Annotated in this window: 93 protein-coding genes, 3 pseudogenes and 3 other annotated features (1 of these 99 running past the window's edge); of the genes and pseudogenes, 76 read left to right on the top strand and 20 right to left on the bottom strand. The window is 34.2% G+C overall.

Features of this window, described 5'->3' with window-relative positions; genetic code table 11:
* Nucleotides 1-163: 163 nt before the first annotated feature.
* Nucleotides 164-385, bottom strand: coding sequence for a DeoR family transcriptional regulator (locus CWS01_RS03430; protein ID WP_016202849.1), 222 nt, complete (start codon nt 383-385; stop codon nt 164-166).
* Nucleotides 386-966: 581 nt separating this feature from the next.
* Complete coding sequence (locus CWS01_RS03435) at nt 967-1416, bottom strand: NUDIX hydrolase (protein WP_101175653.1); 450 nt, start codon at nt 1414-1416, stop codon at nt 967-969.
* A gap of 176 nt (nt 1417-1592) precedes the next feature.
* Between CWS01_RS03435 and pepV the strand changes: the two genes are divergently transcribed.
* On the top strand, nt 1593-3008 hold the full coding sequence (pepV, locus tag CWS01_RS03440) for a dipeptidase PepV (RefSeq protein ID WP_101175654.1): 1416 nt from the start codon (nt 1593-1595) through the stop codon (nt 3006-3008).
* 103 nt (nt 3009-3111) lie between these two features.
* Entirely contained in the window at nt 3112-3969 is an 858-nt protein-coding gene (dat, locus tag CWS01_RS03445; protein WP_101175655.1) for a D-amino-acid transaminase, read from the top strand.
* A 359-nt stretch (nt 3970-4328) separates the two neighbouring features.
* Here dat and cysK read toward each other — a convergent pair whose 3' ends face one another.
* The gene (cysK, locus tag CWS01_RS03450) at nt 4329-5255 is read right to left on the bottom strand and encodes a cysteine synthase A (protein ID WP_101175656.1); all 927 of its coding nucleotides are present in this window, start codon (nt 5253-5255) and stop codon (nt 4329-4331) included.
* Nucleotides 5256-5551: 296 nt separating this feature from the next.
* On the opposite strand from cysK, the gene thpR reads away from it, so the two are divergent.
* The 4 genes from thpR to CWS01_RS03470 all read left to right on the top strand — a co-directional run bounded on the left by thpR (nt 5552) and on the right by CWS01_RS03470 (nt 10716).
* Nucleotides 5552-6112 carry an RNA 2',3'-cyclic phosphodiesterase gene (gene thpR / locus CWS01_RS03455; RefSeq protein WP_101175657.1) on the top strand — a complete coding sequence of 187 codons (561 nt, stop codon included), beginning with the start codon at nt 5552-5554 and terminating at the stop codon, nt 6110-6112.
* A gap of 146 nt (nt 6113-6258) precedes the next feature.
* The gene (locus tag CWS01_RS03460; protein WP_101175658.1) at nt 6259-7236 is read left to right on the top strand and encodes a nuclease-related domain-containing protein; all 978 of its coding nucleotides are present in this window, start codon (nt 6259-6261) and stop codon (nt 7234-7236) included.
* 34 nt (nt 7237-7270) lie between these two features.
* Complete coding sequence (gene pulA / locus CWS01_RS03465) at nt 7271-9415, top strand: type I pullulanase (protein ID WP_101175659.1); 2145 nt, start codon at nt 7271-7273, stop codon at nt 9413-9415.
* 521 nt (nt 9416-9936) lie between these two features.
* Nucleotides 9937-10716, top strand: a complete 780-nt coding sequence (locus CWS01_RS03470; RefSeq protein WP_101175660.1) for a phosphotransferase family protein — start codon at nt 9937-9939, stop codon at nt 10714-10716.
* Nucleotides 10717-10799: 83 nt separating this feature from the next.
* Here the strand turns inward: CWS01_RS03470 and CWS01_RS03475 are convergent, their stop codons facing one another.
* Nucleotides 10800-11078: a YtzH-like family protein gene (locus CWS01_RS03475; protein WP_101175661.1), complete on the bottom strand. Its 279-nt coding sequence runs from the start codon at nt 11076-11078 to the stop codon at nt 10800-10802.
* A 503-nt stretch (nt 11079-11581) separates the two neighbouring features.
* On the opposite strand from CWS01_RS03475, the gene trmB reads away from it, so the two are divergent.
* Nucleotides 11582-12220: a tRNA (guanosine(46)-N7)-methyltransferase TrmB gene (trmB, locus tag CWS01_RS03480; RefSeq protein WP_101175662.1), complete on the top strand. Its 639-nt coding sequence runs from the start codon at nt 11582-11584 to the stop codon at nt 12218-12220.
* A gap of 200 nt (nt 12221-12420) precedes the next feature.
* Nucleotides 12421-13257 (top strand): YtnP family quorum-quenching lactonase, encoded by an 837-nt coding sequence (locus CWS01_RS03485; RefSeq protein ID WP_101175663.1) that lies wholly within the window; start codon nt 12421-12423, stop codon nt 13255-13257.
* Nucleotides 13258-13507: 250 nt separating this feature from the next.
* Here the strand turns inward: CWS01_RS03485 and CWS01_RS03490 are convergent, their stop codons facing one another.
* Nucleotides 13508-13825 carry a hypothetical protein gene (locus tag CWS01_RS03490; protein WP_101175664.1) on the bottom strand — a complete coding sequence of 106 codons (318 nt, stop codon included), beginning with the start codon at nt 13823-13825 and terminating at the stop codon, nt 13508-13510.
* Between the two features lie 220 nt (nt 13826-14045).
* Between CWS01_RS03490 and CWS01_RS03495 the strand changes: the two genes are divergently transcribed.
* The 6 genes and pseudogenes from CWS01_RS03495 (at nt 14046) to murC (ending at nt 21920) form a co-directional block, all read left to right on the top strand.
* Nucleotides 14046-15116, top strand: coding sequence for a M42 family metallopeptidase (locus tag CWS01_RS03495; protein WP_101175665.1), 1071 nt, complete (start codon nt 14046-14048; stop codon nt 15114-15116).
* Nucleotides 15117-15160: 44 nt separating this feature from the next.
* Nucleotides 15161-15673 (top strand): DUF84 family protein, encoded by a 513-nt coding sequence (locus CWS01_RS03500; protein ID WP_101175666.1) that lies wholly within the window; start codon nt 15161-15163, stop codon nt 15671-15673.
* 150 nt (nt 15674-15823) lie between these two features.
* A pseudogene (locus CWS01_RS03505) lies at nt 15824-16177 on the top strand (thioredoxin family protein); the annotation flags it as partial.
* Between the two features lie 202 nt (nt 16178-16379).
* Nucleotides 16380-17186 (top strand): DUF1444 domain-containing protein, encoded by an 807-nt coding sequence (locus CWS01_RS03510; protein WP_101175781.1) that lies wholly within the window; start codon nt 16380-16382, stop codon nt 17184-17186.
* Between the two features lie 604 nt (nt 17187-17790).
* Nucleotides 17791-20373 carry a DNA translocase FtsK gene (locus tag CWS01_RS03515; RefSeq protein ID WP_235851963.1) on the top strand — a complete coding sequence of 861 codons (2583 nt, stop codon included), beginning with the start codon at nt 17791-17793 and terminating at the stop codon, nt 20371-20373.
* 248 nt (nt 20374-20621) lie between these two features.
* On the top strand, nt 20622-21920 hold the full coding sequence (gene murC, locus CWS01_RS03520; protein ID WP_101175668.1) for a UDP-N-acetylmuramate--L-alanine ligase: 1299 nt from the start codon (nt 20622-20624) through the stop codon (nt 21918-21920).
* Between the two features lie 64 nt (nt 21921-21984).
* Here murC and CWS01_RS03525 read toward each other — a convergent pair whose 3' ends face one another.
* Nucleotides 21985-23100 (bottom strand): aminopeptidase, encoded by a 1116-nt coding sequence (locus CWS01_RS03525; protein ID WP_101175669.1) that lies wholly within the window; start codon nt 23098-23100, stop codon nt 21985-21987.
* 374 nt (nt 23101-23474) lie between these two features.
* Here CWS01_RS03525 and CWS01_RS03530 point away from each other — a divergent pair, with 374 nt between their 5' ends.
* From CWS01_RS03530 to ytxJ, 3 genes are all read left to right on the top strand, one after another.
* Complete coding sequence (locus tag CWS01_RS03530) at nt 23475-23918, top strand: DUF948 domain-containing protein (protein WP_101175670.1); 444 nt, start codon at nt 23475-23477, stop codon at nt 23916-23918.
* Nucleotides 23919-23933: 15 nt separating this feature from the next.
* A complete protein-coding gene (locus tag CWS01_RS03535; protein WP_101175671.1) occupies nt 23934-24404 on the top strand; it encodes a YtxH domain-containing protein in 471 nt (156 codons plus the stop codon).
* 165 nt (nt 24405-24569) lie between these two features.
* Entirely contained in the window at nt 24570-24899 is a 330-nt protein-coding gene (gene ytxJ, locus CWS01_RS03540; RefSeq protein WP_101175672.1) for a bacillithiol system redox-active protein YtxJ, read from the top strand.
* 45 nt (nt 24900-24944) lie between these two features.
* On the opposite strand, the gene CWS01_RS03545 is transcribed toward ytxJ, so the two are convergent.
* Complete coding sequence (locus tag CWS01_RS03545; RefSeq protein WP_101175673.1) at nt 24945-27107, bottom strand: cell division protein FtsA; 2163 nt, start codon at nt 27105-27107, stop codon at nt 24945-24947.
* Nucleotides 27108-27370: 263 nt separating this feature from the next.
* On the opposite strand from CWS01_RS03545, the gene CWS01_RS03550 reads away from it, so the two are divergent.
* The 3 genes from CWS01_RS03550 (at nt 27371) to CWS01_RS03560 (ending at nt 32138) form a co-directional block, all read left to right on the top strand.
* Nucleotides 27371-28447: a bifunctional 3-deoxy-7-phosphoheptulonate synthase/chorismate mutase gene (locus CWS01_RS03550; RefSeq protein WP_101175674.1), complete on the top strand. Its 1077-nt coding sequence runs from the start codon at nt 27371-27373 to the stop codon at nt 28445-28447.
* Nucleotides 28448-28973: 526 nt separating this feature from the next.
* Nucleotides 28974-29978 (top strand): catabolite control protein A, encoded by a 1005-nt coding sequence (ccpA, locus tag CWS01_RS03555; RefSeq protein ID WP_101175675.1) that lies wholly within the window; start codon nt 28974-28976, stop codon nt 29976-29978.
* A 276-nt stretch (nt 29979-30254) separates the two neighbouring features.
* Complete coding sequence (locus CWS01_RS03560; protein WP_101175676.1) at nt 30255-32138, top strand: SpoIID/LytB domain-containing protein; 1884 nt, start codon at nt 30255-30257, stop codon at nt 32136-32138.
* A gap of 72 nt (nt 32139-32210) precedes the next feature.
* On the opposite strand, the gene CWS01_RS03565 is transcribed toward CWS01_RS03560, so the two are convergent.
* Entirely contained in the window at nt 32211-35186 is a 2976-nt protein-coding gene (locus CWS01_RS03565) for a transglycosylase domain-containing protein (protein WP_235851964.1), read from the bottom strand.
* A gap of 128 nt (nt 35187-35314) precedes the next feature.
* Nucleotides 35315-35548: a binding site (T-box leader), on the top strand.
* 105 nt (nt 35549-35653) lie between these two features.
* On the opposite strand from CWS01_RS03565, the gene tyrS reads away from it, so the two are divergent.
* On the top strand, nt 35654-36910 hold the full coding sequence (gene tyrS / locus CWS01_RS03575; RefSeq protein WP_101175679.1) for a tyrosine--tRNA ligase: 1257 nt from the start codon (nt 35654-35656) through the stop codon (nt 36908-36910).
* Nucleotides 36911-37103: 193 nt separating this feature from the next.
* On the opposite strand, the gene rpsD is transcribed toward tyrS, so the two are convergent.
* Nucleotides 37104-37706: a 30S ribosomal protein S4 gene (gene rpsD, locus CWS01_RS03580; RefSeq protein ID WP_101175680.1), complete on the bottom strand. Its 603-nt coding sequence runs from the start codon at nt 37704-37706 to the stop codon at nt 37104-37106.
* 662 nt (nt 37707-38368) lie between these two features.
* On the opposite strand from rpsD, the gene CWS01_RS03585 reads away from it, so the two are divergent.
* Nucleotides 38369-40246: a diguanylate cyclase gene (locus tag CWS01_RS03585; RefSeq protein ID WP_101175681.1), complete on the top strand. Its 1878-nt coding sequence runs from the start codon at nt 38369-38371 to the stop codon at nt 40244-40246.
* Nucleotides 40247-40422: 176 nt separating this feature from the next.
* Here the strand turns inward: CWS01_RS03585 and CWS01_RS03590 are convergent.
* Together CWS01_RS03590 and CWS01_RS03595 are read right to left on the bottom strand one after the other, a co-directional pair.
* Nucleotides 40423-40842, bottom strand: a pseudogene (locus tag CWS01_RS03590) (transposase); the annotation flags it as partial.
* A 278-nt stretch (nt 40843-41120) separates the two neighbouring features.
* A complete protein-coding gene (locus CWS01_RS03595) occupies nt 41121-41600 on the bottom strand; it encodes a GAF domain-containing protein (protein ID WP_101175682.1) in 480 nt (159 codons plus the stop codon).
* Between the two features lie 281 nt (nt 41601-41881).
* Here CWS01_RS03595 and refZ point away from each other — a divergent pair, with 281 nt between their 5' ends.
* Nucleotides 41882-42505, top strand: a complete 624-nt coding sequence (refZ, locus tag CWS01_RS03600; protein ID WP_101175683.1) for a forespore capture DNA-binding protein RefZ — start codon at nt 41882-41884, stop codon at nt 42503-42505.
* On the opposite strand, the gene hisJ is transcribed toward refZ, so the two are convergent.
* Nucleotides 42491-43300 carry a histidinol-phosphatase HisJ gene (gene hisJ / locus CWS01_RS03605; RefSeq protein ID WP_101175684.1) on the bottom strand — a complete coding sequence of 270 codons (810 nt, stop codon included), beginning with the start codon at nt 43298-43300 and terminating at the stop codon, nt 42491-42493. The two genes, refZ and hisJ, sit on opposite strands and share 15 nt — an antisense overlap.
* Nucleotides 43301-43721: 421 nt before the next feature.
* On the opposite strand from hisJ, the gene ezrA reads away from it, so the two are divergent.
* From ezrA to argH, 18 genes are all read left to right on the top strand, one after another.
* Entirely contained in the window at nt 43722-45434 is a 1713-nt protein-coding gene (ezrA, locus tag CWS01_RS03610; protein ID WP_101175685.1) for a septation ring formation regulator EzrA, read from the top strand.
* 161 nt (nt 45435-45595) lie between these two features.
* Complete coding sequence (locus CWS01_RS03615) at nt 45596-46741, top strand: cysteine desulfurase family protein (protein WP_101175686.1); 1146 nt, start codon at nt 45596-45598, stop codon at nt 46739-46741.
* Nucleotides 46742-47953 carry a tRNA uracil 4-sulfurtransferase ThiI gene (thiI, locus tag CWS01_RS03620; RefSeq protein WP_101175687.1) on the top strand — a complete coding sequence of 404 codons (1212 nt, stop codon included), beginning with the start codon at nt 46742-46744 and terminating at the stop codon, nt 47951-47953.
* A 164-nt stretch (nt 47954-48117) separates the two neighbouring features.
* Nucleotides 48118-48321, top strand: a complete 204-nt coding sequence (locus CWS01_RS03625) for an alpha/beta-type small acid-soluble spore protein (protein ID WP_101175688.1) — start codon at nt 48118-48120, stop codon at nt 48319-48321.
* A 152-nt stretch (nt 48322-48473) separates the two neighbouring features.
* On the top strand, nt 48474-50045 hold the full coding sequence (gene mbcS / locus CWS01_RS03630) for an acyl-CoA synthetase MbcS (protein ID WP_101175689.1): 1572 nt from the start codon (nt 48474-48476) through the stop codon (nt 50043-50045).
* Nucleotides 50046-50209: 164 nt separating this feature from the next.
* Nucleotides 50210-51817, top strand: a complete 1608-nt coding sequence (locus tag CWS01_RS03635) for an amidohydrolase (protein WP_101175690.1) — start codon at nt 50210-50212, stop codon at nt 51815-51817.
* A 178-nt stretch (nt 51818-51995) separates the two neighbouring features.
* Complete coding sequence (gene rarD, locus CWS01_RS03640) at nt 51996-52922, top strand: EamA family transporter RarD (protein ID WP_101175691.1); 927 nt, start codon at nt 51996-51998, stop codon at nt 52920-52922.
* Between the two features lie 324 nt (nt 52923-53246).
* Nucleotides 53247-54257: a signal peptide peptidase SppA gene (gene sppA / locus CWS01_RS03645; protein WP_101175692.1), complete on the top strand. Its 1011-nt coding sequence runs from the start codon at nt 53247-53249 to the stop codon at nt 54255-54257.
* An 11-nt stretch (nt 54258-54268) separates the two neighbouring features.
* Nucleotides 54269-54817, top strand: coding sequence for an RDD family protein (locus CWS01_RS03650; protein ID WP_235851965.1), 549 nt, complete (start codon nt 54269-54271; stop codon nt 54815-54817).
* Nucleotides 54818-55073: 256 nt separating this feature from the next.
* Nucleotides 55074-55766 carry a DUF2953 domain-containing protein gene (locus CWS01_RS03655; protein ID WP_101175693.1) on the top strand — a complete coding sequence of 231 codons (693 nt, stop codon included), beginning with the start codon at nt 55074-55076 and terminating at the stop codon, nt 55764-55766.
* Between the two features lie 27 nt (nt 55767-55793).
* Nucleotides 55794-56249, top strand: coding sequence for a GerW family sporulation protein (gene ytfJ, locus CWS01_RS03660; RefSeq protein ID WP_101175694.1), 456 nt, complete (start codon nt 55794-55796; stop codon nt 56247-56249).
* 218 nt (nt 56250-56467) lie between these two features.
* Nucleotides 56468-56968 carry a thiol peroxidase gene (gene tpx / locus CWS01_RS03665; protein ID WP_101175695.1) on the top strand — a complete coding sequence of 167 codons (501 nt, stop codon included), beginning with the start codon at nt 56468-56470 and terminating at the stop codon, nt 56966-56968.
* Between the two features lie 236 nt (nt 56969-57204).
* Nucleotides 57205-58188, top strand: coding sequence for a class I SAM-dependent methyltransferase (locus CWS01_RS03670; RefSeq protein ID WP_101175696.1), 984 nt, complete (start codon nt 57205-57207; stop codon nt 58186-58188).
* 255 nt (nt 58189-58443) lie between these two features.
* Nucleotides 58444-59631, top strand: a complete 1188-nt coding sequence (locus CWS01_RS03675; RefSeq protein WP_101175697.1) for an acetate kinase — start codon at nt 58444-58446, stop codon at nt 59629-59631.
* Nucleotides 59632-59805: 174 nt separating this feature from the next.
* On the top strand, nt 59806-60627 hold the full coding sequence (locus CWS01_RS03680; protein ID WP_157827531.1) for an EcsC family protein: 822 nt from the start codon (nt 59806-59808) through the stop codon (nt 60625-60627).
* A 94-nt stretch (nt 60628-60721) separates the two neighbouring features.
* A complete protein-coding gene (gene helD / locus CWS01_RS03685) occupies nt 60722-63004 on the top strand; it encodes an RNA polymerase recycling motor HelD (RefSeq protein WP_101175699.1) in 2283 nt (760 codons plus the stop codon).
* A 470-nt stretch (nt 63005-63474) separates the two neighbouring features.
* Nucleotides 63475-64683, top strand: coding sequence for an argininosuccinate synthase (locus CWS01_RS03690; protein WP_101175700.1), 1209 nt, complete (start codon nt 63475-63477; stop codon nt 64681-64683).
* Nucleotides 64680-66074, top strand: a complete 1395-nt coding sequence (gene argH, locus CWS01_RS03695) for an argininosuccinate lyase (protein WP_101175701.1) — start codon at nt 64680-64682, stop codon at nt 66072-66074. Before CWS01_RS03690 ends, argH begins: the two co-directional genes overlap by 4 nt.
* Before the next feature lie 92 nt (nt 66075-66166).
* Here the strand turns inward: argH and CWS01_RS03700 are convergent.
* Nucleotides 66167-66610: pseudogene (locus CWS01_RS03700) on the bottom strand (universal stress protein).
* A gap of 109 nt (nt 66611-66719) precedes the next feature.
* Here CWS01_RS03700 and CWS01_RS22220 point away from each other — a divergent pair.
* The gene (locus tag CWS01_RS22220; RefSeq protein WP_157827532.1) at nt 66720-66857 is read left to right on the top strand and encodes a hypothetical protein; all 138 of its coding nucleotides are present in this window, start codon (nt 66720-66722) and stop codon (nt 66855-66857) included.
* Nucleotides 66858-66989: 132 nt separating this feature from the next.
* Here the strand turns inward: CWS01_RS22220 and CWS01_RS03705 are convergent, their stop codons facing one another.
* Entirely contained in the window at nt 66990-68090 is a 1101-nt protein-coding gene (locus CWS01_RS03705; protein WP_101175702.1) for a M24 family metallopeptidase, read from the bottom strand.
* Between the two features lie 383 nt (nt 68091-68473).
* Between CWS01_RS03705 and CWS01_RS03710 the strand changes: the two genes are divergently transcribed.
* From CWS01_RS03710 to CWS01_RS03720, 3 genes are all read left to right on the top strand, one after another.
* Complete coding sequence (locus CWS01_RS03710) at nt 68474-68719, top strand: hypothetical protein (RefSeq protein ID WP_101175703.1); 246 nt, start codon at nt 68474-68476, stop codon at nt 68717-68719.
* Between the two features lie 482 nt (nt 68720-69201).
* Nucleotides 69202-70524 carry a DRTGG domain-containing protein gene (locus CWS01_RS03715; RefSeq protein ID WP_101175784.1) on the top strand — a complete coding sequence of 441 codons (1323 nt, stop codon included), beginning with the start codon at nt 69202-69204 and terminating at the stop codon, nt 70522-70524.
* A 30-nt stretch (nt 70525-70554) separates the two neighbouring features.
* Nucleotides 70555-71490: a DHH family phosphoesterase gene (locus CWS01_RS03720; protein ID WP_101175704.1), complete on the top strand. Its 936-nt coding sequence runs from the start codon at nt 70555-70557 to the stop codon at nt 71488-71490.
* Between the two features lie 85 nt (nt 71491-71575).
* On the opposite strand, the gene ytrI is transcribed toward CWS01_RS03720, so the two are convergent.
* Entirely contained in the window at nt 71576-72085 is a 510-nt protein-coding gene (gene ytrI, locus CWS01_RS03725; protein WP_101175705.1) for a sporulation membrane protein YtrI, read from the bottom strand.
* Nucleotides 72086-72421, bottom strand: a complete 336-nt coding sequence (locus CWS01_RS03730) for a YtrH family sporulation protein (protein WP_101175706.1) — start codon at nt 72419-72421, stop codon at nt 72086-72088.
* A 662-nt stretch (nt 72422-73083) separates the two neighbouring features.
* On the opposite strand from CWS01_RS03730, the gene dnaE reads away from it, so the two are divergent.
* The 7 genes from dnaE (at nt 73084) to CWS01_RS03765 (ending at nt 83676) form a co-directional block, all read left to right on the top strand.
* Nucleotides 73084-76446 carry a DNA polymerase III subunit alpha gene (dnaE, locus tag CWS01_RS03735; protein WP_101175707.1) on the top strand — a complete coding sequence of 1121 codons (3363 nt, stop codon included), beginning with the start codon at nt 73084-73086 and terminating at the stop codon, nt 76444-76446.
* A gap of 246 nt (nt 76447-76692) precedes the next feature.
* Nucleotides 76693-77316 carry a FadR/GntR family transcriptional regulator gene (locus CWS01_RS03740; protein WP_235851966.1) on the top strand — a complete coding sequence of 208 codons (624 nt, stop codon included), beginning with the start codon at nt 76693-76695 and terminating at the stop codon, nt 77314-77316.
* A 322-nt stretch (nt 77317-77638) separates the two neighbouring features.
* Entirely contained in the window at nt 77639-78508 is an 870-nt protein-coding gene (gene accD, locus CWS01_RS03745) for an acetyl-CoA carboxylase, carboxyltransferase subunit beta (protein ID WP_101175708.1), read from the top strand.
* The gene (gene accA / locus CWS01_RS03750; RefSeq protein WP_101175709.1) at nt 78502-79455 is read left to right on the top strand and encodes an acetyl-CoA carboxylase carboxyl transferase subunit alpha; all 954 of its coding nucleotides are present in this window, start codon (nt 78502-78504) and stop codon (nt 79453-79455) included. Before accD ends, accA begins: the two co-directional genes overlap by 7 nt.
* Before the next feature lie 645 nt (nt 79456-80100).
* Nucleotides 80101-81060 (top strand): 6-phosphofructokinase, encoded by a 960-nt coding sequence (gene pfkA, locus CWS01_RS03755; protein ID WP_101175710.1) that lies wholly within the window; start codon nt 80101-80103, stop codon nt 81058-81060.
* A 130-nt stretch (nt 81061-81190) separates the two neighbouring features.
* Nucleotides 81191-82951: a pyruvate kinase gene (gene pyk / locus CWS01_RS03760; protein ID WP_101175711.1), complete on the top strand. Its 1761-nt coding sequence runs from the start codon at nt 81191-81193 to the stop codon at nt 82949-82951.
* A 335-nt stretch (nt 82952-83286) separates the two neighbouring features.
* Nucleotides 83287-83676, top strand: coding sequence for an FxsA family protein (locus CWS01_RS03765; RefSeq protein ID WP_101175712.1), 390 nt, complete (start codon nt 83287-83289; stop codon nt 83674-83676).
* Nucleotides 83677-83800: 124 nt separating this feature from the next.
* Here CWS01_RS03765 and ytvI read toward each other — a convergent pair whose 3' ends face one another.
* Nucleotides 83801-84916, bottom strand: a complete 1116-nt coding sequence (gene ytvI / locus CWS01_RS03770; protein ID WP_101175713.1) for a sporulation integral membrane protein YtvI — start codon at nt 84914-84916, stop codon at nt 83801-83803.
* A gap of 341 nt (nt 84917-85257) precedes the next feature.
* Between ytvI and CWS01_RS03775 the strand changes: the two genes are divergently transcribed.
* The 20 genes from CWS01_RS03775 to CWS01_RS03870 all read left to right on the top strand — a co-directional run bounded on the left by CWS01_RS03775 (nt 85258) and on the right by CWS01_RS03870 (nt 107823).
* Complete coding sequence (locus tag CWS01_RS03775) at nt 85258-85719, top strand: DUF441 domain-containing protein (protein WP_101175714.1); 462 nt, start codon at nt 85258-85260, stop codon at nt 85717-85719.
* Nucleotides 85720-86416: 697 nt separating this feature from the next.
* Nucleotides 86417-87532: a citrate synthase gene (gene citZ / locus CWS01_RS03780; RefSeq protein WP_101175715.1), complete on the top strand. Its 1116-nt coding sequence runs from the start codon at nt 86417-86419 to the stop codon at nt 87530-87532.
* Nucleotides 87533-87683: 151 nt separating this feature from the next.
* Nucleotides 87684-88952, top strand: a complete 1269-nt coding sequence (icd, locus tag CWS01_RS03785) for an NADP-dependent isocitrate dehydrogenase (protein WP_101175716.1) — start codon at nt 87684-87686, stop codon at nt 88950-88952.
* Between the two features lie 92 nt (nt 88953-89044).
* Complete coding sequence (gene mdh, locus CWS01_RS03790) at nt 89045-89977, top strand: malate dehydrogenase (protein ID WP_407938531.1); 933 nt, start codon at nt 89045-89047, stop codon at nt 89975-89977.
* Nucleotides 89978-90391: 414 nt separating this feature from the next.
* Entirely contained in the window at nt 90392-91105 is a 714-nt protein-coding gene (locus CWS01_RS03795; RefSeq protein ID WP_101175717.1) for a response regulator transcription factor, read from the top strand.
* Nucleotides 91106-92860 (top strand): two-component system histidine kinase PnpS, encoded by a 1755-nt coding sequence (pnpS, locus tag CWS01_RS03800; protein WP_101175718.1) that lies wholly within the window; start codon nt 91106-91108, stop codon nt 92858-92860.
* Nucleotides 92861-93427: 567 nt separating this feature from the next.
* Nucleotides 93428-96052, top strand: coding sequence for a DNA polymerase I (polA, locus tag CWS01_RS03805; RefSeq protein ID WP_101175719.1), 2625 nt, complete (start codon nt 93428-93430; stop codon nt 96050-96052).
* 19 nt (nt 96053-96071) lie between these two features.
* Complete coding sequence (gene mutM, locus CWS01_RS03810; RefSeq protein ID WP_101175720.1) at nt 96072-96899, top strand: DNA-formamidopyrimidine glycosylase; 828 nt, start codon at nt 96072-96074, stop codon at nt 96897-96899.
* A gap of 86 nt (nt 96900-96985) precedes the next feature.
* Nucleotides 96986-97621, top strand: a complete 636-nt coding sequence (gene ytaF, locus CWS01_RS03815) for a sporulation membrane protein YtaF (protein ID WP_101175721.1) — start codon at nt 96986-96988, stop codon at nt 97619-97621.
* A gap of 40 nt (nt 97622-97661) precedes the next feature.
* The gene (gene coaE / locus CWS01_RS03820) at nt 97662-98264 is read left to right on the top strand and encodes a dephospho-CoA kinase (RefSeq protein WP_101175722.1); all 603 of its coding nucleotides are present in this window, start codon (nt 97662-97664) and stop codon (nt 98262-98264) included.
* A 162-nt stretch (nt 98265-98426) separates the two neighbouring features.
* Nucleotides 98427-98882, top strand: coding sequence for a transcriptional regulator NrdR (gene nrdR / locus CWS01_RS03825; RefSeq protein WP_101175723.1), 456 nt, complete (start codon nt 98427-98429; stop codon nt 98880-98882).
* Nucleotides 98883-99146: 264 nt separating this feature from the next.
* Nucleotides 99147-100550, top strand: coding sequence for a replication initiation and membrane attachment family protein (locus CWS01_RS03830; RefSeq protein WP_101175724.1), 1404 nt, complete (start codon nt 99147-99149; stop codon nt 100548-100550).
* A 12-nt stretch (nt 100551-100562) separates the two neighbouring features.
* Entirely contained in the window at nt 100563-101492 is a 930-nt protein-coding gene (gene dnaI, locus CWS01_RS03835) for a primosomal protein DnaI (RefSeq protein ID WP_101175725.1), read from the top strand.
* Between the two features lie 349 nt (nt 101493-101841).
* Nucleotides 101842-102711 (top strand): putative sporulation protein YtxC, encoded by an 870-nt coding sequence (locus CWS01_RS03840; RefSeq protein ID WP_157827533.1) that lies wholly within the window; start codon nt 101842-101844, stop codon nt 102709-102711.
* 396 nt (nt 102712-103107) lie between these two features.
* A complete protein-coding gene (gene thrS, locus CWS01_RS03845) occupies nt 103108-105039 on the top strand; it encodes a threonine--tRNA ligase (RefSeq protein ID WP_101175727.1) in 1932 nt (643 codons plus the stop codon).
* Between the two features lie 197 nt (nt 105040-105236).
* Nucleotides 105237-105379: a sequence feature (ribosomal protein L20 leader region), on the top strand.
* Between the two features lie 227 nt (nt 105380-105606).
* The gene (infC, locus tag CWS01_RS03850; protein ID WP_101175728.1) at nt 105607-106110 is read left to right on the top strand and encodes a translation initiation factor IF-3; all 504 of its coding nucleotides are present in this window, start codon (nt 105607-105609) and stop codon (nt 106108-106110) included.
* A 16-nt stretch (nt 106111-106126) separates the two neighbouring features.
* Nucleotides 106127-106327: a 50S ribosomal protein L35 gene (rpmI, locus tag CWS01_RS03855; RefSeq protein WP_101175729.1), complete on the top strand. Its 201-nt coding sequence runs from the start codon at nt 106127-106129 to the stop codon at nt 106325-106327.
* 32 nt (nt 106328-106359) lie between these two features.
* Nucleotides 106360-106716, top strand: a complete 357-nt coding sequence (gene rplT / locus CWS01_RS03860) for a 50S ribosomal protein L20 (RefSeq protein WP_101175730.1) — start codon at nt 106360-106362, stop codon at nt 106714-106716.
* Between the two features lie 187 nt (nt 106717-106903).
* On the top strand, nt 106904-107176 hold the full coding sequence (locus CWS01_RS03865) for a DUF1294 domain-containing protein (protein ID WP_101175731.1): 273 nt from the start codon (nt 106904-106906) through the stop codon (nt 107174-107176).
* Nucleotides 107177-107241: 65 nt separating this feature from the next.
* On the top strand, nt 107242-107823 hold the full coding sequence (locus tag CWS01_RS03870) for a TVP38/TMEM64 family protein (protein ID WP_101175732.1): 582 nt from the start codon (nt 107242-107244) through the stop codon (nt 107821-107823).
* A 208-nt stretch (nt 107824-108031) separates the two neighbouring features.
* On the opposite strand, the gene CWS01_RS03875 is transcribed toward CWS01_RS03870, so the two are convergent.
* Entirely contained in the window at nt 108032-108382 is a 351-nt protein-coding gene (locus tag CWS01_RS03875; RefSeq protein WP_101175733.1) for a sigma-w pathway protein ysdB, read from the bottom strand.
* A gap of 183 nt (nt 108383-108565) precedes the next feature.
* Between CWS01_RS03875 and CWS01_RS03880 the strand changes: the two genes are divergently transcribed.
* On the top strand, nt 108566-109651 hold the full coding sequence (locus CWS01_RS03880; protein ID WP_101175734.1) for a M42 family metallopeptidase: 1086 nt from the start codon (nt 108566-108568) through the stop codon (nt 109649-109651).
* A 45-nt stretch (nt 109652-109696) separates the two neighbouring features.
* On the opposite strand, the gene CWS01_RS03885 is transcribed toward CWS01_RS03880, so the two are convergent.
* A complete protein-coding gene (locus CWS01_RS03885; protein ID WP_101175735.1) occupies nt 109697-110821 on the bottom strand; it encodes an AI-2E family transporter in 1125 nt (374 codons plus the stop codon).
* A gap of 240 nt (nt 110822-111061) precedes the next feature.
* Complete coding sequence (gene sspI / locus CWS01_RS03890) at nt 111062-111268, bottom strand: small acid-soluble spore protein SspI (RefSeq protein ID WP_101175736.1); 207 nt, start codon at nt 111266-111268, stop codon at nt 111062-111064.
* Nucleotides 111269-111426: 158 nt separating this feature from the next.
* Between sspI and CWS01_RS03895 the strand changes: the two genes are divergently transcribed.
* The 3 genes from CWS01_RS03895 to pheT form a co-directional block, all read left to right on the top strand.
* Nucleotides 111427-112176, top strand: a complete 750-nt coding sequence (locus tag CWS01_RS03895; RefSeq protein ID WP_101175737.1) for a TrmH family RNA methyltransferase — start codon at nt 111427-111429, stop codon at nt 112174-112176.
* Between the two features lie 78 nt (nt 112177-112254).
* Nucleotides 112255-112504: a binding site (T-box leader), on the top strand.
* Between the two features lie 77 nt (nt 112505-112581).
* Nucleotides 112582-113622 (top strand): phenylalanine--tRNA ligase subunit alpha, encoded by a 1041-nt coding sequence (gene pheS / locus CWS01_RS03900; protein WP_101175787.1) that lies wholly within the window; start codon nt 112582-112584, stop codon nt 113620-113622.
* An 18-nt stretch (nt 113623-113640) separates the two neighbouring features.
* Nucleotides 113641-115343, top strand: partial view of a phenylalanine--tRNA ligase subunit beta gene (gene pheT, locus CWS01_RS03905; protein ID WP_101175738.1) — the 5' portion only. Its footprint extends 718 nt past the window's final position; the window shows 1703 of its 2421 coding nt (coding positions 1-1703); it begins with the start codon at nt 113641-113643; its stop codon lies off the right edge, out of view.

Consider the following 115343-nt stretch of genomic DNA (forward strand, 5'->3'; position numbering starts at 1 on the left):
CGATCTAATAGGCGAATAAATGCCCGTCTATTCATTTATGCAAAAGAAGCTGTCCTGTAAATATTTCAATATTTACAGGACAGCTTCTTTATTCATCAATTGTTGTAAATCCATTTTTTGCTGTGTAAGCAATCATTTGCAGAATTAACATATTCATCACTATTTAGGATGTCATTTTGACTTTTTTCCTTGTTGTTGTCCATTTACCACGACTAGGGCTTTGCACTAAATCGTTATAAGCTAAAACATTCAAATCTCTTTGAATCGTCCGCGGAGTAATACCAAATTCCTCCACTAGCTCTTGTGTTGTTACAGTTCCACGCTTACTAATAAACATGTAGACGGATTTGATACGGTTTAACATCCGGTTAGTTGAAGGTTTCAATAAACCACTCCCTATCCATTTTTCAAACCTTTGGCAAATTCCAGCGACCGACAGCTTATTTGAAGACTTAATTCTCCAAGCGTATGTAATTTTCTTTTTTACAGACAACTCCTTTTCAACTGACTAATAGTGAACAATAAAGATGTCAAACCTCTTAGCCTTATTGTACCCCTATTTTATGATTAATTCTACAACATTTGCTTAAATTTACAAAATATTTGCTTTATAATGTCTCTTTCTATCACCTCCTGTTTGAAAGTCTAACATTAGTATGATAAATACTATGAGATGTAAGCGTTATTTATGCAAATAGTCGGAAGTTTTTTTAAATTTTTTTTAAGTAAATTTAATCTTTACGATGATTCCGAAGCACTAGAAAAGAATTTTTTAATTATTTATTCCGCCAAAAACGAGAAGGATATATTTTGATTAAACACTGTTACAGAAGAACAAAGGCTATTAGGATATTTTGATGTGACTGTAACTAATAGGACATGAGCTATAACGAATGGTTTCGTTATCAAATTTACGCTTTATTCCTATTTAACAGGCTTTTGGTCCCTAATGAAGGAAGTTTCATTTTATCGTTTGAAATAATCATCAATGAATTCCCTATGGCTGCCGACCATAGTATCTGGCATTTCATAAGAAGGAAAAAATGCTAGCTGAATTGCTTCCTCTTTATTTAAAACTAAGGAGCCATGATATGTTGAGGTATAATATACGGCAGTAACAGAATAAAAAGGATCCCCATTTGCGGCAACTGTAAAAAAACGTTCACCAGAGAATAGATGATGAAGTTTCAATCTTGAAACGGTTAAACCAGTTTCTTCTTTTACTTCTCTGATTGCTGTTTCTTCTGAAGATTCTCCAAGTTCCATTAATCCGCCAGGAAGCCCCCATACACCATAAGGATGAGTTCTTTGCTGCAGTAAAATATGTTTGTTTTCATCCAATATAATGACAACAGACCCCACGAGAATAACAGGCATTTTTCCAACTAATTTTCGTAAGTCTTTTATATAATCCATTTTTACCAGCCTTTCTTTTTTCTATTTCTATTATTATCCTATATAAAAATTAGGAAGGCTAATAATATGAAAGTTAATGGTTAATTATGTAAAAAGTAATGGTTTTATTTTTCATTGAAGGTGTTTTGTGGTATGTTTTCTATAGCATTTGTATTCGCTTAAATAAGGAGGCAATGATGGAAAAGATAAATTGGCTGAAAGAAGTAAATCAGCGAAAAGAGGAGTTTATTGCTGATTTACAAGGGTTATTACAAATAAAAAGTATTTTAGATGAAGAGAATGCAACAAAAGATGCTCCTTTAGGAAAAGGGGTAAAAGAAGCGTTAATGTATATGCTTGATTTAGGTAAAAAAGACGGATTTGAAGCAAAAAATGTTGAAAATATCGCAGGGCACCTTCAATTTGGTGCAGGAGTAGAAAGTGTCGGGATTCTCTGCCATGTTGATGTGGTGCCAGAAGGAGATGGCTGGACAAGTGATCCTTATAGTGCAGAAATAAGGGATGGGAAAATATACGCTAGAGGTGCACTTGATGACAAGGGGCCTACAATGGCTGCATATTATGCCATGAAAATAGTGAAGGAACTAAAGCTTCCTTTATCAAAAGAAATAAGAATGATTATCGGAACAGATGAAGAAAGCCAATGGCGTTGTGTTGATACATATTTTAAAAAAGAAAGTATGCCGACAATGGGATTTGCACCCGACGCAGACTTTCCTATTATTTATGCAGAAAAAGGAATAGCTGATTTTGATATTGTGCAAATTCTCGAAAAAATGGAACTGGAGAATGAGGCGATGTTGTCTGTCATCTCCTTTTCATCTGGCAGAAGATATAATATGGTTCCTGACTTTGCAACAGCACGACTTTATGCGCAAAATGAGCAAGAAGTTATGCAACGTTTTAATGAGTATTTAAATAAAGGCAATTTAACAGGTCGCTATATAATGGATAAGGGAGGTTTAATTTTAGAGCTAGACGGGGTCTCAGCACATGGTCTAGAACCTGATAATGGAGTAAATGCTGGAATAAAGCTTGCTGCGTTTCTTGCAGAGTTGAAATTAGATGAGAAAGCAGCACCTTTTTTCACACTTGTATCCAATTATTTTACTGAGGAATCAAGAGGGGAAAAATTAGGAGTGGCCTATCAGGACGAAATTACGGGAGACTTAACGCTTAATGTTGGGAAACTGCACTATACACAAGATAGTGGCGGAAGATTAGGTTTGACAATGCGTTATCCTGTGACAACAGATATGGAAAAAACGAAAAGTAAGCTGGATGACTTATTAGGAAGTTTTGGGTTTTCTATAGAGAATTTCTCCAATTCGAAACCACATTATGTAGAAAAGGACTCTGATCTTATTCAAATATTAAGGAAAGTATATGAAGAACAAACAGGAGAAAAGGCAGAATTAATATCGATTGGCGGCGGCACATATGCACGCTCATTAGAAAAGGGTGTTGCTTTTGGCCCGCTTTTTCCTGGAAGAGAAGACATTGCCCATCAAAAAGATGAGTATATGATAATCGATGATTTAATAAAAGCTACAGCTATTTACGCACAGGCTATTTATGAACTGGCGAAGTAAGCTATATACAGCAAATATTATAATGTAAAATAGGGAATAGCCTGTTTGGAATCTAAGATTCATGAAATAAATAGAGAAAAAAGCTTGTTTAGGGGGAAAGAGAATGAGCATCGTGTTAATGAATGGAGAGTTTATCCCAAGAGAAGAAGCAAAAGTGGATATTGAGGATAGAGGATATCAGTTTGGTGATGGAATATACGAAGTAATTCGTGTGTATAACGGGAAAATGTTTACGGCAACACAACATCTAGAGCGTTTGCAAACAAGCGGTGAAAAAATTAATATAAACATAACCTATACTGTCCAGAATTTAACTGTACTATTGGAAGAATTAATTCATCGAAATTCTTTGCATACAGGTATTATTTATATGCAATTTACAAGAGGTGAAAGCCCTAGAAACCATGCATATCCAATCGAAACAGTGCCTCCAACATTTGTTGCATATACGAAGGAGTTAGAGCGGCCTGTTACATCATTAGAAAATGGAGTTTCTTCTATAACGGTGGAAGATATTCGGTGGTCTCGATGTGATATTAAAAGTTTAAACCTGCTTGGGAATGTGATGGCTAAACAAAAAGCAGTGGAAGCAGATTGTTATGAAAGCATTCAATATCGTGAGTTAACAGTAACAGAAGGAAGTTCTTCAAATATTTGGATTGTCAAAGATGAAGTGGTACAAACGCATGAGGCAAACTCATTTATTTTAAATGGAATTACAAGACGAAAAATTGTGGATGTATGCCAAAGACGGGAAATTACTATAAAGGAAAAAGCCTTTTCTATTGAAGAGCTAATCGACGCAGATGAAGTGTTTCTTTCAAGTACCACAGCAGAAGTAATGCCAATTGTAGCTATTAATAATGTTCCAGTCGGTTCTGGTGAAGTAGGAATAATCACAAGAAAACTGCAAAATTACTTTAAAGAAGAAATTTTTGTTGAATGTGGAGAAATAGAATAGCAACAAAGCTAATAAAAAGACAAGTTGCGCTGGCAACTTGTCTCAGGCTGTAGACAAATACTCTTTAAAAAGGAAGTTTGTTTACAGTTTTTTTATTTACTTTTCTTTTTTTTAAATGAGGATGCTGATTTCCGCTCTAGGGTGCGCTTTCCATGGGGCGAGCATCAACTAAGTATAGAATTCCAAACATCCTGGTATTAAAATATAGGCAGATAAATGACAAAAGTGACATCATGCTTTCCAAACATTCTTCTACCCAAAGAGACCAATTAGAAATGATAGTTTTAGATTAACTAGTTCGACTAAATCATTTAGTTTGCAAAATCGAGGCAGCACTTGATTCCTCTTTTGTTTATAATTTAGTTAAAAACATCACTAGACAAATATCGTTCGCCTGTGTCACAAACGATAAATACGACAACATCCTCTTTAGATAGTGTTTTTGCTACTTGGACAGCTGCAAAACAAGCTGCCCCTGAAGAAGGGCCAGCAAGAATACCTTCCTCTTTTGCTAATCTTCTCGTATAGTCATATGCTTCTTCATCTTTGATTAAATGAATTTGATCGTAAACATGTTGATTGAGAATTTCCGGTATAAAACCAGGGCTTGTGCCAACTAGTTTATGAGGTCCTGGTGCTCCACCTGATAATACAGGGGAGCCAGCAGGTTCTGCAACATGAACGGCCAAGTCAGGATACTTTTGTTTCAGTTTTTCGCCTGTTCCAGTAATTGTACCTCCAGTTCCTGCTGTTGCAACAAATGCTTTTAACGGTTTGTTTAGCTTATTCATTGCTTCGATAATTTCTGGGGCAGTAGTTAAACGATGTGCTTCTGGATTATGTGCATTATTAAATTGCATAGGAACATAACTATCAGGAATTTCAGTGGCCAATTCTAGCGCTTTTTTTATGGAGCCAGGCATTTTATCTTCTCCTTTTGTCAAAACAACTTCTGCTCCATATGCTTTTAATATATTTATTCTTTCTTTTGTCATTGTATCGGGCATGACAAGAATAGCTCGATATCCTTTTGCTGCCGCGTTCATTGCAAGGCCGATGCCGGTATTTCCGCTTGTTGGTTCAATGATAGTAGAACCTGCCTTTAGTTTTCCTTCTTTTTCAGCAGCTACAATCATTTGATAAGCAGCTCTGTCTTTTACACTTCTTGATGGATTAAAATATTCAAGTTTCGCATAAACAGCTGCTCCATCTTTAGGGCTGATTGAATGGAGTTTAACCAATGGAGTATTGCCGATTAATTCGGCTACATTATTATAAATTTTCATAAAATGATTTCCTTTCTTTTGTTGGCTTGTCTTTAATTATATAGCATGATTGCAAATGATAGGTTGAATCTAACTTGCACGTAACGTTTCATCACCAGTTTATTAAATAGTATGGATAAAACAGTCAAAAGCATTCTCTCCCATCAACTAATTTATACGGAATAAAATAAAGGATAAGCAGTTACGATTAAAAACTCCATTATCGGATATATAATAGTATAATGGTATATAACTTTAAAAAACGAATGAGGATATAAAGTTATATACGTAGTTGTTATAAAGAAAAGGGTGTCTAAATGTCCATAGAACCACATTATTTTGTTGCAATAAGCTTGCCAGATCAGGTGAAAGAACATATTGCAGCAGCAAAACAAGCATTAAAACATCCATTTCCATTTCAAAAATGGGTGCATCCAGAGGATTATCATTTAACACTTGCATTCCTAGGAAGTTCTTCTGCTGATCAATTGCAGCTTTTAGCAGAACAGTTGGATAAAAAAATTTGCGAAAGTGATGCGTTTTCTTTGCAGATAGACCGGCTGGGTATATTCGGAAATGTTGCTAAACCGAAAATTTTTTGGCTGGGAGTAAAAGAAGAGAAAAAATTAACATCTCTACAAAATAAAGTGTATGATGAATGTAAAAAGGTGAATTTTAAACTGGAGACTCGGCCTTTTCATCCACATATCACTTTGGCAAGAAAGTGGAAAGAGTCAACTTTTCCGATTGAAGCGCTGCAGCAAAAAAATCCTTTTGTCCATAAAGATTTATCTTTTTCGGTTCAATCCATCGAAATTTTTCAAACGCAAGTGAATAAAGAACCAAAATATGAAAAAATACATACTTCCCTTTTCTGATGCCTTTGTTGATGGTGATGCAAAAAACAGCATGAACAGCGTGATTTAACAAAGTTTTGCTGATAAGTCGACGGGAATGAGTGTCGTTTATAAAGAGATTTGGCTTGTTTAATCAAAAGCTATTGCCTTAAAAGGGGGAAGTATATTTGGCGCAGCTAGTTAAATTAAAAGATTATGTTTCACGATATGAACAGAATATTATTGTTTATCCTTCACGATTTGTTCGATTAAAAAAACAAAAATGGGAAGGGGTAAAAAAACTATATCATACTAATGAGTTAATAAAACCTATAGAAACAGACTTCTATGAAGAAGAATGGGAAGAAGAAAAACCGTCTTTTATAACGAAAATAAAAGGTATTATTAAAAAAACGAAAAAAGAAGAGATTGTTGAGGATTTAGAAATTAAACAAGATCAGCCTGTAGTGATAGAAGAAGATGCACTAGCATTTGAATATACTCCAGATCAATATAGAGACCCAAAAAGTTTAGATGACTTAAAACTGCAATTTTTAAATCAACTTTTTAAATTTCAGCTTAAATGGGCGAGTTCAACATTGACAGAAAAATCCATTGTCAAAAAGGCTTTTTATTATGACGATGATCTAAAATATTTTCTGCAACGATTCCCAGATACATACTTAGTTTTTTACAAACCTATATTCTTAATAAAACATGCACCAGTAGAATTAGATACGATTATCATAACACCAACAGATGTATGGATAATTAACATGTTAGAAGAAGAAGATTCCGCTGTGTTTGTTGGTTCCACTGAGAAATTTTGGATCAAAAAAAGCAGAGATAAAGAGAAAAAGATCTTAAGTCCAATCATATCTATTAATAGAACAGAAAAAGTAGTGAAGAAGCTATTGGCAGCACAAGAGGTGGATATACCTATTCAAAAAGTCATTTTATCAAGAAATGGGTATATTGATTTTCCTGCCGTACCATATCAGTTAAAACTTATTGAAAAGCGTAATTATCAGGAATGGTTTAAGATGATGCGCAATAACCGTTCTCCCTTAAAAGCGACTCAATTAAAAGCAGCAGAAAGTTTGCTGCGATATTGTTTAACAACTTGTGCTAGAAGGTATGAATGGGATGTTACGGATGAAAAATAGATTGTGGATGTTTATTTGAAGGAGTTGACGGCAGTTGTTATCTATAAGGCGTAATTTTTTTGCTTATCTAGATGAATTGACTATTATTACTATTCTACTTCCTTATTCCTATCACCAAGGCGAATCAAACAGATTTTTATTAAAAAAAGACGGAAGTTTTGTTTCTCTATCCATTGAAGCAAAAGAAAAATTTGCTGATTTTGTTAAATATATATGCAAAGTCCCTAGCAAATTGGAGATAGGGAAATTTTATGAAATAGTGGATGAATATAAAGGCATTACAGACTTGCAGATAGGGGCTGTAATAAGAACGAAAGAATTTGACGATCTGTTTTATTATGATGGCTTTTTGGGCGTTGGGTACAGCTTAGAGCAATGTGATTTCTCCTTATGGGCTCCAACAGCTCAAAGAGTAAAGTTAATTCTTCAAGATCCATTAAAGCCAGTTAAGGAAAGAATAGAGATAGACATGGAGCGAGGAGACAAAGGAGTCTGGAAAACAACAGTCAACGAGAGGTTGGAAAATTACTATTACAGCTATCTTGTACTTATAAATCTAGAATGGAGAGAGTCTGTGGACCCCTATGCAGTCGCAGTTAACGCAAATGGATTAACAGGTGCGATTGTTGATTTAAAGAAAACGAAGATAATAAAGCCATCCCTGCCTCCTTTATCCCATACAGTAGACAGTATTGTATATGAAACCCATATAAGAGATTTTACAATTCATGCAAACAGTGGGGCGAAAAATAAAGGGAAATACTTGGGCGTTTCTGAGTTACACACACAAACAAAAAGCGGGGAATTAACCGGTTTATCTTATGTAAAAGATTTAGGTGTCACCCATATAGAATTTTTGCCTGTACATGATTTTGAAGAGGTTGATGAATTGGCAGAGCAAAAAAAGTATAATTGGGGCTACAATCCAACGCATTATAATGTCCCAGATGGGAGTTATTCTCTACATCCCAATAATCCATACACAAGAATTTATGAACTAAAATCGATGATTCAATCGGTGCAAAAAGAAGGGCTTCGGGTAATATTAGATGTGGTTTACAATCATGTTTATAAAAAAGAAGAATCACCGTTTGAAAAGATAGTTCCAGGCTATTTTTTTCGTTATGATAAGTTTGGTGTTCCTTCTAATGGAACAGGAGTAGGCAATGATATTGCTTCAGAACGATTGATGGTTAGAAAATATATAGTCAATTCCGTGAGTTTTTGGCTGGAACAATATCAAATAGATGGTTTGCGCTTTGATTTAATGGGGATTCTTGATATTACGACAATGAAGGAAATAAAAAAGATCTGCGACAAATATGATTCTAATTTTTTAATTATCGGGGAAGGCTGGAATTTGCCAACAACCATTCCGGAGAAGGAAAGAGCCATTATTAAAAATCAAAAGCATCTGCCAGCGATTGCTCAATTTAATGATCAGTTTCGAGATAAGATAAAGGGCAGCACCTTTCAATTAAATCATATTGGCTTTGCTTTAGGTGGAAATGAATCGAAAGTGGAGGAGCTGCTTTCTGGGAGTATTGGACTTCTGCAAGCAAATCAAGGTCTATTTACGGAACCTAACCAAACTGTGAATTATGTGGAGTCACATGATAATCATACATTATGGGACAAAATTGAGATTTGTTTTCCTTTCGAAAAAGAGGAGATAAAACAAAAAAAGCATCGCTTAGCAACTACCCTTGTTTTGCTTAGTCAAGGCATTCCTTTTTTGAATAGTGGCCAAGAGTTTTTCCGGACTAAAAAAGGAGTGGAAAATAGCTATCAATCTCCAGATGAAATTAACCAATTAGATTGGGATCGAATGGTACTCTATAAAAAAAATGTAGAGTTTATTAAAAATGTCATTCAATTAAGAAAAGACAATGGAGCTTTTCGTTTACAATCATCCGCTGATATTAGAGCACATATAAGAATAAAGCGAATTGACAGAAGCTTTATCGAATATCAATTAATCAATGTCAAAAAGTATGGACAATGGGAAACCATTATCGTCTACATTAATGCAAATACAAATAGCGTAAAGACCTCTATACCGGATGGAGAATGGAAATGTTTAATGGATGACATGAGCATTTATTCAAACAATCATCCAAGTGTAAGGCAGCAAATAGAACTTCAGCCATTCAGTGTAGCCATTATTGCATATAAGTAGATGCTCTATTACTGGGCTAGAAGGGAGTATAAGAAGACACTCTTCTAGCCTAAAGTGATTGATTTACATCCTCATCATTTTTTCTAAATAGATGTTTAAATAAAAATAAATTTTTGAAAAATAATAATATGTAGCAGATACACTTGACTAAAAAATGAAAAAAGAGATAATATTTAATGTGATAACTATTTTTATTTATTACATATTTTTATTTATATTTGTTAAATAGCAGAAGAAATTGGTTAACATAGTATGGAGTGGAAGTACTATGTCCTTTTCTTTTTCATCCCATATCCATTTAATTTAGTTAGATTTAGTGGCAAACAAGAATAGGATATCCTGTTCATTATATCGTTTTGCTTATTTTCGTTAATTTTAAGATGATCATTTTTTAGAAAGATATTGGCCATATTAGTAGGCCGTTTTTGTTTGTTCTTCCTACAAAATAGGGTACAAAGAGTCAAACAGGGATTCCTTAACCTATCAACTAGGGAGCATAATATATAGTAGGTGAACACATTTTGGAACATTTATTAGGACAAGATTGGGAGATAACCCCTGCAGGCGGAGAGACTGGTGAAGCATTTTTTGCGCAGAATAATGGACAAAAATTGTTTTTGAAAAGAAATTCCTCTCCTTTTTTAGCTGTATTGTCTGCGGAAGGTATTGTACCAAAACTTGTTTGGACAAAAAGATTTGCAAACGGAGATGTGTATACAGCTCAGCAGTGGCTAATTGGCAGAGAATTCAGTCATTCCGATATGACAGATGAACGTGTAGCAATGTTATTAAAAAAAATTCATACATCTAAACCGTTATTAGAGATGCTGAAAAGACTTGGAAAAACATCCCTTCTTCCAAGTATGATACTTGCTGTCATTAATGCAGAGCTAGATGAAGAATTATTAAATAATGATATAATTGTCGATTCTATCCATTTTTTAGAAGCGAATTTACAATATATAGATAATGAGAATCATGTTGTATGCCATTGTGATGTTAATCATAATAATTGGCTGCTTTCTGAAGATAATCAGCTGTATTTAATTGATTGGGATGGTGCAATGATTGCTGATCCTGCTATTGATTTAGGCATGCTGTTGCATTGGTATATTCCACAAGAAAATTGGGAAGATTGGCTTATTCAATATGGCTTTGAACTTACTGATGATTTATTGCTTAGAATGAAATGGTATGTGATAGCGCAAACGCTTATATCCATTCAGTGGTATAAAAAGAAAAATAGATTTAAGGAAATGGAAAAATGGGTTCAATTTTTAAAGGAAATGGATTTAAAATAGAAAAATATGTTCTGTTCTAAGAAAGTTTATGTGATCAAAACTTTCAGGCTGACATTGTTCAAAAGGCAGCCTGAAGTGATTGGTTAGGATAATCCCTCAATATTATCTACCCATTGAGACAGCTGATCTTGATGTGAGCCAATATGCTGATTTAGGTTTGCAGACTGGATGCCCTTTTGGCTATATTGGTGAATCTCTTCCAAAATTGGAAGAATATTAGAGTCAATTTCTCCATTTACCTTAAGAGATGCAATAAGTCTTTCTACTTGTTCACATTCTGAAACAGATCCGCAACAGTCTGATTGATGATTATTTAAAATATCCTTTAATAAATTTAATTGATGCTCATGGTTGATTGGCATAATATAACATCCTTTCCCCGCGTTTATAAAAACAAATACCAGTTAAGGAATTCACTATTAGGTTGTGGATTCTTTTTTGCTTTATACTTATTTGGAAATTGTAAAATTATCCTTTTTAAAAGCTTTGTTCGTTTTTATGGTGATAAGCAATTTTTAATAAGGCTCTTTTCTGAAAAAGTTGTGTTTTTAAATAGGTTTTGTTCACTCAAACTGTTCATAAAAAGTTGATTGGAGCAAAAATCAATTCCTTTTTTAAAAATTAAGTTAGCAACAAAGTTTACGAAAACAGCCTTCATAAATTTACAGCATTTGAGCAAGTTGTTTTTGTGCATTTTGCCTTTTTGAGAGAAACTAAATAAATGAAAAATCAATAAAGTTTTTTAACAGAGGTTTTTAGAGGTGAGCTTTCTATAAAAAGATGGCAAAAAAATTCCTAAAGAGACTTGCATGAAAGAAATTTGCATGTTATTGTTTGAACGATAAGTGGAAGAAGGAGTGTCAAAATGCGAGTAAGACATAAACCCTGGGCGAAGGACAAGTTAAGTGCATATCCCCAATATGTTGTCCAAACTCCTGAGGAAAATAGAGGAAATTGGCAAAATATATTTGAACAAAAAGGACCAATTCATATAGAAGTTGGAACAGGGAAAGGCCGTTTTATTTCGGAAATGGCAAAAGCAAATCCATCTATTAATTATATTGGAATTGAAATACAAGAGAGCGTAATAGTAACGGCATTGGACCGCTTAATTGATGCAGATGTTCCCAATATAAGGTTAATGAATAGTAATGCAGCAGATTTAACGACTTTTTTTGCTGAGAATGAAATAGACCGGGTTTATTTGAATTTTTCTGATCCATGGCCAAAAACACGCCATGAAAAACGTCGCTTAACTTATAAAACATTTTTAAATACTTATGAGAAAATTTTAGTGAAGAATGGAGAAATTCATTTTAAAACAGATAATCAAGGTTTATTTGAATATTCTTTATGGAGTTTTTCCCAATATAATATGCTGTTGAAATATATTAGTTTAGATCTTCATAATAGTGATTATGAAGGCAATATCGAAACAGAATACGAAGAGAAATTTTCCAATAAGGGCAGTAGAATATATCGCTGCGAAGTACAATTTAAATAAGCTCTGCTGATGTGGAAGAGCAAATAAGATGAAAAACAGCTATCCAAGATAGTTTGAACCAGAAAAATGGGATTCAGACTACTAAATGATAGCTGTTTTTTTATTGACATTTATCTAATAATGGGAAAAATACGTCTGTAACCAAAATAAGATCAAAGATGATACAATGAATCAAAAAGGAAAAGGAGGAATTTAGCAAAATGGATACACTTCGATTAGACACAATTACTATCCATTGGTTAAATGGCGGTGATACTAATATGGATGGCGGTGCTATATTTGGTGTTGTACCAAAACCATTATGGTCGAAAAAGTATGCCCATAATGAAAAAAATCAAGTGAAGCTTCGAACAGATCCTTTATTTATCCAGTGGGAAGGGAAAAATTTTTTAATTGATGCAGGGATTGGCAAAAGCAAATTAACGGATAAACAAAAGAAAAATTATGGGGTAACAAAAGAATCTCAATTAGAAGCCGATTTGCAGAAATTAGGAATTTATTCAGAAGATGTTGACTACATATTAATGACGCATATGCATTTTGATCATGCATGCGGCTTAACTTCATTAGAAGGAGAAACATATCAATCCATTTATCCGAATGCTAAAATCATTACTTCAAAAATAGAATGGGGAGAAATGAAAAAACCAAATATTCGTTCTCGCAATACATACTGGGAACAAAATTGGACTGCTATTAAAAATCAAGTGGAAACTTTTGAGGAAGAATGGACATATGGACCTTTTAAAATGATCTATACAGGAGGTCACAGTGATGGCCATAGTATTATTCTTATCCAAGATAAAACAAAAGTGTGTCTGCATATGGGAGATATTCTACCAACACATGCTCATCAAAATGTGTTATGGGTAACAGCATATGATGATTATCCTATAGATTCGATTCGTCAAAAACAAAAATGGATTCAATGGGGAGTAGATCACAAAGCATGGTTTACCTTTTACCACGATAATATTTACCGGGCACTCAAGTGGAATGGAGATGGACAAATAATTGAGAGTCTAAGGATAGAATAGAAAATCTCGCTGCAGGTATATTCTAAAGAAGGATAGGCGCAGACAATGCAGAGAAAGATGCTTTTGTCTGCGCTGTTTTTTATTTCTTCCACCTTAATGAAGACAAACATAAAATTTTAGGCTAACAGAAATTTATTTAAGAAGTGCCTGTCTAAAGTCAAAAACAATGCAGACAAAAGGGGGAAAAATGCCTATTTGGCCTATACTGGGATAGACGTTAAGAATAATTAGCGAAATAACAAATTTTGTATTATATTTTAATTGGATAATAATCAAGAATATTCCCTGTTTTACTGTCTGCAATAAATTCAATTACAGCATGTTCTTTTTGATTTTTTGCATTAATGCCGCCTTTATAAACAAGATAAGATTGATTCCCTTTGCTGTATGATTCTTTTTGCATATTAATCCACGAACCTGTAATATGCATTTTTTCTTTAAAATGTTGTTTCGTCATATTTAATACCTCTTCTCCGGAAAGGTAATGACTTTTTGTTACAGCATCTGTTGTGATATAGGCTGCGGCCATTCCAACGGTCATGCCGACAATAAAAGATTTCCAATTCATTTGTACGCTACCTCCATTCGCTTTCTTTATTATAGCCAAAATACGTTGGACAAGTGAAAAAATAAGGAGAAAGACTATGCATTTTTTTAGATGGTTAATGGTGGCATGTCGAAACATCTTTCGGTAGAATAAGAAAGTGAAACTTATTTAGGGTTGCTAAAAAATAAAGGTTTGAAAAAGAATAGTAGTACATAGCCAAAATAAGTGAAGGAGTGAGAAAGTGAATCAAGAGACATTAGAACTATTTAAAACATTAACAGAACTGCAAGGTGCATCGGGGAATGAACATGAAGTGCGAAACTTTATGCGGGAACAATTAAGTTTGTATAGTGATGATATTGTGCAAGATAAACTTGGCAGTATATTTGGCGTGAAAAAAGGAAAAACAGACGATCCAACAGTTATGGTGGCAGGACATATGGATGAGGTTGGTTTTATGGTAACATCCATAACAGAAAACGGTATGCTTCGTTTTCAGCCATTAGGCGGCTGGTGGAGCCAAGTTCTTTTAGCACAAAGAGTGCAAGTCATGACAAATAATGGGCCAATCATTGGGGTTATTGCCTCTATTCCTCCACACCTCTTAGATGATGCACAGCGAAATAAACCGATGGACATCAAAAATATGCTGATTGATATTGGAGCAGATAATAAAGAAGATGCAAAGAATATAGGAATTAAACCTGGTCAGGCTATTCTTCCTATTTGTCCGTTTACACCAATGGCAAATGAAAAGAAAATTATGGCAAAAGCATGGGATAATCGTTATGGCTGCGGTTTAGCCATTGAATTATTAAAAGAGCTTCAAGGGGTGGATGTACCGAATAATTTATATTCTGGAGCAACTGTACAAGAAGAAGTTGGTTTAAGAGGGGCACAAACAGCAGCAAACATGATTAAGCCAGATATTTTTTATGCATTAGATGCAAGCCCTGCAAATGATACATCTGGTGATAAAAGTCAATTTGGCCAGCTTGGAAAAGGCGCTCTTTTGCGTATATTTGATAGAACAATGGTTACACATAAGGGAATTAGGGAATTTGTATTAGATACAGCAGAAAGCAATAATATAGCTTATCAGTATTTTGTTTCACCAGGAGGGACGGATGCAGGCAAAGTGCATATAGCGAATGAAGGCATTCCAAGTGCGGTAATTGGCATTTGTTCTCGTTATATTCATACAAGTGCTTCAATCATTCATATTGATGATTATGCTGCTGCAAAAGAATTATTAATTAATCTTGTAAAAACAACTGATAAAGGAACCGTTGCTTCTATTCTTTCTGTTTAAACATTTACAAGGAATGGGAGCAAAAGAGATAAGGGGAATTTTTGATGGAAATTTGTATTGGCACAAAAAATCCCGCTAAAATTAATGCAGTAAAAGAAGGTTTTCAATCCTATGAAAATGCTTCTTTTATTGCGTTAAATATTCCTTCCTTAGTAAGTGAACAGCCTTTTTCTGATGAAGAAACGATTCAAGGTGCTGTCAACAGAGCAAAAGGTGCTGTTTTAGAGGGAGCGGGAGATATAGGGATTGGATTAGAAGGCGGGGTTCACCGAACAAGAGATGGACTTTATATTTGTAATTGGGGGGCACTTTCCACAGTAAATGGAGAGGTTTTTATTAGTGGAGGTGCTCGCATTCCGTTGCCTTGTGAAATAGAAAAACAGCTCCTTTTAGGAGGAGAACTAGGTATAGTAATGGATCAATATGCCAATAAACATAATGTAAGACATCACCAAGGAGCGATTGGCATTTTAACAAATGGCAAAATCACAAGAAGTGCGATGTTTACACATGTTATGGATTTATTAATCGGGCAGTATGAATATAAAAACAAATAATGCAAGCATTTTATTAGGTTGGAAATGTTGCTTTTTGATATGATCAAAAGTAAGGCTGTTTTCATATAGAGTATTGCTATTTAACCTGTTCAGTAATTCTAAAAGTTTTTTCATTTTATTCAACAAGCAACAAACTTTTAGAAAACAGCCAAAAGTAAAAAGCAATCCTTAAAGGAGGAAAAAATTTTGAGAGAATTACAAACACAAGAAGAATTTAATAAATTAAAAAATAGCAATCAAAAAACTATTTTTCTATTTTCGGCAAATTGGTGTGGAGATTGCCGTTTTATTGAACCATTTATGCCAGAGGTAGAATCAAAATATAGCCAATTTACGTTTATCTATGTAGATCGAGATAAGTTTATTGACACTTGTATTGAATTGGATGTATTTGGAATTCCATCCTTTGTTGCATATGAAAATAATAAAGAGTTAGGGCGTTTTGTGAGCAAGGATAGAAAAACGCAAGAAGAGATTGAAAATTTCATTGAATCATTGGCGTAAATAAGTAATATAAAAAACAATACGATGCGTATTGTTTTTTATATTACTAGGAGAAACCATTGATATTGCTAGGATGATGAGAGGGTATTAATCAAAAAGTGAAGGCATTATTCATTTAAAGACAAATCAAATTTAAATAGTATAGGCAATTGGTAAAATAAGTGAATCTAATTTATTAAAGGAGTATGTAGCATAAATGAAAATGGATAGTAAAAAAATGAAGGATATATTAAAGAGCAAGTTAGAAACAACGGATAGAGTGTTTACTTTTGATGCTAAAAAAGACCAAGTCCGCATAGAAAGCAAAAGTTCAAAAAAAGGTGTTACGGTTTCGTTGCCTGGAATTATTGCAAAATGGGAAACGGAAAAAGAGCGTGCGATAGAAGAAGTCGTGTATTACATTGAACAAGGATTGCAGGCATTTGAATTAAATGCTTTGGAAGCAGGAAAAGAAAAAAATATCTTTCCGGTTATTCGTTCTACATCCTTCCCTACACAGACAAATGATGAAGTGCCGTTTATAACAGATGACCATACGGCAGAAACAAGAATTTATTATGCGTTGGATATGGGAACCACTTATCGGCTGATTGATGAGCAATTAATGAAAAAGGAAGGTTGGGAACATAATCAAATTAAGGAAATAGCCATGTTTAATGCAAGAAGATTGCCAACCAATTTAAAAGAAGATTCTGTTGCAGGTAACATTTTTTACTTTCTTAACAGCAATGATGGCTATGATGCAAGCAGAATTTTAAATGAATCCTTTATTAAAGAGATGTCCCATAAAGTAGAAGGAACAATAGCGCTTGCTGTTCCTCATCAAGATGTACTCATTATTGCAGACATTAGAAATGAAACAGGCTATGATATTTTGGCGCAAATGACAATGAGCTTTTTTGCCAGTGGAAGAGTGCCGATTACATCCTTATCCTTTTTATATGAAGATGGGGACTTAGAACCAATTTTTATTTTGGGGAAAAATAAAAAAAATGAAAAAAATAAATAAAGTGAAACTATAATTAGTGGGAGCGGCGTCTCCAACTGATTATAGCCTGAGGCCTATAGATATAGGTTATACAGACGTTGTCAAAGTATAGTATGTGTACTTTTATATCAGGCTTTTACTGAGCAAGTTTCTCCCCATCTAGGTTGCTCATTTTCGCTTATGATCCCTTATGTGGGGGAAAAAGCCTGTTAATGCGTGATAAAATAACATAAACAGCTATGTTGGAAAAGTAGAAAATGTAAAATTCTGATAAAACGAAAAAAATAAATAGTTTTAATAGACAGTCCGTTAATGACTGATGTATTTTTAAGAAAAGCATGTACTTGTCATTTGTTAATAAAAATTCATGAAAAAGATGTTAAAAATACTTGGAATTGAAAACTGTATGCAATGAAATGGCAATAAAATAAAGAAGAATTATAAGTTGCCAAACAACTGCATAGCTGTTTATAAATACAGAAAGTAAAAGACAAGACTATTATTTTTTGTTCGTTCTTTTTAAAGAGCATTTTTGCTTAGATTAAATAAGTAGAGAAAATTAGTATTTTCATTCTCTTATAGCTGATAAAATAGTAAAGAGAATAAGTAGAAAGAGTGATACAGTGTGAATTGGTTCAAAAAAATGTTGGGACAAATAAAAAAAGATAACGAGAATGACATGGACCAAGTGCGATTTGTTAACGAAGAACCTGAGGTAACAAACTTACCATTTGAAAGAAAAAAAGAAATGGAATCAAAAGTAATCTATCAATATCCAAAAGGGAAATTCCGTTTTCCAGTTATACCAGACAGTGAGTCTAGTGAGAAATTAAAAAGAGAAGAAGGGAATCGAAAAAGAAAACGAAAAGAAGAAAATATAGTCCCTGTAGTACTGCAGAAGGAGGAAAAACAACAAGTTATTTCAAGCAGTCAAACTACGGAAACAACTACTGAAAATAAAGTAGAAATACCAAAAATGAAAAAACCGTTTCGGCTAACAGAAACGATTTCTCCTATATATGGATATAATAGGCCATTGAATAATCATGAAAATAACAAAAAGGCGTTTAACCTAGAAGAGTATGAACAACGGCATGATGGGCATTTATCTTCGTCCATAGAAAAAGAGAATGAGAAATTATTATTGTTTGAAGAGTACTTGGAAGGGAATAAGCAACAAGAAGAGGCGACAGTGAATGAAGTGGAAGTAAATAAAGAAGTACTAACTGCTGAAATGAACCAGATGTCTCTATTTAAGGAAGCGGAAGATAAGAACCTTAATGGTTTTCAAACTCAACAGCTTGCAGTCGCAGAAAACGTAATAGATGAGACAAAAGATCAAAGTGTTGTACAGTTCAAGGAAGAAAATAATATCCAAGAGTTTGATTTGAAAACAGAAATGATAGAAGAGAATGAAGAAGGGGAAAAGAAGGAAGCAGGGTTTGAACATTCGGTTTCTTCTTCAAGCAATCTGACAGAGGATGCTCCTATAGCTATTGAGGAAAAAAAACATGGAAAAGCAGCGAAAAGAAGTTCATTGCCATTTAATGTCTTAATGCTAAATAAAGACAGACGATACATAGAGCAAAAGAGAAAAGAACAAGAAGCGTTAGCATTGGAGAAAAAAAGAGCGGAACAAAAGAAGCTGCAAGAAGAAAAGGTAGCATTGGAAGAAAAAAGAGCAGAACAAACGAGGTTGGAACAACTAAAGGCTATGCAAGCAGAGAAAGATAGGATTTCTAGTATACAAAAACAAGAGGGAATATTAGGAGAAGAGGAGGAGAGACTAGCCTATTATGCCTTTCCATCTGTGGACCTATTGCATCCTCCTGTCAAGAAAGTGGAAAATGATGACTGGATTAAAGAGCAAACAAATGTATTAAACAATACTTTATTGAATTTTAATGTTCAAGCAAAAGTAGTAAATGTAACACAGGGCCCTTCTGTAACAAGATATGAGGTTCAGCCAGAACCAGGTGTTAAGGTAAGTAAAATTACAAACCTGTCTGATGATTTAAAGCTTAGTTTAGCAGCAAAAGATATTCGAATTGAAGCACCAATTCCAGGAAAACATACAATTGGAATAGAGGTTCCTAATCGAACAAGCAGACCGGTACTAATAAAAGAAATTATAAATAGTGATGTCTTTAAACAGTCTGAATCTCCGTTAACCGTTGCCTTAGGTTTGGATATTTCAGGGAAGCCGATTGTGACAGATTTACGAAAAATGCCTCATGGCTTAATTGCGGGTGCGACGGGTTCTGGGAAAAGTGTGTGTATCAATACCATGCTTGTGAGCCTACTGTATAAAGCAAAACCAGAGGAATTAAAACTATTATTAATAGATCCGAAAATGGTGGAACTTGCTCCATATAATTTTATCCCACATTTGGCTAGCCCAGTCATTACGGATGTAAAAACAGCCACAGCAGCATTAAAATGGGCTGTAGAAGAAATGGAAAATAGGTACGAATTGTTAGCACATGCTGGAGTTCGTGATATTACAAAATATAATCAGTTAGCAATAGACAATAAAAACTATTCGCAAAAACTTCCATACATTGTCATTATTATTGATGAGCTTGCTGATTTAATGATGATGGCTCCGGCTGATGTGGAAGAAGCGATCAGCAGGATTGCTCAGAAGGCAAGGGCGTGCGGCATTCATTTGCTAATTGCAACACAAAGACCTTCCGTTGATGTCATCACAGGCTTAATCAAGGCAAATGTACCAACTAGAATTGCCTTTTCTGTTTCATCCCAAATTGATTCAAGAACGGTTATCGATATAAGTGGTGCGGAAAAATTACTAGGAAAAGGCGATATGCTCTTTTTAGAGAATGGAACATCAAAACCTGCCCGTTTGCAAGGTACGTTTGTTTCAGATGAGGAAATCGATGTTGTTGTTCAGCATGTAAGGCGGGAAAGAGAGCCGGATTATTTATTCGAACAAGAAGAATTGCTTAGGAAAGTTCAAATAACAGAAGAAGAGGATGAATTGTTTTTTGAAGCATGCGAATTTATTATTGAGCAAGGAGGCGCATCCACATCTAGTCTGCAAAGAAGGTTTAAAATTGGCTATAATAGAGCTGCCAGATTAATTGATATGATGGAGAAGCAAGGTTTTATTTCAGAAGCAAAGGGAACAAAACCAAGAGATGTTTTAATTACAGAAGACGAATTTTTACAATTGCAGGATCAAGTGTAGGAAATGTTAAAATTGATATAGAATATAACGATTCAACAGGGAATAATGATTGTTACATAGTTTTTCTCTAGAAAAGATGGTATAATCAATAAATGTGATTGTAAAAGAAATAAAGTGAAGCAGCCTAGTTTTTTTTAAAAATGGATAGGTGAAAAAAGGAATATAGCAAAAAGCATATGCTATGAGCAAAATAAAGTTTTGTGTCATATACTGGTTTAAAAGATATACGATTGTTGGAGGTTCTTTATATGACTATTTACCACTTCGTCGGTATAAAAGGGTCAGGGATGAGTGCGTTAGCGCAAATTCTACATGATATGGGTTTACAAGTACAAGGTTCTGATGTAGATAAAAGATTTTTTACACAAATAGCTTTAGAGGAATCGGGGATAAAAATTCTTCCTTTTCAAAAAGAAAATATACAGCCTGGAATGAACATAATTGTTGGGAATGCTTTTCCTGATACACATGAAGAAGTAGAAGAAGCAATGAAACTAGGTCTTCCTGTTGTTCGCTATCATCGCTTTTTAGGCGATTTTATGAAACAGTTCACTAGTGTTGCAGTAACTGGGGCCCATGGGAAAACTTCTACAACAGGATTGTTGTCTCATGTTATAAAAGGGGCAAAGCCTACCGCTTATCTAATAGGTGATGGAACAGGAAAAGGAATATCTGGAGCAGAATATTTCGCTTTTGAAGCATGCGAGTACAGAAGACATTTTCTTTCGTACTTCCCGGATTATGCTATTATGACAAATATTGATTTTGATCATCCAGATTATTTTGCTAATGTTGATGATGTTTTTTCTGCTTTTCAGGAAATGGCATGGCAAGTAAACAAAGGCATTTTTGCATGCGGTGATGATGAACAATTGCAAAAAATTCAAGCAAAAGTTCCAGTAGTTTTTTACGGATTTGGAGATGAAAATGATTTTCAAGCAAGAAATGTTGTAAAAACTACAGAGGGAACGACATTTGAAGTATACGTAAGAAATACGTATTATAATACTTTTTCGATTCCGACATTTGGTGACCATAATATTCTAAATGCTCTTGCTGTTATTGCATTAAGTCATTACGAAGATTTAGATGCAGAAATCGTAAAAGAACGATTGCTATCTTTTGAGGGAGTAAAACGACGCTTCTCAGAAAAAACAATTGGTTCTCAAGTAATTATTGATGATTATGCACATCATCCAACAGAAATTAGAGCAACGGTTCAGGCGGCTAGACAAAAATATCCAGAACGCAATATTATTGCTGTATTTCAGCCGCATACTTTCTCTAGGACACAAACATTTTTAAATGAGTTTGCAAACAGCCTAAACTTAGCTGATTTTGTGTATTTATGTGAAATATTTGGGTCTGCAAGGGAAAATCATGGAAAATTAAGCATAGAAGATTTAGCTAATAAAATTCCTGGCAGCAAAGTTATTTCTGAAGAAAAAATGGAGTCGCTCAAAAACCATGAAGATAGTGTGATTATTTTTATGGGTGCTGGTGATATTCAAAAATTCCAACATGCATATGAAAAAACACTTGTATAAAAGAAACAAAAAGATGCTGGTTTTTCCAGCATCTTTTTGTTTTTTAACTGATTAGGGAATGAAGTTATTTTAAATTTTCAGGGTTAAGAGTTTCTAGTTCTTTTAAAACAAATTTGCCATCTTTTCTAATTAGTACATCATCAAAATAAATTTCTCCACCACCGTAATCAGGGCGCTGAATATTTACCATATCCCAATGGATATTAGAGTGATTGCCGTTAAATGCATCGTCATAGCATTGTCCTGGAGTAAAGTGGAAGCTTCCATCAATTTTTTCATCAAATAAGATATCCTGCATTGGATGAAGAATATAAGGATTGACTCCAATCGCAAATTCCCCGATATATCGCGCTCCTTCATCCGTATCTAAGATCTTATTTAATCGCTCTGTATCATTTGCTGCTGCCTCAATTATCTTCCCATTTTTAAATGTCAATTTTACATTTTCAAACGTAAATCCTTGGTATGGTGAAGGAGTATTATATGTAAGTACACCATTTATGGAATCACGAACTGGAGCTGTGTAGACTTCTCCATCTGGAATATTCATTTGTCCAGAACATTTAATGGCAGGAATATCCTTGATAGAAAAAGTAAGATCTGTTCCTTGACCTGTTATTTTTACTTTATCTGTTCTATTCATTAATTCCATAAGATTGTCCATTGCTTTATCCATTTTACTGTAATCTAGGTTGCAAACATCAAAATAAAAATCTTCAAAAGCTTCTGTACTCATTTTTGCCAGTTGTGCCATTGAAGAATTCGGATAGCGGAGAACAACCCAACGCGTCTTTGGTACACGGATTTCACGATGAACCTTTTTGCCGATAGTTCCCCCTTCAATTTTCATTTTATCTGCAGGAATATCTGCAAGTTCATTGATATTATCACCTGAACGCAAACCAATATATGCATCCATTTGACTCATCACATTTGCTTCAAATGATGCCATCATTTCATACTGTTCTTCTTTTGCGCCTAATAATAAGGAACGATTAATATCATTATCCTTTAAAGAAACAAATGGATAGCCGCCTGCATTATATGCTTCTTTGACAAGAGCTTTTACTAATTCTTTCTGTAATCCAAAATTCTCAATTAAAACCTTTTCCCCTTTTTGAAGACGAATAGAATAATTAATTAGATTTTTGGCTAATTGCTGAATACGTGGATCTTTCATAGTATGTACCTCCAAAAGTAAACTAAAATGATGTGCAACTATTATTGTACTCCAAAAAAAAGTTTTCTTAAATAATAATTGCATAGAACAAAAACAACTCGATGTATTTGAATGACAAGTTTCGACTTCAATCAAGAAGGAGAATATAAAGTGGAAGCTTGGCATAATGTAAAACGGCTTGCTATGAAAATTCTTTCCCTCTTTTATGTATGGTAAACGAGGGAAACCAATAGATCATCAACATTTGCAAATAAAGTAAAGTGTAAAGGGACTTATATTTGTTTCTCTTATTCTTTCCCTCTATAATGAAAAAGAAAAGTGTTTAAATAATGGAAAAACTGGGAAAGTAACTAAAAAGCGGAGGTGCGATAATTATGATTGAAATTTTATATTGGAGTGTAGCATTAATAGCAATAGCATTTACTATTTTAGTCATTTATTTGGCGAAAACATTAAAATCATTACATATTACGTTAGATAGTGTTTCAAAGACATTAACAGGACTGGAAAGACAGCTTGATGGAGTAACCAGAGAAACAACGGTCCTGCTTGAGAAGACAAATCTTTTAGCTACAGATATTCAAAAGAAATCAGAAAGTTTAAATAGCGTTGTAGATGCGGTGAAAGATGTTGGAGATTCTGTAAAAGGATTTAATCAATCTGTTCAGACCATTACTGCAAATGTAGAATCGACTTTAGAACAAAATCAAGATAAAATTGCTCAAGTTGTTCAATGGAGCAAAGTCATAATGAATATTAAAGATCAGTGGAATGCTCGAAAAGCGTTGGCGAAAGCAAAAAGCAATAGGACTATATAAAGGGAGGCTAATCTAATGAAAAAAGAGCAAGAAGCAGTGCATATGGAAAATAGCGGCTCAAAAGATTTTTTATTAGGAGCAATTGTGGGGGGAGTTGTTGGTGCAGCGGCAGCATTATTTCTTGCTCCGAAACCAGGAAAAGAATTGCTGAATGATATGAATGGACATGCCAATTCTTTAAAAGGAAAAGGCATCGAATTGTCTGGTACACTAAAAGAAAAAGGTTCTGAATATATTACGATTGCCAAGGAAAAAACAGATCAGCTTACCACTGCTGTTTCCAAACAATCTAGTAGCATGATGGATAAAATGAAAGGTGCTAATTCGACAGAAGATCTATCAGCCAACGAGGACGATGCCAGCACCGAAAATGATCAAGAGCGGATGGAAGAAAAGTTTAAAAGTGATTATGATGAAATACAAAAAAAATTAGATGAGACAAAAAAGGCATTTGACGAGACAGAAAGCAAATACAACCATTCATAAGTAGATTTAAATTGCAAAAAAGATAAATGCCTCTATTGACGCTAAATATAAACGCCAATAGAGGTATTTTGATAAGATGTTAATCATTTTCCTTTCCTTATCATTCTGTGGTATTGTAGGGGAGTTAAGCAAGATTATTTTGAGATAGAAATAGGAGGCATTTTGATGAAGAAAATTGATACAGTAGAAGAATTTAATGAAGTGGTGAAAAATAATGAATCCATTTTATTTTTAAAGCATAGTTTGACATGTCCAATCAGCCAGGCTGGTTTTGAACAGTATCAACAATATACAGCAAATAATAATGAGGTAGATGCCTATTATTTAGCAGTTCAAGATTCTAGACCATTGTCCAATCATATTGCCGAAACATATGATATTAAACATGAGTCTCCACAAGTGTTATTGTTTGCAGATAATAAGGTTGTTTGGAATGCCTCACACCATAATATTACTGTAAGTGCTTTGAAAGATGCTGTAAGCACGATTAAGTAAAAAGTAAAAACTGATGCAAATCTTAATCATGCATCAGTTTTTTTATTAGTTTTTTGGCGTATTAGCAGGCCAAATAAGCTGCAAATCATCTCCCTTTTTTAAGGGGGTTAAAAAGGTTGCCTTTTCGCCATTTTTTATTAATTCAAATGTTCCACTTTTTGTTTGGGGCATATCAATTTGAATATATGCAAATAAATCTTGAAAGAAAAAACCATTAAAAGGCTTTTGCTCAATTATTATTTTATCTCCATTATATAGATTGGTGTCTAATGGCAGTAAATGATCATTTCGTTTGAATTGTGCCAATTGTTTAGTGAGTGTCAATTTTTTTTCGTTAAAAGTGACAGGCAGTATCTGATATAATAATACATGTTTTAATTCTGCCAACTCTTTTACGGTTGGTGCTTTTTTTCTTTTAATCGTTATTTCATCTTCATGGTCAAATTTATAATCTAATTTAATTGACAGCCCATTTCGCAGTATACTTCCTGAAAAAGCTGGAATAACCGTATCTTTATCATTGATCGTTAATCTGAATGGCAGTACTTCTTTCATGTAATGATCTAATTGAAGACTATGCAGCAATTCTTTAATTGTATTTGGCATGATATAGTCTATTGTATCTCGATCCTCTACCCATTTCTCTTTTGCAGCAGCCAATCCGTTGCAAATAATAGTTGGTGTGACTTGGAAAATTTCTCCGTTTATTTGAATTGATTTTTCTGGAACTTCATCTAATAACTCTTTTATTTGTACGACTGCTTGCTGTCCATCTTTGCCTTTATACACCGTTAATTCTTCTCCGTTTTCAACCATATCATCTAACGAACATTTTGTTCCATTACGGATAATGACAGGTGCCTCCCCATAAGTTCCTGGAATTGTGATTTGTTGGTTGTTTACAGAAACAATCATAGCATTGCCTGGTTTGCCGTAGAGTTTATTTAAATTTATCCCAGAAGCTAATAGACAGTCGCCTACCGTTAATTTATTTATTTCAAACAAACGAACAGGCTGTTCATTCACATAAACGGTTTTATATTGGACAGGAGTTTTTCCTGCGGCAATAGCGATGCCAACAGGCGTAACTAATTCAGGCCCTTTTACACTTGCATCTTTAAAAGTTAAATGAGTAATAGCATCTATTCCTCTAATGGCAACACGATTGCTCGGCAGATGAAGCATTTCGGCAATTTTGTTTGGAAGAGCAGGTGTTTGGCTGCCTCCGCCGACAAGCATTACTGCTTTTGGAGGCTTATGATTATTTAATGCTAATATTTCTTTGCATATATGGTCGCTAAGCTTCTCTAATGCAGGAGAGATGCTTGTGATTGCTTCTTCTCTGCTTAATTCTGTTGTAAAGCCCAGTATATCTGTCACAGAAATAACTTCCTGCTCAGAGAGTTGCTTTTTTGCTGCTTCCGCAAGGGGAAAATCCAGTAAGTATTGGTCGCTGATTGCTTCTGTAATTTCATCCCCAGCAATAGGCACCATTCCATATGCAATGACGGTTCCTGAATCTGTGATGGCAATATCGGAAGTTCCGGCGCCAATATCTACTAATGCCACATTCAGTCGTCGCATAGAGGGCGGAATGAGTACATTAATGGCAGCAATAGGTTCTAATGTTAAAGCCTCCATTTCTAAATTGGCTCGATTGAGTGCTGCAATTAAAGATTCTACTACTATCCTTGGGAGAAATGTGGCGATAATTTCTACTGTTGCAATATTACCTTGCTGGTCAATTAAATTTCCTAATTCTTGATCATCTAATAAATAGCGAAGTACAGAATAGCCTACACAATAATAGAATTGGCTTTTGTCTTGATTGTTCTTTTCAGCGACAGCACTTTGCGCATTTTGTACGGCTGTAAGCTCCATATGTAATATATCTTGTTGGGTAATCATTGGTTTGCCTTTAATAGTTGTAGAGTAAGAAGATTTTTTTGTTTTTAGGGCGCGGCCAGCAGCAGCAACCGATACTTTATATAAGGGTCCATATTTTTTTTCTAATTTTGATTTTATTTCTAGAATAATTTTAGATACAGCTAAAACATCATGTATCTGTCCATCGAGCATAGCTCTTTCTTTATGCTCAATAGAAAGAATATCGACAACATGATAATTTTCCTTATCTTTTTCTAAAATAATTCCTACAACTGATCGTGTACCAATATCTAAAGCAAATATTTTATCTTTACCGTGCAAAGAAAACACCTTCTTTATTATTTAAGAATATTATTTTTATGAAGAAATCTTTTTCTCTTAAACGCTTTAATACTTAAAAGCGTTTAATTATTAAAGAAAATTAGTGACAATGCTAAAAAGATGATTTATAATAAACCCAATCACAAGAAATGTAACATATTTTTATATGTCAATAAAGAATATTGAAAATTTTTCTAAGTAGAACTAATATGAAAATTAAGACTTCTATATTTAACAAGTAGAAAAAAGGATGGGGATACCAGATGAGTAACAAAGAATTAGACCAATTGCGCGACCGTGTGGACGAATTGAATTTAGAAATTTTAGAAAAAATCAACGAAAGAGCAGCCCTTGTACAAGAGATTGCCCAAGCGAAAGTAACACATGGCGCTCATCGTTATGATCCGGTTCGTGAACGCAAAATGCTTGATCATATATTAGCAAAAAATGACGGACCATTTGATAATGCAACTATTTCTCATTTATTTAAACAAATTTTTAAAGCAGGTTTACAGCTGCAGCAAGATGATGACAGCAAAGCGTTGTTGGTTTCCCGTAAAAAGAAACCAGAAGATACAATCGTTGATTTAAAAGGAACAAAAATTGGGGATGGCATTCCAAAGTTTGTATTTGGCCCATGCTCTGTAGAATCTTATGAGCAAGTAGCAAAAGTAGCGGAATCTGTAAAAGCAAAAGGATTAACATTGCTTCGCGGTGGTGCATTTAAGCCAAGAACATCTCCATATGATTTCCAAGGTCTAGGAGTAGAAGGATTAAAAATACTAAAACGTGTATCAGATGAATATGGCTTATCTGTTATTAGTGAAATCGTAAGCCCAGAGCATATTGAAGAAGCATTAGATTATATTGATGTTATTCAAATTGGTGCCCGCAATATGCAAAACTTTGAATTATTAAAGGCTGCTGGAAGTGTGAAAAAGCCAGTTCTTCTAAAAAGAGGTTTAGCAGCTACTATTGAAGAGTTCATTAATGCGGCTGAATATATTATGTCACAAGGAAATGATCAAATTATACTTTGTGAAAGAGGTATTCGTACGTATGAACGTGCAACAAGAAATACATTAGATATCTCAGCTGTGCCAATTTTAAAACAAGAAACACATTTGCCTGTATTTGTAGATGTTACTCATTCTACTGGAAGAAAAGATTTGTTGTTGCCATGTGCAAAAGCAGCCCTAGCAATCGGTGCAGACGGTGTTATGGCAGAGGTTCATCCAGACCCAGCAGTGGCGTTGTCTGATTCAGCACAACAAATGGATTTAAAAGAGTTTGATGAGTTTTATAATGCTATTCAAGCAACTCCATTTGTAAAAGCATAATTTTTCATGTAAGCTTTAAGCATAGGCTTTGATTCTATTAGAATAGATAGAATCAGTCTATGCTTTTTTTTGATGAAATTTTATCTGTTTAGCATAATTCATTATGAAATCCGATGAGAAAGCTAATTATTGGGAATAATAGTACTAGCAATAGAAATGGAATAAATGGTAGAAGAGAATATAAAGATATGCATTGTTCTTTTGTTTTTATCCAGCATTAATTGCCCATAAAAACCTGATTGGTTCGATTAACAATCAGTGGGAGATGGAAAAAACCACTGATTGAAGTTTGACTTTATATAAATATAAAGTTTTAGTGAAGTTTTTTGTTATAATAGATAAAAAAAGCGTTTTTTTTGAAAAAAAATGAAAGCTTGTCATTGCGGCATTTGTAACGTTATCGTATGATTAAATACATAATTAGACAAGATTAGCTATATCCGGATAAAATTTTTGCGTTTTTTAGCTGCTTGCAATGAAAAAGAAAAGATAATGAGTGGACATATAAAAGGAGTGTTTTAGTATTATGAATATAACGATATATGATGTTGCTAGAGAAGCAAGTGTATCTATGGCAACCGTATCAAGAGTAGTCAATGGAAATCCGAATGTAAAACCAGCAACAAGGAAAAAGGTATTAGAAGTAATTGATCGATTAGGATATCGCCCGAATGCTGTTGCTCGTGGATTAGCAAGTAAAAAAACAACAACAGTTGGTGTCGTTATTCCTGATATCTCCAGTACTTTTTATGCTGAACTGGCAAGAGGAATTGAAGATATTGCAACAATGTATAAATATAATATTATATTAAGCAACTCAGATCAGAATAAAGATAAAGAACTTCATTTATTAAATACAATGCTTGGCAAGCAAGTGGACGGTATTGTATTTATGGGTGGAAATATTACAGAAGAGCATGTGCAAGAATTTGAAAAATCTCCAGTACCAATTGTTCTTGCAGCAAGTATAGAAGAAAGCCAAAAAATTGCCTCTGTAAATATTGATTATGCACAAGCGACATTTGATGCGGTAACTTCTTTTATTGAAAAAGGACATAAAGTTATTGCACTTGTTTTAGGTTCTATGAATGAACCGATTAATAGCAAAGAAAAGCTTACTGGATATAAAAAAGCTTTAGAAGCTGCTAATATTTCTTTTAATGAAAATTTAGTTGTTGAGGGCGATTATACTTATGAATCAGGAATAGAATCGTTTGATAAGCTAATGGAACAAGCTGATAAACCAACTGCTATCTATGTAGGATCAGATGAAATGGCAATTGGCGTTATCCATGGTGCAGAAGATGAAGGCTATAGCGTGCCAGATGATTTTGAAATAATTAGCTCTGATAATACCAAGCTTACCCTTATGGTTAGACCACAGCTGACTACAATTGTTCAGCCGCTATATGATATAGGTGCAGTTGCTATGCGACTTTTAACGAAGTATATGAATAAAGAGACAGTGGAAGATCATATTGTAGTGTTGCCTCATAGAATTGAAGAACGCTCATCAACTAAAAAAGGATAAGGCAGGCAATGCTTAAATAAAGTAATTTGCTCATTTCGCCACAGAAAAGATGGTTTTTCGTAGCCATTTTTTCTGTGGTTTTATTTATTTGGCATCAACCTGCTTTTGCCTCTCTACTGATTGAAGTTCTACTTTATAAATTTTAGAGTGATTTATCATAAACAAGATTTCCCCAAAATTTACTTATAGATTTTCTTTTTTAATTCCCATAAGATTAGTGGAGAAAAAAGTAAAGACAGTGCTTTTTAATTAAACTACTAGTTTAGGAGTTAACTGATGAAAAAATTATTTTTCCTCTTTCTAATTGTAATGATAATGACTTCAACTTTAATTACTCTGATTCATCCTAAAGCAAGCAGCAATCCTATTTTAAAGGTAAAGCTGGTAAATTATATAGGGAATACCACGTCTATTACATTAAAAACTGTAGGCGAATATGAATTATCAAATGGAAAAATGATTAATAATGGCACGGCTTTAACTGTAGAAATGAAGGATGGTTCATTACAGCTTGTTGAAGATGTGACCAAGACAGTTTTAATGAAAAGCAATGTATTAACCTTGGAGCCGAAACAAACTGCTAATAGATTAGCAGTAAATGGACGAAGCTATTATGGAGCTTTTCAATTTGTAATCGAAAAAAGTACAGTAAATAATGCTGTGTATATTCGACCTATTAATGAAATTGATATAGAAACATATTTAAGAGGTGTAGTGCCACAAGAGATGCCTGCATTATGGCCATTGGAAGCATTAAAAGCGCAAACCATTGCAGCAAGAACATATGCTTTAAAGCATAAAGATGATAAGGAGTTTGTTGATAGTATCTCCAATCAAGTGTATGGAGGCACTTATGCCCTTCATTCAAGAAGTGATGAGGCTGTTCGGCAAACAGCAGGAATGGTATTGAAATATAATGATAAACTAATAGATGCAGTTTTTTATTCCAGTAATGGTGGGAAAACAGAATTAAATTCTAGTGTATGGGGCGGATATACATTACCTTATTTTGCTGTGCAAGATGACATATATGATTATAATACTACTAATAAAACAAAATTTCCTTGGAGTATAGAACTCAACCAGCAGCAGCTTGATCCTGCATTAGATCTATCCGCAGGAGAAAAATGGTGGGACTCTGTTGTAGAGAAGGATGCAAGTCTGCAAGTAGTAAAAAATATGAAAGGCTGGATGCAAAAACAAGGATATTCCAAAAAAATAGAAGATATGAAAATAATGAATATCCCAGTGCTGCAGCTCGATTTATCCAATAAAACAGCAGGTGGAAGAGTCCTGCAAGGCTCTGCTACTATTGTTTATCTAAAAAAAGAAATAGTCAATAATAAAACGGTCGTAGAAAAAAATACGTTAGAATTAAAAAATGTAGCTGCTTCAAGAATACGTGCACTTGTAGGAATTGAAAGTATGCGCAGCTATTTAGTGGATATTTCGGAGAATAAAGCAGGTTTTATCAAAATTAATGGAAGAGGTTATGGTCATGCTGTTGGCTTAAGTCAATATGGAGCCAGAAATAGAGCAGAAGCTGGACACACTTATCAACAAATTCTAGGTTTCTATTATCCTAAAACGGCACTTATAAAAGAATATAGTGGCAGGATTGTTTCTGAACAACAGCCCAAACCATCTACAGAAACAAACAAAACAGTAAAAGATAAAGTGGCACCAGCTATTACTGTTTTTAAAATAAGCTCGGATTATAAACAAAATAAAGTGAAATTATCTATGAAAATAAATAAGCCTGGAAAAATAGTAATTAAAATAAAAGATTCAAAAGGGAAAAATATTGCTACACTGAGTAAAAATAACATAGTAAAAGCAGGAAATGTATCATTTGAGTGGAATATTGCAAAAATCAAAAATGGAATATATAAAGCGGAAATTAATGTAGTAAATACTGATGGAATGAAGCGTAATTTTACAAATAAGGTCACAATTAAAAAAACAGCTCTTGTACAAAAAGGCAAGGTAAATGCAACTATTCTTAATGTAAGGGAAAAGCCGACTACTAATTCTAAAATCAAAATAAAATTAAAAAAGAAGCAATCTGTTGTCATACTATCCAAACACGGGTCTTGGTACAAAATAAAAGCTGGAAAAAGCGCTGGATATGTTAAAAGTAAATATATCATTAAAAGTTGATAAGTTTTGCGGGCTTGATAATAAAGCTAAAGATAAAAGAGAGGATACCATTACGGAATCCTCTCTTTTATTCTATTCGTTATTGCTGTTGTCTTCTTTTTGCTGTTCATTTTGTTTGGTTGTTTCTTTTTTGTTTTCTGCATTGTTCTTTTGTTGATTATTCGTTGTGTTATTTTTTGTTTCTTCTGTTTTTTTATCTTTATCTTTGTTATTGCTATTGTCAGCTTTATTTTCCTCTTTTTTGTTTTCTTGACTATTTTTTTTGTCTGTCTCTTTTTTGTTTTCTTCCTTGGTGTTATCCTTTTTAGTCTCTTCTTTTTTCTTTGTTTCTCCAATTTTTATTACATTGGAAGAAGAGGATACTCTGCCGGCAATGTCAACAGCTTTTACTGTATACGATCCAGAGCCGTTATTAAAATAAAGTGTTTCTCCAGCTTTTTTGCTGCCTACTTTTTCTCCATCTTTATAGATTCTATAGCCTATAACATCATTTTCGTTATGTTTAGACCAAGCTATTCCTTTTCCGCTGTTGGTTATAGCGATAGCAGAAGGAGTTTTTCCATTATCATACATTTTCTTTGAAGCTGTAGCTAATTTACTCCAATTAGGATTATTTTGTACGAGTGAAGATGAATCAGAGATATTTACTCCAAACAGTTTTTTTAGATAATCTGGGTTTAACATTAATCCTGATTCTGTAAATTCACTTGGTGTGGAATCCAAAGCTTCATAGCGTTGATCTCCAATTTGCACTACTTTTCCAGCTATTAAACTATCATCTGTTTTATTTGGTGCTGTTCCTGATTTAAATAAGTCTGTTGTAACAAGACCAGCCTTTGAACAGCCTTCAGAAGGAAGTAATCCAGATACAGAACAGATAGATCTTCTAACAATTCCGCCAGGCATTTTAAAGTTTTCGGAAGGGTCAACCAAATCTGGGTTAATATCATACACTGCATTCATGAAATCAGCCCATAAATAGTTCGTACGCATGCTGTAGCTTAAGCCGCCTGTATACAAGGACTTAGGTGTGTCATATCCTGTCCATACGCCAAATGAAACGTTAGGGTTTGTTGCAACAAACCAAGAATCGGTAAAGTTTTGCGCTGTACCTGTTTTTCCAGCCCAATCAGATTGGAATTTTAAACGATTTTTTACAGCAGCAGCCGTACCTTGACTGATAACATCTCTCATCATATCTAATGTTAAATAGGACGTTTGAGGACTAAATACTTCCACGGGCTCTACTTTATGCTGATAAATTACTTTTCCGTTTTTGTCGATAATTTTGTCAATCATATAGGCATCAATGAATTCTCCATCATTTGCAAATGTGCCATATGCATTTGTGTTTTCTTCGACGGTTACTCCGGTTTCTAAGGCTCCTAATGCAGTTGCTCTATTTGTATAATCTCCCTCTTTAAGAGAGGTGAATCCCATCTTATCTAAATATTTAGCGGGTTTTTGAGGGAGAATATCTACATATGCTTTAACTGCTGGAACATTATAGGATTTAGTTAATGCATATCTAGCTGTTACTAATCCATGGTATTGCATATCATAGTTTGTTGGCCATGCTTTATTGCTTCCTGGATTTAGCCGAAGCGGCAAATCAGGCAAAATGCTTCCCGGAGATAATGTATTAAGCTCGATAGCAGGAGCGTATACTAGTAATGGTTTCATTGTTGAACCGTTAGAACGTTTTGCGCTTGTTGCATGGTTTGTTGCTTCTCTATTGTGGTCTCTTCCGCCCACAAAGCTGATAATTTTTCCGGTTTTATTTTCAATTAAAATAGCTCCAGTTTCAACAGGCTCCGCTACTGTTTCCGTTTTGCCAGTTTCGTTATTTGTTACTGTTTCTGTTTTTGAAGGGCCATATAAAGAAAAGTTTTTTGCAACTTGCTGCATTTTATCATAGATTTTTTTATTAATAGTACTATGAATCTCATAGCCATTTTGATGTACTTGGCGATCAGCGAGTGCAGTATACTGCTCAAGCAGTATATCGTCTTTTTTTAGATCCTCTTTTGAATAGCCATCTTTTTTTGCTAACATTTCAGCGATAATCTCTGTAGATCTTTTTTCTAATTCGTATGTCAGCCATGGGTATTTTTCTGTTGGGCTTTCTTTAGCAGGAATAAAGTCTTTTGTAATATCATATTTGCTGGCATCTTCATATTCTTTTTTTGTAATTTTATTTTCTTTGTACATTCTAGATAAAACAGTTTTCATCCTTGATATGCCAGGTTCCAGGTTGTCTTTCACTTTTCCTTCTTGTGTAAATGGAGTGTAGCCAAATGGACTTTGGGGCAAACCGGCAATAAATGCAGCTTGCGGTAATGTTAATTTTTTTGCATCCACACCAAAAATGCCGTTAGCAGCAGCTTGTACACCAGCAATATTGTTTCCTGATGAATTTCTTCCAAATGTAGAAACATTTAAATATGCTTCTAAAATTTCTTCTTTATCAAAGAATTTTTCTAGCCTGAGAGCTAGTAATATTTCTTTTGCTTTTCTTGCAAAGGATACTTCATTTGTAAGTATTTGGTTTTTGATGAGCTGCTGCGTTAGTGTACTTCCTCCTGATTGACTAGAGGTATTTGCAACTTCTTGAAATAATGCACGCATAATAGATTTTGGAACAACCCCATTATGTTCGTAAAAGTATTGATCTTCTGTTGATACAACAGCATCAATTAAATATGGTGAAACATCTTTTAATTTGACTTCTTCTCTTTCTAAATCTGTTGGCAATTTTCCTAAATATACATTGTTGGCGAAATAGACTTCAGATGTTTCTTCATAGTTATAAATATCTTTTTTCATTGTATTGTAAGAACGCACTGGTTCTTCTTTTACTAATGATGCGAAATATCCTGCGCCAACACCTGCCGCAAACCCGCCGCCTATTAGAAGGCATATTATAAAAAGAAGGATAAGATTCCATGTTACTTCATACGTTAAGCGGGCTTTTTTAACCGTTTTTTTATTAGCAAAGAAGCTTCGGAATATATTCCAGTAATTGCTCCACTTCGACCTATCATTCATTCGTATCATTCCTCCTAAAATCACATACATTATAGCATAAAGAAGGGGAGCAATTTGGTTTTTTTTCGTGAAAGCATTTGACAGACATCTTGTTTTTATGATAAAAATAATTCAACTACATATTGATCGTTATTGTAATGATAGGAATAAGTAGTTCTTTTATCACTATTTCAGAGAGCCGTTGGTTGGTGAAAAATGGCATAAATAAAAGAGCGAATTACCTCCTTGAACTTTTACTGGGAAATTACTACTATTTATGTAGGCAAAGTAGCAGTAAACGGGATATGCCGTTATCTATTAAAGTGGAGAAAAAATATTTTTCTCAAATTAGGGTGGTACCGCGCTTATTTTGCGTCCCTGCATATAGATGCAGGGGCTTTTTTTGTTGCAAGAGAAGTATTTTTATGGAAATAATAATGATCAATATAGTTTGAGAGAAAATTATTAAATAATGGAGGCTACCTATAATGAATTTATTAGAGAATTTAAAGTGGAGAGGGATTATTTATCAACAAACAGATGAAGCAGGGTTAAAAGAGCAGTTAATGGAGAACATGACGTCTTTATATTGTGGAGTTGATCCAACTGCTGACAGTATGCATATTGGACATCTTTTACCATTTTTAACATTAAGACGTTTTCAAAATGCTGGTCACCGTCCAATCGTTCTTGTTGGTGGAGCAACAGGGCTTATAGGAGATCCAAGTGGCAAAAGTGAAGAAAGAAAATTACAGACACTTGATATTATTGGTCATAATGTAAAATGTCTCCAAGGTCAATTAAAAAGAATCTTTGATTTTGATGGGGAAAATGGAGCGGTTATGGTAAATAATTATGATTGGGCCGGCTCTATGGATATTGTTACCTTTTTAAGAGATTATGGAAAACATATTGGAATTAATTACATGCTGGCGAAAGACACGATTTCTTCTCGATTGGAAACAGGAATTTCCTTTACAGAATTTACTTATACGATTCTTCAGGCACTGGATTTCTTACATTTATATGAAAATCATGATTGTAAACTGCAAATTGGCGGAAGCGACCAATGGGGAAATATTACAACTGGTTTAGAACTTATAAGAAAAAATATGCCAGAAGGTGCAAAAGCGTACGGTTTAACAATACCGCTTGTAACAAAAGCAGATGGTACAAAATTTGGAAAAACAGAAAGTGGTGCAATTTGGTTAGATTCTGCTAAAACAACACCATATGAATTTTACCAATTCTGGATTAATACAGCAGATGCAGATGTAGTCAAATACTTAAAGTTCTTTACCTTCTTATCAAAAGAAGAAATTGAAGAATTGGAAGTTGCCGTACAAGAAGAGCCGCATTTGCGCAAAGCACAAAAAAGACTAGCGGAAGAAATGACGACATTAATTCATGGTGAGAATGCACTCGAGCAAGCTCAAAAAATTACAGCAGCATTATTCAGCGGCGATATTAAAAATCTTACAGCAGATGAAATTCAACAAGGATTTAAAGATGTGCCAACATATGAGCATAAAGATGGCGAGGCGGTTCTTGTTGACCTGCTAGTAGCTGCTGGAATTGTTTCTTCTAAGCGCCAGGCTAGGGAGGATCTTGCAAATGGTGCTGTATACATTAATGGAGAACGTAAACAAGAATTGGATTATGTATTAACACAAGAAGACCGTATAGAAGAGAAATTTACAGTTATTCGCCGCGGCAAAAAGAAATATTTTTTAATTAAGTTTTAATGATACAAGAGGCTCTTTTTACATTCTAGACTCTTCTTTAAAAAGAGGATGGATGTAAATAAGAGCCTTTTTTGTAAAGATGGATACAGTGAATAGAAAACTAAGACAATCAATAGAGAGGTAGGATAAATAATAAGAAAAAACCCCAGAACCAAATAGGTTTCTAGGGTTTAACATAAATATTAACAATCTATTAACGAGAGTAGAACTCAACGATAAGAGCTTCGTTAATTTCTGCTGGCAATTCAGAACGTTCTGGTAAACGAGTGAATGAACCTTCTAGTTTATCAGCCTCAAATGTTAAGAAATCAGGTACGAAGTTATTTACTTCTACTGCTTCTTTTACAATATCAAGGTTGCGTGATTTTTCACGTAAAGTGATAGTTTGGCCTGCTTTTAGACGGTATGATGGGATATCAACACGAGAACCATCAACTAAAATATGACCATGGTTTACAAGCTGACGTGCTTGACGACGAGTGCGAGCAAGACCTAAACGATAAACAACGTTATCAAGGCGAGTTTCTAAAAGAGCCATGAAGTTTTCACCGTGTTTACCAGGCATTTTGCCAGCGATATCGAATAAATTACGGAATTGGCGTTCGTTCACACCATACATATGACGTAATTTTTGTTTTTCTTGTAATTGTAAACCGTATTCTGATAATTTTTTGCGTTGGTTTGGACCATGTTGTCCTGGTGCGTAAGGGCGTTTATCTAACTCCTTACCAGTACCGCTTAATGAAATGCCAAGACGACGAGAAAGTTTCCAGCTTGGACCTGTATATCGAGCCATTATAGACTCCTCCTTCATGTTTTTATTTGGTAAAATAAAAACAGATGCAACTTTTCTTTCTGCACATTTTATCTTCATGTACCTTCGCCCTAGCAGCTAAGGGTTACACAATACACCATCAATAAGCTTGAGGAATAAAATGAAACAGTAAAGTATTTTACATATGCTGCAATATTTTACACAAAGAGTATTATATGACTTTAGATGATAGAATGTCAAGTAAAGGTTAGTAGCTTCTACTGTTTTTTATTCAAACTATATTCAAACACTCGATTGGTTTTGCTTCATTTTACCCTATTCATTAGCATAGCCTTTGCTTTAAGAGTATCCTGCTTAGAAAAAAAATATTTTTCATTTTTGACCTGACTATATGGCCATATGATATAATTAATAGAAATAAATTAAGTATTTATATAGATTAAAAAACATTTATGGAGGTTTTAGGGCTTCGATATTTGTTTAGAGAAAAATAGGAGCATTTATTTATTGTCATCTCAAATATAGAGGTGCAAAAGATAAATATGACCAATCATTATAATTCTTCTTAGGTGTATGTATATTAATTGGTCATTAAAACAAAATGAAGAATTACATGCATCAAAAATTTATTAATATGACCGATAAATAGAATGAAATAGTTAGATGAATTAGGTGATGATTAAATGGACATGCTTGGCCACCAAATAATATTAAAAATAAAAAGCCGCTTTTTTGATATTGTTGATACAAATAGTCATAATTTAAGCTACATCCAATTACTTGATGAAATGTTAGGCACCATAAAAAATGTTTTGCATGCCAAGGACATTGCTTTATATAGCTGTAAAGAGTGGGATGATCATTGGAGAATAGAAGTAGCGACAGATTCTTCCTATTTTTGTCCTAATGTTCTGAATTCTTTGGAATTCCGTCAATTGTTGATGTCACACAAGATCCATCGTCAATCATGCGAGACAGAAGCATTTAATAAATATGATATTTTATTGCCATTAAAACATAAAGATGGGATAAATAGCTTTTTTGTTATAAGAACCAACGATACAGGGCAAAAAATCAGCTATAGCGATTCTTTATTAGAAATTCTTATTGAGGAATGCAGCTTATTTCTTGATAAAATACAAAGTTTGGTGAAAATTGTAACGGAAGAAAGGAAGTATAAACTATTATTTAGGGTAACGGAAAAGTTTCATTCTTCCATGAAAATGGAAGATGTACTTGGTGAAGTTATTTATACATTGCAGGAATTATATCCAACATTTTCTTACTATTTATTATTGTCCCATGATAATAATAGCCGTGGCGACTTGCCGATAAAAGACTTAGAATATGATAGTGAAAATATTGCTGCGCTAGAAGCATATGTTACTGGTCAAGTTCAGTTTGAAAATTCAAGGGAAGAAAGACAATCTGTTTTATACGCACCTTTAAAAGGAAAGCAAGGCGTCTATGGAGTGCTTCAAGTAATCGCTCCAAACACTGTTAATTTTCCGAAAAGCGAAAAAGAGTTTATTACGTTATTAGCGAATACAGCAGGAAGTGCTGTAGAAAATGCCCAATTATATCAGCAGTCCAAAAAATTGGTTTCTGATTTGCAATTAATAAATGAAACGACACATCGACTTAATTCAAATTTACGTTTAACAGAAATGATGAGGTATATTTCTGAACGAATATCTTCTAGTTTTCATGCAGAAGAAGTAGGGTTTATTCTTTTTTCTTCTGAATCTAATGCTATGTCTGTATTAGTAGGCAGCACAAATTTTTTTCATACAAAAGATGCGGAAGCATATGTTCAGCATTTTAAAGAAAAAATTAAATTAGAAAAGGATTCCTTATTTATCGGAGATTTTGAATTTCCACAGCAAAAATCAGCTAAATATAAATCCATTATGGCGATTCCTATGATGCAAACAGGGCTTTTAAAAGGATTCTCTTTGGTAATGCATCCGTCCCCTTATCATTTTTCATTTGAAACATTTAAATTATTACAATCACTAATTCATCACTCTACATTAGCGTTAACAAACTCCATGCTTAGAGAAGAGCTGGAAAAACTCGTGATTACCGATCATCTTACAAAACTTTATTCTAGAAACTTTCTTGATGAAAAAGTTCAATGTTCCATAAAAACAGATCAAGAAGGAACGTTTATTTTAATTGATATTGATAATTTTAAAGCAGTAAATGATACTTATGGTCATCAAATTGGAGATGAAATAATTATCCAAGTTGCTAATATTATTATTGAAAATATTAGAGGATCGGATATTGGTTCAAGGTGGGGTGGAGAAGAATTAGCTGTATATTTGCCAAAAGTGCCGCTGCAGTTAGGGATTAGCATTGCAGAAAGGCTTGTTGCCAAAGTAAGAGCCAAAACCAATCCATTTGTAACTATATCTTGTGGTGTGTCCTACTGGAACAAAGAGATAAAAGATGATTATCATTCCATCTTCAAACGGGCAGATAAAGCATTATATGTTGCTAAAGAAACAGGCAAAGATAGAGTGGTTGTCCAAACCATGGATTTCGTAAGCGAGTAGTTTAATTATAATGGAGAGTTATTATAGGTATAGTTGATACATGTTTAGCTGCAAAACTTTTATTAGAAAACAAACAAAAAAACTGGTTCTTAAACCAGGTTTCAGTTTGTCGACAAAAGGGGTTCGGAATAGTCTCATTCTGAACCCCTTTTAAGATTAAGTTTGATTTTGTTGCCAATTTCTTCTTGAAGTCGTCCTTGATAAGTACGAGCTTCCTTACGCACTACTTTCTTTTCAAACTTCTGTTTGTTGGCACTCGCTTTTACATGAGTAGAATCAACAAACACATGTTCCGCATTAATCAAGTTCTTATCCGCAGCTGTTTTTAAGATACGGTAGAATATTTGTTCAAATGGATCAGAACCCTTGAATCAACGTTCATAATTTTTACCGAATGTAGAGAAATGAGGCACTTTATCATGAAAACCGTACCTTAAAAACCACCGATAAGCCATATTAGTTTCTACTTCTTCTATAATAAACGAGAAATCAAGTGCAGCCTCGATTTTGGGAACTAAATGATTGGATGGAACTAGTTGATCTAAAGCGATCATTTCTAATTGATCTCTTTGAATAGAAGAATGTTTGGAAAGCATGGTGTTACCTCTGTTATTTATCTACCTATATTTTAAAGCCTGGATATTTGAAATTCTATACTTAATGGATGGAAAATAGGTTGATCGGAGCGGCTCGGCGCTCGCCCCGTGGAAAGCGAACCCTTGAATTGGAAATTAACATCCCTATTTAAAAGAAAAACAAACAAAAAAACCGTAGACAAACTTCCTTTTTAAGGAGCATTTGTCTACAGTCTGAAACCTGGTTTTTAAACCAGGTTTTTTGTTTGTTTTGAAAAATTTTTAAAGTAGAAAATTTATTATAGATACTCTACTAATGTCTCAGTGAAAATTTCTAAATGTTTTTGGTCTATTTCATCAAAACGATTTTTTTCTGGGGAATCAATATCCAAAACTCCAATTAAGGTACCGTTTTTAATTATTGGCACCACTATTTCTGATTGACTAGCGGCGTCACATGCAATGTGTCCAGGAAAAAGATGAACATCTTCTACTCTAAGTGTTTCCTGTTTACTTGCAGCAGTTCCGCAAACGCCTCTGCCAAAAGGAATTCTTACACATGCAGGAAGACCTTGGAAAGGACCAAGAACAAGCTCTCCATCTTCTGCTAAATAAAAGCCAACCCAATTAATACGATCTAAAAATTGATTTAATAATGCAGAAGCATTAGCAAGATTGGCAATTGCATTTGTTTCTCCTTCGAGAAGAGCTTTTAACTGTTTTACTACTAATTGGTATTTTTCCTCGCGGTTGCCATTATATAATTCGACGTTAAACATGGTAAACACCTATCTTTCTTCATAAACTATTTTTATTTTAGCAAAAAACGCTGAAAAGGAGGAAACTTTGTCGAGATTCTATTGAAGGATTGTTCTTATTTAGCAAGAAGTAATATATATATTATTTTAACTTCAAATGAACAAGCAGAGCCCTTTCCAAAAAAAAGTTTTTCAAATAACATGCATTTTCTAACATTCTCTAAATGCAAACATCTGTTAAAAACAGAAGATTGATTTATTCAACCATATATTTCTGATATTAGCAAGAGAGGAGAGAAAATATGAAAAGAAATTCAAAAGATTCTATAATAGAAGCCGCAATTACACTTTTTAACAGAAATGGATATGATGGCACTTCTATAAGAGATATAGCTGCACATGCCCATGTAAATGTGGCAAATATTTCTTATTATTTTAATGGAAAACATGGGCTACTAGAATATTGTTTTACAAGCTATTTTGAAAAGTATTTAGAAGAAATAGAGGATGTTTATCGGGATATTCTTTTAGATCCCACAGAGAAGTTAAAAAAGATAGCGGAATCCATTATACATTTTCACTGTCTGCATCCACATTTAACGAGATTTGTTTTAAGAGAAGTGTCGATTGATTCTCAAGTTGTGAGAGAAATAATGTCTACTTATTATGTAAAAGAAAGATTTTATTTGACAAAAATTTTAGAAGAAGGCATAGAAAAAAAACAATTTAAAAAACAAATGATTTCTTATAGCATTATACAATTGAAAAGCTTATTATCTATGCCTTTTCTTAATGCCTTTTATTTAACAGAAGTGTTGCATGTATATGTGCGTGAATCTTATTTTGCAAAAAAATATTCAGAAGAAATCTATAGATGGATCGATGAAGTGATTTGCTTTCATAAAGAATCCTTATCGATTCCCTAATAACATGTCAAAGCCTTGACCTATATCTTTTGCTTGGTGGGCATCTGATCCATAAACTAGCGAAATCTGCTGCTTTTTTGCTTCTAAAGCGACCCAGCTTGGGGGATAAGACTCTTGGCAAAAGGGTTTATATAAACCAGCTCCGTTATAATCAAGTTCTAATTGCTGCTGTTTTATATCCTTTAATAATTGAATAATAGTAGAACGATAATCTTTAGAGACAGGGAATTTTTTTTGGAATTTATGCACTAATGTAATATGCCCTATTCGTTTTGGTTTGAAAGGGCCTAAATCTGCAAACACTGATTTTTTTATCGTTTCAAAATACCGTTCATAAATGGCTTCCGCACTTCCATATTGGCTAATCATATTGGCAAATAATTCAGGGCTATAATCAACACAATCATAATTCATATTATTTTTTAGAAAATGTACACTTAGAATGCTGTCATCGAGTTTTGGCCCCCATTCATTTAAAAAGCTTTTGATTTCCTGTTCAAAACCTTCAATATAATCCACTTCTAATCCAATGTTTATTTTTATCTTATTTTTGTAATAGTCTTTTGCTTGTTCGACCATATGCACATAATGCGGGAGGTCTTCTAGTGCTATACTGCTGTCTTTTGTCGGAGTGCTGTCAATAAAACCAGCAGGAAGTGGAGCATGCTCTGTGAATGAAATTTCTGTGAATCCTAAAAGAATTGCTTGTTCGATATAATCGCTAATGGCATCTTTTGTGCCATGAGGACAAAATGCTGTATGAATATGTCCGTCTTTTTTTGTTGCTGTTTTCATTTTTTATCTCCCTTTCATTTGACAAGTAGGCTATGGGTTATATGTGCTGCTGATTTTGGATTCATTTATTTGCTGGATGAACCCAAAATCATTTTATCAACAATAGCCACTAATATAGCAGAAAATTAAACTGAAAAATTTAAAAAGGCTGGAAGAATACTATGTTCCTTCCTTCTTTTTTTCATTTTACTAAAAAAAAGAAGGGAAGTTTTGTTTTTTTATCATACAAAAAAAGATTTTCTTTATCTCCTTCGTTAAATGTCTACACAATACAATAGAAATTCTTTCAAAAAAATATAAAATAATAGTCAAAAAATGACGTTTACATGGTATCATAAAAACAAATGAAAAGAACTTTTACATACTTTTACTATAGATATAGGCATAAAAAATGGTCGGTGCTAGAACAGGGGGCTTCAAATTGGATTACATAATTGTGGGAGTAGTCATTATTATATGTCTATTCTTGTCAGGATATCTTATTAAAAGAAAGTACTACGGTGTAGTGGATGAGCTGGAAAACCGGAAAATGACTATTATGAATCGGCCGGTTTTAGAAGAACTTGCTAAGGTAAAGCAGCTAAATATGATTGGACAAACAGAAGAGTTGTTTGAGCGATGGAGATCCGAATGGGATGATATTGTTGCAGTCCAATTGCCTGAAGTGGAAGAAATGCTCCTTGATACAGAAGAATTTATTGATAAGTATAAATTACATAAAGTAAAAAAAAATCAAAATAAAATTCATTTGAAAATGGAGCAAATAGAAAAAGCCATTGAAAAAATGCTTCAGGAATTGGAGAATCTTGTTGGAAGTGAAGAAAAAAACAGAACAGAAATAGAAGGTTTAAAAGAGACTTATCGAGAAAGCAAAAAAACATTGCTTGCACATCGATATACTTTCGGAGAAACGGAACCTAAATTAGAAGCTATGCTTAAAGAAATATCTTCCTTATTAAATGATTATGAAGAAAATACAAAAAATGGGAACTATTTAGATGCAAGAAAAATTGTTCAACAGACAGAAGAAAAACTAGCATATATTCGCTTTTTAGTAGAAACAATTCCTCCTATTTTAATGGAATGCAAAACAAAATTGCCGGAATCAATCAGTGAGCTAAAAGAAGGATATAAAGATATGCTAGCAAAAGGTTTTATTTTGGAGCATATCCAATTGGATGCAGAAATTGAAGAAATAGAAAACGAACTGACGTTATGCAGTGAATTATTGCAAAATGGCGAAGTAGAGAAAATTCAGAGCATAATAGCAGAAGTTCAAGAAAAAATCGATTTATTGTATGATTTACTAGAAAAAGAAGCAATAGCCAAAAACTACTCTACAAAAAATTTGGATGTGGTGAAAGGTATTTTGGCAGCCATAGGTGGTGCCAATGAGCGTTTGCAAGAAGAGGTTAGTTTGCTGCAAAGAAGCTATCATATCGATAACGAAGACCTGGAATTGCAATTTAAGCTTGAGACAAAACTAAAACATCTATTTAAGCAATATGAAGTATTAGAACATAAGTTAATGTACGAGACGGCAGCACATACTGTGTTAACAGAAGAATTGAAGATTTTAAAGGAACAAATGGAAACTGTTGCCGAGGAGCAGAAAGTTCTATTTGATAAGTTCTACGCATTAAGAAAAGATGAAGTACATGCACGCCAAAAAATGCAGGCCTTAAGCAAAGAGATTGCGAACTCTATTAGAGTGGTAGCAAATAGTAATTTGCCTGGCGTAACAAAAGAATATGCAGGCCTGATAGACGAAGCAAAAGAAAATATAGAAAAGCTAAAGTCTATTTTAAATGAAGCTCCATTGGATATTCCTGCTGTACATGCATTGCTTGGACAGGCAGAAAATACTGTTGCTACATTAGTGAAAGCAACAAATGAATTAGTGGAAACAGCAATGCTTGCCGAAAAAATTATCCAATATGGAAACAGGTACCGGAGAAACTATCCTAAAGTAGAAAAAAGTTTATCTCAGGCAGAGGCTTTATTTAGGCACTATAAATATAATGATGCATTAAGTCAAGCTGCATCAGCAATCGAAGAAGTAGAACCAGGCAGCATAAAGCGAATGGAAGCAATAGTGCTAGGAGAAAAAGAAAAAGAAAACCAATATAATTAATAAAGTGGTTAATAGAAAAGGAAAAAACAAAAAAGGTGCGTTGCTATGAAAAGGATAGCTTCTCACCTTTTTTTGTTTATGTAAAGGGTAACAATCTATATTTGCAAAATGCAGGTACTATGATACCATATAAAGTTGCAAGCATAAGGAGGAGAAGGCTTTTGATATACTTAGATAACAGTGCTACTACAAAACCATTTCCTGATGTTGTAAAATCATATTCGACGGTAGCAACAGAGTTTTTTGGAAATCCTTCATCTTTACATTCTATAGGGGGACAAGCAGAAAAGTTGCTTACACAAGCTCGAACGCAAATTGCCGATTTATTAGGTGTAAAAAATAACGAGATTTATTTTACATCAGGGGGTACGGAAGGGAATAACTTTGCTTTAAAAGGTGCTGCCAAGGCTTATCAAGGCAGAGGGAAACATATTATTACAACGGAAGTGGAACATGATTCCATTCATAAAGTAATGGAACAATTGCAAGAAGATGGATTTACAATCACCTATCTTCCAGTTGATAAAAACGGTCTAGTATCCGTTGAAGCTATAACAAGCAGTATCCGCAAAGATACTAGTATCGTTTCAATTATGCACGTTAATAATGAAATAGGTTCTATTCAACCAATAGCAGAAATAGGTTCCATGATAAAAAGGCAGAAACCATCGGTATTATTTCATGTAGATGGAGTGCAGGGAATAGGGAAATTGCCTATTGAGTTAAAAAAAGCAAACATTGATTTATATACCATTTCAGCACATAAGTTTCATGGCTTAAAAGGAAATGGTGTTTTATATATAAGAGAAGGACTAATGTTATCCCCATTGCTTGCTGGGGGCGGACAAGAGAGAAATTATCGAAGTGGAACAGAAAATGTTGCTGGTGCGGTTTCGACCGCTAAGGCTTTGCGTATGCAACTAGACAATCAGCTGTACAAAAAAGACAAGCTCGTAGAACTTAATCGATATTTAAGAGAGAGTTTAGCCCAAATGGAAGATACGGTAATACATTCTCCTTTAGAAAAAAGTATACCGCATATTATTAATTTTTCTATTTTAGGAGTTAAAGCAGAAGTTTTTGTTCATGCATTAGAAAAATACAATATTTATCTTTCGACGACTAGTGCTTGCTCATCTAAAAGCAATACAGTAAGCAAAACACTTACAAGCATGGGAGTTGCAAAAGATGTGGCAGAAAGTTCTTTTCGCATTAGTCTTCACTATGACAATACATTGGAAGAGATAAAAATAACCATCGACAAAATAGCGGACACAATAAAATGGCTAAGAGGTGTGATGAAATAAATGAAATATGATCGAATATTAATCCGATATGGTGAATTATCAACAAAAGGCAGAAATCGAAAAAAATTTGTAGACCAATTGCATAAATCAGTGAAAATGGCACTTCTCCCTTTTCCTCTTGCTAAAATTGAAGTGAAAAGAGAAAGAATGTATGTGCTTTTAAATGGGGAAAACGAAACAGAGATTGCAGGAGCTTTAAAAGACATTTTTGGAATACAGTCGTTTAGTCCAGCAATTAAGTTGGAAAAAGATATTGATACGATGAAAGAAACTGCATTAAAGTTAGTGTCTTCTATCTATCAAGAGGGCAAAACATTTAAAATTACGGCAAAAAGAGTCGATAAAACATTTTCTTTAGATACAGGAGAAATCAATTCTTTATTTGGCGGCCATCTTTTGAAGAATATCCCTGGTATAAAAGTAGATGTACGAAACCCTGATATTAATTTATTGATTGAAATAAGGGAAGAGGCAGTTTATTTATCTTGTGAAACCATACAGGGGGCGCAGGGGCTTCCTTCAGGCACTAGTGGGAAAGCGATGTTAATGCTGTCTGGTGGATTAGATAGCCCTGTTGCAGGATATTTATCAATGAAAAGAGGATTAGAACTAGAAGGTGTTCATTTTTTTAGTCCACCATTCACCTCAGAAAGAGCAAAACAAAAAGTAATTGACATTTCCAAAAAATTAGCTAATAGGAATGGTCATTTTGTGCTGCATATTGTACCTTTTACGGAAATTCAACAGCTTATTCATAAACAAATTCCAGAAAACTATACGATGACGGCAACGAGAAGGCTGATGCTTCGAATTACAGATGAAATCCGCAAAAGACAAGAAGCTTTAGCTATTGTTACAGGAGAAAGTCTAGGACAAGTTGCAAGCCAAACATTAGAAAGCATGTACGCTATTAATGATGTAACAAACACGCCGATTTTAAGACCCTTAATTGCGGTGGATAAAACAGAAATCATTAAAATTGCAAGGGAAATAGATACACATGATATATCTATCAGGCCATATGAAGATTGCTGTACTGTATTTGTACCGGCATCACCAAAAACAAAACCTAAAAGAGAAAAAGTCCAGTTTTATGAAAGTTTTGTTGATTTTGAGCCAATGATTAAAGAGGCTGTTTCAAAAGTGGAGACAATAATCATCAAACAAGGGGAAAAAATGGACGCTGAAAAAACAGAAGAGTCATTATTTTAATTGCAGAGATCAAAAAGATAGAAGTTCGAAAGTTATCTGCTAGAAAGTTTAAAAAATTAGCAGCATGGATATAATGGGTGATTTATTGATAAAAATTACCAATATTTTTGATGAATGAAGACCATGTGTATTACACATTCTATTATCACAAGGAGGTGATACACATGGCAAACAACAATAGCTCAAATCAATTATTAGTACCTGGTGTTTCTCAAGCATTAGACCAAATGAAATACGAAATTGCAACAGAATTTGGAGTAAGTCTTGGTGCAGAAACAACAGCTCGCGCTAACGGTTCAGTTGGTGGAGAAATCACTAAACGTTTAGTTCAAATGGCTGAACAACAACTTGGTGGTTATGCAAAATAATTCCATATAATGGCTACTAGGAGTGAGGCATTTGCCTCACTCCTTATTAATTTTTATAGGAGAATGGAGTTATTTATTTTAAAAAAAGACTTCTAAATAGTATAATGACTAAAGTGTATTTTTAAATCCTAATAATTATAGGGGGAAAAGAAATGAGTCGGCAAGACTTGATAGCACCACAAACATATAATTTTGTTTCAGAGATAGAGAAGTATGCCCATGATAAAAATCGTTTGGCATTAAAATGGGAAAATGAGGATGGGGAAACAAAAGAAATTACATATAGTTCCCTTTCAAAGTTAGCGAATCAAATGGGAAATGTATTAAAAGATGCAGGATTAAAAAAAGGGGACGTTGTTTTAGTTATCGTTCCTCGATTAATAGAAGCATATCAGGTTTATTTAGCTGCTCTTAAAATAGGATTAACCATTTTGCCAAGTTCGGAAATGCTCCGGGCAAAGGATTTGCAGTATCGGATTCAACATGGAGATGTAAAAGGGGTCATCAGTTATTATCCGTTTTTGGATGAGTTGAAAAAAGTAGAAGAAATCAATTCGCTAAAACGTTTTGTCATTGGAGATGCGGTCGAAGACTGGACTTATTTAGATGAGGAAGCGAAATTTGCTTCAGAAGATTTAGATATTTGTGAAACGGAAAAAACGGACACTGCTTTTATTTCTTATACATCTGGAACAACAGGGAATCCGAAAGGCGTAGTGCATACCCATGGCTGGGCGTATGCTCACCTTCGAACTGCAGCACCAAACTGGCTCTGTATTGAAGAAGGAGATTTAGTATGGGCAACTGCAGGTCCTGGATGGCAAAAATGGGTGTGGAGCCCGTTACTATCTGTACTAGGGTCTGGAGCAACTGGTTTTGTCTATCACGGAAAGTTTAATCCTCGCAAATATTTGCAACTGCTGGAAAAATATGAAGTAAATGTACTTTGCTGTACACCAACAGAGTATCGTTTAATGGCAAAAGTGGAGGATATTGATACTTTCCAATTAACAAGCTTAAGAAGCGCTGTTTCAGCTGGAGAACCATTAAATAGAGAAGTTATTGATGTATTCAAAAAGCATTATAATTTGGATGTTCGAGATGGATATGGCCAAACGGAAAATACTTTATTATTAGGTATAACCAAAGGGGTAGATCTGCGTCCTGGGTCTATGGGGAAACCAACGCCAGGAAACATAGTGGACATTGTCAATGAAAACGGCGAGAGTTGTGCAGTAGGAGAAGTTGGAGATATTGCTGTACATAAAGATACGCCAGCACTATTTAAAGAATACTTCAAAGAGCCTGAAAGAACCAAAAATCAATTCAGAGGTAATTATTATATAACAGGTGATAGAGCAAAAAAAGATGAAGATGGATATTTCTGGTTTGAAGGACGAAGCGATGATATTATCATTAGCTCTGGCTATACAATTGGACCATTTGAAGTGGAAGATGCTCTTGTGAAACATGCGGCTGTAAAAGAATGTGCAGTAGTAGCAAGTCCAGACCTAATAAGAGGAAATATTGTAAAAGCTTTTGTTGTTTTACAAAATGGTGTTAAAGGTTCAGATGAATTAATTAAAGAGCTGCAAACACATGTAAAAGAATTGACGGCGCCTTATAAATATCCACGAAAGATAGAGTTTATTGATGACTTGCCAAAAACAACCTCTGGAAAAACACGTCGTGTAGAATTAAGGGAAAATGAAAGAAAAAAATAAATCAACGTATCTTAATTTGGAAAAAGGTAAGGAATAATAAAGAGATAAGCAGAATGTATCGTTAATATATACATATCTGCTTATTTTTTATATGTAGAATATGTTAATAAATCCAAATTAGTAGCGTCGGTTTTACATGGTCAATATTCTCGAGGAGGGATAGAATGGGGACATTAGTTTATGGTGGAAATATATATACATTACAAGAAGAAGGGCAGAAAGTAGAAGCGGTTTTTTTAGAAAATGGAAAAATAGTTGATTATGGACAAAAAACAATGATAGAAAAGATATATGAAACGAGAATAAAAGAAAATATAGATTTATATGGCAGTACTTTATTGCCAGGTTTTGTTGATAGCCATATGCATCTAGTCGGCTATGGAGAAAAACTGATGAGGCTAGATTTGTCACGATGTCAGTCAAAAAAAGAGGCGTTAGAGAAAGTGGCTGCATTTGCCCATAAAGTTCCTGAGGGAGAATGGATAATTGGTGATGGCTGGAATGAAAATTTATGGGCGGAAAAAATGCCGATTACAAGAAAAGAATTAGACTCTTATATTTTAAGTCATCCTATAGTATTAAATAGAATTTGCAAACACGCTATCGCTGTTAATTCAAAGGCGCTTGAGCTAGCGAAAGTAAATGAGTCAACTCCTGTTCCTTATGGAGGAGTAATCGAGCTTGATGAGAAGGGATTGCTTACTGGAATACTAAAAGATCAAGCGCAAGAGCTTTTGAAAAAGTATCTGCCTAAAGTAACCGATACATATGTAGAAAACGCTTTAAGAATAGCGATTAAAGATGCCTATCGTTTAGGGTTGACAGGTGCCCATACAGAAGACTTGAACTATTATCATGGGTACGAGGGAACACATCGTGCGTTTAAAAAAATAATTGTAGAAGAAGGTCATTTGTTTAGAGCTCATCTTCTCGTTCATCATGAAGTTTTTTTAGATTTTGTAAAATCGAAAGAGTCATATTTAAGTGGCGGGGAGTGGATAGAGTTTGGCGGAGTAAAAATATTTGCGGATGGAGCATTTGGGGGAAGAACGGCTTTTTTAAGCAGGCCTTATAAGGATGATCCAACGACAAGAGGCGTATCCATCTTTACACAGGAACAATTAAATGAGCTTGTAAAAAAAGCTCGCGAACAAGATATGCCAGTTGCAGTTCATGCTATCGGCGATGCCGCATTTGAAATGGTTCTTTGTGCTTTAGAAAAACATCCTTTAAAAGGAATTGGAAAAGATCGGCTAATTCATGCAACGATGCTTCGTGCCGATTTGCTTGAGAGAGTAAAGAGTTTGCCTGTTATTTTAGATATTCAGCCAAGTTTTGTCTCTTCCGATTTTCCTTGGGTAATCGGCCGGCTTGGAGAAGAAAATATGGATTATTGTTATGCATGGAAAACGCTGCTCGATGAAGGGCTTGTTTGTGCAGGGGGATCAGATGCACCAATAGAATCAGCAGACCCTCTTTGTGGAATACAAGCAGCTGTGACAAGGACGAATAAATTTGATGAAAAACAAAAAGGGTATAGGATGGATGAAGCGCTAAAAGTCTATGAGGCAGTATGTTTGTATACAAAAGGGAGTGCCCTTGCTGTTTGTCATGAAAAAGATAGAGGAATGATAGATATAGGGTTTGCAGCAGATTTTACCGTGTTGGATCAAGATATTTTCGAAGTGGATGCAAAAAAAATCGATACATTAAAAGTAGTGAAAACGATTATCGGCGGCCAAATTATGTATGATGCTACTATGCCTATTTAAAGGGTATGGGAAATAGAAAATACAGGATAGAACTAGATGGAGGTTTGGCATGAGGATAAAGAAAAAGGGACTAGCTAGTATAAGTATCTGCTAGTTTCTTTTTGAATATTGTCTTGTAGGAAATGATTTTAGATATTATAATGGTTGAATATTTCGTAAATAGAAAGAAGCGATAAAAATGGGAGAAAATAGAGTAAAGCAAGGCGTGATATTTGCAGGGATATCCTATTTAATATGGGGAATGTTTCCTGTTTATTGGAAACTTTTGAAGGGAGTAGGGGCAGACGAAATTTTAGCTAACAGGGTTATATGGTCTTTTGTATTTATGGTTATGCTTGTTATCGTAACGAATAAATGGAAAAAAGTTATTTTAACGATTCAAGCTTTTAAAACAAATAAAAAACAGGCTGCTCTTTTATTTACAGCTTCCGTTCTTGTAAGCTGTAATTGGTTTATTTATATATGGGCTGTTAATGCAGATAAAGTGATTGAAACAAGTCTCGGCTATTATATAAATCCACTTGTAAGCGTCCTTTTAGGAGTGCTTGTTTTAAAAGAGAAACTGAAGAAGGCACAAATTATTTCTTTTATTTTAGCAGCAATCGGTGTATGTATTTTAACTTTTTCTCATGGAAGTTTTCCATGGATTGCAGTGTCTCTTGCTTTAACCTTTGGATTGTATGGCTTAGCAAAAAAAATAATAATATTAGATTCTGAAATTGGTTTAACAATTGAAACGATGTTTATTACCCCAATTGCCCTCCTTTATATGGGCTATTTATTTGCGAGTGGGAGACATGAATTTCTTATTGGTTCAACGAGTATCAATATATTAATAATGGTTTCTGGTGTTTTAACAGCCATTCCTCTATTGTTTTTTGCAAAAGGTGCACAAAGAATTCCTCTTTCCATGTTAGGATTTATTCAGTATTTAACGCCAACCCTTACTTTAATTCTTGGTGTTTTTCTTTATCATGAAGAGTTTACCACTTCGCATTTAATGGCATTTATCTTCATTTGGTCAGCGTTAACAATATACAGCTTATCACAAACGAAATTATTTCGGATTTTTGGTAAATCCAAAGCAGAGGTTTATAGTAAATAAAGTGAAACTTCAATCAGTGGGGGTTCTTCATCCCCCATCTAGATTTCATTAACCTTGAGGTAGAGTTGTCTGTTAATGCGTGATAAAAGGAAGATGATTTGATTTTCCACAACTTTTTAAGCAGATTTTTTTGCCTTCCATTTAGAGTTTTACAAAGGAATGGTAATGTTTCATTAGGAAAAACTAGTTGTAGTGATTAGGTCGATAACCTTTTTCTTATCAAACATAAAAGGAAGATTTGTATAGAAAGTATTATTTTTGAAACATTTAATAAAGTTTAACGTATAGTTATAAGTAAAAAATAGTAGGAGGGAAAACATTTTGATGAATGGAAAGCGTTGGGCAGCGTTAGGAATTGCCGCATTTTTATTTATATTCTCTATTATCACAAGCATTGTATCAACAGCCATGACAACAGATGTGGAAGGGATATTTAATAGCTTTATGAATGACGAAGAAGAAATGTTTGCTGAGGATGTTATTCAAGATGGAGACGAATTGCAAAAAATTGCAGTATTAGAAGTTGATGGAACGATACAAGATACTGGAGATGCAGAGTCGCTCATTAGTTCAGCAGGTTATAATCATAAGTCCTTTATGGAGAAACTTAATTACATAAAAGAAGATGATAGTGTCAAAGGATTAATTATTAAAGTAAATTCACCAGGGGGCGGTGTCGTTGAAAGTGCGGAAATACATGATAAAATTGTAGAAATTCAAAAAGATTCAAAAAAACCTGTGTATATTTCGATGGGATCTATGGCGGCTTCTGGCGGCTATTATATTTCCGCGCCTGCAGATAAAATATTTGCAAGTCCTGAAACATTAACAGGGTCTCTTGGAGTCATTATGCATGGTTATAATTTTAAAGGATTGGCAGAAAAATATGGAGTTGATTTTGTAACGATAAAAAGCGGCCCATATAAAGATATTATGAGTTCTACTAGAGATATGACAAAAGAGGAAAAAGACATACTGCAAACGATGATTAATAATTCGTATGAAGGATTTGTTAAAGTTATCGCGGATGGAAGAGGCATGTCTACATCAGAAGTGAAAAAAATTGCGGATGGAAGAATATATGATGGCAGACAAGCAAAACAGTTAAATTTAATTGATGGCTTTGGCTATTTTGACGATGTAGTGGAACAGATGAAAAAAGATTATGATTTGGACGATCCGATGGTAGTGAGCTATTCAGATAGCACCGGTTTAGCATCTATACTCGGGATGAGTGCCAATAAAATAATGGGTGAGGATAAGGAGTTAGTTAATATGCTAAAACTTGTCAGTCATACAAATTCTCCTCGTCTTATGTATCTATATGCAGAGTAGGAGGTGGGCAAATGACGAATCAATTAAATGAGGAAGAAGCAGCAATAACTAAACAAATGGAAAATATAGAGCATCATGAAGAGGAAATAGTGAAAACGCAGCAAGAGCTCCATAATAATGCATCTTTACAAGTCTTTGAAAATCCGACTTATCAATTCGCGGGATTTTGGATGAGATTTTGGGCGTATTTAGTGGATTTGATTATTATTGGTAGTATAAACCGGATTATCATACACCCTATATTTCGAGCTGCTGATCTGCCTTTACATGAAAGCGGCATATTTACACCAATTAATATAACTACAGCTATTGTATTCTATTTGTATTTTGTTTTAATGACGAAATTTTTAAAACAAACATTAGGAAAGATGATTTTTGGATTAGAAGTAGTGCCACTTAAAAAAGAAAGCTTATCTTGGGACACGGTTCTTTTCCGGGAATGGATTGGGCGTTTTATTTCTTCTAGTGTTATTATTCTTTATGCTATAGTTGCATTTTTGCCTAAAAAGCAAGGATTGCATGATTTATTTGCAGATACAGCTGTTGTCCATGTACGATAAAAGCTCGCTGAATTCATGTGAAAAATATAAATGATATTCTTATAAACAAAGGCTCTTTTTGTATACTTGGTTGTTTTATAGCAAATTAATATATACAATCACTGCAAAAACAATTTGAATAAAGAATCCCCTGTAAATTTTTTACGGGGGATTTTTTATTAGGAAGATCAGTTAATATGGTTAGTTTTATTGATGGGAAAAATAGTATATTTTTTTTGTTTTTACCAATAATAAAATGTTGAAGGGCGTGTATTAAGTGAAACTTATATTGATTATTGGAATTAGTTTATTTTCCTTGCTGCTGCTTTTAATCTTTTTGCTACTAGTTACGAAGTCTACCATACATATCCGCTATTATCATAAAAAAGATAATGATGATTTAACGATTGAGGTGAAACTATTATTTGGACTTATAAGATATAAAAAGAAAATTCCTCTTATTAAAATCGATGAAAATTCTCCAACCATGGTGGTCGAGGAAGAAACAAAAATAAACGAATCAGAGGCAGCCGGTACAAAAAAAACGAAACAATTTTCTGCAGAGGATTTAGTAGCTGTTTTGGAGAATGCAAAGGAAATATTATGGCATATTGTTGGATTTCACCGTATTATTCGGTCTTTTTTATCAAAAGTAACCATTAGAAATATCGAATGGAGTTCAATTGTTGGTCTTGGCGATGCCGCACATACAGGAGCAATTTCTGGGGCGCTTTGGGCAGTAAAGGGTGGCATAATAGGCATTGTAAGCCAATATATGTGCATGCAGAATATGCCGCAAATAAATATTTATCCTCAATTTCAGCGCGTTGCATCTGAAACGTTATTTAAGTGTATGTTTCAATTTCGAATAGGGCATGCTATGTTTGCAGGTATTAAGATAGTTAAATTTTGGAAGGGCGGATTTCCTCAGATTAAAACCACGGATACAACTACGTCTGTCCAAAAATAAATAATGATTATATGGAGGAATAGTAATATGTCAGATCATCCAATACAAGGCTTAATGACAACCGCAATGGAAAACCTAAAAGAAATGATTGATGTAAATACGATAATAGGAGATCCTGTAGAAACACCAGATGGAAGTGTAATTCTTACTGTATCCAAAGTTGGTTTTGGATTTGCTGCAGGTGGAAGTGAATTCACATTGGAAAATCATTCTGCGCAGGATAGTTCCTTCACAAAACATCCTTTTGGAGGAGGTAGCGGTGGAGGAGTTTCCATTACTCCTATTGCTTTTCTAATTGTTAATGCACAAGGTGTAAACATGGTTCATTTAGATGAAAGCACTCATTTATATGAAAAATTATTAGATTTTGCTCCTCAAGCAGTCGAGAAAGTTTCACAAATGTTCTCTAAAAATAATAATCAAGCATCCTCTGCGACTGCAAAACAAGAACCGCCTAAACCAAAAGAAGATATTGAATTTTAACATAAATATTTGTTGTTAATAAAGCAGCAAATTATTATTATAACGGTCTGACATACAAACAGGATTAGCATAAGGGGGGTATTGCTTCTTATACTTGTCCAGCAAATGAATGTCAGACCATTTTTAACGTTGTATAGAACGTTTTCGTTGCAAATACATATTCTTAACGGTATGATAGTCAAAGAATATACATATGAAGAAGTACTGGAGGAAAAGAAATGGCGTCTATTACTTTTAAAAATAATCCTGTAACACTTATTGGAAATGAAGTGAAAGTCGGTGACAAAGCACCTGACTTTACAGTATTGGCAAATGATATGTCCCCTGTGACACTAGACAGTTCAAACGGAAAGGTCCGTTTATTTAGTGTCATCCCTTCCATTGATACAGGGGTTTGTGATGCGCAAACACGTCGTTTTAATGAAGATGCGGCAAAACTGGATAATGTACAAATTATTACAGTTAGTGTTGATTTGCCTTTTGCTCAAAGAAGATGGTGTGCGGCTTCTGGGATTGACAATGTCATAACGGTTTCAGACCATAAAGATCTTTCTTTCGGAAAAGCGTACGGAGTAGCAATTGAAGAAATGCGTTTACTTGCTCGTGCAATTTTTGTTGTGGATTCAACTGATACAGTAACATATGTTGAATATGTATCGGAAGCAAGCAGTCACCCAGATTATGAAAAAGCAATTGAAGCGGTAAAGCAAGCCAAATAATAAAAACGAAGACAATAAAAAAGTTGCTGCACGAAAAAAGTCTCGGAAATATTTTCGGGATTTTTTTCTGTTAACTGTGATGGAAGAAAGTTAGCAACATAAGTTGTCATCAATATGCAGCAAGGTTCATGTGTCTAAATGATAAAATAGATGATGAGGGCTTTCATTAGATCAAACAATCTTAATATACAAACGAAATAGGGTAAAAAACATACTATAGAATAGGTGGTAGAAAAATGAAAATGGTTCCGGTTGAAGAACTATTTACAGTTTTTAGCGAAACAGCAACTTTGTTAAAGGAAGAGATGGAATGTACGTATTTAGAAGCATTGGCTGCTACGGGCGAAAATATGTTTCAAGAAGCAATTTTACAAACCGATTTAAGTGAATATAGCGTAAAAAAGCTAAAAAAGAGCTATGAATCAATTTCCATTGATAAATATAGCAAAGAAGAGATACGAAAGAGTTTTCAATTAGCGATATTAAAAGGCATGCAGGAAAATATTCAGCCGAATCATCAGATGACCCCAGATTCAATTGGCATGTTTATTGGCTATTTAGTGCAAAAGCTGTATAAGAACAAGGAAATGAGTATTCTTGATCTAGCTGTAGGAACAGGGAATTTATTAACAACAGTAATGAACCAACAGTCGGAAAAAGATATAGAAGCATACGGGGTAGAAATTGACGATTTATTATTGAAGCTTGGTTTTGTAAATGCAAATTTACAAGAACAGCCAATTCAATTCTATAATCAAGATAGTTTAGGAAAATTATTTATTGATCCTGTTGATCTAGTAGTAAGCGATTTGCCTATCGGCTATTATCCAAATGATATTGGTGCAAGTGAATACAAATTAAAAGCAGATAATGGCCACTCTTATGCACATCATTTGTTTATTGAACAAAGCATTAACCACTTAAAAGATGGTGGTTATCTTTTTTGCATGATACCAAATAATTTATTTGAAAGTGAGCAGGCGGATAAGCTGCATAAATTTTTTAAAGAAACGGTTCATATTCAAGCGATTATGCAATTGCCATTAACGCTATTCAAAAGTAAACAGGCAGCAAAAAGTATTTTAGTTGTACAGAAAAAAGGCGAAGGGATAGAAGCGCCAAAACAAGTGCTTTTGGCTAATGTGCCAAGTCTTTCTAATATGGGGAAAATGGAAAAAATATTAGCGGATATTGAAAAGTGGGTAAAAGATAATAAATAATGTTATAAAACAGAACTCTTCTATTATATAGTAGTTTTCGGTGATTTTAAGGTAAAGTTTGTCAAAAAAATGAAAAATAGCAAGAAAATCTTAAAAAATGGCAGAACTGTTGATTAAGTGCTTGAAATGTTTGTAGTACAATGTTTAAATGATAAATTGAGAGATATTTGTAATGTCTGTTGTACACACTAAGATTGTTCCATGTCAGACATGCGTATAAAACTGTTGTTATACAAAAGGAGCGTATATAAATTTATGTCGAAAATTATTGCAATTAATGCTGGTAGTTCTTCATTAAAATTTCAGCTTTTTGAAATGCCAAGTGAAGAAGTTATCACAAAAGGATTAATCGAACGTATTGGGCTAAATGATGCAGTGTTTAATATTTCTGCAAATGGCGAAAAAATTAAAGAAGTGACAGAAATTCCCGATCATGAAGTAGCTGTTAAAATTCTTTTGAGTAAATTAACAGAACTTGGAATTATTGCTTCTTTAGATGAAATCGAAGGAATTGGCCATCGTGTTGTACATGGTGGAGAAGAGTTTTCTGATTCTGCAGTAATCACACCAGAAGTAATTGAAAAAATTGGCGCCTTATCTGAGTTGGCGCCATTACACAACCCAGCAAACCTGACAGGAATTCGTGCGTTCCAACAAGTATTGCCAAATGTTCCTGCAGTTGCAGTATTTGATACAGCTTTCCACCAAACAATGCCAGAAAGCGCATATTTATATAGCCTTCCTTACGAGTACTATGAAAAGTATGGCATGCGTAAATATGGTTTCCACGGTACAAGCCATAAGTACGTTTCTCAACGTGCGGCAGAACTATTAGGCCGTCCGATTGACCAATTGCGTTTAATTTCTTGCCATTTAGGAAATGGAGCAAGTATTGCAGCAATTGATGGAGGCAAATCAATTGATACATCAATGGGATTCACACCGCTTGCAGGTGTAACAATGGGTACACGTTCTGGTAATATTGACCCTGCGCTTATCCCATTTATTATGGATAAAACAAATACTACTGCTGATGAAGTTCTTCAAGTATTAAATAAAAAGAGTGGACTTTTAGGTATTTCTGGTTTCTCAAGTGACTTGCGTGATATCACAGAAGCTGCAAACGAAGGAAATGATCGTGCAGAACTTGCTTTAACGGTATTTGCTGATAGTATTCATAAATATATCGGTTCATATGCTGCGGGAATGAACGGCGTTGATGCAATCATTTTCACAGCTGGAATCGGTGAAAACAGTGAAGTAGTACGTTCAAGAGTATTAAAAGGATTAGAGTTTATGGGCGTATACTGGGATCCGACTTTAAACAAAATCTCTGGGGAAGAATCATTTATTAACTATCCTCACTCTCCAGTTAAAGTAATGGTTATTCCTACAAATGAAGAAGTAATGATTGCACGTGATGTAGTAAGACTTGCAAAATAATATTTAAACAATAAAAATCCGAATTTCGTTATTTAATCGAAATCCGGATTTTTATTGTTTTTTGTTAATAAAATAATGAGTAGCATAAACTATATAGTACTTTTCCAGTCGTTGTCTAAATATGGTATCTTCATTTATATAAAGTGGTTTATTCTATTCGTTGGAGGAGATAAAGTGACTTTGACTAAAAGCGATTATTATTATTTAGAAAAGATAAAAACATGGGAAAAGGAATTGGCAAATCATCAATCAAGCAATGTAAAAATATATCGCAAATATATGGAATTAGGACTTTCCTTTTTGCCGGAAACAGCAAAAGAACAAATATATATGCTGTTGGATAGTTCATTATTTCACTTTCATTCCATTTTGTTTAACTCCACTTTTCAGAAAAATACTGCAGACAAATTGATTGAATCAGCAAGATTATTTAATGAAGATATTGTTCAATTAGAAGAAATGAAAACATTAACAAGTGATCAATTATATTCTATAGCCAAACAGCAAATAGCCTATTATCGTCTTTTTGCATTTGGCCAAGGTGCGGCTTCTGGGAGCGGGAAAACCTCCTTTTTGCTTAGCGATCTTCTCGCTGTTTTAGCAATCAATCTGCGCTCCATTCAAGTTATTGCCTCCATTTATGGAAGACCCGCTAATAGCCCCTATGAAATCATGACTGTTTTAAAAGTATTTCATGCAGCATGTTTGCCTAAAATGCTACAAAAAGAAGCTTGGCATCAATTAATGGCAGAATTAGATAATTATCGGGAAGAGTTTTTTTATAAAGGTACGGAAGAGATAATGGATGAACATGTTTTTTCATTATTATTAAAGCAGAGTATAAAAATGATACTTATTTTACATTTTAGTAAAAAATCTCCTTATTTTAGCATATTGCTCGGTGGAGGAGCCAACTATCAATTTACAAAAAAAATAACAGATTTTGCTCATAAATATTATCAAAAAAGCTATTTAGATTTAAAAAATAGCAGCTGATCAATAAAGCAAAACTACATAAAAGTTAAAAGTATCTTATGGAGGAAAAAAGCAATTGGTTAGTTAGAGTATAGATTTTTCAAAGGAGTAGAACATGGAAGAAAATAAGATGGCTGAATTTAGAGCAGAACAAAAACGTCTTCTCTATACAAAAAATTATATGAATGAAGTAATAGCAGAAGCGAAGCAAAATCAAGGGAATCTACAAGAAAATATGAAACAGGCAATGGGAAATGCTGATTTATTGGATAGTAGTTTAAGCTATATTAACTTATTGACGAATAGTAAGTTTTTGCAAACTGCGACAACAGAATTGAATATTCTGCAGAGAATACTGAATGCTCCCTATTTTGCACGGATAGATTATCAGATGAAGGACAAAAAGACAAAAGGAGTATATTACATTGGAAAAACGTCTCTTTATGAAAAAGAAACGCAGCAGCCGATTATTGTTGACTGGAGGTCTCCTATTGCCAATGTTTATTATGATGGGAGATTAGGGGAAGTATCCTATGAGGCGAATGACGAAATAATCGAAGGACATTTGTCGTTAAAGAGGCAATATAAGATAGAGCAGGGAAAACTTATCGATTATCAGGATATTGATTTAACTACAACAGATGAATTGCTCCAGGAATCTTTAGCTGGAAAGGCAGATCAGCGTTTAACAGAAATAATTACAACCATTCAAGCAGAACAAAATGAAGTCATTCGCGCAGATCTTAATCGGCCAATTATTGTTCAAGGTGCAGCAGGCAGTGGGAAAACAACGATTGCCCTGCATCGAATCTCTTATTTTATTTATCATTATGCAAAATATTTTCAACCAGAGCAGCTTATGATTTTAGCACCAAATCATATGTTTATTGGCTATCTTGCAGATGCCCTTCCAGACCTTGGGGTGGAAAAGATTAGACAAACAACCTATGTTGATTACGTTCGTTTATGCATTGGCAAAAACATAAAAATGGTAAAGTCCACTGAAAAATTGATCTCCTTGCTTCATCATTCATTAGAAAAAGAAGATATGATCAAATGGCTTGCGCGATTTAAAGGGTCATTAACTTACAAAAAAATAATAGATAATTATTTAAAAGATATATGTGATAATATGTGCCCAAAAGAAGATTTTCGTATTGAAAAATTCCCCTTATATGGGGCGAAAAAATTGCGACGGCTTTTTACAACAGAATATAACTATCTTCCTCTTGTGAAACGAAAAGAAAAAATTAAAGGGATTTTGCAAGCAGATTTGAAAAGGAAAAAAAATATCATTTTCACCAAACTGACGGAAAAGTATGAAGCTGCATTAGATCGTGCTTTGCAAATAAAGGATGATGAAAAAAGAAAAGAGCGAGTTGTCTATTTTTTAGATACAAAAGCAGAAAGATTAGATACCGTGAAAAAAGAAGCAGCATCAGCCGTGAGGAAATATGCTGCAAAAATGCCTGTAGACACTTTATATGGATATTATCAACAATTATTTGCAAGTAAAGAGGAATTTAAAAAATATGCAGGCGATTTTCTTTCTGAAGAGGAACTAGACTTTATGGTGGATTTTCAAGCAACTCTTCTTCAAGAGAAAAAAGTGGAAATTGAAGATTTTGGAGCACTTTTTTATTTACAGTACAAAATATTTGGCATTGATAAAAAATATAGAGCAAAAAATGTAGTAATAGATGAAGTGCAAGATTATAGTGACTTCCAGCTGTATGCTCTAAAAGCTGGACTAGAAACGGACATGTTTACACTTGTTGGAGATTTAGCGCAAGGTATTCATTCTTATCGTGGATTAAAAAACTGGGAAACTTTAAAGAACACCGTTTTCCCCCGTGCAAATTATATGACATTGCAGAAAAGCTATCGAACAACCATTGAAATTATGCAGATGGCAAATGATGTATTAGCTTTGCTTGATGAAGACCTTCCAAAAGTAAAACCGGTTGTCCGCCACGGAGAAAAGCCAATTTTTTATTCTTTTCAAAGTCAAAAGGATTTAGCGGAGAAGGTAGATGCTAGAATACAAACTGTTCAAAAAGAAGGATATCATTCTATTGCAGTTATTGGAAAAACAGAGGAAGAATGTAAAAAAATATACAAGCATTTAAAAAAAAGCAAAAACTATGAAGTCCAGCTGCTTCGAGAAAACGAAGGGTTAAAAAAAGGTCATGTGATAATTGTTCCAAGTTATTTATCAAAAGGATTAGAATTTGATGCTGTTGTGATTTTTTCTCTTGATGAGTATTTTCGTTTGGAGGAAATAGAAATAAAGCTTCTTTATGTAGCAATGACAAGACCAATGCATAAACTTTATCTTTTTGCCAAACACAAAAAAGATTTATTGCTAGATTATGTGAATAAAGTTAATTATGATTAGCAATAAATAGGCAGCGAATCAAAGTTATTAAAGGACAGAAGCAACAGATAAAAGCGGAGGTGCATGCAGTAGCAGGAATATTAAACGACTGATGTTTTGCTGCATCAGAATCAACTGGCACTGTTTGTTTTGTGACGGAGAAGCTAAGCATGCCTTGAGTTGATTCATGTTATTAGAGAATTACATAAATGATGTATAAATTATTGCATAAAGAGAGAGGGGGAATTCTCCTCTCTTTTTCTATGAGTACAAAAAAAGGAAATCTTCTCTTATTTGAATAGAGGGATATATATCCGTATCTAACGGTACAGTGCTAAAATACTGTAATTCTCATAAATATATATTTTTTTTTATATTTTTATAAATTACTATTGAATTTCCCAGGAAAAGTTGTTAAAGTGTTTAATATAGTTTTTGAATAAAAATATAAATTAATGAATATTTATTCGTATATATAGGAGGAACACAAAATGGCAAATCCGAAAGTAGTTTTAGCATATTCAGGCGGTTTAGATACATCTGTAGCAATTAAATGGATTCAGGATCAAGGGTACGATGTTGTAGCATGCTGCCTTGATGTTGGCGAGGGGAAAGATTTAAACTTTATTCAACAAAAAGCATTAACTGTTGGTGCAGTGCAATCATATGTAATTGATGCAAAAGAGGAATTTGCACAAGATTTTGCGTTGGTTTCTTTACAAGCACATACCATGTATGAAGGGAAATATCCACTTGTATCTGCATTGTCAAGACCATTAATTGCAAAAAAATTAGTAGAAGTAGCGGAGAAAGAAAATGCAGTAGCAGTTGCACATGGATGTACGGGAAAAGGAAATGACCAAGTGCGCTTCGAAGTATCGATTCAAAGCTTAAATCCAAATCTGCAAGTATTAGCGCCAGTTCGTGAGTGGGGCTGGAGCCGTGAAGAAGAAATTGAGTATGCAAAAGAAAAAAATATTCCAATTCCAATTAACTTAGACAGCCCATTTTCGATTGATCAAAACCTTTGGGGACGTGCAAATGAATGTGGAATTTTAGAAGATCCTTGGGCGGCACCACCAGAAGAGGCATATGAATTAACTTCTAGCTTGGAAAATGCGCCAGATACAGCAGATGTTATTGAAATTGAGTTTAAAGAAGGTGTGCCAGTAAGCATTGATGGTATCTCTTATAAATTATCTGATTTAATTTTAGAGCTGAATAAGTTAGCTGGCAAACATGGAGTTGGAAGAATTGACCATGTAGAAAATCGTCTAGTCGGCATTAAATCACGTGAGGTTTATGAATGCCCAGCTGCTTTAACATTAATTAAAGCACATAAAGAATTAGAAGATATCACGTTAGTAAAAGAAGTGGCTCATTTTAAACCAGTTATTGAGAAAAAACTGACAGAAGTAATTTATGAAGGACTTTGGTTCTCTCCTATTACAAAAGCATTGCAAGCATTTTTGAAAGAAACGCAAAAAAATGTAACAGGAACAGTACGTGTAAAATTATTTAAAGGGCATTCTATTATTGAAGGAAGAAAATCTCCACATTCACTTTATGATGAAAAATTGGCAACTTATACTTCTGATGATGAATTTGATCATACAGCTGCTGTTGGATTTATTAAATTATGGGGCTTGCCAACAAAAGTACAAAGCATCGTGGAAAATAACAAGAAGGTGACAGTGTGAAAAAATTGTGGGGTGGCAGATTTACAAAGTCTGCAGAGGAATGGGTAGATGAATTTGGCGCTTCCATTTCTTTTGATCAAGAGTTAGTGCTAGAAGATATTGAAGGAAGCATTGCCCATGTGACAATGCTTTCTCAAACAGGCATTTTAACAAATGAGGAAGCGGAAAAAATTAAAAATGGCTTATTTAGCCTAAAAGAAAAAGCAGAAAAAGAAGAGCTTGCTTTTTCGATAAAATTAGAAGACATCCATTTAAATCTAGAAAGTCAATTAACAGATTTAATTGGTCCTGTTGGCGGAAAACTCCATACGGGCAGAAGCAGAAACGATCAAGTGGCAACAGATATGCATCTGTATTTGCGTAAAGAAGTTAAGAATATTATCTCTTATGTAGAAGAACTTCAAGATGCTTTACTTGCAAAGGCAAATGAGCATATCGAAACGATTATGCCTGGATATACTCATCTGCAAAGAGCGCAGCCTATTTCTTTTGCCCATCATCTTATGGCTTATTTTTGGATGTTTGAAAGAGATAAGGCAAGACTTGCGGAAAACTTAAATAGAATTAATGTTTCTCCATTAGGCGCTGGTGCGTTAGCTGGAACGACTTTTCCAATTGACCGAAATTACAGTGCAAGTTTAATGGGATTTGATTCCATTTATGAAAACAGCATGGATGCAGTCAGCGATCGGGATTTTATTTTAGAATTTCTATCAACAAGCTCCATTCTCATGATGCATTTGTCTCGTTTCAGTGAAGAAATTATTTTATGGTCTAGTCAAGAATTTAAATTTATTGAACTAGATGATAGCTTCTCGACTGGAAGCAGTATTATGCCGCAAAAGAAAAATCCAGATATGGCGGAATTAATTCGCGGAAAAACTGGCCGTGTATACGGTAATTTAATGGGTCTTTTAACAGTACTAAAGGGACTTCCTCTTGCTTACAATAAAGATATGCAAGAAGATAAAGAAGGCATGTTTGATACAGTAAAAACGGTAGCTGGATCTTTGAAGATATTTGCAGGAATGATTCAAACAATGAAAGTAAACACAAATGTAATGGAGCAATCAACAAAAAATGATTTCTCTAATGCTACAGAATTGGCAGACTATTTATCAGATAAAGGCATGCCATTTAGGGAAGCTCATGAAGTAGTTGGGAAACTTGTGTTATATTGTGTGAATAAGAGCTGTTTCTTAAGTGATTTATCTTTAGGTGAATTTAAAGATGCAAGCAGTTTGTTTGAAGAAGACATTTATCATGTGCTAAACCCTGTAACTGCTGTACAGCGCAGAAACAGCGCCGGCGGTACAGGTTTTGAACAAATTAAAAAAGCAATTGCAAAAGCAAAAGCTTGTATGAATAAAGAGGGACAAGCAATAAAGTGAAACTGCAATCAGTGAATTTACGTTCCGTTAATGCCGAATAAAATAGACAGTAAAAAGGTATCGAAAACCTTATTCGATACCTTTTTTCATTTTTAATTATTTAATCGTGCGATAAGTACATCACATGGGGCATGGCGGGTAATTCCTTCGGAGACGCTTCCGATAAAAAATCGTTCAACTGCATTTAATCCCGTTGCGCCACAAACAATTAAGTCTGCATTATATCTTTTAGCAAGATCTTTTGGAATTAATAATATTGGCGAACCAAATTCAAGCGTCTTTTTGACATGTGCTACTCCTGATGCTTTAGCTGTATTTACATATTTATCTATTAAATTATTGGTGAATTCATCTGATTTAATGGCAATGGATTGGTCATATGCTGCAACGGTGGCAAATGAACGAGTATCAATAACATGTGCAATAATAAGTGTTCCATTCGACTATTTTGCCAACAAAATCGCTTTTTTGAATGCACAATCCCCTTCCTCTGAACCGTCTACAGCAACAATAATGTTTTGATATTGTGTGGACATTTTTTAACGACTCCCTTTAAGTGCTTTTTATTCTATACCTAAATTGCATAACTTGGACACGTAAATGAGACAATATAAAGGACTTTTAGAAAGAAGGGAATGGCTGTAGATGAACGAAAAAGACAAATTTACTTGCACATATGATGAAAGTGGTGCAGACGCTGTGACAGCACAGGTAATGGATGCTTATAATGATGGGGCGATTGATCAGTTTATCCAAGAAAAAGCGCAAGAAAAAGTAGAATAAAAAAGGACGGAAATCGCCTCTTATTTATAAAGAGCGATTTCTGTCCTTTTTACATTTCCTTACCAGGTTCTTAATCTTACAGGAGCAAAGGGAATAATTTTAGATTTGTTATAAAAATCTAGTGATAAAAACTTATTTAATAATTTGCAGTTCTTTCGGGAATTTTGTTAGTATCTCTACTCCATTTTTTGTGACATATACATCATCTTCTATTCGTACCCCTGCAATATTTGGGACATAAATTCCTGGTTCGATTGTATAAACCATGCCCTCTTTAAGAAGAAGGGAGTTTGTTTCTGTTAAGGATGGAAATTCATGTACACTAATGCCTAAACCATGGCCTAAGCGATGTGGAAAATAATCGCCATATCCTGCTTCAGAAATGATATTTCTTGCAGCAAGATCAATGACGGAACAAGCTACACCAGGCTTTGATGCATCAATGGCCGCAAGTTGCGCTTTTAACACCGTATCATAAATTTGTTTCTGTTCTTCATTAATGTCGCCAAATGCAACGGTTCTTGTTATATCCGAGCAGTAGCCATCTACGACCACTCCTAAATCAAAAAGAACTAAATCTCCTTTTTGAATTGGTGTATCTCCAGGAGTTCCATGTGGAGAAGCGCCATTTTTGCCTGTTAGTACCATAGTAGAAAAGGACATTTGGGCAATTCCTTGTTTCTTTAATTCATATTCAATTGCGGCTAAAACCTGCATTTCTGTTTTTCCTTCTGCTAGTTCACTGCATCCTATTTCGATTGCATAGTCAGCCCATTTACATGCTTCTTTTATAATAGTTAATTCTTTTTCTGTTTTTACCATGCGGAGCTGGTTGATTTTTTCTTCAGCAGAAAGTATCTGTTCGATAGAAGGAAAGGCAGTGTGAATGGATTCCCATCGGTTTACATTTAGATGATCCTTTTCAACGGCAATTTTTTTGACTGAGGGCAATTTCTCCGCTACTTTTTGTTGGATGTTTTCCCAAGGATTTTCGATATCGCTATATCCAATAATATCAAACTTCCATCCAGCGTTTACCGCATCATTTTTTTCCATGCTTGGACAAACTAAAATGGGCTCTTCATTTCTAAATAGTAATAAAGCTAATAATCTTTCATGTGGATCACTGTAAAAGTTGCTGAAATAAAAAACATTATCTGTTGAAGTTAAAAAAGTAAAATCAATATTTTGCTCAGTCATCCAGTTGGATATTTCTTTAAATTGTTGTTCCATAAAACAACCTCCCATATATGTAATACGTTCTAAAGTATTTTGCATGGTATAAGCCACGAGAACAAAATCTGACATGCTATTCTCATTGCTGTAAAAAGTTTTACTAGAATATTTAATTTTAGCTATCTCTATAGATTATCAACATATAATAATCTTGTAAACCTTAGGGGAGGGAAATAATTGAGGGAGTTGATGAACAAAAAATCTCGGTAATTTAATGGGAAATAAAGGCCAATTTTGTTTATATTCTAAATAGGAATTGCTTAAAGCCTATTTAATGCACAGTAAGACCTTATCTCGAATTTTGAAGTTTCACTTTATTTGAATACTTATTTTATACTTGTCCGCATATAGATGGAATATAGAAGAAGGGGGGAAGATGATTGAATAAAAATAGATATTTGTTATGCTTATTACTATGCGGTGTCCTTCTGTATTATGGTGTGCCAAGGCTTGCTCCCTATCAAGATGGCATGGCCGGGATTTTTTCCATCGCTTGGCTTGCTTTTGCCTTGATGGTCATAGCTGGAAATTTAACAGCAATACTTTATGCACCAAAAAAGAAAAAATATACAAGCAAAAAAATAGCTTTTTCACCAAAAAAGAAAAAAATACGATATTTTCAATAAATCGATATTTTTGGAATATGAATATAGTTAATTTGTTTGAAGGTTGTACAAAATAAAATAGAAGTAATCAACAGTGGGGAATTAAAATAATTTCTCACTTGTTTTATGTTTTTATTGTGTAAAGAAAATTTCTTTACGTATATATATTTTTATTTAAAAGAAAATAAGTAAAAGAAAGAGATCTTTGTTATGAAGGCGTTTTAAAGATTGAATCTATTTTACATAAAATCTATAATAAAAAATAGAATGTGTTTCAGTTTTTAATAAGATATAATAGAAACAGATAATCAAGAAAAATAATTATTAGATATAAGGATAATTAAAGCTAACGGGATTTTAAAAAGTGTTTCATTCAATGAATCAATAGGGAATTTTTTCGATGTATCGCTATAAATCAAAATTTCACCTCGTAATAATAAGTGGCAAGATTATAAGCTGCTAGAGGTGTTACTTTATTGGAAATAAAAATGAGGGTGGGCGTTTTGGCTACTAAACATGAACAGATTTTAAATTATATTGATGAACTGTCAGTTGGTGAAAAAATTTCTGTAAGACAAATTGCAAAGGCGCTTAGTGTAAGCGAAGGTACGGCATATCGAGCGATTAAAGATGCAGAAAATAAAGGATATGTCAGTACAATTGAAAGAGTTGGCACCATTCGGATAGAAAGAAAAAAGAAAGAAAATATTGAAAAATTAACTTATGCAGAAGTAGTAAATATTGTTGATGGACAAGTTCTTGGAGGAAAAGCAGGATTGCATAAAACATTAAATCGATTTGTTATTGGTGCAATGAAGCTTGATGCGATGATGCGCTATACAGGTGCAGGAAATTTAATGATTATTGGCAATCGTGTCCGCGCGCATGAACATGTACTAAAAGCAGGAGCGGCTGTGTTAATTACTGGCGGTTTTGATACAGATGAGCATGTAAAACGATTAGCAGATAATCTTCAGCTTCCTATTATTTCTACTAGCTATGACACCTTTACAGTAGCTGCCATGATTAATAGAGCCATTTTTGACCAGCTGATAAAAAAAGAGATTGTTCTTGTGGAAGATGTGTTAACCTCATTAGAGAATACGATTTTTTTACGGACAACGGATACAGCGGCCGAATGGCATAAATATAATAGAGAAACAATGCATGGAAGATTTCCTGTTGTTGATGTTAATATGAAAGTGCAAGGCATGATTACATCCAAAGATATTATTGGAAAGCCCCTAGATATTACAATCGATAAAATTATGACAAAGCAGCCAATGACGGTAAGTGGAAAAACGAGCGTGGCTTCTTGTTCCCATATGATGGTATGGGAGGGGATAGAAGTATTGCCTGTTGTAGATGAAACAAATCATTTAGAAGGAATCATAAGTAGACAAGATGTATTAAAAGCATTACAAATGAATCAAAGGCAGCCTCAATCAGGTGAAACTATTGATGATATTGTGACAAATCAGCTTGTATTAACAAAAGGCAAAGCAAAAGGGGAACCAATTACTTTTACATGTGAAGTAACGCCACAAATGACCAATCACATTGGAACAATATCTTATGGTGTTTTTACTACGATTGTATCAGAAGCAGCAAATAGAATTTTAAGGGGATTTAAAAAAGGAGACCTAGTTGTTGAAAATATGACCATCTACTTTATAAAACCTGTGCAAATGGACAGCTTGATTGAAATAGCTCCCAAAATATTAGAAGTTGGCAGGAAATTTGGAAAAGTGGATGTGGAAGTATTTAATCAAGGTGTTCTTGTAGGCAAAGCAATGATGATGTGTCAATTAATTGATCGTCATTAATATAAAATTACTAGAGGATAGGGGAACTGTATGAAGCAAAGTATTTTAGATGCCATAAAAAAATATGAAAAAATTATTATACACAGACATATTCGTCCAGATCCAGATGCTTACGGGTCACAAGGGGGACTAGCAGAAATTATTAAAGCTTCTTTTCCTGAAAAACAAGTGTATACAGTTGGAAAAGAAGAAGTTTCTTTGAATTTTTTAAGAAGACTTGATGTTATCGAAGATCAAGAGTATAAAGATGCTTTGGTTATTGTTTGTGATACGGCAAACCAAGATAGAATTTGCGATAAACGCTACTTTAATGGAGCGATGCTAATTAAAATTGATCACCATCCAAATGACGATGTGTATGGAGATATTGTTTGGGTAGATACAAATGCAAGCTCAGTCAGTGAAATGATTTATGAATTTTATTTATTTGGAAAAGATCAAGGTCTAAAATTAAGCGATGAAGCAGCAAAACTTATTTATGCAGGAATCGTAGGGGATACAGGCAGATTTCTTTATCCTAGTACAACAGAAAAAGCTTTTGAATATGCTGGGGAACTGATTAATTATAATTTCTCTCGTACAGCTGTTTATGATCAATTGTATGAATTAGAGCCTCATGTTGTTAAATTAAAAGGTTTTGTGCTGCAAAACTTTGTGACAGCAGAATCAAATGTTGCCTATATGAAATTAACAAAAGAGATTCTTGGCCAATTTGGAGCAACAGCTGCACAAGCATCCATGCTTGTTGGAGAATTGGGCAATGTTAAAGGAATTAAAGCATGGGTATTCTTTATTGAAGAAGAAGATCAAATCCGTGTGAGACTTCGCTCAAAAGGACCAATCATTAATGTAGTGGCTAAAAAGTATAATGGAGGAGGACATCCATTAGCTTCAGGTGCAAGCATTACAGATTGGAGTACAGTAGAAGCAATTGTGACCGATTTAGTAAAGGTTTGCCAGCAATAAAGGGATTCGTTGAATCATTAAATGTAAATGCTGTTCATAAAAAAGCGCCTAATAATGCCCCGAAAAGCATTAATTAGGCGCTTTTTTAATCGGCATATGCCACACTGATCTCAATATATATGGTTGTATAAATAAACAGCTCTGTTACTTTAAATTTATAGCGTTTTCCGTCTGAGACGAACACTTTATTTTCAATGGATTTCCTCAATAAATCTTTGCTTTTAAATACTAATTCCATATCTTTTGCAATAATACTGCTGAGGTCTTCTTTAATTGTATTTTGCATTTCATGGACACTGACAGAGTTAATATCGTATTTTTTTTGATCTTTATTGTTTATTTTCACTACTAAATCTTGAATCGTTAATTTTTTTTCTGTTTTTTTATTTAAATTTGAAAATTCCTTCTGCCATATCTCTTTTTCCGCTTTCAATTCATTAATTGTTTCTTTTTGTGTTTTAATTTCTTTGCTGTACCGCTCCTGCGATACCCCAAACATAAATAAAAAGATGCACCAAGCAATGACGCCGCCAATTACCATGCCAGCAAAAAAACGTTGAACGGAGGCGCTTCTGTAGAATGGAGGGACGCGCATTTATATATACTCCTGTGTAATCCATTTTAGCAAGGTGGCGCCAGTTTGTGCTCCGCCAAATGCTGAAACAATCAATAGTGTTTGTTTAAATAAATCCTTTGTGGCAGCGTCAAGTAGTCCTTTTTCAAAACTGTAAATTGCGTCAAAGGTGCCGCCAATTGCTGTTACAATGGCCCAAATGCGAATCATATCGGAAATGCGAATAACTTCCGATAACATAGGCTTACCTGTAAGAAAAGCTGCTAATCCACCCCCTACCAGTGCTCCTCCTAATATAACGCCAAGTGCAATGAAATAACTTTCAATAAAGGAAGAAAAAAAGGGCTGTTGATTCATCTATTTAACCTCACAATGTAATAATTATTTACTAACATTTATATGGACAAACAGATATATTTATGAACTTTTTCTAGCAGCTAATAGGAAAAAGAAGAGAGAACAAGGGATGGAAAGAAAAAAACAGGAATATTGATGCTTTTTTCCTTCAATCTGTTGGTCTAAATAGGCCTAAACTAATCAGTAATGGAGATAGCTTCCACTAATCAAAAAGACAGAACGTATTTTCCTTTTTTCAAAAGAACTACTATAATAAATAGTATGAACTTATTTTTAGGGTTATTGTTCTTAGAAAATGCAGAAATTGGATGAAAAAGAGAAGATTTATGGCAGATTGAAAGGAGCATTCCTAGATTTTCTTTAGTTAGAAATAAATCATCATTAGTGCAAACACTAAGTTGTGATACATTGGTTTATGTTTATTTGCTTAACTACCTTTATAAACAAATAGGTGAACCTAGATTGACAAGATTAAAGTTAACGGTGGAATTATATTCAAACATATACATATTAATCTAGCATTAAATAAAGTGAAACTAACAATCAGGCTTTTTCTGGCAAGTTTCTATCGTCTATAGATTTCTCTTTTTCGCTTATCATCCCTTAGGTAAGGCCAAAAGCCTGTTAATGCGTGATAAAATATTAAGTAGGGTGGTGATCAAATGTCTTTTGTTCATTTGCAAGTTTCCAGTGCATTTAGTTTATTATCCAGCCCAGCTTCCATTAAGGAGTTAGTGACAGAAGCAAAAAAAAGAGGCTATCAATCTTTAGCGTTGACTGACCGCAACGTAATGTACGGGGCTGCATCTTTCTATAAAGAATGCAGAAAACAAGGAATAAAACCAATCATAGGCTTAACCGTGGATGTAATAAGTGAACAAAATAGCGAAAAAAGCTATCCATTAGTGCTTCTTGCAAAAAATAAAATCGGGTTTTTGCAGCTTTTGAAGATTTCTAGTGCTGTACAAACAAAAAATTCAAAAGGAATGCCTGTTAAATGGCTAAAACATTATGCTGACGGTTTATTTGCCATCACTCCTGGCCATGAAGGAGAAATGGAACAGGCACTAGTAGCAAATGAATATGATCATGCTGTGAAGACAGTTCGTTTGTTTAAAAGTATTTTTGCCCAAGACCACTTCTTCCTATCGATGCAAAAACATGGTTTAGAGGTTGAAAAAATATTAAATGAACAAATTAAAAAGCTTGCAGAACAGGAAAAGCTTAAAGTAGTAGCGGCAAACAATGTTCAATATATAAATAAAGAAGACAGTTTTGCAAGAAGCTGTCTTCTTGCAATAAAAACTGGCATGAAACTAGCTGACATGGAGCAGGACGAATGGAATTCAGAGGAGTTTTATCTAAAAGAAAAAACAGTGATGGTGGAAATTTTTGCTGATGAGCCAGAAATAGTAGAAAATACCTGGAAAGTAGCAGAGAGCTGTTTGCTTGAAATGGAGCAGGATGTGACTGGTTTACCCAAATACAACGTGCCTGATGGAATTTCCGCTAAACTATTTTTAGAGAAATTATGCAAGCAAGGGTTAGCAGAAAGATATGGAACACCAGATGAGCAAGTAGTAAAGCGATTAGAGTATGAATTAACTATCATCAATAAGATGAATTATAGCGATTATTTTTTAATTGTATGGGATTTTATGAAATTTGCTCGTGACCATAATATTTTAACAGGGCCAGGAAGGGGATCTGCAGCGGGTTCTATTGTTGCTTACTGTTTATATATAACAGATGTTGATCCTATTAAATTTCAGTTGCTTTTTGAGCGATTTCTTAATCCAGAGAGAATCTCTATGCCTGATATTGATATTGATTTTCCAGATACGAAAAGAGAAATGGTAATAGATTATGTCAAAAATAAATATGGAGAACTGCATGTTGCTCAAATTATTACATTTGGAACACTTGCTGCAAAAGCTTCGTTAAGGGATGTAGGCCGTGTTTTTGGATTATCGATGAAAGAGCTTGAAGCGTTATCCCGGTCTATTCCTTCCAAACTAGGAATTACACTGAAACAAAGTTTAAAAGAATCAAAAGCGCTGCAAAATTTCGTTTCTGAGTCTGACAGAAACAAAAAAATATTTGATACTGCCTGTCAATTAGAGGGACTTCCCCGCCATACGTCTACACATGCAGCAGGAGTTGTTTTAAGTGAACAGCCTCTTGTTAATGTCATTCCTATTCAATCAGGCAATGAAAGTATCTATTTAACTCAATATAGCATGGAGTATCTAGAAGAATTAGGTTTATTGAAAATGGATTTTTTAGGACTTCGGAATTTAACATTAATTGAATCGATACTAGATCTTATCTACCGGGCAACAAAGAAAAAAATAATGATTAAAGATATTCCTCTTAATGATGACGCCGTTTTTCAGCTATTAAGCAGTGGAGAAACGACAGGCATATTTCAATTAGAATCAGATGGCATGCGCAATGTGTTAAAGCAATTGCAGCCGACAGAATTTGAAGATATTGTGGCGGTAAATGCGCTGTATCGGCCAGGTCCAATGGAGAATATTCCATTATATATTAAAAGAAAGCATGGAAAAGAACAGGTAGATTATTATCATCATGATTTACAAGATATATTAGAAAGCACTTATGGCGTTATTGTCTATCAGGAGCAAATTATTCAAATTGCTGCTAAAATGGCTGGTTTTTCACTCGGTGAAGCAGATATTTTAAGACGTGCAGTCAGCAAAAAACAAAAAACAGTCTTGAATCAGCAAAGAGAATATTTTGTAAAAGGAGCAAAAGAAAAAGGATATCAAGAAGAAACAGCCAATAATATATACGAGTTGATTGTCCGCTTTGCTGATTATGGCTTTAATAGAAGTCATGCTGTTGCATATAGCATGATTGCCTATCAGCTTGCCTATCTGAAGGCTAAGTTTCCCCTTTTTTTTATGGCATCATTGTTGACAACCGCAATAGGGAACGAGAAAAAGATATTACAGTATATCCAGGAATTAAAACAAATGAATATACGCATTGTCCCGCCTTCTATTAATAAAAGCGGCTATTCTTTTTACGTGGAAGGAGAATTCATTCTATTTAGCCTTTCTGCTATTAAAGGAATCGGCAATACCGTATTAAAAGAAATTGTAAGGGCGCGCAAACAAAAGAAATTTGAGGACTTGTTTGATTTTTGTCTACGTGTCTCATCAAAAATTGTTAATAGAAAAGCAATAGAAGCACTTATTCATGCGGGAAGCTTGGATGAATTTGGCGAAGATCGAGCTATACTGCTTGCAACCATTGATATTGCCATTCAGCATGCTCAGTTAGTACATCCAGATGAACTAGATCAGGAAGATTTATTCGGAGAAGATGATTTCCTGTTCAAACCGAAATATGCAGATGCAGAAAAAATGTCAACGGAAGAAAAACTATTGCATGAAAAAGAAACGTTAGGCTTATATTTATCAGACCATCCAGTTTCTGTCTATCAGGATTGTTTTTTACCTTTAAACACGTGTCTGCTGGCTAATATGGAAGCAGGAGTAAAGCGGCGAGGTGCTGTTTATCTTTCAGACATTAATGGAATACGGACAAAAAAGGGAGAGGCGATGGCTTTTCTTGCTATAAGTGACCAAAGTGGAGAGATGAATGCAGTAGTTTTTCCTCTTGTGTATAAACGTATCCAATCGTTCTTAAAAAAGGGAGAAATATTAATAATAGATGGAAAAGTGGAAGAACGGAATGGCAGTAAACAATTTAATGTGCAAAATGCTGTCCCAATAAAGGAAGCTGTCCAATCACTTTCCGTAAACATGCATAAATTGTACATAAAGATTCTAAAAGACAAGGATAATTTGGCTGTAAAAAAAGAGCTGCTGCAAATTATAAAGCAATATCCTGGGAGTACACCTGTTATTATTCATTATGTGGAGCTAGACAAAACCATTCCCCTTCAGAAGGAATGGAATATTTCGGCCAGCTCAGCATGTTTAGAAAAAATACAGATGCTTTTAGGGGATAGCAATGTTATCTTGTCAGATTAACTTTACAACTTTAAAAAGTTGTATTATTGTTTAATAAGTCTAATGGTCTGACCACTATTAAAAATCACTATATATAAAAATAAGGGAAAATAAGATTATTTATATTCAGGCTAATTTAATGAATATATTGGCTGAAAAGATTTTGGTTTAAGCCAAAAATCAACAGTATTGTTCTTGAATAAAGCCTATATGAAAGATAAGGAAGTGTGTAAGAAAAATTCACAAAAAAGTGAGTGATGGAATAAGGTGAATCAGCCTTCTGCAACAAGTGGTTCTAAATATGTAGAAATCGTGAATTATTTACGAGAAATGATTGAGCGGGATGGCTTGAGACCAGGAGATAAACTGCCTTCTGAACGGTCCTTATCTGAAAGTCTGCATGCTGGAAGATCATCTGTTAGAGAGGCTTTAAGAGCATTGGAGCTTTTAGGGCTGATCGAGACGAGAAAAGGGGAAGGTACATTTTTGCGTGATTTCCAAGGACATCAGCTTGTTCAGTTAATAAGCACATTTATTTTACAAGATGATAAGGCAAAATTGGATGTCCTTGAAACAAAAAGACATATACAGCTAAACTGTTTGATGATTGCCAAAAATAAGATGAATGCAGATCAGTTAAATCATTTAATAGAATGGGCAGCAAATAATAAAGTAAAAGAAAGTGATTTTTTTTATCAGATTATAAAGATTGCCGATAATTATTTGATGTTTCGAATGTGGACAATCCTCAATGATTATTATCATGTATTAGGATTGCCAGTAACTTATTGGACAACAGAAGAATATATGCTGTTAATAGATGCAATGAAAACAGGAAATGATTTTGAAATAGTCAAAGTGTATGAATTGATAAAAGAGCAGCATAAATAGCATGTGCTTTTTCTAAAAGTTTGCTGCTTGTTGAAGAAACAAAAAACTTTTAGTATGACTGAGCAGACTAAATGCACGCAAGACTACTGCTGGTTAACTAGCAACAATCTATGCGAAAATAGCCTTTCTAATAAAGGTAAAAAACATATCCAAACGTATATCGTATATTTTATTATTTATATACGGATTAAAAGTCAACGTATGTCGATTAATCTAAAGATGCTTCAATCAAAAGGCTCTGTATAATATAAGCCAAGGAAAAGGAGAATTTTATCAACACTTTTTCCATTAATTGATTGTAAAAAACGGGGAGGCTTCCACATTGATTAAGGATATTTTTTCGAAAACGAAAAAAAAGAAATATGCAACAATCCCATCAGAAACTACAAAAACTGAAGTTCCAGAAGGGATTATGACAAAGTGCGCTAACTGCAAAAAAATTATGTATACAAGAGAACTGCAAAAAAATTTAAAAGTTTGTTTAAATTGCGGATACCATCTTCCGATGAATAGCAAAGAAAGACTAGCTAGCTTTATAGACGAAAATACTTTTCAAGAATTAAATCAAGAGATGAAAACAGGAAATCCGCTGCAATTCCCTGGATATGAAGATAAAATTGCAGGTGACCAAAAAAAGACGCAATTAAATGAAGCGGTTGTAACAGGTACAGGGGATATTAATGGCATAAAAGTTGTTGTTGCCGTAATGGATTCGACCTTCCGCATGGGAAGTATGGGCTCTGTTGTTGGAGAAAAAATTACGCTAGCCATTGAAAAAGCAGATGAACTTTCTTTGCCCTTTATCATTTTTACTGCTTCGGGTGGAGCAAGAATGCAAGAAGGTGTTTTAAGTTTAATGCAGATGGCGAAAACAAGCATTGCATTAAAAAAATTCAGCGACAATGGCGGATTATACATTGCCGTTATGACACATCCAACAACGGGAGGGGTTTCTGCTAGTTTTGCTTCCCTTGGAGATTATAATTTCGCAGAGCCTGGTGCGCTTATTGGATTTGCTGGAAGACGTATTATTGAGCAAACAATTGGCGAAGATCTTCCAGAAGATTTTCAAACAGCGGAGTTTTTGTTAAAGCATGGTCAATTAGATGCAGTAATTCCACGATTGGAAATGAAAGAAAAGCTGCACATGATAGTAGAAATGCATCAGTCAGGCGGTGATTTAGAATGGTAGGACTTGATTTTGATAAGCCGATTATTGAATTAAAAGATAAGATTAAAGAGCTTAATGAATTTTCCATTAAAGCAAACGTAGATTTATCTGCAGAAATAGAAAAATTAGAAAGTCGTCTTGCTAAATTGCAAAAAGAAATTTATGACAATATGAAGCCATGGGATAGAGTGCAAATTGCTAGACATCCTAACAGACCGACAACATTAGATTATATTCCGTATCTGTTCACGGATTTCTTTGAAGTGCATGGAGATCGCACGTTTGGAGATGATGAAGCAATTGTTGGTGGGATTGCCAAGTTTAAAGGCCTTCCGGTAACAGTAATTGGCCATCAACGAGGCAAAGATACAAAGGAAAATATCCGCAGAAACTTTGGAATGCCACACCCAGAAGGCTATCGCAAAGCGCTGAGATTAATGAAGCAGGCCGACAAATTTAAACGGCCAATTATATGTTTTATTGATACAAAAGGAGCTTATCCAGGAAAGGCAGCGGAAGAACGAGGACAAAGTGAAGCGATCGCCAAAAATTTATTTGAAATGGCAACACTAAAAGTTCCGATTATTTGTATTGTTATCGGAGAAGGTGGAAGTGGAGGGGCTTTAGCTCTTGGAGTAGGCAACTATATTCATATGCTAGAAAACTCTACTTTCTCTGTTATTTCTCCAGAAGGAGCAGCTTCTATTCTTTGGAAAGATGCTAATCAAGCAAAACAAGCTGCAGAAAAAATGAAAATAACAGCACCTGATTTAAAAGAGCTGGGCATTATTGATGAAATTATCCCAGAAGTTAAAGGGGGAGCACATCATAATGTGCAAGAACAGGCAGAAGAGATTGAGCAAATTCTGCTTCAATCTTTAAAAACATTGCGCAATAAATCAGAAGAAGAGCTTGTTGGGGAGCGTTATATAAAATTCAAAAATATGGGTGCATATTTAAACGTGTAAGTTTTTTATTAGAGAATGATTGGAAAACATCCTCTTATTAGTTAGAAGAGACTATAAAAAACTATCATGTAAACATAGGCGAGTTGTTCTTTGGTTAATAAAGAACAGCTCGCTTTTCACTGGGCAAATGAATATGTATTTTAAAACAAAAGAGTCTATTTTGTACGGCTGCAAAAGAGGCCTGCTCAATAAGGAAAAAATATTTGAAAAAATGCACTAAAATCAAAGTGCTATTTTTGGAAATACATAAAAAAAGCAGAAACAGTGAAAGTTAATCAAGGCAGATAGAATTTTTAGAAGCATGTTTATATTTAGAAAAAATAGTGTATGAATATTATAATGATTTTTATTAATACTATTTGCCAGAGGTCATATATTCATTTATTATTTTTTTATTTTATATAAAGTTGAGATAGATTTATATTCATGATATGTTAGAATTGTTATGGAAGCTCTAGTATCAAAGTATGGCAATAAATAGGAGTTTTGCCCGATATTTAACATCATTTTAACAATTAGTGGCAAGGAATCATCTTTTTATATGTAATATTTGTGACAAATATTGCAGAAAGATAAGTTGTTATATAAGTTATAAGTATGTTCCTACATAATTGCTATGGATTAATTTGTATGAGGTGAATTTTGATGAAAAGAATTGGCGTATTAACAAGTGGTGGAGATGCACCAGGAATGAATGCTGCGATAAGGGCAGTAGTTAGGAAAGCAATTTATCATGATATAGAAGTAATTGGTGTGGTAGGAGGTTATGCAGGCCTAATTAGCGGGAACTTCAAAAAATTAGAAGTTGGCTCTGTTGGGGATATTATTCATCGTGGCGGAACGTTTCTTTTTTCTGCTAGATGTGAAGAATTTAAAACAAAAGAAGGTCAGCAAAAAGGGATTGAGCAGCTGAAAAAGCATAATATTGATGGACTTGTTGTTATTGGCGGAGATGGATCATATATGGGTGCCAAGGCTCTTACAGAACAAGGATATCCTTGTGTAGGCGTGCCTGGAACTATTGATAACGATATACCAGGAACAGAGTTTACAATTGGTTTTGATACAGCATTAAATACAGTAATTGATGCTATCGATAAAATTCGTGATACTGCGACTTCTCATGAAAGAACATTTATTATTGAAGTGATGGGCAGAAATGCAGGGGATATTGCTTTATGGGCAGGACTTGCAGGCGGTGCTGAGACAATCTTGATTCCTGAAGAAATTTATAATTTAGAAGAGATCATTACACGTTTGAAAAAAGGAAGCGAAAGAGGAAAAAAACACAGTATTATCGTAGTAGCTGAAGGTGTTAATAGCGGTGTGGAAATTGGAAGACAAATTGAAGAAAATACCGACTTTGATACTCGTGTGTCTGTATTGGGACATATGCAGCGCGGCGGTTCTCCAACAGCTGCTGATAGAGTGCTTGCAAGCCGTTTAGGTGCGTATGCTGTAGAGCTTCTTGTAGAAGGAAAAGGTGGACGTGCTGTTGGGATAGAAAAAAATAATTTGGTGGATTATGATATTATCGAAGCATTAGGCCGCAAACATACAATTGATAATAACTTATATCAGCTGTCTAAAGAACTTTCTATTTAATGATCGTTAGAGTAAAATTTTCTGGACTGCCATTTTGCAAAAAAATTAAGCTGTTTTTAGGTTAATATTGCTAAAAACAGCACATTCTTTTTTTAGCAATGTTATTTTATAAATTGGAGGATATATATAAATGCGTAAAACAAAAATAGTTTGTACAATTGGTCCTGCTAGTGAAAGTATTGAAAAATTAACAAAATTAATGGAATCTGGGATGAACGTAGCACGATTGAACTTTTCACATGGTGATTATGAAGAGCATGGCGCACGTATTAAAAATATTCGTGAAGCAGCTGAAATTGCAGGCAAAAATATTGCGATTTTATTGGATACAAAAGGACCAGAAATTCGTACTCATAATATGAAAGACGGCGCGTTGGAGTTAGTGGCTGGAAACGATATCATCATCTCTATGAGTGAAGTTGAAGGTACAACAGAAAAATTCTCTGTAACTTATGAAGGTCTTATTGAGGATGTAACAGAAGGAAGCAAAATTTTATTAGATGATGGACTTATTGGTTTAGAAGTAACAAAAGTTGATGCTTCTGCTAAAGAATTACATACTAAAATTTTGAACTCTGGTACATTAAAAAATAAAAAGGGTGTTAATGTTCCTGGCGTTTCCGTAAAATTACCTGGTATTACAGAAAAAGACGCAAACGATATCCGATTTGGAGTTGAACAAGGTCTTGACTTTATCGCTGCATCATTTGTTCGTCGTGCTTCTGATGTTTTGGAAATTAAACAACTTTTAGAAGATAATAACGCATCGCATATCCATATTATTCCAAAAATTGAAAACCAAGAAGGTGTCGATAATATTGATGAAATTCTTGAAGTTTCTGATGGATTAATGGTAGCTCGTGGAGATTTAGGTGTAGAAATTCCGGCAGAAGAAGTTCCTCTAGTACAAAAAATGCTGATTAAAAAATGTAATATTTTAGGGAAACCGGTTATTACAGCTACACAAATGCTAGATTCAATGCAACGCAACCCTCGACCAACTCGTGCAGAAGCTAGTGATGTTGCAAATGCTATTTTTGATGGTACAGATGCAATTATGCTTTCAGGAGAAACAGCAGCAGGAGTATATCCAGTAGAAGCTGTTCAAACAATGAATAATATTGCTTCTAGAGCAGAGCAAGCTTTAAATCATAAAGAAATTCTTTCAAAAAGAAGCCGTGATGTAGAACCTAATATTACAGATTCTATCGGCCAATCTGTTGCACATACAGCATTAAACTTAGAAGTGAAGGCAGTCATTACACCAACTGGCAGTGGACATACAGCTAGAATGATTTCTAAATATCGTCCAGAGGCTCCAATTGTTGCAGTAACATATGATGCACATATCATGAGACAGCTTGCGTTAGTTTGGGGTGTTTATCCTCGATTAAGCCAGAAATCGGAATCAACAGATGAAATGTTAGATGTTGCTGTACAAGAAAGTGTTAACAGTGCAATCGTTACACATGGTGATTTAGTTGTCATTACTGCAGGTCTTCCTGTTGGAGAAACAGGTACAACTAATATTATGAAAATCCATGTAATTGGCGATATTCTTGCAAAAGGCCAAGGAATCGGCCGTAAAACTGCTTTTGGTAAAGTAGTTGTTGCACATACAGCGACAGAAGCTTTAGAAAAAGTAACTACAGGTTCTATTTTAGTTACAACGGGAACAGACCGCGATATGGTTCCTGCTCTTGAAAAATGTAGTGCTTTAATTACAGAAGAGGGTGGTTTAACAAGCCATGCTGCAGTAGTAGGCTTAAATATCGGCATTCCTGTAATTGTAGGCGTTGAAAATGCTACAAGCATTTTCAAAGATGGACAAGACATTACAGTAGATACGCGAATTGGAACAGTTTACAGTGGACATGCAAGCGTACTTTAATTATTAATACAGGCTCTTTTCGTAAACTTTGTTGTTTTGTAGCCAATTAATTAGAGCGGAAGGCAAGTGCCTGAAACGCAAATCAAGGGTTAGCGGAACGAAACCATACAAAAAACAACAAGCCCTGCGAAAACAGCTTTAATAAAAAATAAGTGTCACTAGATAAAACTAGTGGCACTTATTTTTTTGACTGGAAGTTTTAGGGGATAATCTTCCTTCTTTTATCTATAAAGGTTTGTCCCTAGATTAAATTATATTTAGAGATGATTTAATATTTTTTTCTTAAGCAGAAAATAGGTATAATAGACTTAAGTCATTAACTAGGAGGAGAATAATTGCGCTATTTTTTAATTGTCTTATTATGTGCGCCAGTCGTGGAAATAGCAGTTTTTCTATTAGCGGGTAAAGTATTTGGCATTGCTGAGACGCTAATTTTTATTATAGGAACAGGATTAATAGGCGGTTATTTATTAAAAAAACAAGGCTTTAAAGCATATAAAAATGTTCAAGAGAAGCTTCATTCGGGACAATTGCCAGGGGAGACTATTTTAGATGGATTATGTGTATTGGCAGGAGGAGTTTTGCTAGTATTGCCAGGGTTCTTATCTGATATAGCAGGAGCATTTATTTTGTTTCCTCCAACTAAAAAATTAGTAAAAAGACTTCTTTTACAGTCCATGCAGCGAAAACTGCAAAAAAAGAATCGCATAACAATTATTCATTAAGAAAAAAGAGGGGATTAAGGTAGATGAAAACTACTCATTAGTCTCCTCTTTTTAGGCTGTGTTAAAGTTAATGATTGTTTTTTCACAAGGATAATTAAAGCTTTACTTTATCTTAAGCGTTAGTTTAGTTATTTTTGCCGACAATATAGTTCCAGACATCATGAAAAATATTTGCTCTATTTAATGTGCTGATAATGACTAGTGTAACAGGGCCAATAAGTAGACCGAGGAATCCCATCAATTTAAATCCTACAAATAAAGCAATTAAAGTAGCTAATGGATCAAGGCCTATGCTGGTTGAAAGTATTTTAGGCTCCATAATTTGACGCTGAACAAGAACAATAATATATAAAACAGATAAACCAATTGCTATTCCTGTTTGTCCTGTGATCATTTCATAAATAATCCAAGGAATAAAAATGAGGCCTGTACCTAAATAAGGGATAATATCGACAATTCCTGTGATAAGTGCAATGGTAATAGCGTAATCGACTCTTAGTATTAATAAACCGATTAAGATGATAACAGTTGTAATAGAGACGAGTGTTAGCTGAGCTTTTATAAATCCTAATAGAGCTTTTTTTAAGTCGAAAAAAACGGTTTTACTGCTTCTGTGTACACGACTAGGCAGGATTTTCCCAAATTTTGTTGCTAGACGAGTCCAATCTTTGCTGATAAAAAAAGTGGCTAATAAGGAAAATATAAGGACGCTTGCTGCATTAGGAAACCAGGATAAAATAATTGGAATTTTTTGAAAAAAACCTTGAATGAAATCACCCATTTTTGTTCCTACTTGCTCTCCAACATTTTTTATATTGGCAATGATTGTATCTTGTTGGCCTGTTTCTAAATTATTGAATAAACTTGCTATTTTATTGTAAAAAGGGATGATTTGTGCGGTGAAAATATTTTCAATATATTCAATTAGAGTATCAATATGTTTTGGAACTACGTCCGCCAAATAGGCAGCTCCTGCAACAATTTCAGCTATTAGCAAAGTAATTAGCCCGGCAAATACAGAAAGTATAAGCAGAATGCTGAGTACTACCGCAAAAGTTCGAGGCAATTTGCATGTATATTGAAAAAAATTCACTAACGGATTCATGATGAAGGCTATTAAAAAGCCAATAATAAATGGATAAGTTATTTTGGATAAATAGAAGATACTAACGATAGTTACTACTGCTAATAGGATGACAAATAGTAATCGAAAAGTCCGGTCTAAATAGGTTTGATTCAAATAAATATCCTCCTGTTCTTTTCGCTATTTTAAGGTATATGCTGATAAAACTAAAACTATGTAGTATCGCGCTTGCTAATCAAAGGCTTCTAATGTACCCCTGCTATAAGGGGCGAATAGCTAAGAAAGTGAAGCATAATCATGGGGGTCTTATTGCTCCTTCATACAGGAAAAAGTTTATTATATCTATATTATAGTAAAGAACTGATGAAAATACTAAATTTTCGCTAATATAAATAGGAAGAAACAAAATGTTTATTTATTAATAAATCTTAGCTCATTGATCAATATTTTTTAGAAGAACGAAACAACAATATATTCCAAAAAGGAAGGAGCTATTTATGTTTTCATCATCGTATTTGTTTTTATATTTGCTTCTTGTTATTGCATTTGTTGCGAAAAATAATTCATTGCTTATTGCGGTTGCCAGTTTAATTATATTAAAAGCAGTTGGACTAGATGCAAAGACATTTTCTCATATACAGTCAAAAGGAATAAATTGGGGGGTAACGGTTATTACAATTGCAGTACTTGTTCCCATTGCAACAGGAGATATTGGATTTAAAGATCTATCTGCAGCTTTTAAGTCCCCATTTGCTTGGATCGCTTTAATCTCAGGGATACTTGTTGCTTTATTAGCAAAAGGAGGCATTGTGCTATTAGCAGAAGATCCGCAAATAACAACCGCGCTTGTGCTTGGAACAATATTTGCTGTTTCCATATTTAATGGTGTAGCAGTCGGTCCTCTTATTGGTGCAGGAATTGCCTATATAGCGATAAAAGCAATGGAGTGGATAAGATGATTTCGGATAATTGTAATCTATAAACATTTTTTTACAAATATAGTACATATATTATGGGAAAAAAGTATTAGGATATAATATTTATTTTGCTGGTCTTGAAAAGGATGACGTATAAATTAGGGAGAATAGGATAAAAATATAGGTCGTCCTTTTTTATTCGAGAATAGAGGTGGAAGTACTTCGCTATAAAAAAATTACTTTATTAGGAACGTTATGGTATAATTTTCTATATGCAGAAATAAACTATACTAAGTTTTTTTTTATGAAGAAATATTTTTTACTATTCGAATTGTAAATAAGTGTTTAAACAAGACTTTTTACAAAAAATTGTTTATAATGTATATATGGTTACCAACTTCCCACATTAAATGGAAATACTATATTTTTTTGATTCAAAATGTAAGCATTTTCAAATCGGAGTAATGACAAAATTATAGCTAATCAATTACTTTCTGAGTGCTTTATGAAAGCCCCTCCATTTTGACGAAAAACAATCCGTTGCACAATTTGTATTGATTTTTTAGTACATATTCAGTTAATCTAACAAAATAGTAGAAAAATTTTTAAGACTAATAAAATTGGTTCTATTTAATACTTTTTACAAAAATAAGGTAACTACATTGTTTATTTATATTGTGGGAGGAAACTTAAATACCGTATAAAAGTAAAAGGATTATAGTGTAAAGGAGAGATAAGTATGGCAGTTACTAGAGGTCTAGAGGGAATTATTGCTACGACTTCATCAATTAGTTCCATTATTGATGATTCATTAGCATATGTTGGATATGATATTGATGCATTAGCAGAGAATGCCAGTTTTGAAGAAATTATCTATCTATTATGGAATAGAAGATTACCGACAAATCAAGAATTAATTCAACTGCAACAAGAGTTGGCAGAAAATGCAGAACTTCCTAAATCATTAATTAATCAACTGAGAATGATGCCATTGGATCAAGTTCATCCAATGTCAGCTCTTCGTTCCGCTGTTTCATTATTAGGAGTTTATGATGAAAACGCAGAGCTAATGGACGAAAAATCCAATTACCTCAAAGCGATAAATCTGCAAGCTAAATTGCCGACAATCGTAACAGCATTTTCCCGTTTAAGAAAAGGGCTTGAGCCTGTATCTCCAAGAAAAGATTTAAGCTTTGCAGCAAATTTTCTCTATATGCTGACAGCAAAAGAGCCTGAGCCAATCGCAATAGAAGCGTTTAACAAAGCCCTTGTTCTGCATGCAGATCATGAGTTGAACGCGTCTACATTTACAGCACGTGTTTGTGTAGCTACATTATCTGATATATATTCTGGTGTCACTTCAGCAATTGGAGCTCTAAAAGGGCCATTGCATGGCGGTGCAAATGAAGCAGTTATGAAAATGCTAACTGAAATTGGCGATGTGGATAATGTAGATTCCTATATAAAAGATAAAATGATCAAAAAAGAAAAAATTATGGGATTTGGTCATCGTGTTTATCGTAAAGGCGATCCACGGGCAAAACATTTAAAACAGATGGCAAAAAAATTAACAGAATTAACTGGCGAAAGTCATTTATTTGATATGAGTATCAAAATAGAAGGCATGTTAAAACAGGAAAAAAATCTTGTTCCAAATGTGGATTTCTTTTCTGCATCTGTTTATCATAGCTTAGGGATAGATCATGACTTATTTACGCCGATTTTTGCTGTAAGCAGAGTTTCCGGTTGGATTGCCCATATCTTAGAGCAATATGAAAACAACCGCTTAATTAGACCACGAGCAGATTATGTGGGTCCTGAGCGATTATCATATGTTCCGATGCAAGAACGTTAATTGACAGGTTCCCATTAAAAACAATTATGATATATACTTAACTTAATCACATATATATAAATTTATATATATATATGTGTTTAATTCTTTTCAGAAAAGAATTCATATCTTTTTTGGAAAGTCATACATTTTCTAATACGGAGGGATTTACATGCAAGGGGAAAAAATCACAGTAGTAGATGGAGTTCTAAACGTACCAGCAAATCCGATTGTACCTTTTATCGAAGGAGATGGAATTGGTCCTGATATTTGGGCTGCATCTGAAAGAGTATTAGATGCTGCCGTTGAAAAAGCGTATAACGGCGAACGCAAAATTGTTTGGAAAGAAGTTCTTGCTGGAGAAAAAGCATTTAATGAAACAGGAGAATGGTTGCCGTCTGAAACACTAGATGTTATTAGGGAATATTTAATTGCCATTAAAGGACCTTTAACTACACCAGTTGGCGGTGGAATCCGTTCATTAAATGTTGCATTAAGACAAGAATTGGATCTTTTTGTATGTCTGCGTCCTGTAAGATGGTTTGAAGGAGTTCCGTCACCTGTTAAGCGACCAGAAGACACAGATATGGTGATTTTCCGCGAAAATACAGAAGATATTTATGCTGGAATCGAATATGAAAAAGGATCAGAAGCAGTGGAAAAGCTAATTTCATTTCTTCAAGATGAAATGGGAGTAAATAAAATCAGATTTCCAGAAACTTCTGGAATCGGAATTAAACCAGTTTCGGAAGAAGGAACAAGCCGCCTTGTACGTGCTGCGATTAACTATGCTATTAAAGAAGGCAGAAAATCGGTTACATTAGTACATAAAGGTAATATTATGAAGTATACAGAAGGAGCTTTCAAAAACTGGGGTTATGAATTAGCAGAAAAAGAATTCGGGGACAAAGTATTTACATGGGCTCAATATGACCGAATTAAAGACGAACAGGGAACTGATGCTGCAAATAAAGCACAAGCAGAAGCGGAAAGTGCTGGCAAAATTATTGTCAAAGATTCTATTGCAGATATCTTCTTACAGCAAATTTTGACTCGCCCGAAAGAGTTTGATGTTGTTGCAACAATGAACTTGAATGGTGACTATATTTCTGATGCTCTTGCTGCACAAGTGGGCGGAATTGGTATTGCTCCTGGAGCAAATATCAACTATGAGACAGGCCATGCTATCTTTGAAGCGACACATGGTACAGCACCGAAATATGCAGGGTTGGATAAAGTAAATCCATCTTCCGTTATTCTTTCAGGTGTGCTTTTATTAGAGCATTTAGGCTGGGGTGAGGCTGCTCAACTAGTCGTTCAGTCTGTTGAAAAAACAATTGCTTCTAAAGTTGTAACATATGACTTTGCTCGTCTAATGGATGGAGCAACAGAAGTGAAATGCTCTGAATTTGGGGATGAATTGATTAAAAACATGGATTAATAATATAGCTAGGTGGGAGAAGAGATGTATTTTAGATGAGAGCTCTTCTCCCTTTTTTTAGATATTATGAAACCAAAGGGGGAGTAATAATAATGAAGCGCAAAAAGATTTCTGTAATTGGTGGAGGTTTTACTGGAGCAACAACTGCTTTTTTACTTGCACAAAAAGAACTCGGCGACATTGTATTATTAGATATACCTCAAATGGAAAATCCTACAAAAGGAAAGGCCCTGGATATGTTTGAAGCAAGCCCTGTTCAAGGCTTTGATGCAAACATTATCGGCACCTCTAATTATGAAGATACGCAAAATTCCGATATTGTAGTCATAACTGCTGGAATTGCCAGAAAACCAGGAATGAGCAGAGAAGATTTGGTACAAACAAATCAATCTATTATGAAGTCTGTGACAAAAGAAATTGTAAAATACTCGCCAGAATGCATTATTATTGTTTTATCGAATCCAGTAGATGCGATGACGTATACAGTTTATAAAGAATCAGGATTTGAAAAATCACGAGTAATTGGGCAATCGGGTGTTTTAGACACTGCTAGATTTCGAAGTTTTATTGCAATGGAACTGAATTTATCGGTAAAAGATATAACTGGTTTTGTGTTAGGTGGCCATGGTGATGATATGGTACCTCTTACAAGATATTCTTATGCAGGTGGAATACCTTTAGAAACATTAATCCCCAAAGATCGATTAGATGAAATCATTGATAGAACCCGAAAAGGCGGGGCAGAGATCGTTAACCTATTAGGAAATGGAAGCGCTTATTACGCTCCTGCAGCATCACTCACAGAAATGTGTGAAGGGATTATAAAAGATCAACGGAGAATCTTGCCGACTGTCGCTTATCTGGAAGGAGAGTACGGCTATCATGATATCTATCTTGGTGTACCGACTATTGTAGGTGCAAATGGAATTGAAAAAGTCATTCAATTAGAATTGACAGAAGAAGAAAAAAAACAGTTAAATAAATCAGTAGATTCTGTTAAAAATGTATTGACTGTATTAACATAAAATATAATGATTTGCTAGGTAAAGAAAAAATCAGTACAAGCATTCCTTTTCATTTAATGATTAAAGGAAATGGCTGTATTGATTTTTTTGTTTATGGATATTAGGGGATAAAACAAAATGATCAAAGCTCTTTCACAGGCTGTTTGGATAAGGAAGCTTTTTCTTACGCATTAACGGGCTTTTGATCCCCATCTAAGAGACTATAAGAGAAAACGAGAAATCTAGCTGAGTAAAAGCCTGATTGAAGTTTGACTTTATTTAACTACATGAAAATAATCCCGCTAAACAAGCAAAAAAAGAAGAGAACATATTCTTTATTCTGTTTAGATGGGTTTCTTTTTATTTTATATTTATATTATAATGAAGGGGTAAATGGGGTATTCACTGGGGAATTTGATTACTTGGAGGCAATATATGAAGAAGAAAGTTCTTGTCGTAGATGATGAACAGTCTATTTTAACACTTTTGCAATATAATCTGCAGCAAGCAGGTTTTGAGTGTTTAACAGCAATGGATGGAGAAGCAGGTTTAAATTTAGCTATTCAATCAAATCCTGATGTTATTTTGCTAGATCTTATGCTTCCAAAGCTTGATGGGATGGAAGTATGCAAACAATTGCGCCAACAACGCAATTCTACACCTATTTTAATGTTAACAGCAAAAGATGATGAATTAGACAAAATTCTTGGATTAGAACTAGGGGCAGATGATTATATGACAAAGCCTTTCAGTCCAAGAGAAGTTATTGCTCGAATTAAGGCAGTATTGAGAAGATCTCAATACCAAAAGGAAGCTCCTGCAATGGAATCAACTGATAAAGAAGAAAGCATCAGCATTGCTGATTTAAAAATATTTCCGAATTTTTATGAAGCTTATTTTAAAGACGAATTAATAGAACTTACTCCTAAAGAATTCGAATTGTTGCTATACTTAGCAAAACATAAAGGACGGGTTTTAACAAGAGACCAACTATTAAGTGCTGTTTGGAATTATGATTTTGTAGGAGATACGCGCATAGTAGATGTACATATTAGCCATTTAAGAGAAAAAGTGGAGAGCAATACAAAAAAACCAATTTATATCAAAACAATTCGTGGTTTGGGATATAAACTTGAGGAACCAAAATAAATGGTAAAGTTCCAATCGAAATTGCTTTCTAGCTTATTGTTTATTATATTTGTAGTTTTTTTGTTCATCAGTTTAGTTTTTGCTCAGCTTAATAAAAAATCCTACACTCAAGTGTATGATGAAAGGCTGAAAAGGGAAAGTTTGCTAGTTTCGAAGGCGATTGAAAAGGAAGGCGGCATTGATTCAGTAGATTCAAGTGTGATAAAAGAATACAGCAAGATGTTAGATTTGCAAATAACGATTACTGATAATAAAGGTTCTATTCTTTTCGATGAAGGGGACATGGGCAAAAGCATAGATGATGTGCATATAAAAAAAATTGAAACGATTATTAAAAATGATGCAAATGCCATGGTTGGCAGCGATTCTGATTTTCATTACTATTCGACAAAATTTTATAATCAAAATAAGCAACAAGGATATTTGTTTTTAAGCATAAAACAATCTGATTTAAAAGAAACATATAAACAATTAAATTGGATGGTCCACCTTTCATTAGGAATTTCATTATTCATTATTTTTTTAGTTGCATTTAAACTTATTTATCGGTACACACGTCCTTTTGAATCTGCTACTAAAGTGGCCGCAGATCTTGCCAATGGAAATTTTCATGCTAGAACCTATGAAGGGCAAATTGATGAAACGAGTGAACTTAGTTCTTCCTTAAATACAGTTGCAAAAAAAATGCAGGACATGGTTAAAGCTCAAGAAATTCAACAAGATCGTCTCGGTACGTTAATTGAAAGCATTGGTAGCGGCTTATTGCTAATTGATAGCAGAGGGTATATTAATCTAATTAATAAAGCATACAAGGATATTTTTAATGTACATTCGTCGGATTATTTATATAAATTATATTATAAAGTGTTAGAGCATAGAGAAATCACCGACTTAGTTGAAGAAATATTTATGACAGAACATAAAGTTGTACGAGAATGTGTTCTGCAAATAAAAGATGAGAAGAAAATCTTTCAAGCATACGGTGTGCCAATTATTGGCGCCAATGATGTTTGGATGGGAATATTGATTGTTTTTCATGATATAACGGAAATCAAAAAGTTAGAACAAATTCGCAAAGATTTTGTTGCAAATGTGAGTCATGAATTAAAAACACCAATTACTTCTATCAAAGGGTTTTCGGAAACATTATTAGATGGTGCGTTAGAAAACAAAGAAACTTTAGTAGAATTTCTGAAAATTATATTGAAAGAAAGTGATAGGCTCCAGCAACTTATTCAAGATTTATTAGAGCTATCTAAGCTCGAGCAGCATGGATTTACTTTAAATCAGGAGCATTTTAATATAATAGATGTATTAGATGAAGTAATAAAAATACTTTGTAAAAAGGCCCAAACAAAAGATCTGGAAATCACTTTTCATTCAGAAAAAGAAAATATATGGGTAATAGGGGATAGAAGTAGATTAATTCAAGTTTTCCTTAATCTGATTTCAAATGCGATTTCCTATACACCAAATGGAGGAAAGGTAGAAGTTTCTGTTCTAGAAAGAAAAAGAGATGTCATTATAAAAGTACAGGATACAGGAATCGGGATAGAATCATCGGAAATTCATCGGATTTTTGAACGATTTTATCGGGTAGACAAAGCAAGAAGCAGAAATTCTGGAGGAACGGGGTTGGGTCTTGCGATTGTTAAGCATTTAGTAGAACTTCATAAGGGGAGCATCCAGGTGGAAAGTCAGGTTGGCAAAGGAACTACTTTCTCTATTAAATTAAAAAAAGAATTTCCTTACTAGTCATCTCTTTTAAACAGAATATTGCCTATAGATTTTTATAGCTAGAAGGAAGAATTTACAAACTATTTACATTTTGTTTATAGTAGATTAACACATAGTTGCTACAATACATGATGAAGACCCCTTTATCCAAGGCTAGGCAAAAAGACCGAAAGTACCCCGCTTTCGGTCTTTGTTATATTCTGAATAGATAAGAAAAAGCTATTTATCACACATTAACGGGCTTTTGACCCCAAAATCAAGATTATAAAAAAAGAGAAATCTAGGTAGAGACGTGGAAAAACTCCCGCTGATTGAGGTCTCCCTTTATTTTTAGCTAGAATCATTTATTTTTTAATGGGCAGTTATATTACTGTGAATGGATGTATCCTTATTTATTGTATGCAAATTTATTGCAAGCACCTCTAATTTTCCACCTCTTTTAACATTATTCAATTGCTATCATTCCTCTCAAAGTCTATTCCTTACAATCTTTTTTTCTCCATGGTAAAATAAAGTGAACTTGATCATAATAGTACATATGTTCATACATACTTACTTTTAGATAAAAGAAGGAGGAAAAACCTTTTGACAAATAAATTAGTTTTAATTGATGGCAATAGTATTGCATATCGTGCTTTTTTTGCTTTGCCCCTTTTAAATAATGATAAAGGGATACATACAAATGCTGTATATGGTTTTACGATGATGTTGATGAAAATAGTAGAAGAAGAAAAGCCAAGTCATATTTTAGTAGCGTTCGATGCAGGGAAAACAACTTTCAGACATAGCACATTTACAGAATATAAAGGTGGGAGGCAAAAAACTCCTCCAGAACTATCAGAACAGTTTCCTTATATTAGAGAATTATTAAATGCATACGGCATCAAATACTATGAGCTTGAAAACTATGAAGCAGATGATATTATCGGCACCTTATCTCTAGAAGGAGAAAAAGAAAAATTTGAAGTAGTCGTCATCTCAGGAGATAAAGATTTAACCCAATTAAGTTCTGATAAAACAACTGTATATATAACAAAAAAAGGGATTACCGATATGGAAGTCTATACACCAGAGCATATTCAAGAAAAATATGGACTAGTGCCAGAACAGATTATTGATATGAAAGGGCTAATGGGGGATGCTTCAGATAATATTCCTGGTGTACCAGGTGTTGGTGAAAAAACGGCGATTAAGTTATTAAAGGAATTCCAAAGTTTAGAGAATTTGCTGCAATCCATTGATAAAGTAAGCGGGAAAAAGCTGAAAGAAAAGCTGGAAGAATTTAAAGATCAGGCTATTATGAGCAAAGAGCTTGCTACTATTACAAGAGAAGCACCTGTTATGATGGGATTAAATGAAGTGGCATATCCTGGGATGCAGGGAGAAAAACTGAAAGAGTTTTTTAAAGAATTAGGCTTTAATTCTTTATTGGGAAAACTTGGGGAAGATACTCCTAAAGAGGAATTGGTGCTTGAGGAAGTAAACTTTAAGCATATAGAAGAAATTACTGCAGATATTTTTACAGAGGAAAATATTTTATATGTAGAAATTTTAGATGATAACTATCATTATTCACCAATTATTGGGATTTCTTTGGTGAATGAAACAGGTGCATATTATTTGCCAATAGAACTTGTATTACAGTCCAATGTTTTTAAAGAATGGGCAGAAAATGAACAGAGCAAAAAAATTGTCTATGATGCGAAGCGTTCAGAAGTTTCCTTGCGCCATAAAGGAATTCATTTAAGAGGGATAACTTTTGATGTATTAATTGCTGCATATCTTGCTGATCCGTCGGTTACGATTGAAGATGTTGCATCTGTAGCTAAAAAGTATGGCTATACGAATCTTCAATCAGATGAAGCTTTTTACGGTAAAGGAGCAAAACGTAAAATTCCTGAAGAAAAGCTTATGTCAGAACATCTTGTCCGAAAAACAATGGCTTTAAAGAATATCCAAGAAAAAATGGAAGAAGAACTGAAAGCGAATGGACAAGAGGAATTGTTTTATGATTTAGAGATGCCTCTTAGCTTAGTATTGGCAGATATGGAATTTACAGGAGTAAAAGTAGATTTAGAAAGACTGCAAAAGATGGGAGCGGAAATAAAAAAACGTCTGCAAGAAATGGAAAGCCGCATTTATGACTTAGCTGGCGAAACATTTAATATTAATTCGCCTAAACAGCTAGGCGTTATTTTGTTTGAAAAACTTGGATTACCGGTCATTAAAAAAACAAAAACAGGCTATTCTACATCAGCAGACGTATTGGAACAGCTGGCAAGTTCTCATGAAGTGATTGGAGAAATTTTAAATTATCGTCAATTAGGCAAATTGCAGTCTACTTATATTGAAGGCTTGCAAAAAGTAGTGCATGAAAGCAAAATCCATACACGCTTTAATCAAGCTTTAACTCAAACAGGAAGATTAAGTTCAACAGATCCTAATCTGCAAAATATTCCAATAAGGTTAGAGGAAGGCAGAAAAATTAGACAAGCTTTTGTGCCTTCAGAAAAAAATTGGGTAATTTTCGCAGCTGACTATAGCCAAATTGAATTAAGAGTGCTTGCACATATTGCCAATGATGAAAAATTAATTGAGGCTTTTAAAGAAGACCATGATATCCATACAGAAACAGCTATGGCTGTATTTCATGTCGAAGCAGATGAAGTAACTTCTAATATGCGTCGCCATGCAAAGGCTGTAAATTTCGGAATTGTATATGGCATAAGCGATTACGGTTTGTCCCAAAGTCTGCACATTACAAGAAAAGAAGCGGCAAAATTTATTGAACGCTATTTGGAAAGCTATCCTGGTGTTCAACAATATATGGAAGAAGTTGTTGTTCAGGCAAAGCAGCAAGGCCATGTTTCTACATTGTTGCATAGAAGACGATATTTGCCAGAAATTACAAGCCGAAACTTTAATCTGAGAAGTTTTGCAGAACGAACAGCAATGAATACGCCGATACAAGGGAGTGCCGCAGATATTATCAAAAAAGCGATGATTGATATGGCGAAACGCCTTGAAGCAGAAGGGTTAAAATCGCGCTTATTATTGCAAGTGCATGATGAATTGATTTTTGAAGCACCAAAAGAAGAAATTGAAAAGCTAAAAGAGATTGTTCCAGATGTGATGGAACATGCTGTCAGCTTAAATGTTCCGTTAAAAGTCGATTACGCATATGGAGATACATGGTTTGATGCAAAGTAAAAGTCGGAGGCTGAGTTAATTGCCAGAATTGCCAGAAGTAGAAACAGTCAGAAGAACATTAATGGAATTAACACAATATAAAGTAATCAAAGAAGTTGTTGTTACATGGCCTAAAATGATAAAAAAACCAGAGAATGCTGAACAATTTTCTGATGCATTAAAAGGACAACAAATAGAAGATGTGCAAAGAAGAGGAAAGTTTTTGCTTATTTTAACAACAGACTATACCATTGTTTCTCATTTAAGAATGGAAGGCCGTTATGGATTATTTCAGAAAGAAGATCTGATAGATAAGCATACACATGTTATTTTTTATTTCGAAGATGGTACCCAGTTGCGTTATAAAGATGTACGTAAATTTGGCACGATGCATTTATTTAAAAAGGGAGAAGAACATGCTTCCTTGCCTCTTTCCCAGCTGGGACCTGAACCCTTTGACAGCTCTTTTACTATCCTGAAGCTGAAGGAAGGGTTAGCAAAAACTGCAAGAAGTATAAAAACAGCTTTATTGGATCAAAAAATAGTGGTTGGTCTAGGCAATATTTATGTAGATGAGGCATTGTTTAGAAGCAAGATTCATCCAGAAAGAGTAGCTAGCACCCTACATGAAGAAGAAATAGAGAGACTATATAAGGAAATTATCGCAACTCTTTCCGAAGCGGTTGAAAAAGGAGGCAGCACTATTCGTTCCTATGTAAATACACAGGGCCAAATAGGAATGTTTCAGCTAGAATTGTTTGTTTATGGACGTAGAGGAGAAGATTGCAAAAACTGTGGTGCTACATTAGAAAGAATTATTGTTGGCGGCAGAGGCACTGTATTTTGCCCTAAGTGTCAAATGAAATAAAAGAAATTAGCAGCTTCAGCTTTAACATTGGATGGGCTCCTTCCATATAGTATAGTACTATTGGTTAGGAAGGGGCTTTAAATCTTATGGCACAAGTAATTTCTCTCATCCTGCTAGCACTAGCTGTAAGCATTGATAATTTTAGTGTAGGTTTTACTTATGGTCTAAGAAAGATGAAGATACCATTTAAATCCATCTTCATTATTGCTTGCTGCTCAGGCGTTACTTTATTAATTGGGATGTTTTTTGGTCATGTTATTTCGCAAATTTTTTCACCCTCCTTTGCAGAAAGTATTGGCGGGGTTATTTTAATTTTATTAGGGATATGGATACTATATCAATTTTTTCGTCCATCAAAAGAAAAAGAAGTCGTTATACAGGAAAAAAACATTGTCAATTTTGAAATTAAATCACTTGGAATTGTGATTAATATATTAAAAAAACCAATGGATGCGGATTTTGATAAATCTGGAACAATTACAGGCAAAGAAGCGGTTGTTTTAGGTTTGGCGTTATCATTAGATGCATTTGGAGCAGGCGTTGGCGCTTCTATGTTGGGGCTATCTCCTATTTATTTAACTATTGCTGTAATTTTAATGAGTACATCTTTTGTTTCATTAGGCATTGTTGGAGGGAGATTTTTTTCACAAAAAAGTTTTATGGAGAAATGTTCCTTTATTCCAGGAATTATTTTAATTATTATTGGTCTTTTTAAATTATAGGAAAAATAATTAAATTTTTTATAAAGGGTTGGATAAAAACATGACACTTATTGTTGGGCTGACAGGTGGAATTGCCAGTGGGAAAAGCACCGTTTCTGCCTATTATCGATCATTAAATATTCCAGTTATTGATGCAGACCTAGAAGCTCGGCTTGCTGTAAAGATAGGAGAACCAGCTTACAAAAAAATTGTTGCACATTTTGGAACCGGGATTCTCCAAAGCGATGGAGATATTAATCGAATGAGGCTCGGAGAAATTGTATTTTCTAATGAGCAAGAAAGACTAGTGTTAAATGAAATTGTTCATCCAGATGTAGGCAGAAGAATGGATGAGAAGCAAAGGCTGGCTATGGAAAATGGCGAAAAAGTAGTTATTTTAGATATCCCATTATTGTTTGAAAATAAATTGAATGAAAAAGTAGATAAAACCATCCTTGTATATGTGACGGAGGATATACAAAGAAAAAGATTAATGGAACGAAATCAATTAACGTTTGAACAGGCAATAAAAAGAATCCATGCGCAAATGCCTTTAGAGAAAAAACGTATATTAGCAGATGAATTGATTGATAATAATGGAACAATAGCAGCAGCAGCCATGCAGGCAAAAGAAATACTTGAAAAATGGAATGTATTAAATTAGAGAGGATGCTTATTTTAAGTTTCCTCTTTTTGGATATAAGAAGCGATATAACGGTCATTTCTAAAGAAATCTAGGCTATCTCTTGTGCAACGAATTACTTTTCTATAAGATATAGATAGAATCAATGCACCCTGCGAAACAATAAATTCGGAGCTGATATAGATGAGATGTCCAACGTGTCAACATAATAATACCCGTGTTCTTGATTCACGACCTGTTGATGAATTTCGTTCTATCCGCAGAAGAAGGGAATGTGAAGTGTGCGGATACCGCTTTACTACTTTTGAGAAGGTAGAAGAAATACCTTTAATTGTTGTGAAAAAAGAGGGAACACGGGAAGAATTTAGTCGTGATAAGATATTGCGTGGATTAATTAGAGCATGCGAAAAAAGACCTGTTGCTTTAAAAGAATTAGAAGATATTACTGCCGATGTAGAAAAAGAACTGCGCAGCAATGCAGCTTCAGAAATAAAAAGCGATATAATTGGCGAAATGGTAATGGATCGTCTTGCTGAAGTAGATGAAGTGGCATATGTGCGGTTTGCATCTGTATATCGACAGTTTAAAGATATTAATGTCTTTATTAATGAATTGAAGGAACTAATTAAAAAAGAGTAAGTAATTTTAGAGATGTTAGCGGGATAATGAAAAAATAGCGTTAACAAACAAGGAAAGTGTAAAATAGTTTACTGTTGTTTAAAGAGGAATAGAATAAAGATAACTCCATTCCTAAAAAAGGAGCTAAAGATTTCTTTGGCTCTTTTTTGACTTTATTCTCCATGAATGGGCAGTGAAAAGTCCCCACTGATTGCATTTGCACTGTATATTTACTTATGGTCAAAATAGGGGGAAAACGAAAGGGAGAAGGAGGAAATTGTTAGTATGTCTCAATATTGGCAGGACTTGCTTCCAGTTGACAAATATCAAGCGGTAGCTAATGGTTTATTAACTGATTATGATCGGAAAATCATTACTTTTTTATATCAACCGCTAATAGGAACATCCTGCGTTAGCTTATATATGACATTGTGGGCAGAGGTGGAAGAAAATCGACTCTGGTCCGGAATCAATTCTCATCATAGTTTAATGAATTTTATGAATTGCAATTTAAAGGAAATATATGAGGCAAGACTAAAGCTAGAAGGGATCGGATTGCTGAAAACCTATATGAAAAAAGAAGAGGAAAATCGCTTTTTTATTTATGAGTTGCAGTCTCCATTATCCCCAGAGCAGTTTTTTTTAGATGGCATGCTGAATGTTTATCTTTTTCGGAAAATAGGAAAAGGACAATATGCTCGTTTAAAACGTTTTTTCTCTGATAAAAAACTTCCGGAAACTTCAGAGTATATTTCGATAACAAAAGGATTTCCAGATGTATTCATGTCTGATCATCAAAGTGCAATTCGCACTAGCTATGAAATGGAACAAGAAGAAACCGACGAAGGAAATGCAAAATTTATTGGAAGAAACGGACAAACTAGCATTCAAATACAAGATAATTCTTTTGATTTTGATTTATTATATGCAGGCCTACACGATTCTTTATTATCTAAAAAGGCGTTTACAAAAAAGGTGAAAGATGCTATACAGAATCTTTCCTTTTTATATGGAATTGATGCTATTCAAATGAAAAATATTGTGATTGCTGCTATTAATCATTTGGATGAAATTGATATAGAAGAACTTAGAATAGCTGCCAGAGACTGGTATCAATTTCAGCATAATGATTTGCTGCCTAGCCTTGTTGATCGGACACAGCCACAAAAACATCAGTCGCAAGCGGCAGAGCCAATGACAAAAGAAGAAGAATTGCTTTATTATCTAGATCATACTTCTCCTAGACAATTGCTCAAAGATATTTCTGGGGGGGCAGAGCCGTCGAAAGCAGATTTGCAAATTATTGAGGAACTTATGTTTTCTCAAAAGCTTCTGCCTGGTGTTATTAATGTATTAATACAGTATGTGATGTTAAAAACAGATATGAAATTAACAAAAGGCTATATTGAAAAAATTGCTGGCCAATGGGTAAGGAAAAATGTACGAACAGTAAAAGATGCCATGAATCTTGCTAAAAAAGAACATCAACAATATTTAGAATGGGCACAAGGAAACAAAAATAAAAAAACAAAAAACAATAAAAAAACAATTCGAACCGAAAAAATCCCTGAGTGGTTTGGGACAGAACAAAATCAAAAGGAAACTAGTGCTCAAGCTGGAAATGAATCAGCAGACTTTTTAAAGTTAAAACAAGAGCTAGAAGAAGAAATTAAGAACTTACGAAAATAGGTGGTGACAATTATGGAAAAAATTAATGATACGCTAAAGAAGCTCGGAGCGAATTCTAGTTTTCAAGAAAGATATCAAAAAATGAAGCAGGAAGTGCTAAAAAATCCTGATGTTAGAACCTTCTTGAGAGAACAGGAGGATGAGCTTACTTCTGAGATGATTGAAGTTGGCATGATTAAATTATATGAATATGCCAATCAAAGCAAAGAATGCAATAAATGTCCTAATTTAGGGTCATGCATTAACGTGATGCAAGGTTATCATCCAAAATTAGTTATTATCCGAGGCAGAATCGATATCCAATATGATCGCTGCCCTCGAAAAGTAATGGAAGAGGCTAAAAAGAAAAAAGAAAAATTAATTCAAAGTTTATATGTACCTCAAGATATTCTCGAATCATCCTTTAATCATATGGATATTGGACAAGATCGAGCAGAGGCTGTCAGAGCAGCAATCAATTTTGTAAAGCAATATGAGCCAGGGAAAAAGCAAAAAGGCTTATACTTTTATGGGGAATTCGGTGTTGGGAAATCCTATATATTAGGAGCTATTGCAAATGAATTATCTCAAAAACAAGTTTCCTCTATGATTGTGTACGTCCCAGAATTATTTAGAGAAATGAAAGGATCCATTGCGGACAGCACATTAAATAAGAAGTTAGAAAGCATAAAAAGGGAGCCCATTCTTATGTTAGATGATATTGGAGCAGAAACAATGTCTAGCTGGATAAGAGATGAAGTGTTAGGTCCTATTCTCCAATTTAGAATGCTTGAGAATTTGCCGACCTTTTTTTCTTCTAATTTTGACTTTAGTGGACTAGAACACCACTTAACCTATACACAAAGAGGAGAAGAAGAAAAGATGAAAGCAATGAGGGTGATGGAACGAATCCGCTATTTAGCAGCACCCATTTATGTAAAAGGACCAAATAAAAGATTATAATACAATCATATATTGTTTTTGACTAGATAAGAAGGTGAATAGTCAATAAAGTTTTAAAAAAAGAATAGTGATCTACACTATTCTTTTTTTTAGACTATTTTCTCAAAGTTTGTTGTTTTTGGCATAAGAAAATGGGAAATAAATGCTTAGCATCCTGCATATACGTAGACTCCTGCGGGAAAAGCGAGAAAGGCAAGACCCCTCAAGGGAGCGGAGTGTGTGCAGGATGCGGATTTAAAAAGCAACAATTTATACGAAAACAGCCTTTTTTATGCAAATTTACTTCTATTTTTTGTTATTTCCCCATATACATGCTATCAAGGAATTCTTTATAAAAGGGGGGATATATTTGATTGAAATTAGTTTTCAAAAAGTAGAGGAAGCAACAAAAATGCATCAATTATTGCTTAGTCATTGCTGTCCACGAGGATTGAAAATAGCGCATCTGCAAAATGGACATGAATATATTCTGAAAATAGATTGGGATAAAAATGGGCATCAAAAAGATTATACTAAGGCACTTCAACAAATATTTTTTCAATTTATTTTATCCAATAAATGCGATTCTTGGGCAAAAGAAATAGTATCCAATCAATATTTTTTTAAAGAGGAAGCAGAGCAGCGGCATATTATTGATATTATGCATTCTATATTAGAAGGAGAAAAGGAAGATCTCGCTAATTTAATTCATGATGTAAATTTAGAAGAGTGTTTAAAAGGGGCCGTTACTGATATATTTGCAGAAAAAAAATCCTTTTCGTTTGATTCTTTTGTTCAATTTCGTCTCCGTTCCTTTAAAGAAATAATCAGAAAATATGTAGAAATCTCTATTGATGAATATAAAATGGAACAGGAATATCAAGTGTTTGTTCAAACGTTACGGGAGTTTTTAATAAATCGCAAACCCAAAAAACAAATTATTCATGTTTTCGTTGATTTGGATATTCAAATTTTCGATGATAAATATAGGGAGATAACAGGACAAGAATTAGTAATGCTAGGGGATAAAAAAATAGTGGAGAACCAGTCTATTTATATAGACCCCTTTACAATTGGTCCACTTTTGGCATTGGCTCCAAATAAAATTTATTTATATACAGAAGATAGAGAGCAGGCATTTGTGCGTACCATTACTAATATTTTTGAAGAACGGGTCTCTGTAAGGGAAAAACAAGATTTTTTTCAAGGAGTCAGCATTCCAGCACGGCCATTTGAATAGAAATCATGAATTGCCCTTGATTTTCTTTTCTTTAAAGAATATAATACGTACATAAATCAACTATATTTTTTTACATGTTATGATGAGGATAATAGTTTTCTTATACGATTCAAAGAGAGGGAAGTATGGCTGAGAGCTTCCTAATACGATAAGATCACTTACCACCTTTAAACTTCAATCATGAACAGGCAATGGCCTTATTATTGGTTGGCGGCATGCAGCCGTTATCTGTTTAACTAAGCCGTTATAATTAGTTTCTCTTTTTATAATCGGGAATTAGGGTGGAATCACGTGTTATAAATAAACATAACTCGTCCCTTTCTATAGGGATGGGTTTTTTTGCGTGTAAAAATCACCGCATGTGAACAAATAGTAAGGAATATAGGAGGAAATAGTATGTCAGAATTAATCAAAATTTCTTTTCCTGATGGAGCTGTAAAGGAGTTTCCTGTGGGCACAACAACAGAAGAAATTGCTGGTTCAATAAGCCCTGGTTTAAGAAAAAAAGCAATTGCAGGCAAAATAAACGGTGCACTTTATGATTTGAAAAGACCGATAGAACAAGATGCATCTTTTGAAATAATCACGCCAGAACGTGACGAGGCGCTTGAAATTTTACGCCATAGTTCAGCACATTTAATGGCTCAAGCAATTAAAAGATTATATAAAAATGTAAAACTTGGTGTAGGTCCAGTTATTGAGGGTGGGTTCTATTATGATATTGATATCGAAGAATCATTAACGCCAGAAGACCTGCCAAAAATAGAAAAAGAAATGGCTAAAATTATCAATGAAAATATTGAAATTATTCGTAAAGAAGTTAGCCGTAATGAAGCAGTTGAACTGTTTAAGGAAATGGACGATGAGTATAAACTAGAGCTGATTGATGCGATTCCAGCAGATGAAACAGTAACATTGTATCAACAAGGAGAATTTATTGATCTTTGCCGTGGTATTCACGTTCCGTCTACTGGAAAGTTAAAAGAATTTAAATTATTAAGCATTGCCGGTGCTTATTGGCGAGGCAATAGTGATAATAAAATGCTGCAGCGCATTTATGGAACTGCATTTTTTAAAAAGGCAGAATTAGATGAACATTTGCGTCTTTTAGAAGAGGCGAAAGAACGAGATCATAGAAAAATCGGGAAAGAACTTGATCTTTTTATGACATCTCAAAAAGTAGGACAAGGCCTGCCGTTATGGCTGCCAAAAGGTGCAACTATTCGCCGCATAGTAGAACGCTATATTGTGGACAAGGAAGAAAGACTAGGCTATAACCATGTGTACACACCCATTATGGGAAGTGTTGATTTATATAAAACTTCTGGCCACTGGGATCACTATCAAGAAGATATGTTCCCGCCCATGGAAATGGATAACGAGCAGTTAGTGCTTCGTCCAATGAATTGTCCTCATCATATGGTGGTATATAAAAATAGCATACACAGCTATAGAGAATTGCCAATTCGTATTGCTGAACTTGGAACAATGCATCGATATGAAATGTCAGGAGCATTATCAGGCCTGCAGCGTGTTCGCGGGATGACATTAAATGATGCCCATATCTTTGTTCGTCCAGATCAAATTAAAGACGAATTTAAACGCGTGGTAAATCTTGTGTTAGATGTTTATAAAGACTTTGATATTACTGATTATAGCTTCCGTTTATCCTATCGTGATCCAGAGGATACAGAGAAATATTTTGATGATGATGAAATGTGGAATAAAGCGCAAAGCATGCTGAAAGATGCGATGGATGACCTAGGTCTAGATTATTTTGAGGCAGAAGGAGAAGCGGCTTTTTATGGCCCTAAACTAGATGTTCAAGTAAAAACAGCATTAGGCAAGGAAGAGACACTTTCTACTGTACAGCTAGATTTCTTGCTTCCAGAACGTTTTGATTTGACATATGTTGGAGAAGATGGCAAACAGCATCGACCAGTCGTTATTCACCGTGGTGTTGTATCAACAATGGAAAGATTTATTGCTTTTTTAATTGAAGAATATAAAGGTGCTTTCCCGACATGGCTATCACCAGTTCAAGTACAAGTTATTCCTGTTTCCCCATCTGTTCATTTTGATTATGCACAACAAGTGAAAGAAGAGTTGCAAAAACAAGGATTCCGTGTAGAATTAGATGAGCGTGATGAGAAAATTGGCTATAAAATTCGTGAAGCGCAAATGAAAAAAATTCCTTATATGCTAGTGGTAGGGGATAAAGAGGTAGAAGAACAAGCTGTAAATGTTCGTAAATATGGAGAACAAAAGTCGGAAACTGTTTCTTTTGAAGCATTTTTAGCCAATTTGAAAAAAGAGGTTAATCGTTAATTCTTTTTTAAAAAGCTGAAAACAGTCGAATAAAAGAAGGGGAATTTGGCGAAAATAGCTGGTTGGCGTAAAAAAATTATGAAAAGTATTGCATTGTATAAATAATTTTGATAAAATTTTTCTCGTTGTGGTATTTCTTTCGTTGACTAATAGATATCTACGTGATATAGTTATTAAGGTAAATTGAATACAAGTTTGAGGAAAAGAAGAAGCACCCGCTTCTCACCTGATTGACACAAGATTCCAATAAGTAGTTAACAGGTAATTACGTGAACATTTTAGCTTTTTATGTTTGTTATCGTAAGTGTGGGTGGTTTTCCATCCACACTTTTTTATTGTTTAGCTTCATCCTCATGATCTAAACAATAGTGCAGATATTATGGGATGATTGCTTCTAAATGGGAACTGTAAATTATTTTCCTGACGATTCAACTTGGAGGTCAAGTGTCAATTTGTGATGGAACGGGAAAGTAGATGCTTGGATTTTCTCGTTGTTACAGGAATTTCTTGACCTGAACGTTGTATTCGTTAATTAACCTTGGAGGTGTATTAACTATTAGCAAAGATATGATTTTAAATGAAGGTATTCGTGCTAGAGAGGTTCGATTGATTGACCAAAATGGAGAACAGCTTGGTATCAAAACAAAATTTGAAGCTCTTGAAATCGCAACACGTGTAAATCTTGATGTTGTTCTTGTTGCACCAACTGCAAAACCGCCAGTAGCCCGCATAATGGACTATGGCAAATATAAATTTGAACAGCAAAAGAAAGACAAAGAAGCACGTAAAAACCAAAAAATTATTAATATTAAAGAAGTTCGCCTTAGTCCTACTATAGATGAGCACGACTTTAATACAAAGCTTCGTAATGCGATAAAATTCTTAGAAAAAGGCGATAAAGTAAAAGCATCCATCCGTTTTAAGGGACGTGCTATTACACATAAAGAAATTGGTCAACGTGTGCTTGTTCGATTTGCAGAATCTTGTACAGAAGTTGCCACAGTGGAATCACATCCAAAAATGGACGGTCGAAGCATGTTCATGACTTTAGCGCCTAAAAACGACAAGTAAAGAGGAGGAATACCAAATGCCAAAAATGAAAACTCACCGCGGAGCTGCTAAGCGTTTCAAGAAAACTGGGTCTGGTAAATTAAAACGTTCTCACGCTTATACAAGCCACTTATTCGCAAACAAATCTACAAAACAAAAACGTAAACTTCGTAAAGGATCTTTAGTATCTTCAGGAGATTACAAACGCATTCGTCACTTATTAGACAATATCAAGTAATAAAAGCTTATGGAAAATAGGAGGGAAACAATATGCCACGTGTTAAAGGCGGTACAGTTACACGCAAACGTCGTAAAAAAGTTCTTAAATTAGCTAAAGGTTATTTCGGTTCCAAACATACATTATACAAAGTTGCTAACCAACAAGTAATGAAATCATTAATGTATGCATACCGCGATCGTCGTCAGAAAAAACGCGACTTCCGCAAATTATGGATTGCTCGTATTAATGCAGCTGCACGTATTAACGGTTTATCTTATAGCCGTTTAATGCACGGATTAAAAGTTGCTGGTATCGAAGTAAACCGCAAAATGCTTGCTGAGCTTGCTGTAAGCGATGAAAAAGCATTTGCTGAATTAGCAACAGTTGCTAAACAAAACTTAAAATAATTATCTAAAAAGAAGGCATTGTTATGTCTTCTTTTTTATTATGCTATTTTTCAGCGATAGCCTGTAAATATTAGCTGGGAAAACAGGGGAAGGATAAAGTGAAACTTCAATCATTGGGGGACTTATTGTCCGTTAATGCAGTATAATATCCATTTTGCTTATCCACTATAGACAGGGGGAGGATTAAATGATTTACATGCTTTTAATTTATTTTCTTTTTATCAATATAATTGGCTTTTTCGTAATGAAAATAGATAAAACAAAAGCAATAAAACAGCAATACCGCATCAGTGAAAAAACATTGTGGACAATTGCTTTTCTATTTGGTGCCAGTGGATTAGCCGTTGGGATGAACCAATTTCGCCATAAAACAAAACATGTTAATTTTAAACTAGGATTGCCCATTTTATCTGTATTGGAAATAGGAATTGTTCTTTATATAGTGTGTACAAAGGCATAAAAATTCATTTTTCTTATACACTGTTAATAACAGCATGATTTTTACAGAAGCGAAGGTGATAGAAAGTGGATGAACAATTATCGATGTTGTTTGTTATGATTGAATTAGGAGGAATTTTTGCTCCTATTGCCTTTATTCTTTTTCATACATTAAGACAAGTGATTTTTATTCCTCCTATGATCGTGTGTATTGCTGGGGGTATTCTTTTTGGTGTTACACTTGGAACGATTTATTCGATTATTGGCTTAACCATTAATTGTTTATTTTTTTATTTCGTTATCAAAAAAATGCCAAAAACACATCGCAAACTTTCTTTGCTAAAAAAACGCTGGTTTGGCGAATATCGAAATTTAACAGTTGGTCAGGTTACTGTACTGCGCCTTATTCCATTTATTCACTATCATTTGCTGAACTTTTGTCTATTGGAAAAAAGACAAGGGCTTAAAGATTATCTAAAATACGCAACTATTACCAATATTCCATTGGCTTTCTTTTATACTATTTTTGGACAGTTTATTAGCCAATTCTCCCCAACAATGATGATAGTTATTTTATTTGCATTGTGTATTTTAGTGTATATTTTACGAGAAAAAATAACCATTATAAAATGGAAAGAGTTTTTTAAAGAGGCTCATCAAAAAAGCTAAAACAGAAAATTTCCGTTTTAGCTTTTTTATTATTTGGCTATGTTAAGGCTTATGATTGATTTTGATACTTTGTTGATTGGAGCGGGTATGTGAGACTTCTGCTTTGAAAAGCGAGTCAAAGGGAGATCCTTTTCAAGCACGTGCTAGAGGAGGCTCTTAAAATCGAACTCCTGGAGTGAAAATCAACAGACAAGTGTAACCGAGCCTATTATTTAGGATATTTCCACTCGATTTTTGCATGAGAATACGTGTTTAATAACGATTTTTCGATAAACTGAATATCTTCTTCTGAAAGCTTCGTATTAAAAGGATCTGTCGGCCATAATGAAATAGAAGTTACTCTATCAGATTTATCAGCATATTTTTCTCCTTCTATTAAAAAGCCTTTATGCGTCAAAAGAAAGTTCATCCGAACATTTTTAGCATTATCCATTAAATAAAACTTTTTTCGTAAGCGTGCAAAAGCTAGCCGCCATTCTGGTTTCAATAAAAATGCAACAATGCGGTATAGGATAAAAAAAACGAAAATGAGTAATAATAAACGCAAAAGCCACATCATAAAAAAGCCTCCAATATATAAAAATAATACATTTAGCTTTATGAATACGTTGCAGCTAGAAAAAAGTTTCATTTTTATAAAAAAATTTAAAAGAGTATTAAGGGATGATATACTAGGAACCATATAAATTTCTTAGTATAATAGTATTTGTTTTTTATATCTGAATATAAGGGAGTCGAAATAATGAAGAAAATGGATGAAACATTAGAGATGCTAAAAGAATTAACAGATGCAAAAGGAATCCCTGGAAATGAACGTGAACCAAGAGAGGTCATGAAAAAATACATAACTCCATATGCAGATGAAGTAACAACAGATAACTTAGGAAGTTTAATTGCAAAAAAAATCGGCAATGAACAAGGACCAAAAATTATGGTAGCAGGCCATTTAGATGAAGTTGGTTTTATGATTACACGTATTGATGATAAAGGATTTTTATATTTTCAAACAGTAGGCGGATGGTGGTCACAAGTAATGCTTGCCCAGCGTGTTACAATTGTCACTAAACAAGGAGATATAACTGGCGTAATCGGCTCAAAACCACCCCATATTTTATCTCCAGAAGCTCGCAAAAAGCCAGTAGATATTAAGGACATGTTCATTGATATCGGTGCATCTTCAAAAGAAGAAGCAAAAGAGTGGGGAGTAATACCAGGAGATATGGTAGTTCCGTATTTTGAATTTACTGTGATGAATAATGAAAAAATGCTGCTGGCAAAAGCTTGGGATAATCGAATTGGTTGTGCGATTGCCATTGATGTGCTAAAAGGCTTGGAAAATGAAACACATGAAAATATTGTATACGGAGTTGGCACGGTTCAAGAAGAAGTTGGCTTGCGCGGTGCAAAAACAGCAGCTCAAAAAATCAATCCCGATATTGCGTTTGGAGTGGATGTCGGCATTGCTGGTGATACACCGGGAATTACGGAAAAAGAAGCGTTAAGCAAAATGGGGAAAGGCCCTCAAATTATCCTTTATGATGCGTCGATGGTATCTCATAAAGGATTAAGAGATTTAGTGACCGATACTGCGGATGAATTAAATATTCCTTATCAATTTGACAGTGTACCAGGAGGAGGAACAGATTCGGGTTCCATTCATTTAACACATGATGGTGTTCCAGCACTTTCTATTACCATTGCAACCCGCTATATTCATTCACATGCAGCAATGCTTCATCGCGATGATTATGAAAATGCGGTAAAATTAATAATAGAAGTTATTAAAAGATTGGACCGAGAAACAGTCAATAAATTGACATTCGCTTAATATTTAGTAAAAAAAAGAGAGGCTCCATATGGGGAACCTCTCTTTTTATGATCTAAAATCATTTTTAACTGGCGGGTCTGATACTGCAATGGCAGCTTTTCTTGCTTTAAGAAAACGGACAACATTTAAAACAATTGTTTTGGCAACAGCATATGTTGGAACAGCTAAAATCATGCCAAGTATGCCAGCTAAGTTTCCAGCAACCAATAATAAGATGATGATAGTGGCTGGATGTGTGTCCAAGCGTTTTCCTAAAATAAGCGGAGATAATACATTTCCTTCAATTTGCTGGGCAACTGTAATGACTAGAATAACAAGCAGCGCCTGTGTCGGCGATGTAAATAAAGCAATGATGACAGCAGGTGCCCCACCGATTAAAGGGCCTACATATGGAATGATATTAGTTACTGCAACAATCATTGCCATAACTAATGCATAATCTAAGTCGATAATCCAATAGCCAATAAAGGCAAGAGTGCCAACAAACGTTGCGACTATTACTTGGCCTTGAATATAGGCAGCTAATGTATCGCCTGTTTCTTTTAAAATTTTTAATCCTTCATTTCGATAAGAAGAAGGGAAAAACTTGGATAAAGCGATAGGAAATTTATTTCCATCTTTAAAACAGTAAAACAGCAAAAACGGAACGGTAACAATAGTGACCGTAATATTAGTCATTGTGCTGATGATCGCAGTAATACTATTTGTTAAATTGCTTGGAATGGTTTGAGCAAAATCATTGAATTTTTGAGTAAGGTCTTCAATGGTAACATATTCCTGGTTAAGCAGCCACTGATATTGTTTTGTATCATTAAGATGCTGAAAATATTTAATTGCTTGATCGGTATAGCCTGGCAGGTTCGAAAATAATTCTGTAATCTGTTTGGAGATAGCTGGAATTACATTGCCGATTCCTAAAATAATCAAGCCAATAATAACGATATAAATAATCAAGATGGCCAAAGTTTTAGGTATTTTAGACTTTTGCAGAAAAGTGACAATAGGATTAAGCAAAAAGTATAAAAATCCTGTAATAATAATAGGAGCAAAAAGAGTAGTAAAAAGTACTCCTATTGGTTGGAAAAGAAACGATATTTTTGTGCAAATATAAATGATGGCAACGATCAAAAGAATTTGCAAAAGCCAATAATGAAACTTCTTTTTAGTCAAATTTTTTCACCTTTTTCGTTTATTGTAAAAGTAGTATAGCATATTAAACTATTTCTTTTATACCCAAAAAATAGAAAAATAAAATCTTGATTGGTGAATATAATACGAATCAACAGAGAAGATAGTTTCACTAAATTTTATTAATAAAGAAAAAAATCCATAAGGAAAGAAAAAACTATTCTTCCCTTATGGATTTAAGGAGTATGTTTACTAGTCAGACAGAAGTTTCTATTTAGTAAATTACTTTAATCCATTTTCAAGTGTTTGCAGCATTTCTGTTTTATCTACTTCTGATGAATTTTGCCAAATAATTTCAAAAAGCACACCCAACCCTGGAAGCATTTTTTCTTCCCCATTTTGGATGGCATCTACGATTGTATCTTTTAATTCATCTTGTGAATTTCCAGAGACATTATGAATAATCGCATTACGTAAATTTAAATTCATTTATTCATACTTCCTTTCACCTTTTTTTAAGATGTTTATAAAAAGCATCCTATTATAGCATTTCTCCATTGTCGTTTATTATGTATTTGTCTTAAGCTATAATGATTATTAGTGTAAAAATTACCCGCAGTAAAAGGAAGAAAGTTGAGGAGAAAAAAGTGAAATATATACATTCCGCAAAAAATCCCCAAGTAAAAGAGTGGAAAAAACGTTTAACCAAAAAAGAAAGAGAAAAAACAGGCACATTTCTTGTGGAAGGATTTCATTTGGTAGAAGAAGCTTTTAAGGCTGAAGCTATTATTGACCTTATTATTTCAGAAGAAACGGAATTGCCAGCATGGGATTATGGAGATACTCCTGTGACTACAGTGACAAAAGAAATTATTGAACAATTGACAGATACAGAAACACCACAGGGGATTGTTGCACTCTGTAAGCAACTAAATCATAATGAAGTACTTCATTATGGAAAAACATTTATGGTAATGGATCAAGTGCAAGATCCAGGGAATTTAGGAACCATCATTCGAACAGCTGACGCTTGCGGTGTAGATGCTGTTATCATTGGCGATGGCACAGTAGATATTTACAATCCAAAAGTAGTTCGTTCTGCACAAGGCAGTCATTTTCATTTGCCGATACTAAAAGTTGATCTCCTTTCCTTTATGAAAGAGATAAAAGAAAAAGGAATTCCCGTATATGGCACGTCTTTGGAAAATGGCAAAGATTATCGAGAAATTCAGCCTGCTAATAACGGGTTTTGTTTAATTGTTGGGAATGAAGGAAGAGGTGTAAGAAAAGAAGTATTAGTTGAAACGGATACCAATCTTTATATCCCGATATTTGGTAAAAGTGAATCCCTAAATGTAGCAGTTGCAGCAGGAATCCTGATGTATCATTTAAAGTAATCTGGATGATGGAGAATTTTCTGTTAGGCATTTGAAAATATTTCAGAAATATACTATAATAAATTGCAAATTGCATGATTAAAAACAAAGACGGAGAAAAGTAATTTATTGTTTTGATTATAGGGAGAAAATGCCTTTAGACTGTAAGCATTTTTATCAAAAAATAAGTGAAGTTCACCTCCTGAGTTGGCATCGGGACCATTTCAAGCTCTATGTTGAAATGTAAAGATGTGCCGGTATAATGTGCCGTTATCTAAATGAAGCGAACTTTAGATTTTTATTAAAGTTAATTAGGGTGGTACCGCGAATCCAAAACCTCGTCCCTTATTTGGGAGGAGGTTTTTTTATGCCGAAAAGATGTCTTTTATTTTAAATTTCATGCAAAAGGTGAAGGAGGAAATGAATGTGGAAGCAAAGTTAAAAGAACTTCAGTCAGAAGCCGCACAAAAAATAGCGGATGCTGAAAATGTCAAACAATTAAATGATATTCGCATAGCTTATTTAGGAAAAAAGGGTCCTATTACAGAAGTTTTAAAAGGGATGGGAAAACTTTCTGCAGAAGAACGTCCAAAAATGGGTGCGTTAGTAAATGTGATTCGTGATGAAATTACAGCCCAAATTGAACAAAAACAAACAACGTTGGAAGAAGCAGAAGTGCAAAAGAAAATTGCAGCAGAAACAATCGATATTACGCTGCCAGGCCGTCCTGTTTCAGTTGGAAATCATCATTCATTAACTAGAGTCGTGGAAGAAATAGAGGATTTATTTATTGGAATGGGTTATACAGTAGAAGAAGGTCCAGAAGTAGAAGTCGATTACTATAATTTTGAAGCGTTAAATTTGCCGAAAAATCATCCGGCTCGCGATATGCAGGATTCTTTTTATATTACAGAAGAGTTGCTTTTAAGAACCCATACGTCTCCTGTACAGGCGCGGACGATGGAAAAATATAAGGGGAAAGGTCCTGTGCGCATCATTTGCCCTGGTAAAGTATATCGTCGCGATAATGATGATGCAACACATTCTCATCAATTTATGCAAATAGAAGGATTAGTTGTTGACGAAAATATCAGCATGAGCGATTTAAAAGGAACATTGGAAGTATTTGCGAAAAAAATGTTCGGCGAAGATCGTGAAATTCGTTTACGTCCAAGCTTCTTCCCGTTTACAGAACCTTCTGTAGAAGTGGATATTTCTTGTATGATTTGTAAAGGAAGCGGCTGTAATGTATGTAAAGGAACTGGCTGGATTGAAGTATTAGGTGCTGGAATGGTTCATCCTAACGTACTTGAGATGGCTGGTTATGATTCGAAAAAATATTCCGGATTTGCTTTTGGAATCGGTGCAGAGCGTATTGCAATGCTAAAATACGGAGTGGATGATATTCGCCATTTCTATACAAATGATATTCGTTTCTTAAAGCAGTTTTCAGTACCGGAATATTAAGGTGGAGGGAGAATAATAATGCTTGTATCCTATAAATGGTTAAAAGAGTATGTAGATTTAAGTGATATTAGTCCAATAGAGCTTGCGGATAAAATCACAAAAAGCGGAATTGAAGTAGAAGGTGTCGAAGTATTAAATGAGGGCATAAAAAATGTTGTTATTGGATATGTAGTGGAAAGAGAACAGCATCCAAATGCAGATAAATTAAATAAATGTTTAGTGGATGTTGGCGAAGGAGATCCAATTCAAATTATTTGTGGCGCACCGAATGTGGATAAAGGCCAAAAAGTAGCGGTTGCTAAAGTTGGTGCAGTGCTTCCAGGAAACTTTAAAATAAAAAAAGCAAAACTTCGCGGCGAAGAATCAAATGGCATGATTTGTTCTCTGCAGGAATTAGGCATTGAAAGCAAATTAGTGGCAAAAGACTATTCAGAGGGAATTTTTGTTTTCCCAAGCGATGTTGAAGTGGGCCGCAATGCGATGGAGTATTTACAGCGTGATGATGCAGTGCTTGAGTTGGGATTAACGCCAAACCGTGCAGATTGTTTAAATATGTTAGGTGTAGCATACGAAGTAGCAGCAGTTTTAGGAAAAGAAGTAACTTTCCCAAATGTAGAATATCCTCAAGTTCAAGAAAAAGCATCTGATTATGTACAAGTAAAAGTAGAAAATAAAGAAGATGTGCCATTATATACAGCAAAAATCATTAAAAATGTAAAAATTGCGCCTTCTCCATTATGGATGCAAGGAAGATTAATGGCAGCAGGCATCCGTCCACATAACAATGTAGTTGATATTACAAACTATATTTTATTAGAATACGGTCAGCCTCTGCATGCATTTGATTATGATCGATTAGGTTCAAAAGAAATATATGTTAGAAGAGCAGCCGAAAATGAAGAAATAGTTACATTAGATGAAGCAAAACGTGTTTTATCACAAGATAATCTTCTAATTACGAATGGTGAAACTGGTATAGCGGTTGCAGGTGTTATGGGCGGAGCTAACTCAGAAGTGCAGGCTGATACCACAACTGTTCTTTTAGAAGCGGCTTATTTTAACAGCGGCGTTATTAGAAAGTCTTCTAAAGTGCTTAACTTAAGAAGTGAAGCGAGTGCTCGTTATGAAAAAGGAATTGATCCAAATCGTGTACGCGCGGCAGCTGAAAGGGCAGCACAATTACTTCATTTGTATGCAGGTGGAGAAGTATTAGAAGGCGAGGCGGCTGTTGATACATTAACAGCAGAACCGAAAGCAGTTGCTATCTCATTAGAAAAAATTAATAAGGTGCTCGGAACATCTCTTGCTGTAAATGAAGTGACAGCTATTTTTACCCGTCTTCAATTTGAAACGACTGTGGAAAATAATATCTTTACTGTTATTGTTCCAACAAGAAGAAATGATATTACGATTGAAGAAGATTTAACAGAGGAAGTAGCACGACTTTATGGATATGATAATATTCCAACCACTTTGCCGGTGGGAGAAGCTATTCCTGGAGCATTAACAGAGTATCAGAAAAAACGTCGTACTGTACGCAAGTTTTTAGAAGGTGCTGGTTTATACCAAGCAATTACGTATGCATTAACAAGTGAAAAAAAGGTACAGCAATTTGCTTTAGATAAGCGTCAACCAGTTCGTTTAAGTATGCCGATGAGTGAAGAGCGCAGCCTTCTTCGCCAAAGTATTATTCCACAATTATTAGAAGTAGTGAAGCATAA

Origin of the sequence: Niallia nealsonii (assembly GCF_002835805.1) — a bacterium.
Taxonomy (GTDB): Bacteria; Bacillota; Bacilli; order Bacillales; family Cytobacillaceae; genus Niallia; species Niallia nealsonii.

Excerpts from the sequence above, each read along its gene's own strand:
- CWS01_RS03435 (WP_101175653.1), bottom strand. The coding sequence starts at position 1,416 with ATGGATTATATAAAAGACTTACGAAAATTAGTTGGAAAAATGCCTGTT.
- pepV (WP_101175654.1), top strand. The coding sequence starts at position 1,593 with ATGGAAAAGATAAATTGGCTGAAAGAAGTAAATCAGCGAAAAGAGGAG.
- dat (WP_101175655.1), top strand. The coding sequence starts at position 3,112 with ATGAGCATCGTGTTAATGAATGGAGAGTTTATCCCAAGAGAAGAAGCA.
- cysK (WP_101175656.1), bottom strand. The coding sequence starts at position 5,255 with ATGAAAATTTATAATAATGTAGCCGAATTAATCGGCAATACTCCATTG.
- thpR (WP_101175657.1), top strand. The coding sequence starts at position 5,552 with ATGTCCATAGAACCACATTATTTTGTTGCAATAAGCTTGCCAGATCAG.
- CWS01_RS03475 (WP_101175661.1), bottom strand. The coding sequence starts at position 11,078 with ATGCCAATCAACCATGAGCATCAATTAAATTTATTAAAGGATATTTTA.
- trmB (WP_101175662.1), top strand. The coding sequence starts at position 11,582 with ATGCGAGTAAGACATAAACCCTGGGCGAAGGACAAGTTAAGTGCATAT.
- CWS01_RS03485 (WP_101175663.1), top strand. The coding sequence starts at position 12,421 with ATGGATACACTTCGATTAGACACAATTACTATCCATTGGTTAAATGGC.
- CWS01_RS03490 (WP_101175664.1), bottom strand. The coding sequence starts at position 13,825 with ATGAATTGGAAATCTTTTATTGTCGGCATGACCGTTGGAATGGCCGCA.
- CWS01_RS03500 (WP_101175666.1), top strand. The coding sequence starts at position 15,161 with ATGGAAATTTGTATTGGCACAAAAAATCCCGCTAAAATTAATGCAGTA.
- CWS01_RS03510 (WP_101175781.1), top strand. The coding sequence starts at position 16,380 with ATGGATAGTAAAAAAATGAAGGATATATTAAAGAGCAAGTTAGAAACA.
- murC (WP_101175668.1), top strand. The coding sequence starts at position 20,622 with ATGACTATTTACCACTTCGTCGGTATAAAAGGGTCAGGGATGAGTGCG.
- CWS01_RS03525 (WP_101175669.1), bottom strand. The coding sequence starts at position 23,100 with ATGAAAGATCCACGTATTCAGCAATTAGCCAAAAATCTAATTAATTAT.
- CWS01_RS03530 (WP_101175670.1), top strand. The coding sequence starts at position 23,475 with ATGATTGAAATTTTATATTGGAGTGTAGCATTAATAGCAATAGCATTT.
- CWS01_RS03535 (WP_101175671.1), top strand. The coding sequence starts at position 23,934 with ATGAAAAAAGAGCAAGAAGCAGTGCATATGGAAAATAGCGGCTCAAAA.
- ytxJ (WP_101175672.1), top strand. The coding sequence starts at position 24,570 with ATGAAGAAAATTGATACAGTAGAAGAATTTAATGAAGTGGTGAAAAAT.
- CWS01_RS03550 (WP_101175674.1), top strand. The coding sequence starts at position 27,371 with ATGAGTAACAAAGAATTAGACCAATTGCGCGACCGTGTGGACGAATTG.
- ccpA (WP_101175675.1), top strand. The coding sequence starts at position 28,974 with ATGAATATAACGATATATGATGTTGCTAGAGAAGCAAGTGTATCTATG.
- CWS01_RS03560 (WP_101175676.1), top strand. The coding sequence starts at position 30,255 with ATGAAAAAATTATTTTTCCTCTTTCTAATTGTAATGATAATGACTTCA.
- CWS01_RS03565 (WP_235851964.1), bottom strand. The coding sequence starts at position 35,186 with ATGAATGATAGGTCGAAGTGGAGCAATTACTGGAATATATTCCGAAGC.
- tyrS (WP_101175679.1), top strand. The coding sequence starts at position 35,654 with ATGAATTTATTAGAGAATTTAAAGTGGAGAGGGATTATTTATCAACAA.
- rpsD (WP_101175680.1), bottom strand. The coding sequence starts at position 37,706 with ATGGCTCGATATACAGGTCCAAGCTGGAAACTTTCTCGTCGTCTTGGC.
- CWS01_RS03585 (WP_101175681.1), top strand. The coding sequence starts at position 38,369 with ATGGACATGCTTGGCCACCAAATAATATTAAAAATAAAAAGCCGCTTT.
- CWS01_RS03595 (WP_101175682.1), bottom strand. The coding sequence starts at position 41,600 with ATGTTTAACGTCGAATTATATAATGGCAACCGCGAGGAAAAATACCAA.
- refZ (WP_101175683.1), top strand. The coding sequence starts at position 41,882 with ATGAAAAGAAATTCAAAAGATTCTATAATAGAAGCCGCAATTACACTT.
- hisJ (WP_101175684.1), bottom strand. The coding sequence starts at position 43,300 with ATGAAAACAGCAACAAAAAAAGACGGACATATTCATACAGCATTTTGT.
- thiI (WP_101175687.1), top strand. The coding sequence starts at position 46,742 with ATGAAATATGATCGAATATTAATCCGATATGGTGAATTATCAACAAAA.
- CWS01_RS03625 (WP_101175688.1), top strand. The coding sequence starts at position 48,118 with ATGGCAAACAACAATAGCTCAAATCAATTATTAGTACCTGGTGTTTCT.
- mbcS (WP_101175689.1), top strand. The coding sequence starts at position 48,474 with ATGAGTCGGCAAGACTTGATAGCACCACAAACATATAATTTTGTTTCA.
- CWS01_RS03635 (WP_101175690.1), top strand. The coding sequence starts at position 50,210 with ATGGGGACATTAGTTTATGGTGGAAATATATATACATTACAAGAAGAA.
- rarD (WP_101175691.1), top strand. The coding sequence starts at position 51,996 with ATGGGAGAAAATAGAGTAAAGCAAGGCGTGATATTTGCAGGGATATCC.
- sppA (WP_101175692.1), top strand. The coding sequence starts at position 53,247 with ATGAATGGAAAGCGTTGGGCAGCGTTAGGAATTGCCGCATTTTTATTT.
- CWS01_RS03650 (WP_235851965.1), top strand. The coding sequence starts at position 54,269 with ATGACGAATCAATTAAATGAGGAAGAAGCAGCAATAACTAAACAAATG.
- ytfJ (WP_101175694.1), top strand. The coding sequence starts at position 55,794 with ATGTCAGATCATCCAATACAAGGCTTAATGACAACCGCAATGGAAAAC.
- tpx (WP_101175695.1), top strand. The coding sequence starts at position 56,468 with ATGGCGTCTATTACTTTTAAAAATAATCCTGTAACACTTATTGGAAAT.
- CWS01_RS03670 (WP_101175696.1), top strand. The coding sequence starts at position 57,205 with ATGAAAATGGTTCCGGTTGAAGAACTATTTACAGTTTTTAGCGAAACA.
- CWS01_RS03675 (WP_101175697.1), top strand. The coding sequence starts at position 58,444 with ATGTCGAAAATTATTGCAATTAATGCTGGTAGTTCTTCATTAAAATTT.
- helD (WP_101175699.1), top strand. The coding sequence starts at position 60,722 with ATGGAAGAAAATAAGATGGCTGAATTTAGAGCAGAACAAAAACGTCTT.
- CWS01_RS03690 (WP_101175700.1), top strand. The coding sequence starts at position 63,475 with ATGGCAAATCCGAAAGTAGTTTTAGCATATTCAGGCGGTTTAGATACA.
- CWS01_RS22220 (WP_157827532.1), top strand. The coding sequence starts at position 66,720 with ATGAACGAAAAAGACAAATTTACTTGCACATATGATGAAAGTGGTGCA.
- CWS01_RS03705 (WP_101175702.1), bottom strand. The coding sequence starts at position 68,090 with ATGGAACAACAATTTAAAGAAATATCCAACTGGATGACTGAGCAAAAT.
- CWS01_RS03720 (WP_101175704.1), top strand. The coding sequence starts at position 70,555 with ATGAAGCAAAGTATTTTAGATGCCATAAAAAAATATGAAAAAATTATT.
- ytrI (WP_101175705.1), bottom strand. The coding sequence starts at position 72,085 with ATGCGCGTCCCTCCATTCTACAGAAGCGCCTCCGTTCAACGTTTTTTT.
- CWS01_RS03730 (WP_101175706.1), bottom strand. The coding sequence starts at position 72,421 with ATGAATCAACAGCCCTTTTTTTCTTCCTTTATTGAAAGTTATTTCATT.
- dnaE (WP_101175707.1), top strand. The coding sequence starts at position 73,084 with ATGTCTTTTGTTCATTTGCAAGTTTCCAGTGCATTTAGTTTATTATCC.
- accA (WP_101175709.1), top strand. The coding sequence starts at position 78,502 with ATGGTAGGACTTGATTTTGATAAGCCGATTATTGAATTAAAAGATAAG.
- pfkA (WP_101175710.1), top strand. The coding sequence starts at position 80,101 with ATGAAAAGAATTGGCGTATTAACAAGTGGTGGAGATGCACCAGGAATG.
- pyk (WP_101175711.1), top strand. The coding sequence starts at position 81,191 with ATGCGTAAAACAAAAATAGTTTGTACAATTGGTCCTGCTAGTGAAAGT.
- CWS01_RS03775 (WP_101175714.1), top strand. The coding sequence starts at position 85,258 with ATGTTTTCATCATCGTATTTGTTTTTATATTTGCTTCTTGTTATTGCA.
- citZ (WP_101175715.1), top strand. The coding sequence starts at position 86,417 with ATGGCAGTTACTAGAGGTCTAGAGGGAATTATTGCTACGACTTCATCA.
- icd (WP_101175716.1), top strand. The coding sequence starts at position 87,684 with ATGCAAGGGGAAAAAATCACAGTAGTAGATGGAGTTCTAAACGTACCA.
- mdh (WP_407938531.1), top strand. The coding sequence starts at position 89,045 with ATGAAGCGCAAAAAGATTTCTGTAATTGGTGGAGGTTTTACTGGAGCA.
- CWS01_RS03795 (WP_101175717.1), top strand. The coding sequence starts at position 90,392 with ATGAAGAAGAAAGTTCTTGTCGTAGATGATGAACAGTCTATTTTAACA.
- pnpS (WP_101175718.1), top strand. The coding sequence starts at position 91,106 with ATGGTAAAGTTCCAATCGAAATTGCTTTCTAGCTTATTGTTTATTATA.
- ytaF (WP_101175721.1), top strand. The coding sequence starts at position 96,986 with ATGGCACAAGTAATTTCTCTCATCCTGCTAGCACTAGCTGTAAGCATT.
- coaE (WP_101175722.1), top strand. The coding sequence starts at position 97,662 with ATGACACTTATTGTTGGGCTGACAGGTGGAATTGCCAGTGGGAAAAGC.
- nrdR (WP_101175723.1), top strand. The coding sequence starts at position 98,427 with ATGAGATGTCCAACGTGTCAACATAATAATACCCGTGTTCTTGATTCA.
- CWS01_RS03830 (WP_101175724.1), top strand. The coding sequence starts at position 99,147 with ATGTCTCAATATTGGCAGGACTTGCTTCCAGTTGACAAATATCAAGCG.
- dnaI (WP_101175725.1), top strand. The coding sequence starts at position 100,563 with ATGGAAAAAATTAATGATACGCTAAAGAAGCTCGGAGCGAATTCTAGT.
- thrS (WP_101175727.1), top strand. The coding sequence starts at position 103,108 with ATGTCAGAATTAATCAAAATTTCTTTTCCTGATGGAGCTGTAAAGGAG.
- infC (WP_101175728.1), top strand. The coding sequence starts at position 105,607 with ATGATTTTAAATGAAGGTATTCGTGCTAGAGAGGTTCGATTGATTGAC.
- rpmI (WP_101175729.1), top strand. The coding sequence starts at position 106,127 with ATGCCAAAAATGAAAACTCACCGCGGAGCTGCTAAGCGTTTCAAGAAA.
- rplT (WP_101175730.1), top strand. The coding sequence starts at position 106,360 with ATGCCACGTGTTAAAGGCGGTACAGTTACACGCAAACGTCGTAAAAAA.
- CWS01_RS03865 (WP_101175731.1), top strand. The coding sequence starts at position 106,904 with ATGATTTACATGCTTTTAATTTATTTTCTTTTTATCAATATAATTGGC.
- CWS01_RS03875 (WP_101175733.1), bottom strand. The coding sequence starts at position 108,382 with ATGATGTGGCTTTTGCGTTTATTATTACTCATTTTCGTTTTTTTTATC.
- CWS01_RS03880 (WP_101175734.1), top strand. The coding sequence starts at position 108,566 with ATGAAGAAAATGGATGAAACATTAGAGATGCTAAAAGAATTAACAGAT.
- sspI (WP_101175736.1), bottom strand. The coding sequence starts at position 111,268 with ATGAATTTAAATTTACGTAATGCGATTATTCATAATGTCTCTGGAAAT.